94 protein-coding genes and 4 pseudogenes (2 of these 98 running past the window's edge) are annotated in these 115,343 nt (G+C 52.4%); 45 read left to right on the top strand and 53 right to left on the bottom strand.

What is annotated here, in order from left to right; translation table 11 throughout:
- The 3 genes in view from rfaC to rfaD are tightly spaced (at most 30 nt apart) and all read right to left on the bottom strand, a layout consistent with a single transcriptional unit that may run on beyond the window.
- Positions 1 to 267 carry the 5' end (the start) of a lipopolysaccharide heptosyltransferase RfaC gene (gene rfaC, locus GE278_20885; protein QLK63057.1) on the bottom strand. Its footprint begins 723 nt before the window's first position, so 267 of the gene's 990 nt are visible here — the first part of the coding sequence; its start codon is at positions 265 to 267; its stop codon lies beyond the left edge, outside the window.
- On the bottom strand, positions 267 to 1,316 hold the full coding sequence (gene rfaF, locus GE278_20880) for an ADP-heptose--LPS heptosyltransferase RfaF (GenBank protein ID QLK63056.1): 1,050 nt from the start codon (positions 1,314 to 1,316) through the stop codon (positions 267 to 269). The genes rfaC and rfaF overlap by 1 nt, the downstream gene beginning before the upstream one ends.
- A gap of 30 nt (positions 1,317 to 1,346) precedes the next feature.
- Positions 1,347 to 2,279, bottom strand: a complete 933-nt coding sequence (gene rfaD, locus GE278_20875) for an ADP-glyceromanno-heptose 6-epimerase (protein ID QLK63055.1) — start codon at positions 2,277 to 2,279, stop codon at positions 1,347 to 1,349.
- A 241-nt stretch (positions 2,280 to 2,520) separates the two neighbouring features.
- Between rfaD and kbl the strand changes: the two genes are divergently transcribed.
- Both kbl and GE278_20865 read left to right on the top strand, forming a co-directional pair.
- A complete protein-coding gene (kbl, locus tag GE278_20870) occupies positions 2,521 to 3,717 on the top strand; it encodes a glycine C-acetyltransferase (protein ID QLK63054.1) in 1,197 nt (398 codons plus the stop codon).
- Between the two features lie 9 nt (positions 3,718 to 3,726).
- Complete coding sequence (locus GE278_20865; GenBank protein QLK63053.1) at positions 3,727 to 4,749, top strand: L-threonine 3-dehydrogenase; 1,023 nt, start codon at positions 3,727 to 3,729, stop codon at positions 4,747 to 4,749.
- 65 nt (positions 4,750 to 4,814) lie between these two features.
- Here GE278_20865 and GE278_20860 read toward each other — a convergent pair whose 3' ends face one another.
- The 5 genes from GE278_20860 to gpmM form a co-directional block, all read right to left on the bottom strand.
- The gene (locus GE278_20860) at positions 4,815 to 5,744 is read right to left on the bottom strand and encodes a hypothetical protein (protein QLK63052.1); all 930 of its coding nucleotides are present in this window, start codon (positions 5,742 to 5,744) and stop codon (positions 4,815 to 4,817) included.
- A gap of 2 nt (positions 5,745 to 5,746) precedes the next feature.
- Positions 5,747 to 6,970: a glycosyltransferase gene (locus tag GE278_20855; GenBank protein QLK63051.1), complete on the bottom strand. Its 1,224-nt coding sequence runs from the start codon at positions 6,968 to 6,970 to the stop codon at positions 5,747 to 5,749.
- A 108-nt stretch (positions 6,971 to 7,078) separates the two neighbouring features.
- Positions 7,079 to 8,089 carry a divergent polysaccharide deacetylase family protein gene (locus GE278_20850; protein QLK63050.1) on the bottom strand — a complete coding sequence of 337 codons (1,011 nt, stop codon included), beginning with the start codon at positions 8,087 to 8,089 and terminating at the stop codon, positions 7,079 to 7,081.
- 2 nt (positions 8,090 to 8,091) lie between these two features.
- Entirely contained in the window at positions 8,092 to 9,384 is a 1,293-nt protein-coding gene (envC, locus tag GE278_20845) for a murein hydrolase activator EnvC (GenBank protein QLK63049.1), read from the bottom strand.
- 145 nt (positions 9,385 to 9,529) lie between these two features.
- Positions 9,530 to 11,074 (bottom strand): 2,3-bisphosphoglycerate-independent phosphoglycerate mutase, encoded by a 1,545-nt coding sequence (gpmM, locus tag GE278_20840; GenBank protein ID QLK63048.1) that lies wholly within the window; start codon positions 11,072 to 11,074, stop codon positions 9,530 to 9,532.
- Positions 11,075 to 11,378: 304 nt separating this feature from the next.
- On the opposite strand from gpmM, the gene GE278_20835 reads away from it, so the two are divergent.
- From GE278_20835 to cysE, 5 genes are all read left to right on the top strand, one after another.
- A complete protein-coding gene (locus tag GE278_20835) occupies positions 11,379 to 11,810 on the top strand; it encodes a rhodanese-like domain-containing protein (protein ID QLK63047.1) in 432 nt (143 codons plus the stop codon).
- A gap of 53 nt (positions 11,811 to 11,863) precedes the next feature.
- Positions 11,864 to 12,115 carry a glutaredoxin 3 gene (gene grxC, locus GE278_20830; protein QLK63046.1) on the top strand — a complete coding sequence of 84 codons (252 nt, stop codon included), beginning with the start codon at positions 11,864 to 11,866 and terminating at the stop codon, positions 12,113 to 12,115.
- A 62-nt stretch (positions 12,116 to 12,177) separates the two neighbouring features.
- Positions 12,178 to 12,648, top strand: a complete 471-nt coding sequence (gene secB / locus GE278_20825) for a protein-export chaperone SecB (protein QLK63045.1) — start codon at positions 12,178 to 12,180, stop codon at positions 12,646 to 12,648.
- The gene (gene gpsA / locus GE278_20820; GenBank protein QLK63044.1) at positions 12,648 to 13,667 is read left to right on the top strand and encodes an NAD(P)H-dependent glycerol-3-phosphate dehydrogenase; all 1,020 of its coding nucleotides are present in this window, start codon (positions 12,648 to 12,650) and stop codon (positions 13,665 to 13,667) included. Before secB ends, gpsA begins: the two co-directional genes overlap by 1 nt.
- An 88-nt stretch (positions 13,668 to 13,755) precedes the next feature.
- Positions 13,756 to 14,577: a serine O-acetyltransferase gene (cysE, locus tag GE278_20815; protein QLK63043.1), complete on the top strand. Its 822-nt coding sequence runs from the start codon at positions 13,756 to 13,758 to the stop codon at positions 14,575 to 14,577.
- Positions 14,578 to 14,630: 53 nt separating this feature from the next.
- Here cysE and trmL read toward each other — a convergent pair whose 3' ends face one another.
- Genes trmL through cpxR form a run of 3 tightly spaced genes read right to left on the bottom strand, consistent with a single transcriptional unit; the run spans position 14,631 to position 17,210 of the window.
- Entirely contained in the window at positions 14,631 to 15,104 is a 474-nt protein-coding gene (gene trmL / locus GE278_20810) for a tRNA (uridine(34)/cytosine(34)/5-carboxymethylaminomethyluridine(34)-2'-O)-methyltransferase TrmL (GenBank protein QLK63042.1), read from the bottom strand.
- 37 nt (positions 15,105 to 15,141) lie between these two features.
- Positions 15,142 to 16,512, bottom strand: coding sequence for an envelope stress sensor histidine kinase CpxA (cpxA, locus tag GE278_20805; protein QLK63041.1), 1,371 nt, complete (start codon positions 16,510 to 16,512; stop codon positions 15,142 to 15,144).
- Positions 16,509 to 17,210 carry an envelope stress response regulator transcription factor CpxR gene (cpxR, locus tag GE278_20800; protein QLK63040.1) on the bottom strand — a complete coding sequence of 234 codons (702 nt, stop codon included), beginning with the start codon at positions 17,208 to 17,210 and terminating at the stop codon, positions 16,509 to 16,511. The genes cpxA and cpxR overlap by 4 nt, the downstream gene beginning before the upstream one ends.
- Positions 17,211 to 17,362: 152 nt before the next feature.
- On the opposite strand from cpxR, the gene GE278_20795 reads away from it, so the two are divergent.
- Complete coding sequence (locus GE278_20795; GenBank protein QLK63039.1) at positions 17,363 to 17,872, top strand: periplasmic heavy metal sensor; 510 nt, start codon at positions 17,363 to 17,365, stop codon at positions 17,870 to 17,872.
- Between the two features lie 176 nt (positions 17,873 to 18,048).
- Here the strand turns inward: GE278_20795 and GE278_20790 are convergent, their stop codons facing one another.
- Positions 18,049 to 18,258 (bottom strand): hypothetical protein, encoded by a 210-nt coding sequence (locus tag GE278_20790; protein ID QLK63038.1) that lies wholly within the window; start codon positions 18,256 to 18,258, stop codon positions 18,049 to 18,051.
- Between the two features lie 22 nt (positions 18,259 to 18,280).
- On the opposite strand from GE278_20790, the pseudogene GE278_20785 reads away from it, so the two are divergent.
- Positions 18,281 to 18,646 (top strand): annotated as a pseudogene (locus GE278_20785) (hypothetical protein).
- Between the two features lie 132 nt (positions 18,647 to 18,778).
- On the opposite strand, the gene GE278_20780 reads toward GE278_20785, so the two are convergent.
- The 7 genes from GE278_20780 to bcsO form a co-directional block, all read right to left on the bottom strand.
- Positions 18,779 to 19,792: an endoglucanase gene (locus GE278_20780; protein QLK63037.1), complete on the bottom strand. Its 1,014-nt coding sequence runs from the start codon at positions 19,790 to 19,792 to the stop codon at positions 18,779 to 18,781.
- 9 nt (positions 19,793 to 19,801) lie between these two features.
- A complete protein-coding gene (locus GE278_20775; GenBank protein QLK63036.1) occupies positions 19,802 to 20,281 on the bottom strand; it encodes a cellulose synthase in 480 nt (159 codons plus the stop codon).
- Positions 20,282 to 20,299: 18 nt separating this feature from the next.
- Complete coding sequence (locus GE278_20770) at positions 20,300 to 24,262, bottom strand: tetratricopeptide repeat protein (protein QLK63035.1); 3,963 nt, start codon at positions 24,260 to 24,262, stop codon at positions 20,300 to 20,302.
- Positions 24,263 to 24,341: 79 nt separating this feature from the next.
- Positions 24,342 to 26,861, bottom strand: coding sequence for a cellulose biosynthesis cyclic di-GMP-binding regulatory protein BcsB (bcsB, locus tag GE278_20765; GenBank protein QLK63034.1), 2,520 nt, complete (start codon positions 26,859 to 26,861; stop codon positions 24,342 to 24,344).
- Positions 26,858 to 28,957 carry a UDP-forming cellulose synthase catalytic subunit gene (gene bcsA, locus GE278_20760; protein QLK63033.1) on the bottom strand — a complete coding sequence of 700 codons (2,100 nt, stop codon included), beginning with the start codon at positions 28,955 to 28,957 and terminating at the stop codon, positions 26,858 to 26,860. Before bcsA ends, bcsB begins: the two co-directional genes overlap by 4 nt.
- Positions 28,958 to 28,986: 29 nt before the next feature.
- Entirely contained in the window at positions 28,987 to 29,790 is an 804-nt protein-coding gene (yhjQ, locus tag GE278_20755) for a cellulose synthase operon protein YhjQ (protein ID QLK63032.1), read from the bottom strand.
- On the bottom strand, positions 29,781 to 30,554 hold the full coding sequence (gene bcsO, locus GE278_20750) for a cellulose biosynthesis protein BcsO (GenBank protein ID QLK63031.1): 774 nt from the start codon (positions 30,552 to 30,554) through the stop codon (positions 29,781 to 29,783). The genes yhjQ and bcsO overlap by 10 nt, the downstream gene beginning before the upstream one ends.
- 558 nt (positions 30,555 to 31,112) lie before the next feature.
- On the opposite strand from bcsO, the gene hmsP reads away from it, so the two are divergent.
- The 3 genes from hmsP to GE278_20735 all read left to right on the top strand — a co-directional run bounded on the left by hmsP (position 31,113) and on the right by GE278_20735 (position 36,434).
- On the top strand, positions 31,113 to 33,095 hold the full coding sequence (hmsP, locus tag GE278_20745; GenBank protein ID QLK63366.1) for a biofilm formation regulator HmsP: 1,983 nt from the start codon (positions 31,113 to 31,115) through the stop codon (positions 33,093 to 33,095).
- A 224-nt stretch (positions 33,096 to 33,319) separates the two neighbouring features.
- Complete coding sequence (gene dctA, locus GE278_20740; GenBank protein QLK63030.1) at positions 33,320 to 34,612, top strand: C4-dicarboxylate transporter DctA; 1,293 nt, start codon at positions 33,320 to 33,322, stop codon at positions 34,610 to 34,612.
- 328 nt (positions 34,613 to 34,940) lie between these two features.
- Positions 34,941 to 36,434, top strand: a complete 1,494-nt coding sequence (locus GE278_20735) for an insulinase family protein (protein ID QLK63029.1) — start codon at positions 34,941 to 34,943, stop codon at positions 36,432 to 36,434.
- A 173-nt stretch (positions 36,435 to 36,607) separates the two neighbouring features.
- Here the strand turns inward: GE278_20735 and GE278_20730 are convergent, their stop codons facing one another.
- Complete coding sequence (locus GE278_20730) at positions 36,608 to 37,543, bottom strand: sugar kinase (GenBank protein ID QLK63028.1); 936 nt, start codon at positions 37,541 to 37,543, stop codon at positions 36,608 to 36,610.
- Positions 37,544 to 37,747: 204 nt separating this feature from the next.
- Entirely contained in the window at positions 37,748 to 37,951 is a 204-nt protein-coding gene (locus tag GE278_20725; protein ID QLK63027.1) for a tautomerase, read from the bottom strand.
- Positions 37,952 to 38,235: 284 nt separating this feature from the next.
- Here GE278_20725 and pdeH point away from each other — a divergent pair, with 284 nt between their 5' ends.
- Both pdeH and GE278_20715 read left to right on the top strand, forming a co-directional pair.
- Positions 38,236 to 39,012: a cyclic-guanylate-specific phosphodiesterase gene (gene pdeH / locus GE278_20720; protein QLK63026.1), complete on the top strand. Its 777-nt coding sequence runs from the start codon at positions 38,236 to 38,238 to the stop codon at positions 39,010 to 39,012.
- Between the two features lie 212 nt (positions 39,013 to 39,224).
- Entirely contained in the window at positions 39,225 to 41,279 is a 2,055-nt protein-coding gene (locus GE278_20715; protein QLK63025.1) for an AsmA family protein, read from the top strand.
- A gap of 40 nt (positions 41,280 to 41,319) precedes the next feature.
- On the opposite strand, the gene GE278_20710 is transcribed toward GE278_20715, so the two are convergent.
- The 4 genes from GE278_20710 to GE278_20695 all read right to left on the bottom strand — a co-directional run bounded on the left by GE278_20710 (position 41,320) and on the right by GE278_20695 (position 45,919).
- Positions 41,320 to 42,084, bottom strand: a complete 765-nt coding sequence (locus tag GE278_20710) for a CDP-diacylglycerol diphosphatase (protein QLK63024.1) — start codon at positions 42,082 to 42,084, stop codon at positions 41,320 to 41,322.
- A 59-nt stretch (positions 42,085 to 42,143) separates the two neighbouring features.
- On the bottom strand, positions 42,144 to 43,466 hold the full coding sequence (locus GE278_20705; protein QLK63023.1) for an MFS transporter: 1,323 nt from the start codon (positions 43,464 to 43,466) through the stop codon (positions 42,144 to 42,146).
- 287 nt (positions 43,467 to 43,753) lie between these two features.
- Positions 43,754 to 44,893, bottom strand: coding sequence for an inner membrane protein YhjD (gene yhjD / locus GE278_20700; GenBank protein QLK63022.1), 1,140 nt, complete (start codon positions 44,891 to 44,893; stop codon positions 43,754 to 43,756).
- An 84-nt stretch (positions 44,894 to 44,977) separates the two neighbouring features.
- The gene (locus GE278_20695; protein ID QLK63021.1) at positions 44,978 to 45,919 is read right to left on the bottom strand and encodes a LysR family transcriptional regulator; all 942 of its coding nucleotides are present in this window, start codon (positions 45,917 to 45,919) and stop codon (positions 44,978 to 44,980) included.
- Between the two features lie 84 nt (positions 45,920 to 46,003).
- On the opposite strand from GE278_20695, the gene GE278_20690 reads away from it, so the two are divergent.
- Positions 46,004 to 46,762 (top strand): SDR family oxidoreductase, encoded by a 759-nt coding sequence (locus tag GE278_20690; GenBank protein ID QLK63020.1) that lies wholly within the window; start codon positions 46,004 to 46,006, stop codon positions 46,760 to 46,762.
- Positions 46,763 to 46,770: 8 nt separating this feature from the next.
- Here GE278_20690 and GE278_20685 read toward each other — a convergent pair whose 3' ends face one another.
- The gene (locus GE278_20685) at positions 46,771 to 47,517 is read right to left on the bottom strand and encodes a flagellar brake protein (GenBank protein QLK63019.1); all 747 of its coding nucleotides are present in this window, start codon (positions 47,515 to 47,517) and stop codon (positions 46,771 to 46,773) included.
- 341 nt (positions 47,518 to 47,858) lie between these two features.
- Between GE278_20685 and GE278_20680 the strand changes: the two are divergent.
- From GE278_20680 to mqo (GE278_20655), 6 genes and pseudogenes are all read left to right on the top strand, one after another.
- Positions 47,859 to 47,942: pseudogene (locus GE278_20680) on the top strand (cytochrome b).
- Between the two features lie 31 nt (positions 47,943 to 47,973).
- Entirely contained in the window at positions 47,974 to 48,516 is a 543-nt protein-coding gene (locus GE278_20675; protein QLK63018.1) for a tetratricopeptide repeat protein, read from the top strand.
- Between the two features lie 16 nt (positions 48,517 to 48,532).
- Positions 48,533 to 49,045 carry a sigma-70 family RNA polymerase sigma factor gene (locus GE278_20670; GenBank protein ID QLK63017.1) on the top strand — a complete coding sequence of 171 codons (513 nt, stop codon included), beginning with the start codon at positions 48,533 to 48,535 and terminating at the stop codon, positions 49,043 to 49,045.
- Positions 49,042 to 49,818 (top strand): anti-sigma factor, encoded by a 777-nt coding sequence (locus tag GE278_20665; protein QLK63016.1) that lies wholly within the window; start codon positions 49,042 to 49,044, stop codon positions 49,816 to 49,818. Before GE278_20670 ends, GE278_20665 begins: the two co-directional genes overlap by 4 nt.
- Before the next feature lie 313 nt (positions 49,819 to 50,131).
- Positions 50,132 to 51,781: a malate dehydrogenase (quinone) gene (gene mqo, locus GE278_20660; GenBank protein ID QLK63015.1), complete on the top strand. Its 1,650-nt coding sequence runs from the start codon at positions 50,132 to 50,134 to the stop codon at positions 51,779 to 51,781.
- 397 nt (positions 51,782 to 52,178) lie between these two features.
- Positions 52,179 to 53,831: a malate dehydrogenase (quinone) gene (gene mqo, locus GE278_20655; GenBank protein ID QLK63014.1), complete on the top strand. Its 1,653-nt coding sequence runs from the start codon at positions 52,179 to 52,181 to the stop codon at positions 53,829 to 53,831.
- A 101-nt stretch (positions 53,832 to 53,932) separates the two neighbouring features.
- Here mqo (GE278_20655) and GE278_20650 read toward each other — a convergent pair whose 3' ends face one another.
- The 4 genes from GE278_20650 to ebgR form a co-directional block, all read right to left on the bottom strand.
- Positions 53,933 to 55,432 carry an amino acid permease gene (locus GE278_20650; protein ID QLK63013.1) on the bottom strand — a complete coding sequence of 500 codons (1,500 nt, stop codon included), beginning with the start codon at positions 55,430 to 55,432 and terminating at the stop codon, positions 53,933 to 53,935.
- A gap of 41 nt (positions 55,433 to 55,473) precedes the next feature.
- Positions 55,474 to 55,926 (bottom strand): beta-galactosidase subunit beta, encoded by a 453-nt coding sequence (locus GE278_20645; protein QLK63012.1) that lies wholly within the window; start codon positions 55,924 to 55,926, stop codon positions 55,474 to 55,476.
- On the bottom strand, positions 55,926 to 58,982 hold the full coding sequence (gene ebgA, locus GE278_20640) for a beta-galactosidase subunit alpha (GenBank protein ID QLK63011.1): 3,057 nt from the start codon (positions 58,980 to 58,982) through the stop codon (positions 55,926 to 55,928). The genes GE278_20645 and ebgA overlap by 1 nt, the downstream gene beginning before the upstream one ends.
- Positions 58,983 to 59,199: 217 nt before the next feature.
- Positions 59,200 to 60,267 carry a transcriptional regulator EbgR gene (gene ebgR, locus GE278_20635; GenBank protein QLK63010.1) on the bottom strand — a complete coding sequence of 356 codons (1,068 nt, stop codon included), beginning with the start codon at positions 60,265 to 60,267 and terminating at the stop codon, positions 59,200 to 59,202.
- 134 nt (positions 60,268 to 60,401) lie between these two features.
- Here ebgR and GE278_20630 point away from each other — a divergent pair, with 134 nt between their 5' ends.
- Both GE278_20630 and GE278_20625 read left to right on the top strand, forming a co-directional pair.
- Positions 60,402 to 61,484, top strand: coding sequence for a hypothetical protein (locus tag GE278_20630; GenBank protein ID QLK63009.1), 1,083 nt, complete (start codon positions 60,402 to 60,404; stop codon positions 61,482 to 61,484).
- A complete protein-coding gene (locus GE278_20625; protein ID QLK63008.1) occupies positions 61,484 to 63,871 on the top strand; it encodes an alpha-glucosidase in 2,388 nt (795 codons plus the stop codon). The genes GE278_20630 and GE278_20625 overlap by 1 nt, the downstream gene beginning before the upstream one ends.
- A gap of 40 nt (positions 63,872 to 63,911) precedes the next feature.
- On the opposite strand, the gene cytX is transcribed toward GE278_20625, so the two are convergent.
- Positions 63,912 to 65,165 (bottom strand): putative hydroxymethylpyrimidine transporter CytX, encoded by a 1,254-nt coding sequence (gene cytX, locus GE278_20620; GenBank protein ID QLK63007.1) that lies wholly within the window; start codon positions 65,163 to 65,165, stop codon positions 63,912 to 63,914.
- 193 nt (positions 65,166 to 65,358) lie between these two features.
- On the opposite strand from cytX, the gene GE278_20615 reads away from it, so the two are divergent.
- Genes GE278_20615 through GE278_20595 form a run of 5 tightly spaced genes read left to right on the top strand, consistent with a single transcriptional unit; the run spans position 65,359 to position 73,131 of the window.
- Positions 65,359 to 66,879, top strand: a complete 1,521-nt coding sequence (locus GE278_20615) for a type I restriction-modification system subunit M (protein ID QLK63006.1) — start codon at positions 65,359 to 65,361, stop codon at positions 66,877 to 66,879.
- Positions 66,827 to 68,032 (top strand): restriction endonuclease subunit S, encoded by a 1,206-nt coding sequence (locus GE278_20610; protein ID QLK63005.1) that lies wholly within the window; start codon positions 66,827 to 66,829, stop codon positions 68,030 to 68,032. Before GE278_20615 ends, GE278_20610 begins: the two co-directional genes overlap by 53 nt.
- Complete coding sequence (locus tag GE278_20605) at positions 68,025 to 69,023, top strand: hydroxyacid dehydrogenase (GenBank protein ID QLK63004.1); 999 nt, start codon at positions 68,025 to 68,027, stop codon at positions 69,021 to 69,023. Before GE278_20610 ends, GE278_20605 begins: the two co-directional genes overlap by 8 nt.
- A 3-nt stretch (positions 69,024 to 69,026) precedes the next feature.
- Complete coding sequence (locus tag GE278_20600; GenBank protein ID QLK63003.1) at positions 69,027 to 72,344, top strand: HsdR family type I site-specific deoxyribonuclease; 3,318 nt, start codon at positions 69,027 to 69,029, stop codon at positions 72,342 to 72,344.
- A gap of 7 nt (positions 72,345 to 72,351) precedes the next feature.
- Complete coding sequence (locus GE278_20595) at positions 72,352 to 73,131, top strand: DUF45 domain-containing protein (protein ID QLK63002.1); 780 nt, start codon at positions 72,352 to 72,354, stop codon at positions 73,129 to 73,131.
- Positions 73,132 to 73,144: 13 nt separating this feature from the next.
- On the opposite strand, the gene qnr is transcribed toward GE278_20595, so the two are convergent.
- Positions 73,145 to 73,801, bottom strand: coding sequence for a Qnr family pentapeptide repeat protein (qnr, locus tag GE278_20590; GenBank protein QLK63365.1), 657 nt, complete (start codon positions 73,799 to 73,801; stop codon positions 73,145 to 73,147).
- A 185-nt stretch (positions 73,802 to 73,986) separates the two neighbouring features.
- Here qnr and dcp point away from each other — a divergent pair, with 185 nt between their 5' ends.
- Positions 73,987 to 76,140 carry a peptidyl-dipeptidase Dcp gene (dcp, locus tag GE278_20585; GenBank protein ID QLK63001.1) on the top strand — a complete coding sequence of 718 codons (2,154 nt, stop codon included), beginning with the start codon at positions 73,987 to 73,989 and terminating at the stop codon, positions 76,138 to 76,140.
- Between the two features lie 69 nt (positions 76,141 to 76,209).
- On the opposite strand, the gene GE278_20580 is transcribed toward dcp, so the two are convergent.
- The 3 genes from GE278_20580 to GE278_20570 form a co-directional block, all read right to left on the bottom strand.
- A complete protein-coding gene (locus GE278_20580; protein ID QLK63000.1) occupies positions 76,210 to 76,746 on the bottom strand; it encodes a hypothetical protein in 537 nt (178 codons plus the stop codon).
- A 503-nt stretch (positions 76,747 to 77,249) separates the two neighbouring features.
- Entirely contained in the window at positions 77,250 to 78,452 is a 1,203-nt protein-coding gene (locus GE278_20575; protein QLK62999.1) for an MFS transporter, read from the bottom strand.
- A 125-nt stretch (positions 78,453 to 78,577) separates the two neighbouring features.
- Positions 78,578 to 79,279: a TetR family transcriptional regulator gene (locus tag GE278_20570; protein ID QLK62998.1), complete on the bottom strand. Its 702-nt coding sequence runs from the start codon at positions 79,277 to 79,279 to the stop codon at positions 78,578 to 78,580.
- 84 nt (positions 79,280 to 79,363) lie between these two features.
- Here GE278_20570 and GE278_20565 point away from each other — a divergent pair, with 84 nt between their 5' ends.
- The 4 genes from GE278_20565 (at position 79,364) to GE278_20550 (ending at position 84,032) form a co-directional block, all read left to right on the top strand.
- On the top strand, positions 79,364 to 80,863 hold the full coding sequence (locus GE278_20565) for a DHA2 family efflux MFS transporter permease subunit (GenBank protein QLK62997.1): 1,500 nt from the start codon (positions 79,364 to 79,366) through the stop codon (positions 80,861 to 80,863).
- 175 nt (positions 80,864 to 81,038) lie between these two features.
- Entirely contained in the window at positions 81,039 to 81,425 is a 387-nt protein-coding gene (locus GE278_20560) for a hypothetical protein (protein QLK62996.1), read from the top strand.
- A 28-nt stretch (positions 81,426 to 81,453) separates the two neighbouring features.
- Positions 81,454 to 81,843: a hypothetical protein gene (locus GE278_20555; protein ID QLK62995.1), complete on the top strand. Its 390-nt coding sequence runs from the start codon at positions 81,454 to 81,456 to the stop codon at positions 81,841 to 81,843.
- A 356-nt stretch (positions 81,844 to 82,199) separates the two neighbouring features.
- Entirely contained in the window at positions 82,200 to 84,032 is a 1,833-nt protein-coding gene (locus GE278_20550; GenBank protein QLK62994.1) for an ATP-binding cassette domain-containing protein, read from the top strand.
- Here the strand turns inward: GE278_20550 and GE278_20545 are convergent.
- Positions 84,029 to 85,159, bottom strand: coding sequence for a GNAT family N-acetyltransferase (locus GE278_20545; GenBank protein QLK62993.1), 1,131 nt, complete (start codon positions 85,157 to 85,159; stop codon positions 84,029 to 84,031). The two genes, GE278_20550 and GE278_20545, sit on opposite strands and share 4 nt — an antisense overlap.
- Positions 85,160 to 85,232: 73 nt before the next feature.
- Positions 85,233 to 85,862: a carbonic anhydrase gene (locus tag GE278_20540; protein QLK62992.1), complete on the bottom strand. Its 630-nt coding sequence runs from the start codon at positions 85,860 to 85,862 to the stop codon at positions 85,233 to 85,235.
- 219 nt (positions 85,863 to 86,081) lie between these two features.
- Here GE278_20540 and msrA point away from each other — a divergent pair, with 219 nt between their 5' ends.
- On the top strand, positions 86,082 to 86,624 hold the full coding sequence (gene msrA / locus GE278_20535) for a peptide-methionine (S)-S-oxide reductase MsrA (GenBank protein ID QLK62991.1): 543 nt from the start codon (positions 86,082 to 86,084) through the stop codon (positions 86,622 to 86,624).
- A 70-nt stretch (positions 86,625 to 86,694) separates the two neighbouring features.
- Here the strand turns inward: msrA and GE278_20530 are convergent, their stop codons facing one another.
- The 6 genes from GE278_20530 to GE278_20505 form a co-directional block, all read right to left on the bottom strand.
- On the bottom strand, positions 86,695 to 87,000 hold the full coding sequence (locus GE278_20530; protein ID QLK62990.1) for a hypothetical protein: 306 nt from the start codon (positions 86,998 to 87,000) through the stop codon (positions 86,695 to 86,697).
- Between the two features lie 22 nt (positions 87,001 to 87,022).
- Positions 87,023 to 88,288 carry a PTS sugar transporter subunit IIC gene (locus tag GE278_20525; protein QLK62989.1) on the bottom strand — a complete coding sequence of 422 codons (1,266 nt, stop codon included), beginning with the start codon at positions 88,286 to 88,288 and terminating at the stop codon, positions 87,023 to 87,025.
- A gap of 55 nt (positions 88,289 to 88,343) precedes the next feature.
- Positions 88,344 to 88,649, bottom strand: coding sequence for a PTS ascorbate transporter subunit IIB (locus tag GE278_20520; GenBank protein QLK62988.1), 306 nt, complete (start codon positions 88,647 to 88,649; stop codon positions 88,344 to 88,346).
- A gap of 66 nt (positions 88,650 to 88,715) precedes the next feature.
- Positions 88,716 to 89,159, bottom strand: coding sequence for a PTS mannitol transporter subunit IIA (gene cmtB / locus GE278_20515; GenBank protein QLK62987.1), 444 nt, complete (start codon positions 89,157 to 89,159; stop codon positions 88,716 to 88,718).
- A 208-nt stretch (positions 89,160 to 89,367) separates the two neighbouring features.
- Complete coding sequence (locus GE278_20510) at positions 89,368 to 89,964, bottom strand: AAA family ATPase (GenBank protein QLK62986.1); 597 nt, start codon at positions 89,962 to 89,964, stop codon at positions 89,368 to 89,370.
- Positions 89,957 to 90,892: a tagatose-bisphosphate aldolase gene (locus GE278_20505; protein QLK62985.1), complete on the bottom strand. Its 936-nt coding sequence runs from the start codon at positions 90,890 to 90,892 to the stop codon at positions 89,957 to 89,959. The genes GE278_20510 and GE278_20505 overlap by 8 nt, the downstream gene beginning before the upstream one ends.
- 233 nt (positions 90,893 to 91,125) lie before the next feature.
- Here GE278_20505 and GE278_20500 point away from each other — a divergent pair, with 233 nt between their 5' ends.
- The gene (locus GE278_20500) at positions 91,126 to 92,058 is read left to right on the top strand and encodes a MarR family transcriptional regulator (protein ID QLK62984.1); all 933 of its coding nucleotides are present in this window, start codon (positions 91,126 to 91,128) and stop codon (positions 92,056 to 92,058) included.
- 210 nt (positions 92,059 to 92,268) lie between these two features.
- Positions 92,269 to 92,910, top strand: coding sequence for an isochorismatase family protein (locus tag GE278_20495; GenBank protein ID QLK62983.1), 642 nt, complete (start codon positions 92,269 to 92,271; stop codon positions 92,908 to 92,910).
- 71 nt (positions 92,911 to 92,981) lie between these two features.
- On the opposite strand, the gene GE278_20490 is transcribed toward GE278_20495, so the two are convergent.
- Positions 92,982 to 93,902, bottom strand: coding sequence for a LysR family transcriptional regulator (locus GE278_20490; GenBank protein ID QLK62982.1), 921 nt, complete (start codon positions 93,900 to 93,902; stop codon positions 92,982 to 92,984).
- A gap of 172 nt (positions 93,903 to 94,074) precedes the next feature.
- Here GE278_20490 and cho point away from each other — a divergent pair, with 172 nt between their 5' ends.
- A complete protein-coding gene (gene cho / locus GE278_20485) occupies positions 94,075 to 94,926 on the top strand; it encodes an excinuclease Cho (GenBank protein QLK62981.1) in 852 nt (283 codons plus the stop codon).
- A 104-nt stretch (positions 94,927 to 95,030) separates the two neighbouring features.
- Here the strand turns inward: cho and GE278_20480 are convergent.
- Positions 95,031 to 95,309, bottom strand: a pseudogene (locus GE278_20480) (IS5/IS1182 family transposase).
- 108 nt (positions 95,310 to 95,417) lie between these two features.
- Here GE278_20480 and GE278_20475 point away from each other — a divergent pair.
- The 4 genes and pseudogenes from GE278_20475 to GE278_20460 all read left to right on the top strand — a co-directional run bounded on the left by GE278_20475 (position 95,418) and on the right by GE278_20460 (position 101,132).
- Complete coding sequence (locus tag GE278_20475; GenBank protein QLK62980.1) at positions 95,418 to 98,489, top strand: hypothetical protein; 3,072 nt, start codon at positions 95,418 to 95,420, stop codon at positions 98,487 to 98,489.
- Positions 98,490 to 98,493: 4 nt separating this feature from the next.
- Entirely contained in the window at positions 98,494 to 99,234 is a 741-nt protein-coding gene (locus tag GE278_20470; GenBank protein ID QLK62979.1) for a hypothetical protein, read from the top strand.
- Positions 99,235 to 99,308: 74 nt separating this feature from the next.
- Positions 99,309 to 100,049: a hypothetical protein gene (locus GE278_20465; GenBank protein QLK62978.1), complete on the top strand. Its 741-nt coding sequence runs from the start codon at positions 99,309 to 99,311 to the stop codon at positions 100,047 to 100,049.
- A 489-nt stretch (positions 100,050 to 100,538) separates the two neighbouring features.
- A pseudogene (locus GE278_20460) lies at positions 100,539 to 101,132 on the top strand (IS3 family transposase).
- 189 nt (positions 101,133 to 101,321) lie between these two features.
- On the opposite strand, the gene gorA reads toward GE278_20460, so the two are convergent.
- The 6 genes from gorA to GE278_20430 all read right to left on the bottom strand — a co-directional run bounded on the left by gorA (position 101,322) and on the right by GE278_20430 (position 108,228).
- Entirely contained in the window at positions 101,322 to 102,674 is a 1,353-nt protein-coding gene (gene gorA, locus GE278_20455) for a glutathione-disulfide reductase (GenBank protein ID QLK62977.1), read from the bottom strand.
- 165 nt (positions 102,675 to 102,839) lie between these two features.
- A complete protein-coding gene (gene rlmJ / locus GE278_20450; protein ID QLK62976.1) occupies positions 102,840 to 103,682 on the bottom strand; it encodes a 23S rRNA (adenine(2030)-N(6))-methyltransferase RlmJ in 843 nt (280 codons plus the stop codon).
- 80 nt (positions 103,683 to 103,762) lie between these two features.
- The gene (locus GE278_20445) at positions 103,763 to 104,491 is read right to left on the bottom strand and encodes a UTRA domain-containing protein (GenBank protein QLK63364.1); all 729 of its coding nucleotides are present in this window, start codon (positions 104,489 to 104,491) and stop codon (positions 103,763 to 103,765) included.
- Between the two features lie 92 nt (positions 104,492 to 104,583).
- Entirely contained in the window at positions 104,584 to 105,621 is a 1,038-nt protein-coding gene (locus GE278_20440) for an oxidoreductase (protein QLK62975.1), read from the bottom strand.
- Positions 105,622 to 105,648: 27 nt separating this feature from the next.
- Complete coding sequence (locus tag GE278_20435; protein ID QLK62974.1) at positions 105,649 to 106,902, bottom strand: PTS sugar transporter subunit IIC; 1,254 nt, start codon at positions 106,900 to 106,902, stop codon at positions 105,649 to 105,651.
- Positions 106,903 to 106,917: 15 nt separating this feature from the next.
- Complete coding sequence (locus GE278_20430; GenBank protein ID QLK62973.1) at positions 106,918 to 108,228, bottom strand: 6-phospho-beta-glucosidase; 1,311 nt, start codon at positions 108,226 to 108,228, stop codon at positions 106,918 to 106,920.
- A 329-nt stretch (positions 108,229 to 108,557) separates the two neighbouring features.
- On the opposite strand from GE278_20430, the gene prlC reads away from it, so the two are divergent.
- Positions 108,558 to 110,618, top strand: coding sequence for an oligopeptidase A (gene prlC / locus GE278_20425; protein QLK62972.1), 2,061 nt, complete (start codon positions 108,558 to 108,560; stop codon positions 110,616 to 110,618).
- Between the two features lie 9 nt (positions 110,619 to 110,627).
- A complete protein-coding gene (rsmJ, locus tag GE278_20420) occupies positions 110,628 to 111,374 on the top strand; it encodes a 16S rRNA (guanine(1516)-N(2))-methyltransferase RsmJ (protein ID QLK62971.1) in 747 nt (248 codons plus the stop codon).
- A gap of 75 nt (positions 111,375 to 111,449) precedes the next feature.
- Here rsmJ and uspA read toward each other — a convergent pair whose 3' ends face one another.
- Complete coding sequence (gene uspA / locus GE278_20415) at positions 111,450 to 111,890, bottom strand: universal stress protein UspA (GenBank protein ID QLK62970.1); 441 nt, start codon at positions 111,888 to 111,890, stop codon at positions 111,450 to 111,452.
- 347 nt (positions 111,891 to 112,237) lie between these two features.
- On the opposite strand from uspA, the gene uspB reads away from it, so the two are divergent.
- Positions 112,238 to 112,573, top strand: coding sequence for a universal stress protein UspB (uspB, locus tag GE278_20410; GenBank protein ID QLK62969.1), 336 nt, complete (start codon positions 112,238 to 112,240; stop codon positions 112,571 to 112,573).
- Positions 112,574 to 112,680: 107 nt separating this feature from the next.
- On the opposite strand, the gene pitA is transcribed toward uspB, so the two are convergent.
- Entirely contained in the window at positions 112,681 to 114,186 is a 1,506-nt protein-coding gene (gene pitA / locus GE278_20405; GenBank protein ID QLK62968.1) for an inorganic phosphate transporter PitA, read from the bottom strand.
- 322 nt (positions 114,187 to 114,508) lie between these two features.
- On the opposite strand from pitA, the gene GE278_20400 reads away from it, so the two are divergent.
- Positions 114,509 to 115,343 carry the 5' portion of an aminoacetone oxidase family FAD-binding enzyme gene (locus GE278_20400; protein QLK62967.1) on the top strand. It continues 368 nt past the right edge of the window, so only the first 835 of its 1,203 coding nucleotides appear in the window; its start codon is at positions 114,509 to 114,511; its stop codon lies beyond the right edge, outside the window.

The raw sequence follows: 115,343 nt of genomic DNA, 5'->3' as shown, positions 1-115,343 counted from the left end.
AGCATCGTAAGTCTGAGACTGTACTTCACGTTTGAAGTCACAGCGCTGCTGGCGGGTTTCAGAACCGAACCAGTTTTTACGCCAGCGCCGTATGGCAACTGGAATAACGCGATCGACCGCCGGGTGCCAGCCAGGAATCTGCGCAAAACCCTCTTCCACGACCCAGTCAAAGCGGATCCCCGGAATAGCCTGTAACGCATCTGTCAGTGCAGGAAGCGTGTGCAATACGTCACCCATTGACGATGTTTTGACGATGAGAACCCGCATTACTGCTCCTTCCTTGTGCCCAGTAACAAAACCAATTCCTGATGGACCTGCTCTGGCTGAATATCGATCAGGCTTTGGTGATAGCCTTCTTCAGCATCACCTTTGCGGACTTTATGATAGCCGGTGATCAGGCGGATAACTTTTGCCTGATGGCTGAGTGGTGGCGTGAAATCAGGACTGCTAGGGCCATAGAGCGCAACAAGTGGCTTATCCAGCGCGGCAGCAACGTGCATCAGGCCGGAGTCATTACTGACAACGGCGTTGCAGGCAGCGATCATTACCACCGCCTGATCCAGTGAGGTTTTTCCGGCCAGATTAAGACAGAAAGGCTGTGCGCTTTCAGTAAGCGCAAGGCGAATTTGCTCGCCTGCGGCATGATCTTTGGCGGAGCCAAACAAAACCACCTGCTGACCTTCGGCGATCAGTTTTTCTGCTAACGCGGCGTAATGATAATGCGGCCAACGTTTTGCCGGGCCGAATTCTGCGCCGGGGCAAAAACCGATTAATGGCCGTGCGATATCGATGGCAAAAGAGGCGTTAACTGCGGTGATTTCTGTTTCAGAGACCTGCAATTTTGGCCACAGAATCGGCTGTGGCAGATCTTCGGCCGTGTGGATTTGCGCAGCATCGTAGCCCAGCGCAGCGTAGCGCTGAACCATCAATGGGAAAGCGGCTTTATCCAGCACGCGTAAATCATTGAGCAGGCCGTAGCGCATTTCGCCGCGCCACCCGGTTCGCAGAGGAATATGCGCAAAGAACGGTACCAGCGCGGATTTAAACGAGTTGGGTAACACGTAGGCACGCTGATAATTTTCGTCGCGCAGAGAAATGCCCAGACGGCGGCGCTCACCCAATTCCAGTGCGCCATGACCCAGCGGCATCGCCAGCGCCTGATTCACTTCAGGCATTCTGTCGAGCAGTGGACGGCACCATGCGGGTGCCATCACGTCAATTTGTGCGTCCGGGTGCGCCACTTTCAGGGTGCGGTAAAGACTTTGTGACATCATCATGTCACCGACCCATGACGGCCCAATTACCAGTATTTTCATACCGTTAATCCATTCCTCAATGTGCGGTTCTTAGACTGTGCGGTTGAGCCAGCTCATGTATTCCGTCACACCTTCGGCAACCGTTTTGAACGGCTTGTCATAACCGGCTTTACGCAAAGCTGTCATATCTGCCTGCGTGAAAGACTGGTAACGACCTTTCAGTTTTTCCGGGAAAGGAATGTATTCGATATCGCCTGATTTGTGATAGGCAACCACGGCATCCGCCACAGCCTGGAAAGACTCTGAACGGCCGGTACCGCAGTTGAAAATACCGGAAACACCGTTTTGCCAGAACCACAGGTTTACTGCTGCGACGTCTCCGACATAGATGAAATCACGTTTAAAACCTTCGCTGCCGGAGAATAATTTAGGATTCTCACCTGCGTTGATTTGGTTGTTCAGATGGAATGCAACGCTGGCCATGCTGCCTTTATGACCTTCACGTGGGCCATAAACATTGAAGTAGCGGAATCCGCAGATCTGGGATTCAGCGTGAGGCAAAATTTCACGGACATATTGGTCAAACAGGAACTTAGAGTAACCGTACACATTCAGCGGCTGCTCGTACTGACGTTCTTCAACAAAGCTGGTGCTCTGGCTGCCGTAGGTCGCAGCGGAAGAGGCGTACAGGAAAGGAATACTACGGTCGAGACAGAAATGCAGGATATCTTTCGAATACTGATAGTTGTTATCCATCATGTATTTGCCGTCCCACTCCGTGGTGGACGAGCACGCGCCTTCATGGAAGATAGCGTCGATATCACCCAGATCATCACCGGCAACGATGCTGGCGATGAAGTCTTCTTTATCGCAGTAATCCGCAATATCCAGATCGACCAGATTGACGAATTTGGTGCCGTCTTTCAGGTTGTCGACCACTAAAATATCGCGGTATCCCATATCATTGAGCGATTTAATTATATTGCTGCCGATAAAACCAGCGCCGCCAGTGACGATTATCATGGGACTCACCTTTAATCATTTTAAAATCACGCACCATGCGTGATTTATACAGTTGGCAATATCATAACACTTCATTATCAAGCTCACATTGGGAAGGTGTCCGATAAGACGCATTCTTATGTTTCAGAGCGTAAGGCGTGAACTATGCTGCAAAATGAAGATATTGTGAGCGTTTTCATCGTTATTTCATATACAGATTAGTAATGTATTCCGTGAATGAGTCATTTCAGGAGAATACTGTATGTCTGTTTCGTTTTATCGCCAATTGGAAGACCAGCTCGATCAGGCGCGGGTTGATGGATTGTTTAAGGAAGAACGCATTCTCACCACGCCACAGCAGCCAGAGGTTTCGGTTGCCGGTGGAAAGCCGGTCATTAATTTTTGCGCGAATAACTATCTCGGTCTGGCGAACCATCCCGCATTAATTCAGGCGGCGAAGGCCGGGCTCGACAGCCACGGTTTTGGCATGGCCTCGGTGCGTTTTATCTGCGGCACACAAGATACGCATAAAGAACTCGAACATCGTCTGGCGGATTTTCTCGGTATGGACGATGCCATTCTGTATTCCTCCTGTTTCGATGCTAACGGCGGTTTATTTGAAACGCTGTTAGGTGAAGAAGACGCGATTATCTCCGATGCACTTAATCATGCGTCGATCATCGACGGCGTGCGTCTGTGCAAAGCCAAACGCTATCGTTACGCCAACAACAATATGGCCGAGCTGGAAGCCCGCTTGCAGCAGGCCAAAGACGATGGCGCGCGGCACATTCTGGTGGCGACCGACGGTGTGTTCTCAATGGATGGCGTGATTGCCAACCTCAAAGGCGTGTGTGATTTGGCCGAGCGTTTCGATGCGCTGGTGATGGTGGATGATTCCCATGCTGTCGGTTTTGTCGGCGCAGAAGGGCGGGGAACGCACGAATATTGTGATGTCATGGGGCGTGTGGACATTATTACGGGTACGCTCGGGAAAGCGCTGGGGGGAGCATCCGGCGGTTATACTGCGGCGCGTCAGGAGGTGATCGACTGGCTGCGTCAGCGCTCGCGTCCTTATCTCTTCTCGAACTCTTTAGCACCGTCGATTGTTGCTGCATCTATTGAAGTTTTGTCGATGCTCGAAAAAGGCAGCGAACTGCGCGAAAAGCTTCTCTCCAATTCCAAATTGTTCCGTGAAAAAATGACCACTGCCGGATTTACGCTGGCCGGTGCAGATCATGCCATTATCCCAGTCATGCTCGGCGAGGCGCGTCTGGCGCAGGATTTCGCCGCTCAGCTGCAACAGGAGGGGATTTACGTCACCGGTTTCTTTTATCCGGTCGTGCCTCAGGGACAGGCACGTATTCGTACCCAGATGTCCGCAGCGCACACGAAGGAACAGATTGAACACGCCGTGGACGCCTTCACCCGTATCGGCAAAAAACTTGGCGTGATCGCCTGAGGAGTGTCCATGAAAGCGTTAGCAAAACTGAAACGTGAAGAAGGTATCTGGATGACCGATGCGCCGGTACCGGAGTTAGGGCATAACGATTTGCTGATCAAAATCCGCAAAACGGCGATATGCGGTACTGATGTGCATATTTATAATTGGGACGCATGGTCACAAAAAACCATTCCCGTGCCGATGGTCGTCGGACATGAGTATGTCGGCGAAGTGGTCGGGATCGGGCAGGAAGTCAAAGGCTTCAGTTTGGGTGATCGTGTTTCCGGCGAAGGGCACATCACCTGCGGACACTGTCGCAACTGTCGCGGTGGCCGCACGCACCTTTGCCGTAATGCGCAGGGGGTGGGGGTTAACCGTCCCGGCGCCTTTGCGGAGTATCTCGTTTTGCCGGCGTTCAATGCCTTTAAGATCCCTGATAATATTTCAGATGATCTGGCCGCGATTTTCGACCCGCTCGGCAATGCCGTGCACACGGCATTGTCGTTTGATCTGGTCGGCGAGGATGTATTGATAAGCGGTGCCGGGCCGATAGGCATCATGGCAGCGGCCATTTGCAAACACGTCGGTGCGCGTCACGTGGTCATTACTGACATGAACGAGTACCGGCTGGAGCTTGCGCGTAAAATGGGCGTCACGCGCGCGGTGAATGTCAGCCAGCAAAGCCTGCCGGAAGTGATGGAAGAGCTGGGCATGACCGAAGGGTTTGATGTCGGGCTGGAAATGTCGGGCGCCCCCGCCGCCTTTCGCAGCATGATCAGTGCCATGAACCACGGTGGCCGAATTGCCATGCTGGGCATCCCTTCGGCAGAAATGGCCATCGACTGGAATCAGGTGATCTTCAAAGGTCTATTTATCAAAGGGATTTATGGCCGCGAGATGTTTGAAACCTGGTACAAAATGGCAGCGCTAATCCAGTCGGGATTAGACCTCACGCCACTGATTACCCATCATTTCCCGATTGATGACTTCCAGAAAGGCTTTGACGCTATGCGTTCTGGCCACTCCGGAAAAGTGATCCTTGACTGGTAATCACGTTCTGAAATGAAAAAGGCCCGCTAAATCAGCGGGCCTTATGGTTATGTTCGGCAAAAAACTTAAGCCGCCGGGTCCGCCGTTTGCTTTTCAGCATCCGTCAGATAACGTACTTTGCGCGTGTAATCCTGACCTTTAAACAATAACTCGTTATTCGGCGAGGCAAGATACTTTTGCCATTCAGTCAGCGGGAAACCGCCGTGCGCGCCAATCACCTCTTTTGGAATAACGGACGGCGTGCCGCCAATTTTCTTCGACACCGGCCAGTTCATCCAGTCGCCCAAATTAACGCTTTTGATATCCAGAGTGTCGAGCATCGCGGCAAGCGGTAATTGATCCGTTGGCGGTTGATTGTCAGGCAGAATGTTCCACGTATCACGGAAGAACATAATCCACAGCGGACACAATCGTTCCCAGGTTTTACGCGTTGCGGCTAAGAATGCGCCGTTGACGTGATCCACGATGTAAGGCCGCACACTGTTTTTGTAATAAGCTGGAATGGTCGCTGGATCGCATCCGTCGAGTTTTGCGATCATTTTTCCCTGACGGAAGCTCGAGTAAATATGATTCTCGTGCAGCTGAATTTCCGGCATTTTCAGCAGATTTAAATCAGAGTCGATCATCAAAATACCGTCAGTTCTGGCCTGTAAAGGAGCCATCAGTTTGATTAAACGGCTGAGATAAATTTGCTTGTAGCGGTAATCACCGGACTTTGTCTCCGGGTTAAGCGTCACAATGCGGACCTTCTCCGGCAGCGGCCTGAACTGACTGGCGTCCTGATCGGTCACGATGACAATTTCCTGCAGCTGAGTGGCAAATTTGTCGGCGAATTCTGCGCACAAACAGGCTTCTTCAATATAGTCAGCGCCCGCGGAAGGGATTACCACGGACGTCACGCTGTTCTTAGGCATGCCTGCTGTCACTGTCTGCGCATAGGGCAGATTATGGCGCGAAAGAATGTGACGATATTTTGAATTCAGGAATTTGAACATGTTCAGCCTTGTTTCTTTTTGACACTACTTAAAACGGTTTCAACGCCAGAGACATATTTCTCAATGGCAAATTTATCGCGAACATTGGTGTTCGCCTGCTGTGCTATCTCATTACGAAGATGTTCGTTGAGATACAATGTTTTCATATGGTTAAAGAGCATATCAACGTCGCCGTACTCAAATAACATGCCGGTCTCGGCGTTCTTTACCAGTTCAGCGGTACCGGTTACGTTGGAGCCAATGACCGGTGTTTCCAGCAGCATCGCTTCTAAAACAACACGGGGCAGGCCTTCGCTTTTCGACCCTAAAATAAAGGCATCAAACGCGGACAGATATTCCAGCGCGTTGCTTTGAAAACCGGTAAAGACCACTTTATCCATTATATTCAGGCTGGCAGCCTGCTGAATAAGGCGGCGCAAATTTGGGCCTTCGCCGACAAAGACCATCATCCACTTTGCTTCCGGGAAAGCCCGGTTGAATTTATCCAGCGCCAGCAAGGTGAAATGATGTGCTTTACGGTTAATCAGTGATCCAATGCTGCCAAAGATAAAAGTATCATCGGTCGCGCTCAAGTCCTTACGGATGTTGGCGCCATCGGGCAATGATTGATTGATATCGATGCCATTGAAAACAGTAAAACATAACTCACTGCGCACTCCGCGCTTTAGCAATTGTTCCTGCACGCCCTGTGAAACAGAAATAATGCTGTGGCAGAACTTATTCACAATGCGCACGACATCGCGGTTCAGCACCGGCTCAATACGGCAATGCTGCACAATAGCTGTCGGCAAACCTGCGGTGGAATAATACCCTTCGACGTTAGAGCTGGGCTGATTATTCATATAAAGAATGTCGAACTGGCCGAGCTCAAGCAGGGAGTGGATCTTGCGAATGTTGGGATTGATTCTCCAGACTTTATCAATGGAGTAAATCGCTTTCTGACGCAGATGACTACTGAAGAAAAACAGGGTACGCAGCACTTCTTTGGTAATTTTCGCCCAGGCGGGTTGTTTAACCTGTGGGATAAAGAAGACGGGAACGTTCAGCGAGTTCAATATCTGGCTGATAGTTTCCCCGTTATCCCGCGCGTAATCATTGTAAAAGCAGCAGCTAATTTCAAATTTTTCCCGATCGATTCTTTTCAGCAGCTCTAACATACTGTTAGTGCCACCTCCCCATTCTTTGCCGCTGTCGAGCAGCAGAATTTTAGATCGATCTTGTCCCATTTGTGAGCGCCCCTGCGCAGTCTGAATCCAAAAACATGCAGCGCCCATTATAGGGGGCAAATTCTTTAAGCTCTACCTATTTGGTTTTGAGCACTAAAATGATGTTTATCAATGCGTTGAATTCTGAATTATTTTTTGTGCGTCAGGTTTTTTCTCTGCTGCCGGTTCAACCGGTGCGGATCCCTGCATTTGTGGGAACGTTGCCAACGCATGATACTGGCGCTCAATGAACAGGACGGCCGGCGTAGTCGCCAGACTTTCACCGATGACTTTAAACATGCTATCCGCATAAATCTGAGGAACGGGATGTTTCACGCGACAAATGCTGATGCCTTTAGACGTTGATTTCGCTGGAGTGGTTTTAGGCGGTTTACCCGTGGAGGTTAAACTGTGCATTGGTTCGTTGAGCAGGTCGCTTGGCCGCACCAGCACGATGTCGGAAGGCAAATTTGGCAGCATTTGTTGCAGTACTTTCACCGTCGTGGGATGCGGATGGCCTATGGCGATCGCATAGCCATTTTTGCGGGCCAGTTGAATGGCGCGCTCAAACTGACGGCGAATTTCAGCCTCATTCTGTACATCATCTAGAAAGACGTTGCGCTTGATGACTTTCACGCGGGTTCCTTCGGCGGCCTGGACCGACTTAGTATTGCCGATAGTCATGCTGTCGAGGAAGAACAGATTGTGGGCGTTCATGGCCTGCATGACATTTTCCATACCGGTCAGGCTGGAGGTCATGGCGCTGCCCATATGGTTGTTGATGCCAATCGCGTAGGGAATATTAGCGATCGCCTGATCGACGATCCGCTTCACTTCCCCGGCGCTCATGCCGGGAGTCAGCGTATTTTTTTCCAGCGGTTGTTTGCTCAGCGGCGCCATTGGCAGGTGGATTAGAATCTCACGTCCCTGCTGGTGGGCCTTGTTCATCATCATCTGCGAATCGGGTGCATTAGGGAAAATCGCCACGGATACCGCTTTTGGCATCTGAAGTACCTGGTTTTCCTCATGCTGGCGATAACCAAAGTCATCAATCAGAATGGATAATTTCGCAGCCTGAACCTGACAAACGAATAACGCAGTACCACAAAGGGCAGCTAAAACGGACTTTTTATATTGCAATGCTATCTTCCCAACCACGGCTGTGGGTTAACGGCCTGGCCCTGACGACGAATTTCAAAATACAGCGATGGCTGGCCCTGTCCGCCACTGTTCCCTACTTTGGCAATGGCCTGACCGGTTCTCACCTGATCGCCTACGCTGACCAGCGCATCCTGGTTGTACCCGTACAAACTCATGTCGCCCTTGCCGTGGTCGATCACCACCACCAGGCCATAACCTTGTAACCAGTCCGCCAGAATGACGCGGCCTTCTGCAATGGCACGCACATCGCTGCCTTCACGTGCCGAAATGACAATGCCTTTCCAGCGTAGTTCACCCTGCAACTGTTCACCGAAACGGTGTATCAACGAACCAGTAACCGGCCACATGTTTTGGCCTGATGGCCTTCCCAGCCCGCCGGTGCGCGCCATCAGCGATTGCTCGCTTTGCGTCGGTTTGTAGGTGGAGCCTTTTTTCTTCGCCTGCTGTTCTTTCGCCCGCACGGCGGCTGCTTCGCGCGCTTCTTTCTCAGCACGGGCTTTTGCAGCACGCTCAGCGGCCGCAATTTTGTTTTGCAGGCTAGATTCGTTGGCACGCAGTTCCGTCAGGCTTTGCTCATCTTTTTGCAAAGAGGACTCGAGCGCGGTCAGCGTTTGTTTGCGCGCTGCACGAGCCTGCTCAAGTTTTTGCTGCTGAGTCTGCTGTTCGCCTAACAGGTTTTTCTGTTGGATTTGTTTGGACTGCAACGCAACCCGCTGTTCGCCGAGCGTGGTGCGCGTTTGTTTGAGTTCTTCGATGGTCTTCTGGCGGGCTACATTCAGATAGCCGAAATAGGCCAGGATCCGCTCGCTGCGTTCGCTTTCTTCACTACTGAGAAGCAGTTGCAGGCCTTTATGCTGGCCGATACGGAATGCGGAATCGAGCTGTTTGGCGAGAATGCCTTCCTGCGTTTTTTGCTGTTTCTGCAGTTTGTCGATAGACAGCGTCAGCCCGGAGATATCTTTCTCAAGCGTACTCAGCGTCGATTGTGTGCCGCGAAGTTGGGAGCTGGCCGACGCAATGGTTTTTTCCTGCGCCTGCAATTGTTGCAACAGCGTACCGCGCTGTTGTTTCTGCTGTTTAACGCTTTTCTCTTTTTCTGCGATGTTTTGCTGAATGGTTTTGAGCTGATCTTTATTGTCATCAGCGTGGGCAGTGAGAGAGAGCGTCAATAAAGAGGCGCAAAGCAATATGGCTGAAGATGGGAAGGCGGATACGACCTTGTCCGAAGCGGAAAGGCGGGTTCTCATCAGGCTGAAATGAATGAATTTGCTCAAACTTTTTTCCGCTTGTCGACCGTGGATGATAGACAATATGGCTGTCCCTGGCCGTATCGTAACACTAATCAACCGGCTGATGCACAAACAAAAAAGGCGTACCCACCTGAGCGGATACGCCTGTATTTCAGGGTTTTTAAGGAAATTAACGCGCGATAAACAGCGGTTTGCCACTCATCTCTGGTGGAATTTCCATTCCCATCAGCGAAAGCATGGTTGGCGCGATATCCGACAGTTTGCCGCCTTCTACTGCTTCTGCGCTGCCACCCACATAAATCAGCGGGACTGGCAGGCTGGTGTGCGCGGTGTGCGCCTGACCGGTGGCCGGATCACGCATCTGTTCTGCGTTACCGTGATCAGCGGTGATCAGCAACTGGCCTCCAGCGGCTTTCACGGCGTCAACTACTTGCGCAACACAGTTATCGAGCGTTTCCACCGCATTGACGGCTGCTTCATAAACACCGGTGTGGCCGACCATGTCGCCATTCGGATAGTTACAAATGATGGCGTCGTATTTGCCGCTGGCAATAGCGCCCAGCAGTTTTTCAGTGAGCTCTGCGGAGCTCATTTCCGGTTGCAGATCATAGGTTGCCACGTTCGGGGATTTCACCAGAATGCGGTCTTCGCCAGTAAACGCGTCTTCCATACCACCGTTAAAAAAGAAGGTGACGTGGGCATATTTCTCGGTTTCAGAGATGCGCAGCTGCGTTTTGTCATGTGCCATCAGCCATTCGCCCAGCGTATTTTTCAGGGAGGCTGGCGGATATGCGCAGGCCGCGTCGATGTCGGCAGCATATTCGGTCAGCATGACGAAGTCGCCGAAATTGATCACTTTTTCGCGGATAAAACCGTCGAAGTCAGGGCTGATGAAAGCGCGGGTAATTTCGCGTGCACGGTCAGCACGGAAGTTCATGAAGATCATCGCGTCGCCATTATTAAGCGCGGCAGTTTCTTCACCTGCCGCCTGCAACACGGTCGGTTTCACGAATTCATCATTTTCATCGCGGGCATACGCAGCTTGCAGGCCTGCCAGGGCGTTATCGGCCGTGAACGCGCCTTTTGCCTCAGTCATCAGGTCATAGGACAGTTGTACGCGATCCCAACGATTATCGCGGTCCATGGCGTAGTACCGGCCAACGATTGATGCTATACGGCCCGTACCAATCTCAGCGAATTTCTCAGTGAAACGTTTTAAGGCAGATTCTGCGCTGCGTGGTGGTGTATCGCGGCCATCAAGGAAAGCATGTAGATAAATCGCTTTTGCGCCGCGACGATGGGCCAGTTCAACCATCGCCATAATATGGTCTTCGTGGCTATGAACGCCGCCTGCAGAGAGAAGACCCATAATGTGAACCGCTTTACCTGCGCTGACAGCGCGATCAACAGCGCCGGTTAGTACGCTATTATTAAAGAAGTCGCCTTCTTTAATCTCTTTATCGAGGCGAGTCAGATCCTGATACACAATGCGACCCGCGCCTAAATTGACATGTCCGACTTCGGAGTTGCCCATCTGGCCGTCTGGCAAGCCGACGTCCAGACCCGATGCGGCGATCAGCGTATGGGGTTGGGTCGCCCAAAGGTTATCCATGACCGGTGTTTTGGCATTCAGAATCGCGTTGTCTTGTTGTTCTTCACGATGACCGTAACCATCAAGAATCACCAGAACCATCGGTTTTTTGTTGCTCGACATGTCAATTGACCTCAGTTTAAAAGATGAAATGCTCAATAGCCTCGCCGGCTGAACAGGCTTAAACAGGCGTGGCTATGTGCATTCAGGTGGGCTGATTTTACCTTAGTCAGCAAGGCGAATAGCCGTGAGAGATCAAAGATGGGGTGAGGTGAGGGTTAACTTTCACTATAAAGGCGTGTTAATTTTTCGGGATGTGCCGCAGATTGTGGCATTAGCCCGAGCTTACTGGCTGTATTTGCTCCGACGCGCAGGTATACTCTGAAGCCTTGAATTTTCCCCTAACTGACGGGAGTTGCTACACCCCATGCAAGATATTATGCCATTCATCAGTGCGCATCCGGTTCTCAGCCTGGCGTGGGTTGCGTTACTGATTGCAGTAATTGTGACCACCTTTAAAACACGTTTTTCTAAAGTAAAAGAGATCACCCGTGGTGAAGCAACCCGCCTGATCAACAAAGAAGATGCCGTCGTTGTCGATGTGCGTACGCGTGAAGAGTTCCGCAAAGGCCACATCGCCACGTCCCTGAATGTGCTTACCACAGACATCAAAAGCAATAATCTGGGTGAGCTGACTAAACATAAAGCACAGCCGGTTATTGTGGTCTGTGCAACAGGCCAGACTTCCCGCACTGCGGCAGAAGGCCTAATCGCGGCCGGTTTTGAGCGTGTTTTCACGTTGAAAGAAGGTATCAGTGGCTGGAGCGGCGAAAATTTGCCATTGGCACGCGGTAAGTAAGATTTCAGCCCAATCGCAACGGCATTAAAATCTACGACTTAGAGGTGGAACCCATGGCTAAAATTGAAATCTACACCAAGGCAACCTGTCCTTATTGCCATCGTGCGAAAGCCCTGCTTAACAGCAAAGGCGCTTCATTCGATGAAATCGCAATTGATGGTGACGCGGATAAACGTGAAAAAATGATCGCCCGCAGCGGTCGTTCAACCGTTCCTCAGATTTTTATCGATGGACAGCACGTTGGCGGTTGCGATGATTTACATGCGCTTGATGCACGCGGTGGTCTCGACCCCTTGCTGGGGTAATCGGGGCGGCTGCGTATTTTCATTAAGTGTTAAAGGACTTTTAACTCAAGGGTACTACTCACATGTCAGAACAAAATAACACCGAAATGGCTTTCCAGATCCAGCGTATTTACACCAAAGATATCTCTTTCGAAGCGCCAAATGCACCTCAGGTTTTCCAGCAAGACTGGCAGCCAGAAGTGAAACTGGATCTTGATACCGCATCCAGCCAGCTGGCTGAAGGCGTGTATGAAGTCGTATTGCGTGTAACGGTAACGTCTTCACTGGGCGACGAAACCGCGTTCCTGTGTGAAGTTCAGCAAGGTGGTATCTTTAGCATTTCCGGTATCGATGGCAACCAGATGGCGCATTGCCTGGGTGCATACTGCCCGAACATTCTGTTCCCGTATGCCCGTGAGTGCATCACCAGCCTGGTTTCCCGCGGTACCTTCCCGCAATTGAACCTGGCACCTGTCAACTTCGACGCGCTGTTCATGAACTATCTGCAACAGCAAGCTGAAACCGAAGGTGCTGAACCACATCAGGATGCCTGATGAAAACCGTCAATGCGTCAATGACTGTAATCGGTGCCGGCTCGTACGGCACCGCTTTAGCAATTACCCTTGCCAGAAATGGCCATCCCGTTGTGCTGTGGGGACACAATCCCGACCACATCAACGCCTTGCAACGCGCCCGTTGTAATCAGGAATTCCTGCCTGATGTGCCATTCCCCGACAATCTGCTGCTTGAAACTGACCTGTCCGTCGCGTTAGCGGCCAGCCGCAATGTGCTGGTTGTCGTGCCGAGCCATGTGTTTGGTGACGTGCTGCGTCAGCTGAAACCCCATTTACGTGCTGATGCGCGTGTCGTATGGGCGACCAAAGGTCTGGAAGCAGAAACCGGACGTCTGTTGCAGGATGTCGCGCGTGAAGAACTCGGCGATACGATCCCGTTAGCCGTGGTTTCTGGCCCGACGTTCGCCAAAGAACTGGCGGCGGGAATGCCGACGGCGATTTCTCTGGCGGCCACGGATGCCAGTTTTGCCGACGATTTACAGCAACTGCTGCACTGTGGCAAAAGCTTCCGCGTTTACAGCAACCCCGATTTCATCGGTGTGCAGCTGGGTGGTGCGATTAAAAACGTGATTGCTATCGGTGCCGGTATGTCTGACGGCATTGGTTTCGGTGCAAATGCCAGAACGGCATTGATCACCCGTGGTCTGGCCGAAATGAGCCGCCTCGGAACCGCGCTGGGTGCCGATCCTGCCACGTTTATGGGCATGGCAGGTTTGGGTGATTTGGTGTTAACCTGCACAGACAATCAGTCACGTAACCGCCGCTTCGGTATTATGCTGGGGCAGGGGATGGATGTTCAGACCGCTCAGGACACCATTGGTCAGGTTGTTGAAGGCTATCGCAACACCAAAGAAGTACGGGTGCTGGCGCAGCGGCATAATGTTGAAATGCCTATTACGGAACAGATTTATCAGGTTTTATACTGCGGTAAAGATGCCCGTGAAGCTGCCACGAATTTACTTGCCCGTGCGAGCAAGGACGAAAAACACAGCCACTGACCGGCGATAAGTAGCATAGCCACCTTGTTGGAGATCCCCACAGGGCGGCTTTTTATTATCCGAACCTGCAAAGTTGTAAGGAACAGTGATGTCGTTAGAGGAATTAGAACTGGTCTGGAATAACATTAAATCAGAGGCGCGAGCACTGGCTGAGTGTGAACCTATGCTGGCGAGCTTCTTCCACGCGACGTTGCTTAAGCACGAAACGCTGGGCAGTGCGTTGAGCTATATTCTCGCCAATAAACTGGGCAACCCAATCATGCCTGCGATGGCTATTCGTGAAGTTGTCGAAGAGGCCTATCGCAATGATGAACAAATGATCCTCTCTGCCGCGCGCGATATTCTGGCTGTGCATCAGCGTGATGCTGCCGTCGACAAATACTCCACTCCTCTTTTGTATCTGAAAGGCTTCCATGCGCTACAGGCTTATCGCATAGGTAACTGGTTGTGGAAGCAGGATCGCAAAGCGCTGGCGATCTATTTTCAGAATCAGATTTCCGTTTCCTTTGGCGTGGATATCCACCCTGCGGCGCGTATTGGTTGCGGCATCATGCTCGACCACGCGACGGGGATTGTTATCGGTGAAACGGCCGTAGTCGAAAACGACGTCTCAATTCTGCAATCTGTCACGCTTGGCGGTACCGGTAAAACATGCGGTGACCGACATCCGAAAATTCGCGAAGGTGTAATGATTGGTGCGGGCGCGAAGATTCTCGGCAATATTGAAGTTGGTGTGGGGGCGAAGATTGGCGCAGGGTCTGTGGTCTTGCAGTCAGTGCCCGCACATACCACGGCGGCGGGTGTGCCCGCGCGTATTGTTGGCAGACCGGAGAGCGAGCGTCCTTCGATGGATATGGATCAACACTTCAACGGTATCGTGCAGGGTTTTGAATTCGGCGACGGTATCTGACACAAAAATGGCATGCCTGTGCATGCCATAATTTTACTTTACTCCCTTCGCATTCATTCCTTCAGCAAAGCACCCGGATATCCCAGCTGGCGCCACGCTTCATAGACCACCACAGATACGGCATTCGACAGATTCATGCTGCGGCTTTCCGCAAGCATCGGAATGCGGATTTTATGGTTGGCGGGCAGATTATCTAAGATGTATGCCGGAAGACCACGGGTCTCTGGGCCGAATACCAGAAAATCATTATCCTGATAGCTGACGGCGCTATGCGCAGGCGTGCCTTTGGTGGTCAGCGCGAACAGGCGCTGCGGATTTTCGCTGGTGAGAAAAGCGTCGTAATTCGCATGATGTTTGATGCTGGCGAATTCGTGGTAATCCAGCCCGGCGCGGCGCAGGCGTTTATCATCCCAGCCGAAACCCAAAGGCTCGATAAGGTGAAGCTGACATCCTGTGTTGGCACACAAACGGATGATGTTGCCGGTATTTGGCGGGATTTCTGGTTCAAATAAAACGATGTTAAGCATGCGTCCCCCTGATAGAGGGACGCAGAATAGCAGAAACTTAACGCTGGTGCAGTGGCAGCCAGATAATCAACCTCAGGCCGCCCAGTGGGCTGTCTTCGGCTCTTACCTTCCCGCGATGCTGCTGAACCGCCGTATCGACGATAGCCAGCCCAAGGCCTGTACCGCCGGACTCACGGTCACGCGCTTCATCGGTACGATAGAACGGGCGGAAAATCTGTTCGCGATCGGTTTCACTGACGCCAGGACCATCGTCATCCACGGTGATGGTGATCCCGTCGCTGTCGTGGGCGAAATTCAGTGCAATATGGTGATGCGAATAACGCAGAGCGTTACGCACGATATTCTCCAGCGCACTGTCTAGTGCGGCAGCATTACCGATGAGTTTCCATGGTCCCGGAGGCGACGTCACCTCCAGCGTTTTGCCCATTTGTTCGGCTTCAAACTGCGCGTCGTCAATCACACCTGCCCACAACTCATTGGCTTTCAGCGTTTCCCGCGACAGCTCATTCTTATGCTGACTGCGTGAAAGAACCAACAAGTCATTGATCATGCTATCAAGGCGTTGTGCTTCATTTTCAATACGTTGCAGCTCTTTGCCTTCGCCATGACGACGACGCATCAGCGCGGTCGCCAGTTGCAGCCTTGTCAGCGGCGTACGCAGCTCGTGCGAGATATCCGAAATCAGCCGTTGCTGTGCGGTTACCATGCGTTCGAGTGCGCTCACCATCTGATTGAAGCTGGCACCAGTGGCAAGAAATTCCTGCGGTCCGGCTTCAAGCTCCGGATGCTGTTTGAGATTTCCTCGAGCCACGTCGTCCGCCGCGTTTTTCAACTTACGCGCTGGTTTCGCCAGGCTCCACGCCAGCCAGAGCAGCAGAGGGGCGCTGATCAGCATCGTGACAATCAGCAGCAGCAACGGTCGGTCAAACATCAGGTTAATGAAGTCGGACTGAGAGCTGCTGGCCGGACGCATCAGATAAAGCTGATAATTATCCTCTCCATCACGTACCGAAAACGGGCCAACCATTTCGACGCGGCCATACTTTTTCTTTTTCGGACGGTCTGAGTTATCAGACTGCCCGATAAAGTTACGCACAATCTGCATTTCATTGCGTTGCGCGCCAATCACCCGGCCTTCGCTGGTAACCAGTAACAAACGCTGGCCCGGCGGTGCCCATTTGTCGATTGCGCGGAACAGCCTGCGCCACCACATCAAATCATTTGCCGGATCGTTCACCAGCTCAGCTTCGACGTGTTGTTCAATCATCAAGCCTTGCCGTTGCTCATTATCGAGCAACGGCGTTATCTGGCGTGAATCGAGTTTCGGCACCATCAATACCAACATTAGCACCAGTGCTAACGTGAACCAGAAAATGGCAAAAATACGTGCCGTAAGGCTGTTTATCATGAAGCAGAAACCATCAGATAACCGCGTCCACGAAGGGTTTTAAACCATGGATGTCCGTCCTGACGATCGGGCAATTTACGGCGTAAATTCGAAATATGCATATCAATGGCACGGTCAAATGGTGTCAGACGTTTCCCCAGCACTTCCTGACTCAGATGTTCACGGGAAACAACCTGGCCGAGATGTTTTGCCAGTAAATACAACAGGGTAAACTCAGTACCTGTTAAATCCAGCGCTTCACCGTCAAAGCTGGCTTCCTGACGCCCTGGGTTCAGTTGCAAACCGTCTACTTCCAGCGTCGGGGAACCGTTGTTTTCATTGGTCTGCTGTTGTTCGCTCCAGTTGGAACGGCGCAGCATTGCCCGAATACGGGCGACCAGTTCGCGGTCATTAAACGGCTTTGGCAGGTAGTCATCGGCGCCGAGTTCCAGCCCCAATACGCGATCCAATTCACTGCCGCGCGCGGTTAACATAATCACTGGCGTCTGATGACGCTGGCGTAATTCTTTAAGGGTTTCAATGCCGTTTTTCTTCGGCATCATGACGTCAAGCAACAGCAGATCAATGGTGTTATCGACTTTCTCTAATGCCTGCTCACCGTCGTAAGCCACTACAACATTAAAGCCTTCCATTTCGAGTAATTCTTTCAAAAGTGAAGTCAGTTCACGGTCATCATCAACTAACAAAATTTTATTCATTGTATTTACCTCTAGACGCAAAATACGTCATCAATTGCCGCTATTCCATGACTTTACGTACTTTTACAAGCACTGACGCTTGTTTGCAGCAGCAGGTTTAGACTGCTTTTCAATGATTCGCGATGAGCGATAAAGACTTTTAGGAGTGTGTGATGTTTAAGGCAGCTTCACTAGGTTTGGCCACGCTACTGACACTCAGTTCAGGTGTCGCTTTAGCAGAGGGTGCAAAACCGATGTCGGCGATGCCAGCAGAACATAATAGCACGATGTTGGATAAGCCTCAGGAACGCAACACCATGTTTGATGGTGTAAATCTGACGGAGCAACAACGTCAGCAAATGCGTGACCTCATGCATCAGGCGCGAAAAGATTTGCCTGATATAAATGTAGAACAGTTAGAAACGATGCACCGACTGGTTACCGCTGAAAAATTTGACCAGAAAGCTGTGCGGGCACAAGCCGAATTAATGGCTCAGGAACAGGTGGATCGCCAGGTCGAAATGGCCCGCATCCGCAACCAGATGTTTAATCTGCTGACGCCAGAGCAAAAGAACGTACTGAACCAGAAACACGAGCAGCGCATTGAACAGATGCAACAGCAGTTATCTGGCTTACAAACCCCTTCTGCCCAGAAGACGAGTAGTACCAGCAAGACCGAGTAAGATCCCTGTTTTTCCTTGCCATAGACACCATCCCTGTCTTCCCCCTCCTATATGGAGGGGTTTTTTTTCAAGGGCTTAGACTTCATTCTCTTTTAAAACAGTCACTTGTAAATAGTTGGAAGGGGCTTGAGAGTGCTCAAAACCCCTTGAGCGTGGACGTAATGTGGACGCTCTAATCAGTTTTGAAAATCAATCTCCTTAATTTTTTTCACCGCTTCCATCAGCTCATCAGGATTGTAGTTTGATGAGTCAAGCTCCTGAATCTTTCCATCCTCAAACACAATTCTCAGTTTTTTATCACGCTTAAGATATGCGCCCAAAATTGCCGCGATGGCTGCTATACCTGCCGTTGCTACAGGAACTAGGATATTCAGACAGATCAGCACAACATACAAGAAGGGATCGATTATGCCATTCAGAATGGCTATTAAATGGCTACATCGTGTTGTAACCCTTACCCTGTTACTTCTGGTCATTAGTTTCTGGTGGCTTAGTCATAGCGTAGATGATCCCGCCGGAGATAAATTGCTCCGCACCCAAAAAATCGATGACCATATGTGGTTGTACATGACTGAAAGCCAAAGTGGTGGCGCAACGGTTCCATTCCATTACAGATATTATCTGGCGGGGGAACTGAAGGGTAACAATAGTGACGTTGTTAAGTCGCTGGCGGAAGGTTTTCCGTTTATCTCAGGAAGTGGAACAATTGTTGATATCAGCACCGGTGCGAATAACCGGGTGAATGTTACCTATAGCGGAAACGTTTTGTCGTTAAGCAATGCTGCTAGCTATATCTATAACAGCCGCAGCTATACGGCTAATTTTAGCTATCAAATTAATTAAACTGTGATTCATCAAACAGGCCAGTCAGCATTCCCTGACTGGCCTTTTTGATGTAAACCGCACTTACCCTTTTTGACTCGCCCACCAGCTCAGCAGTTGCAGCGTTGAGGAGTAGTAATCGTCTTTTGGGGCCAGTTTAGGGCTTATCGCTCCCGCGTTGGCCATGGTGAAATCCCGGATAGCCAGTAAGCCCGGCGACATGTTGTAGCCCGCTTTGGTGCCGGTCATGACGTCTATCCATGCCGGTGTCGCGGTACGTGGTGACTTCTGCCACCACAGAATGAACGGTGCCAGCTGCGGGCTGCCCGGATGCGCCCAGCCGAGGTAAAGCGGGATACGCACGGCGTCATAACTGAAACGCGTTGGCCAGCGGCTTGCGGGCTTCATGCTGCCATCTGCCTGCATATCTACCCAGTCGGTCGGCAGACGAAATTCGCCAAACGTCATTTTGCTGAGCATCGCGGTGCTGCTTTCATCAAGATCTTTCCACACCTTCAGGTGGCTGTGGGCGTAAAACGCTTTCCACGCCGGGAAGATGAAGTAGGAGCCGTTAACCGTGATGTTGCTGGTCTGATTAAAACCGGTCACACCCGGCAGCATCACTTTGTAGCCTGCATAGTCAATCACGTTGTATTTGATCAGTGCCGTCTGCAATTTCTCGGACGCCTTGGTATAGCGCGCGTCATTCCACTTATCGCCCGCCAGGAGAAGTGCCCACGCTATCAGCTGATCACCGTCGGAGGCGTTATTCTTGTCGGCAACGGGCACGCTGTTATTCGGGTCGTAACGCCATGAATAGAGGCCGATGTCTTTGCGATAAAGCGTCGTGTTTGCCCACTGCCACAGTTTATCGAAAGTGGCCTGATCGTCATTAAAGACCGCCAGCAGCATGCTGAAACCCTGACCTTCAGTGTGACTGACGTTTTTATTGGCGGTATCAATAATCCGGCCATCAGGCATCAGAAAGCGGCTTTTGTAGGCTGACCAGCCCTGATCCTGCGCCATTACTGCGTGAGTGAAAAACGAGAAAACCAGACCGAACCACAGCACCAGGCCGTAGCGTCGAAATGCCAACATAAAAATTCCTTACAAACCATTTTGATAGCGGAAGACGAATGCGCCTTCCGGTGTACTTTCCTGCCAGCGCAGGGGAACGTAAGGCTGCCCGCCTTGCGCCTGCAACCATTCGGCGTACAGCCCTTCGAACAGCGAAATCAGCGCGATGCGCCACAGTTGGTCGTCTTCGCCCTGTGGCGAAACCGGCCAGGCGATATGCACCAGTGCAAGCTGCTGCTGGGTGGCTTCAATTTTCACCACGCCCCAGTCGAAACGGCTGAGAATTTGGTTGATATTATCTTCCAGTTCGCCCAGCGTGGCGCACACCGGCAGAGGATGCTGTCGCCCCAGATTACTGCCCATCAGCGTGAGAAAACGGCGGCCATCTTCGTCTTCGGCGGAGGCCAGAATACCTGAAAATAGCACCTGCACCAGACTTTGCCAGCCCGGAGTAGAGTGCCGCTGGCGGTAATATTCCTGCGCGACCTGTGTATAGTTCTGTTCTTGCATGGTTTTATTCCACCGGGATTAATTTTGGCCCATCAGATAGCGGAAGTAGACCTGCGCTTTACTTTCGTTGTAATCGCCGAAAGTATCGTAGCCAACCTGACCGCCAATCTGCATGTTCTTGTTCAGATGATAATTGCCGCCGACGCCAGCATTCCAGCCGATACCATTTTCGGTTTTACCGGAATAGTAAGCCTCGGTGCCGTAGCCCGCCGCCACCAGATCTTCCAGCTGTTTCTGCAAGTCCGGATTATTCGGGAAGTAGGCGCTCTTATCCTGAGAATAGGACTGATAACCGACGGATGCCGAGAGTTTCATATCCCAGTCGTCATACTTCTGGGTATATTCCACCGGGAAGGAGACGCTGACGTAGTTCTGCGGACTGAAGTAACCGCCCTGACCGTAGCTGTAGTAGCTGAGGTTTTTGTCGAAGTTCATGTAACCGACGTTAACCCCGGTTTTCAGCTCGCGATCGTCGTAACGGTACGGACGAACGTACAGCCCAGCGTTGGCATTGACCGACTGGTTACTCTTCACATTGTTACCGAGATAGCTGTAGTAACCGGCACCGGCGTAAAAGCCCGCGTCACCGTCATCGTAAGAAAGGTTAACGCTGCCGCCGTTTTTGGTGACCTGACCCCACTCTTTGCCGCTGTAGTTATCTTTGGTACCGACGTAGGACAAAATACTGTCGGTGATCGCGCGACGTTCTGCGGTCATGGTCAGCGTGGTGAAGTCCGTCAGTTTCGGTGCCCACTGCACGCCACCGACCAGCGAGCTCAAATCCTGCCCGAGCGGCGTACTGCCCACATCGGCTTTGTAACTGTCACCGGTCAGCGCGGCGTTGACTTCTACACCCGTGGCTTTCTGATTACCGGCATCCGGGGCGGAATAGGTGGTCGGATCGGTACCCGTGATGGTGTTATAGGCCACGCACTGCGCCGAGGCCGCGTTGGTCGAACTACAGTTTGCGCTGGAATTGGTGGAAGCCGCCGCCTGCAGTTTGGCGAAAGTGCTGTAATCGGCGATGTTCAGGCCTGCCGCTGACGCCGCCGCTGCCACATCTTTCTGTGCGGACTGCGCCTGAGCCAGCGCGCCTTGCCCAAAGCGGCTGTTGGACGTGCCGGACGGGCTGCCTGCGCTGAGGGAAACCGGCGTCACGCCGATGCTCAGGCGCGAGGTATCAAACGGCACGAAGGCGAAGGTCATCGGCGCTTTGGCTTCGGTCAGCTGACTGAGGCCGCTTTCGCCGTCACGCCCGCGAATCGACATCTCGCCCTGCGCCCAGGTCGCGGTTTTGCCTTGCAAATCGTCGAGCATGTCGTCGATCTGTTTTTCTGTCGCATTGCGCTGAGTCACGGCAGTGGGTTCTGCGGTAGCCGCAGGGATATTCCCCGGCGTGGATACCTGATCAGATACCTGCCACGGCATCACGGCGCCGTAAGAGGATTGCGTGGTCGGGCGCGACGCCGAGGTGCGCGTTGAACGGTTGATGAACGGGTTGTCGCTCAGCTGTAATCCGGCGACCTGCGCCGAACCATCTGTGCCTTCCAGCCCGATCATCTTGCCCTTCGCTGAACGCAACAGCGCCATCGCCTGCTGATGATCGCCCTGTGCCTCGGCAACGCGGGCCGCCAACAACAGGCGGTCCGGCGTGCGCGGGCCGGTCAGACCGTTCATCAGCTGCTGTGCGCGCTGCGTATCGCCCTCGCCCAGCGCAATATTGATCGCCCCGACGCGGGCATCCTGCGTCGGCGTGTCGTTGGTCATCAGGTAGTTGTATACCTGACCGGCCTGTTTATTGAGTTTGCCGGATTGATACAGCCGTGCCATCGCCAGCATCAGATCCCGGTTTTGCGGATCGGCCTGCAGGGCGACGACCAGCTTGTCGTAAGCCGCCGCGTACTGACCCTGTTCGCGTAACTGATCGGCCTGTGTGATCACAAAACCGTTGCGCAGATTGGCCAGCGCCGTTGGCGACGTGCCGGACTGGATTTCCGGATTTTGCAGGAACGCCTGCGCTTCGTTGCCAAGCCCCGCCTGATTGAGCACGGTGACCTGATCGGCGTAATCTCCGGCGTTACCTTTCACACCGTTGCGCATGTTCTGGCGCACCAGCTGTACCGCCAATGGAACCTGCCCGGTGGCGGCCAGATTTTTCGCCAGCGCACCGACGTCAGCCGGTGCGGTTGGCGGATTCTGTGCGAGTGCGCGTAAGGTGTTAGCGGCTGCTGCGCTGTTGCCTTGTTGCAGATAGTTTTCAGCATCGGCCATTTGCGCGTTGAAGTTGGCGCGCTGCGCCAGTTCACGCATACCCTGATTCTGACTACTGCGCGGAATGCGCGAAAGCAGGGCACTGGCGGTGGACCAGTTTTTGGTTTCCGATGCAAATAATGCGGCGGCATAAAGATCGGCTGATGAGGCACCCGGACGGGCAGACGGCGCCATGATCGACTGCGCCTGTGCAGTTTGCCCCTGCGATTGCAGGATACGCGCCATGTCCAGCTTCACCCAAACGTTGGACGGCTGACGTTCCCGTGCCTGTTGAAGTAAATTCAGCGCGCGCTGCGGATCGTTGTTCGCCACGGCTTGTGCGGCCTGACGGCGCAACGGCTCGATAACGTCGGCCACTTTTGGCGGATTCATTTTGGTCTGAATCCCGGCTGGCAGCGTTTTTAAAACCTGATCGGCTTCGGCCGTTTTGTTCTGCTGACGCAGTACGTAAAATAATCCGGCGCGGGCATCGGCGTTATCACCCAGCGCGCTGTATTGCTGCTCGGCACCGGGCAGATCGCCTTTGCGGCGCAGAATGTCAGCGCGCAGCAATCCGGCGGACTGACCTTTCTCCCCGCCGACCTGCGTCAGCGGCGTGACCGCGGCCAGCGCGGCGTCATAGTTGCCGGAACCGGCGGCGTCTTTAGCTTTCGCCAATTGAGCGTAGAACGCAGAATCCTGCGCCTGATTGCTCAGCTGTGCGCTGTTTGGCCCGCCCTGTGCGGCAGCTTTGCTCAGATATTGCGAGGCGGCTTCGAAATTACCACTGCGCTGCGCGATGTAACCCAGGCCGGCCAGCGCGTCGGCGTCGTTCGGATCGCCCGCCAGCACGCTTTCAAACTTGGCTTTAGCGTTGTTGACATCACCGCTGTTCAGCGCGGTAAAGCCCTGACCTTTCGCCGCGCCGCCGATATTCTTCTGGAAATAGGCCATCACACCCGTGTCATTTGGATGACGCGCCTGATAGCCCTGATACAAATCGCGATCGCTTTCCTGCGGCGCCATCCATAACAGCGCCTGACGCAGAGAGCGGTCAGCGTCGCTGTTGCTGCCCGCCATCGTGCTCAGCAACTGGATGCCGTCTCGGCGGGAAGATTCCTGATAGGTCAGCACTTTACCCAGCGCCAGACGCGCCTGCATATCATCCGGACGGGAAGCCACGCGCTGCTGCAAACCCGCAATCGCCTGCGGCTGAAGCGATTTGTCGCCAGCCATAGTCAGGTAATATTCGGTCGCCAGACTGTCGAGCGGCTGGTTGCCGTTAAAAATAGTGCGGTAGGCCGAAAGCGAACCGCTGACGTTACCCTGCGCGGCCATCTGGCGGGCAGAGGCCAGTTGCGCCGGGGGAATCGACTGCATGGCTTTGGCGCTGTTTAGCGATGCTAAGCGTGGGTCGTCCGGCGAGGCGGCAGACAGCTTTTCGCGCCACTGGTTGGCTGCGGTTTTGTCGCCGCTCTGCAACGAATACAACGACATCAGATACAGTGCCTGCGCATTGTTCGGCTCGACCAGCAGCACTTTCTGCAAGGCATCTTTTGCCAGATCATCATGGGCGCGTTCGTGCCAGTAAGCCGCCTGATCGAACAGGGCCTTCATAGCCGGATTGGTCGTATCCGCGGCAAACGTTGAGGCGCTAAAACTCACGACTCCGGCGATCCCTACCAGATAAATAGCCCTGATCACCGCCAGGGACAGTTTATGTTTTTTCATTTTCCAGCTCCGGTAATCGCCAGGTTATAGCCGGGAGTAGAGGCTACCTTCATTGTTGTTCTTTTTGTTTTAGGGCTTTTCATTTGTGGCCCAGACGTTTAGCCGCATGGCGACGCAGGACGACGAACAGGCTCAGGCCCACCACCAGCGACACCAACGTAGCGATAAGCGACAGGATCACGATGTGCGTACTGGCATACCAGAGCACCATCATGTACCACGGCATTTGTCCGGTCGGGAATTGCTGGCCGACGGAGAAGCTGCGGATGCCGTTTTCATCGGTAATGATCGCCAGATCGCCGCGTACGTTGGCGTTGATTTGTGGCAATTTCAAATCGCTGTGAATTTTCAGCAACTGTTGATCGTCAGTACCGGTGGCCACTACCACTACGTGATCGTTGGACCAGCGCGAACGGTAGCTGACAAACCCGCGCCATGCGCCGGTTGAAGACAGATAGCGGTCGGCATCCACCGGCTGGCGATACCAGTCGCCGGTCAGCCACGCCACGATGCGCTGTACTTCGGTCGGCGTTTTCACGCCCATCGAATTCGCGTTCAGACCAAACGGCGAATCAGCCAGCAACTGCTGATTAAAGGAGGAATCGTCCAGCGTGGTGACGGCCAAAATATCGCGGTCAAACAGCGGATTTCCCTGCTCGTCGCCCTTCAGACCAAAGGCAATCTGCACGTGACTCACCGGCACGCCGGTGGCTTTACCCGCGCGAGCAGTGAGGTTCAGCAAGGTGTGAATTTCACCAGCCGTCGGTTCCGGCGGCAGCAGCATCAGCGTGTCGGAGAAATCGGCCAGCTTGGAGTACGGATAAGATGCGCCAACGAAATACGACAGGTTGGGCAACTGCGCGAAATGGTAGCTCCCGCTCAGGTCGATGAAGGATTTCGGATCGATACGGCTTTTGATGTTATCGCTGGTCAGAATGCTGCATGGCGCATCTTTTTTCGGTTTGATGTCGAAATAGAACTGCAACTGGTTGTCGCCGTAAATCAGGTACGGCGCGAGCTGCATGGTGTAGCGTTCCTGACGGCTGTCACCGCCGAGGCGACGCCAGATGTTTTCCACCAGACCGACTTTGTTCACCGTCAGGCTGCGCAAGAAGTTGCTGTTGATGGAGACATTCAGACGCGAGTTATCTTCATCAATCCAGTTTTCAGTCGGGAAGCGGTAATCAATACGCACCGGAATATTGTGGCCATCCCACATGAACAAGTCCGGCGCAGCGCGGAACGCCACCTGAATGCCATCGTGATAAATGCCGTTGGAAATCAGCGAATCCGGATCTTTGCCCGCCAGTTCACCCAGTGTGACCGGGCGTGACGTGTCAATCCAGCGCGGGGCATCATACGGCTTGCTCGACGGAATGGTTTGCTGAACAACATCCAGATGATCGATGTTATTCGGCATTCCGGCGCTTATCAGCCGGTAAGCCGCCTGACGCAACTGATTGTCATCGTTGCCCAGCACCAGCAGCAGCTTGAATACCGGATTGATCGGGTTATCAATGATTTGAATCGAAGCGCCGCTGCTGGCTGGCAGCGTCAGGGAACCGATTTTGTCGCCCGGCTTGCCGAACAGGATCCCGTTCTGATCGGGCAAATCATTCAAAATAACCGGGAAGTCCACGTCGCGATAATCGGACAACATGCCGAGATAAGAAGAGACCATCGCCGCTGCGCTGACATCTCCCGGTTTCATCGACGCTGAGAAGCCCATGGTGATTTTGGACTCCTGCATTTGAAGACTGTCGAAGAACGGACGCGGGAAGTTGCCCAGATTGCGACCAATGTTCAGTTGCTGACCTTCCAGACCAATGCTGGTGGTCGGCAAAATGGTGACCCAATATTTGTCCGACTGGTCTTTTTCGCAGGTCATGGTGTTGCTGTCATGCACGCGAAAGCTCAGGTTATTGCTCGAGACCACCATCGCTGACGGGATATCCAGCTCGTAGACATCACCGCCGTTGCTGGTCTGGTTCAGCGGCAGATTGCCCAGCGGCTGACCGTTGAGCATCAGTTCCAGGGTGGTATCGCGGGCGATCAGCGCTGGAGAAATTTTAAGCGCCAGCGAGAGATGGGCATTAGTCACCACTTCATCGGCGGGCAGGGTGAAAAGAATGCCCGATTGCAACTGGCCGCCGCTGAGGGTCAGGCCGTTAGGCTGCCCCATTTCGGCAACGGTAATATTACTGGTGACTGGCTGAACCAGTGGGATCACTGGCGCGGGCAAGGTTGCGGGATCGGTCACCGGCGCGGCCGGGATTGCTGCATTGGCCGAATCGCTGTTATTGACCGGCGTGGTATCCGCCTGAGGCATATATTCTGACGGCACCGGCTGAGGCGCGACCGGCGCTGCCGGGTTCTCAGGCGCGGTTTCTTCCGGCATCGCTGGCGTAGGTGGCAGCCATGACGGTGCCGCAGGCAGACTGGTAGCCGGATCGGCCGCCGGAGCTGGGGCTTCTTCTGCATGCGTAAACGGCAGGCTGCTGAAGGTCAGCAGCAAACCGGTGGAGATTTTTCTGAGCAGGGACGCACCCGGCACAGCAGATAAATGGCGCTTGATCATCGGTTTACGTGGTCGATTCATACTGCTTCACTCTTGCTGGTGGTCTCAGCGGGGGTATTTTTGCCGCGGCGTTCTTTCCATGTGTTGTAGAACAACTCAAATACGCAGCGGATGATGCTGAGCAGCGAGCGGAAAGGATTGTCCGGCGGGTATTCTTCACCGATCCAGGCATCCGCACGGCACAGGACAACGCGCACCAGTTCTCGGCGTTTCGACAACGGCAGGTTTTCAAATTGCAGACGGATGCGCTCTTTATTGCCACTGATTTGCGTCACCGGGAAACTTTCCGCGCCCGAGGATAGCTGAATCTCCACCTCTTCGATTTCTTCTTCCAGATAACGCACGTCCGGTGTCACCAGCTGCACGCCGCCCATCGACATATCGATGGTGGTGGTGCGCAGGGAAATACCATTGGCGTAATGAATGATGGCCGGGATCGCCACATCAATACGGATGGTTTTACGCACCTGACGGGTTTCTTTCGCCACGGCAATCGCCGCCAGCAGGATCAGCACACTGAAGCTACCCCACGCCACGTTCAATGCGATCACGCTCGGATCGATGGCAAAGTAGTTGTGGAAGACCGCGCGCACCAGACCATAGCCGATACCGATAATCATCAGAATGGCGACAATCAGGTGCGGCTTGACGATGTTGAAATCAAAGAAGCCTACGTCCAGCAGGCCGCCTTTGTCGGTCACGTTAAACTTGCCGCGTTTTGGCGCGAGCAGGGTGACAATCGTCGGCAGGATCAGGTGGAACGCCATCACGGTTTCGTAGATTTCACCCCAGAATGTATAGCGGAAGCGGCCATTCATGCGGGAGTTGATGTACAGCGACATCACCAGATGCGGTAGCGCATAAGCAAAGATCAGGCTGGCGGACGAAGAGATGATGTTCAGGTTGAACAGCAGGAAGGCCAGCGGTGCGGTCAGGAACACCACGCGGGGCAGGCCGAACTGGAAGTGCAGCATGGCGTTGAGATAGCACAGGCGTTGCTGCCATTTCAGACCACGACCAAATAACGGATTATCGACGCGGAAAATCTGCGTCATGCCGCGCGCCCAACGGGTACGCTGAATGACATGCAGACCGAGACGTTCGGTCGCCAGACCGGCCGCCAGCGGGATATCCAGAAACGCAGTGTTCCAGCCACGGCGCTGCATTTTCAGCGCCGAGTGGGCGTCTTCGGTCACGGTTTCTACCGCAAAACCACCGACTTCTTCCAGCGCTACGCGGCGGATCACCGCACAGGAACCGCAGAAGAACGTTGCGTTCCAGTTATCGTTACCCTGCTGAACCGGGCCGTAGAACAGCGCGCCTTCGTTTGGCATGGTGCGGCCAGCAGAAAGGTTGCGTTCAAACGGGTCGGGTGAATAGAAATAGTGCGGCGTTTGGATCAGCGCCAGACGCGGGTCTTTCAGGAAACTGCCGACGGTTGCCTGTAAAAATGCGCGGGTGGCGACATGGTCGCAGTCGAAGACGCAAATCAGCTCGCCTTTGGTGAGTTTCATCGCGTGGTTCAGGTTACCGGCTTTCGCGTGGGCATTATTATCACGGGTGATATATCCCACGCCCGCATCGGCGGAGAACACGGCAAATTCGTCGCGCTTGCCGTCATCGAGCACGTATATTTTGATTTTGTCTTTCGGATAATCGATACATTGCGCCGCCAGAACGGTATCGCGCACCACGTCCAGACTTTCGTTATAAGACGGAATATACACATCCACAGTGGGCCACAACGTGGTGTCGTCCGGCAACGGTTCAATGGTGCGTTTCAGTGGCCAGGTGGTTTGCAAATAACCGAGTAAAAGAATAAGCCAGACGTAAAGTTCGGCGAGGAATAACCCGATCCCTAAAATGGCTTCAATGGTGGAGTTGAAATGCAGCGTTTCCGTCGCGCGCCAGTAAATATAGCGCGTCGACATCATGATGGACATGATGACCATCACCACGCTTATCCGCCGGCTTTTGCTGATGCCCAGTAAAAATAAAAGGCCAATACTTATCAGCCCGAAAATGTACTGCTTCTGGCTGTCCATTGGGGTGATGACGATAACTGCTGCCACCGGCAGCAGCAGGAGCACAAGCAGGGAAAACAAGAATTTATTCATCGCTTTGGGATCGCTGTTATCAGTGACAGTTAATAACTGCCGGTTTTAGGCGCGGCGTGTAACTCACCATCACCGACTTTAATCCCTAAAATGGCGGCGACTTTTTTGCTGATCAGCTCAATATCAAACGCGGACGCGGATACCGGACTGAAATCAATAATAGAGCGCTGCGAGGCATTGGCCTCTGGCACGCATTCATCCCTGTGGATTGTGCCTAATAATCTTTCATTCAAACGTTGTTCGAAAAATTGGGTGACGTCGCGGCTTAATGTCCGGCGGGTGTCACTTTGATTCACTACGTAATATTCCCCTTTTTTATTATTCAGGGGAGTACCAATTAATTTGTTCTTTTCCATTAACGGTAATAAAGATAATGATGCTGTATCCGCCAGCATCACCACCACGTGCAAATCCGCAATGCTTTGCACGGCTTTTAATGCCGGGCTCGGGCCGGGAGGAAAATCCGCGATAATAATTAAACCCGGATAATTTAGAACGGTATTTAATCCGCGCTGTAAAAAATGCGGATCGGTGGCTAATTGATGTTCAAACTCCAGTCGCTGATCTTCGCTCACTTCGCCATAAGGCAGAACAAAAGTGTTGGAACCGGCTTTAAGAATGAACTGGCTCCAGTCGGATTCATTGCCTGAACCGGCAACAAAACCGCGGGTATCTGATATCGGTACACCGAAATGAAGGCGCAGGGCGTTTTGCACATCAAAATCGATGACCAATACTTTGCTGCCGCTACGGGCAAGCGAGTAGGCCAGGTTGGAGGCCACCGTGGTTTTTCCTACTCCACCTTTCGGTGAACAAACGCAAACTAACGGCATGAGGCAATCATCTCTAACAAAGGTTGAAGCGGTGTGTCGCGATGCAGATACGCGCTGGCAGGCTGCGGAACCCGCTGTTTAAACATCTGTTTAAAGCGTTGTTCTGTATCCGCTGACGCCACGGGCGCCGGAGTATGCACTGGGGCTGAACGGGACACCGGTGCTGGCTGGTGAACCGGTGCGGTAGAGACCGGCGTAGCCGGTTGTGCGGCAGCGGGCGGGGCGACAGGTGACTGACGCACGGTTTCAGGCATGGCTTTTCTGAGTGAATCGAGTAAACCCGAACCGCTGTCTGGCACCACAGACTGGGCGTGTAATGACGGCGTCGAGTGAACCGGCAGGGACTGCGGCTTGAGCGCTGGCGCGGGGGTCGGATCGGCAGGCGTGGGCGGCAGTGTTTCACGCAGAGCATCGAGCAATCCAAAACCCGCCGCCGGAGGAGAAACTTCCGAAGACCGGGGCTCATCGCGCGCATGTGAGGCGTCAATGAAGGATTGAGAATGCTGCGCGTGGTGAAGTGCTTCTTGCGCCGAAGACGGCGAGAACTCATCGGCGGAAATGGACTGTGGCGTGGGCTGCGTGGAACGCCCGCTGTCTAAAGGACCGCCGGGTGTCTGGCTGGCAGAGACCTGTTTTATTAACGTCCATTGATTCATTGAACCGGTAATAGATTCGCCGGTGGATTTATCATTAAGCTCTTTATAATCAAGCTCTTTAAGGTTGGTCTTATCCATAAAACGCTTAATGTCGTCATATTTATTCATATATCCCGCCCGGTAGGATTATATTTTGTGGAGATTATCTGGACATCAATACGGCCAAGCGAGAACCGCTAACAAAGAGTGTAAAAGGTTTAATTTTTTTAACGTTTTTTTTGGGGATAAGAATATTCTCAATATATCAGTTCTTTTACAGCATAGAGCACTTTTTACAAAAATTAGGAATTGGACCATAGAAAACGATACCCCTATAACCCGCTGTCACAAAAGGTTTTTTATCTTATTGAGCTGAAATTTTCTGTTATGTGAGTTGAAACGATGGGTTTTAGTGTGATGTGCAGCACATTGATTCAATCAGAGGCATTAAACTCAGAACTTTAAAAACATTACAAAACATCGGGTTAATGCCTGGTATAGAATTTCGTCAGTAAAAACACATAAAACATTTCAGTGATAAATGTTGGCTGGCAAAGACGTTGTTTTTTATAACCAAACGCCCCTGTTTCACCTCGAAATAACACGATATAAGGTATACTGCGCACAAATACTGTTCCTGATAAGGTACACGGAGCAAAACAGGTCGGCGGTTGATGGAGAACTATGTTGCGGGTCAGGCGTTCGTTAACAATCAAACAGATGGCAGCCGTGTCGAGCGTGGCTGCGATAACTATTTGTTTTTTTATCGTCATCCAGTTGTTTCACTTTGTGCAACAACGGAGGGATGATTACGCCCAGCAACTTGAAAACATAGCACATTCTGTAAGGGAACCTTTGTCCCAGGCGGTGCTGGATGTTGATCTGAAGGAAACCCAGAACATCCTGAATACACTGCAACCGGTGGGGATCCTCAGCCGGGCGAAAGTCGTGATGCCAAATCAAATCGCCGCATTGCACACTAACTTCCCGGCGGGTCGCCCGGTCCCACCGTGGATCTCGCACGGGTTTAATCTGCCGGTGACCATTTCTGTTCCTCTATATTCCGCCGCGGCCAGCCCTAAAGATCCGAAACCGCTGGCTTATCTTGTTTTGCAGGCTGACTCCTACCGGATGTACCAGTTTATTGTCAGCGCGCTGTCGACCATGCTGACCACTTACCTGCTGCTGGCACTGATCCTGACCATTTCACTGAGCTGGGTCATCAACCGGCTCATCGTCAAACCGCTGCGTACCATCGCCCGCGAGCTGGAGTCACTGCCGGAAAGCGACGTGCCCTTTCATCAGCTGACAATGCCTTTGCTGCATGAAGATGATGAAATCGGAATGCTGGTGCGCAGTTACAACCGCAATCAGCAACAGCTACAAAAAATACAGCAACACATCAGTGACGCGCCGCCACCCGCGCAAAACTGTGTCAGTAATGAAGAACAGTTTATGGCACGGCTGCAACACCGTTTACAGTCAACCGAGCCGGAAAAAGGCTTTCATCTGTTACTGATCGGTATTGAAAGCCTGCGCGATGACGGCCATATCGATTGCCCGCTGGTGTCTTCTATCATTGAAGTGCTACCCGAGCACTGCTTACTGGCCCGTCTGAGCTATAACGAATTTGCTTTGCTGGCGGGGGATATTGTCCGACCGTTCATGGCGATGCGCCTTGCGCGACACATCATGGAACGCATTAATGCCCCGCAGGAAAGCGATGCCGGCAATATGTCCCTGCATCCGACCGGCAGTATCGGGATAGTGCAGCATACCGGCGAATTCCCGGCGACCGCGCAGCAGTTGATGGTCAATGCCCGCGCAGCGCGCGTTTCGGCTTATCAGCAGGGTAAAAATCAAATCCTGTTCTTCGAACCGGAATTAACGGAAAAAATTCAAAAGCGTCTGTTGCAGGAAAACGACATTCTGCACGCGATGGAACAAAATGATTTCACGCTGTTTATCCAGCCGCAGGTGAATATGCGCACCGGCGCGGTAGTGGGTGCTGAAGCACTGTTGCGTCGGAAAATGGCCGACGGCAGCTACGGGCTGGAAAGTGATTTCATCGTGCTGGCGGAAGAAATCGGCGTCATGAGTATGCTGGGCTACAAGATTCTTGAGCTGGGCTGCGGGTTCCTCGCAGACTGGCAGAGCCGTGGCATCACTTTACCTCTTTCGGTGAATCTGTCCGGCGTCCAGGTGCAGCAACGCAATTTCCTGCCGGAACTTCGAAGTCTGCTGAGTCGCTATAAAATCAATCCGGGGCAGCTGGTGCTGGAAATCACTGAAACTGCGCGCATTGACGATTTAGATCGCGCGCTGTTGCTGTTGGGCGAACTGCGCGCTGTGGGTGTGTCTATAGAACTGGATGATTTTGGCCTCGGATATTCAGGTCTGGAATACCTGAACCGCCTGCGTTCGCTGCCGATTGATGTCATCAAAATCGATCGCAGTTTTGTCGGCGTTCTGCCGCAGGACGACGTAATGGTCAATATTGTGGCGTCCATCGCCCGAGCGATGAGCATCCAGTTGGTGGCCGAAGGTGTCGAAACCGAAGCGCAACGCCAGTGGCTGCTTGATCAAAACATTCTCTTAGGACAGGGCTATTTATTTTCTGCGCCGCTGTCAAAAGACGTCTTCGAACAAAAGTTTTGCCCCGCTGAATAACCTGCCTTAGGGCAGGAATTCCCCTCCAGTCCGCCACTTTTCGTACTTTTTTTACTTACTCTTCGTCGGCTGAATGCTTTCAGTTCTGTTTTTTCATGACCCGTCTTTTCGGGAGGAAACAAAATATTTCCATGATGTTGTGATGGTGTTACTTTTCGGCAGTCGCCCATTATCCGTACCCCTACAAAACAGAGGGCGATACTCTCACATCAGGATGGCTAGTCATGAAAATATCGCTCTTCAAAAGCCTGTATTTCCAGGTGCTTCTGGCAATAACCCTGGGTGTCCTGCTGGGACATTTCTACCCTGACCTCGGCGCGCAAATGAAACCGTTAGGTGACGGTTTTGTTAAATTAATCAAGATGATCATCGCGCCAGTGATCTTCTGTACGGTCGTCACCGGTATCGCCGGCATGGAAAGCATGAAAGCGGTCGGACGTACGGGAGCCATCGCGCTGCTGTATTTTGAAATTGTCAGCACGCTGGCACTGATTATCGGGCTGGTGATCGTCAATATTGTCCAGCCAGGTGCCGGGATGAACGTTGACCCGGCGGCGCTGGATGCTAAAGCGGTCGCAATCTACGCCGAACAGGCACAAAGCCAGGGCATCATTCCGTTCCTGCTGGATGTTATTCCTTCCAGCGTAATCGGTGCCTTCGCCAGCGGGAATATCCTGCAGGTCTTACTGTTCGCCGTACTGTTTGGTTTTGCGCTGCATCGCCTTGGCCACAAAGGCCAGCTGATTTTCAACGTAATCGACAGTTTCTCGCAGGTCATTTTCGGCATAATTAATATGATCATGCGTCTGGCACCGCTGGGGGCATTCGGCGCGATGGCCTTCACCATTGGCAAATACGGCGTGGGTTCTCTGGTGCAGCTCGGCCAGCTGATTCTGTGCTTCTACCTGACCTGCGTGTTGTTCGTGGTAGTTGTGCTCGGGCTTATCGCGCGTTTCACCGGTTTCAGCATCTTCAAGTTTGTTAACTACATCAAAGAAGAACTGCTGATCGTACTGGGCACATCCTCTTCTGAGTCGGCGCTGCCACGTATGCTGGATAAGATGGAGCGTCTGGGCTGTAAGAAGTCGGTGGTCGGGCTGGTGATCCCAACGGGGTATTCCTTCAACCTCGACGGTACCTCGATTTACCTGACAATGGCGGCGGTCTTTATCGCGCAGGCCACCAATACCCACATGGATATCTGGCATCAGATCACCCTGATTGTGGTATTGCTGCTGTCCTCAAAAGGTGCGGCAGGCGTGACCGGCAGCGGATTCATTGTACTGGCTGCAACATTGTCGGCAGTCGGGCATTTGCCGGTAGCGGGTCTGGCGCTGATTTTGGGCATCGACCGTTTCATGTCAGAAGCTCGTGCGTTGACCAATCTTGTGGGTAACGGCGTGGCAACTATTGTGGTCGCGAAGTGGTGCGGTCAGCTCGATGAAGGCCAGCTTAAAGCGACGTTGAACGGCCAGAAAGGTCTGACGGAAGCGGAGAAGTCAGCTTCCGGGGCTTAAACCTTTCCAAATAGCGGGGGAGTTCTGCGCATAAAACCCGCTTAAGGTTCCAAAAAACGCATTTAATTGGCATCAATCCCCCCTAATATCCACCGTTTACTTGATGTAACCGGTGGATTATCTTCATAATATGCCTCTCAGACACCGCTCACTGCGGTATTTCCCAGAATATTTTCGTCGGGTGCGCGACATTGCGAAAAACCCGCGGTCTAACGAAGAGCCGTAATTTTTCGGCCTTTATTTTACGCATTCAGTTCCTGTGGGCGCGTCTTAAGACACCGGCAGGACAGCACTCTGAAAATTAGATTGTCATTACGTAGGGGTTCACATGCAGGGCACCAAAATCCGTTTACTCATTGGTGGATTGCTGCTGGCAGCAGCAGCGAGTCATGTGCAGGCAGAAACATTACAACCCGACCCGGCCTGGCAGCAGGGAAAATTAGATAACGGGTTCACCTGGCAGCTTCTGACCACACCACAACGTCCGAGCGATCGCATTGAATTACGTCTGGTGATTCGCACCGGCTCGCTGGCAGAGTCTGCCCAACAGTCTGGTTACGCCCATTTCCTGCCTCGTCTGGCATTAATGCACAGCGAAGGATTCAGCACGGCCCAGCTCCAGTCTCTTTGGCAGCAGGGTATCAATCCGCAACGGCCATTACCGCCCGCAGTCAGCTCGTATGATTTCACCCTCTATAATCTGAGCCTGCCGAACAACCGCCCGGATTTGCTGAAAGACGCGTTGAACTGGCTGGCGAACACGGCCGGGAAAATCTCGGTGACGCCCGCTTTGGTGAGCGCCGCCCGTCAGGAGTCACAGGATCCGGTGGGTTCATTGCCACAAAATACCCAGGATGCCTTCTGGCGCGCGCGTATTACCGGCTCAACGCTGGTGGGACATAACCCTGACCAGTTACCGACCAAACCAGTCAATATTGATGCCCTGATCAAGTTCTATCACCAATGGTATACGCCTGACGCGATGACATTATTCGTGGTCGGCAACGTCGATGGCCGTGCGCTGAATGAACAAATTAACCGTACCTTCTCGCCGCTGAAGGGTAGCCGTCAGACGCCGCAAACTTTGCCGACGCTCTCTGAGTTGACGACGAAATCCATGACGCTGATGGACGAAAATCTGACGCAGGATCGTTTGTCATTAATGTGGGATAGCGCGTGGCAGCCGATTCAGGACTCACAGGCGCTGGCGGCTTACTGGCGCAGTGATTTAGCCCGTGAAGCGTTGTTCTGGCATTTACAGGAAGTGCTAAAAACCACGTTCGAAAGTAAGAAAGACGCCACAACGCCTGCACCGGGATTAGGTTTTGACTGCAACGTTCAGTTCCAGCGCGCTCAGTGTGCTATCCGCATTGAAGCATCGCAGGCCAAACTGCCTGAGCTGTTTAAACGTCTTTCCGAAGAGCTACTGGTGATGCGTGACAAAGGCATTTCACAGGCAGAATTCGATGCTCTGATTGCCCAGAAAAACGATCAGCTGGGCAAACTTTTCGCCACTTACGCCCGCACCGACACCGACGTGCTGATGAGTCAGCGTCTGCGCTCACAGCAGAACGGCGTCGTGGATATTGCTCCTGAGCAGTACCAGCAGTTGCGTCAGCAGTTCCTTTCTACGCTGACCTTACCGGTGTTAAATCAGGAGCTGAAACAGCAACTGTCACGTGATCCGGCGTTAGTCGTCGCGCAACCCAAAGGTGAACCGGAGGTCAATGCCGGTGAGCTGAGAACGATATACGATAAGATTATGGCGCCGGTTGAAGTCAGCCCGGCGGGGGAAGCCGCACCAGCGGCAGCGGTGCAATAAGGGGGGCCCTTATAATGTGACCGAGAAAGTTTCGGTTTCTCAATAGCAGTTATCACATCTCTTTTTGTGCCGAAACCGAGCAGAGGGGAAAAGCTTTTCCCCTCTTCCTCCGGCGCGATTTTTGAACGCGGCCAGAGCTTTTTAGGTCACAACTTCACCCGCTCGGATCATCTTCAACGTTTCGGCATAAACTCCACCGGGATGATCGCCCCGCGATGCTGGATCACCGTGCTCGCTGTTTCGTGCCCGCGCACGGCTGCTTCTACCGCGCTTCCGCCGGTAAGCCTCACCGCGAGATAACCCGCGCTGAAAGAATCTCCGGCGGCAGTGGTATCGACGACTTTCTCTTTAGGCAGTTTCACCGCAGGCACATCATGCAGTTCGCCTTCAGCACTGGAGACAATGCAACTGTCTGCGCCGCGTTTCACGACCACTTCGCTCACGCCAAGCGCGTGCGTGCGGGCAATCACTTCCTCGTAGGGCTTCTGACCCCACAGCATATCTTCATCGTCGAGCGTCAGAAACGCGATATCGGTACAGGAAAGCATCGCGTTATACGCGGATTGTGTCTGCTCTTTGCTGGCCCACAGGCGCGGGCGATAGTTATTATCGAAAATCACTTTGCCACCACGTGACCGGCAGGCTTTCAGCAGGGTCATCAGACGGTCGCGGCTTTCATCGGTCAGGATAGCCAGACTGATGCCGCTCAGGTAAAGATAATCAAATTGTGCCAGCTTCTGGCAGATTTCTTCAGAGTGCGGGCTATCCAGCCAGTAACGCGCGGCGGCATCGTTGCGCCAGTAATAGAAGGTGCGTTCGCCGGTATCATCCGTTTCAATCACGTACAGGCCAGGCAGCTTGTTATCCAGACGCTGGGTCAGATCGGTATGAACCCCTTCCTTCTGCCACGCCTGCACCATTTCATTGCTGAAACTGTCTGTGCCGAGGGCGGTGACGTAATGCACGTTCAGCGCGTCGGGCGAAACCTGACGGGCAATATAAACAGACGTGTTCAGCGTATCACCACCAAAACCGCGGTTTAAGGCGTCGCCTTTTTGTGACAATTCGATCATGCATTCGCCGATAACGGCAATGTTTTTGCGAGTCATTTTACCTGGCCTATGTCTGAAGCATTAAAACGAAAGAGAAGAAGTGAGCGTCATTATTGCGCTCTAGTCTCTTCATAAGAATGCGGTCAGTCAATGAAATTAAAACGAGGTTTTATTTTTTACGAGGAAGATCGAAAAAAGTCGTGCAAGTGGGGTGAAAGGGGAAGCCGGGCGGCTTCCACCGGAGACAAATAGAAAAGCGCGTTATTTGCTTTCGTTACGTAACTCCGTCACCGGACGCCCGCCCAGGCCCCAGTTATCCGTGTCGATTTCATCGATGATTACCGTGGTGGTCGCCGGATTTTTCCCCAGCGTATCAACCAGTAATTGTGTCACGCCAGCGATCAGCGCTTTCTTCTGTTCGGCGGTCGCGCCATCGCGGGTGATTTTGATATTAACGTAAGGCATTTTTCTCTCCGAATCGGGACGTGCGGTTAATGACGTGTTGCAGGGCCTCCAATGTAGAGCCTGCACAATAGAACTTCCAGCGCCGGTTTACGGTTTTTTGTGCGGAAACGTCGCTTGGAAATGCGGAGTGATTAAAGTTTCTGCGCGCTGCGCCGATAGATATCTCTACAAAAGAAAGCCAGGAAATCGAACTACTTTGTCGGCACGTCATACATCGTAGTCACGGAAGACATGTTGCCGCATGTCCCTGATTAACTGACTCTTATTCATGACGGCAGAAAAATATGATAACTAAGATGATGTTGGGGCTGATTACGCCTTCTTTTACCGCTCTTGAGCGCGTAAAAGCACAGTCTTACTGGCGTCAATGTCAGAGAGTGTACCGTTTTCAGCCCATTTACCGCACAACTGGAAAATTACTGGGCATTGAATTGCTGACCGGCGTTACCCATCCAGGTGATCCGCAAAAATTTATTTCGCCTGAGCATTACTTTGTCGCGATAGCCGTGGGGAAACGTCTGCAAATCGTGCAGGAACAACTCGACCTTTTGCAGCGCTGGCAGCGGTTGTTCATCGATAACGGCCTGCTGGCGTCGATCAACGTCGACGGTCAGGTGCTGGAGATGTTGCAGTCCGAATCATCGCTACGCGCACAAATCAGCGCTATGCCTTACGTCCGGTTTGAACTGGTTGAAAGTGCCGAAAATGCGCTGAGTATCCCGCTTTCGCAAATCGAACAGTCTGATCGCCTGTGGCTGGATGATTTTGGTCAGGGTATTGCCAACTTTTCCTCCTTCACCACCTGGCATTATGAGTACATCAAAATTGCCCGTGACCTGTTTATTCTGCTGTGTCAGAGCGAAGAGGGCTCGCGCCTGTTTTACACGCTGGTAACGCTCATGAATCGCTACAGCAAAGGCGTGATTATTGAAGGCGTAGAAACCGCCGCAGAGTGGGCGATGGTGTGTAAATCTGACGCTTTAGCCGCTCAGGGATATTATCTGGCGCGCCCGGCGACGTTTGACGGCCTCGATAACCTGCCAATACATTTCGAAGGATAATGAATCACACCAAAATTTGCTCAGGCAAGTCTCAAAATGCCGGGTGAGTTGACGTGGTGTGATACATTGTCATCAACTTGATTTTGTTTGATTTATATCTGTCTTTCCCCTCCGTATGACCCCACCTTTCGCGTGCCGTTTCAGGCAAGCTATGTTGAATTCAACTATGTTTAAACTCTGGAATTCGTTAACTGTCTGAAAGGAACCCGTTTATGACGCGCACAGGTAAGGTGATCTCGTGGATTGCAGGGGTGATTATCATTCTGCTGATCGCCATCGTCATTTTCATTGCGATGTTCGACTGGAATCGCCTTAAACCCACAATCAACCAAAAAGTCAGCACTGAACTGAACCGGACGTTCGCCATCCGTGGCGATTTGGGGGTCGACTGGTCTCGTCAGAAGGATGAAGCCGGCTGGCGCGCATGGGTGCCGTGGCCACATATTCATGCCGAAGACATTGTGCTGGGTAACCCTTCCGACGTTCAGGGCGACGAGAAAGACGCGCAGATGGTGAAGCTGGCCCGCGTTGACGCCAGCATTGCGCCTCTCGCGCTGCTGCATAAAGAAGTGCTGATCCCACGTATCTGGCTGAAACAGCCTGACGCCTCGCTGGTGCGTTTAGCCAACGGTAAAAATAACTGGACGTTCAATCTCGCCAATAGCGACAAGAAAGATCCCGCGCAGCCACCGTCGGCGTGGTCATTCACGCTTAACGATATCGTCTTTGACCGCGGGCAGATTGATTATAAAGATGCTCAAATGAAAGCCGATTTCCGCGCAGTGATTGATCCGCTGGGCAAACCGCTGCCGTTCACCGAAGTCATAGGCGATAAAAAAGATGCGCCGAAAACGAAAACGCCGCCGTTCGTATTTGGCTGGAAAGTAGACGGCAAATACAATGGCGAATCGCTCTCAGGCAGCGGGAAAATCGGCGGAATGTTAGCGCTGAAAGACGCCGATGCGCTGTTCCCATTGCAGGCTGACGTGCGCTCTGGCAATACCCGCGTGGCCGTCGCCGGGACGTTACAGGATCCGATGAACCTCGGCGGTCTGGATTTACGTCTAAAATTCTCCGGCCAGACCTTGTCTGATTTGTACGGCCTGACGGGTGTCCTGTTACCGCAAACGCCACCGTATTCGACCGATGGCCATTTATCGGCGACGTTGCACGATAAAGACGGCGCGATCTACCGTTATCAAAACTTTAACGGTGAAATCGGTGACAGCGACATCCATGGTTCCCTGACCTATCAGGCCAGCAAGCCACGACCAAAACTGACCGGTGAAGTGGTGTCTAAACAGCTGCGCTTTGCCGATCTGGCGCCGCTTATCGGTGCGGATTCCAACAAAGACAAAGCCAAACGCGGTGAGACCACCCGTCAGCCAGCGGACAAAGTGTTGCCGGTGGAGAAATTTGACACGAAAAGCTGGGGCGCGATGGATGCTGACGTGAAATTCAGTGCGAAACGCATCGAGCACGGCGAATCCCTGCCGCTGAGCGACCTGAGCACGCATCTGAAACTCACTAATGGTGAAATCCTGCTCGATCCGCTGCGCTTTGGCGTCGCGGGCGGAAATCTCAATTCGACAATCCGTCTGGAAGGGGATAAATCGCCGATGCGTGCGCGTGCCGATCTGCACGCCCGTCATCTGAAGCTGAAACAGCTGCTGCCGAAAATGGAATCGATGGAGCGCAGTCTGGGCGACCTGAACGGTGATGCGACGCTGACCGGCACCGGTAATTCCGTCGCTGCGCTGCTCGGCACCAGCAACGGTGATATGAAGATTCTGATCAACGACGGTGTGATCAGCCGCAGCCTGATGGAGCTGGCAGGGCTGAACGTCGGGAATTATCTGGTCGGGAAACTGTTCGGCGATGACGAGGTGGCGATCAACTGCGCCGCCGCCAACGTGAATATCAAAAATGGTCTGGTCACGCCGCGCCTGTTCGTGTTCGATACCGAGAATGCGGTGATCACTATCACCGGCAGCACAAACATGGCGACTGAACGTCTGGATCTCACCATTGATCCGGAAAGTAAGGGGCTGCGTATCCTGACCCTGCGCTCGCCGCTGTATGTACGCGGTACCTATAAAAATCCGGATGCCGGTGTGAAACCGGGGCCGCTCATCGCCCGTGGCGCAGCAGCCGTCGCGTTAGGTGCCGTCGTCGCCCCTGCCGCCGCTCTGCTTGCGCTGATTTCTCCGAGCGATAGTGCAGAAAACCAGTGCGGCCCGATATTGCAGCAGATGAAACAGAAATAATATTCAACTCCTCCTCTGTGCAGGGGAGGAGTTTTCATCGTTAAGGCGCCGGGCTCAGCACCTTGCAGTCGTGATCCTGGATTTCTTCGGTGGAAGCGTTGTTCAGTTTCAGCAGGTCGCGTTCGCTGGCGAGCAGCAGGAAATCGCCGCCTTGCAGGCTGACCATCGCCATACCGAAGTGTCCCATCTTCTTATCAGCCTCCGGCACACCTTCGGCCAGAATGCGGAAAGCGCCTCTCTGATTCAGTTCAGCAGGGGTGACTTTACGTGCCAGATAAGTATGGCCGAGCAGCTTGTCCGGCAGTTCCTGCCAGTTATACCCCATCGCCGCGCCATCTTTGATAAGCCGGTTTTTCACCTCCGGCAACAGGCACGAAATGTGGATGTGCAGCTGGTTCTGGGAACGTCCGTATTGGGAATTGATCGCTAACGAGACATTACTGTCGTCAATCGGTTTACCGTACTTTTCCGCCATATAATGCCGTGCGGCCCAGGCCTGACTAAAGAAGTTCGGCGTGGCCGGTTCCAGCAGCGCCGGGCTTTCCATTCCGGTTATTCGCGCAGTGGGCATCAGCAAATATTGCAGCGGACCGTTCATGTCTTTCAGCACCACGAATCCCTGCTGTTCATCGACCTGCGCACAGGGCGCGGGTTTGCCGTTGCTCTGCTGATTAGGCAGGCATTTTTGGCTGATGATATTCCACAAGGCGTTGGGATTGGATTTATGAGGGCAGAAGTACCAGAGGGCGGCGGCAATCACGATAAACAGGAGCAGGACAGGCAGGACCAATCGTCGTAAGCGCATAAGAAACCTTCGCATAAGGCACCGTGCCGGGCGCGTACCGGGCACGGTGTCCAGGTCAGTTACAGTGACTGATGGGCCGTTTCTTTGGACAGCAGCAGCGCTACCAACGTCAGCGTTGCCATAAAGGCCAGATAAACGCCCACATAGAACAACCCGTAATGAGTTGCCAGCCAGGTGGCGATGTACGGCGCAACGGAAGCACCCAGTATCGAAGACACATTATAGGAGAAGGAGGCACCGGTATAGCGAACTTCCGTCGGGAACAGCTCCGGCAGCAGCGCGCCCATCGGACCAAACGTCAGCCCCATCACCATGAATCCGCACAGCAGGAACACCATCACCAGCGCCTGTGAACCTGAACCCAGAATCGCAGGGAAATTCAGCGCGAAGACAATCATCAGCAGCGTAATGCAGATCATGGTTTTGCGACGGCCAAATTTATCCGCCAGCTGGCCGGCAATCGGCACCATCACACCAAATCCGATCACGCCAATCATCAACATCAGCAGGAATTCGTTACGCGGGATCCCTAATCCGAGAGGCTGTGCCGCCGTGCCGTAGCCCAGCGAATACACGGTCATGATGTAAAACAACGTGTAGGTGGCGACCATGATGAAGGTGCCCAGCAGCGTCGCTTTTTTGTATTTGGTGAACAGGGTACCGATCGGCACTTTGACCTGTTTGCCCGCTTTCGCGATTTTGGCGAAGACCGGCGTTTCATGCAGTGAAACACGCACATAGAGGCCAACCAGCACCAGCACGGCGGAAAGCAGGAACGGCACGCGCCAGCCCCATGAAATAAACTGTTCGTCGGTCAGCAGCCATGACAGCAGCAGGAACATACCGTTGGCGAAGAAGAAGCCAATCGGTGCGCCGAGTTGTGGGAAAGAACCGTACAGCGCGCGCTTTTTCGGTGGTGCATTCTCTGTCGCCAGTAATGCTGCGCCGCCCCATTCGCCGCCGAGGCCCAGACCCTGACCAAAACGCGCCAGCGCCAGCAGCAGCGGGGCGAAAACGCCAATGGTGGCGTAAGTCGGCAGCAGGCCGATGACCACGGTGGAGACGCCCATGGTCAGCAGCGAGGCAACCAGCGTCACTTTACGTCCGACGCGGTCACCAAAGTGGCCGAACAGCGCAGAGCCGATCGGGCGCGCGATAAAGGCAATGGCGAAAGTCGCGAGTGACTGAAGCGTCGCGGCGGTCGGGTCGCCCTGCGGGAAGAAAATATGTGGAAACACAATAACGGCGGCGGTCGCGTAGATGTAAAAATCGAAGAACTCGATGGCCGTTCCGATAAGCGACGCCACGATGACTTTGCCGCGGGAGTTCTGACTCACCAGGTGCGCGTCAGCTTCTAATTCAGGAGTGATGGTGGCTTGCATAAGTGTTTCTTATTTGTAATGAGTGAGAGGGAACTAATGTAAATAAATGTATAGCGAAAAGGCATCTTAAGCAGAGCGCGGCGGCATTTCAACGCGGCAAGAAGCAGGGGAAAGGGCATTTCAGGCAGGTTTGGGCGATTGTTTTATTAACATTCTGTTTCACCCTTCATAACGTTGGCGAACAAGTAAAACACAGAGTAACTGACTGCAAAACGGTAAAATTAAAGTACCAGCCTCAGTCAGTTATTCTGGTTTTAGGGTTTATGATGATATCGGATCAGTTCTTCTCACTGCTTTTTTGCTTCATTGTCAGCATTTACGTCTGCGATATGAATTTCATCTGGCACGATGATATGGTCCTGTGTGAATTCACTGTCGTTTATCGTTGCGTCTTTCTTCTTCTGAGCGGCCCGCTCTTTGCGATCAGGCATGCGCGGATCGTCCTTGTACTGTGCGGTAGCGATCCAGGCTGCGACAAACAGCGTCAGGCGGGCGAAGAAATAGAAAAACGCCATCAGGCCGATCACCGATCCAAATGCCGCACCGGAAGGTGAGGTGGCGAGTCGCGGCAACGTCATGGTCATCACAAACTTGATGACCTCAAAGCCGATTGCCGCCAGCAGCGTACCGCGGAACAGGGCTTTTTTACGCGGCTTGTGGCGCGGCAGCATCCAGAAAATCCACAGGAATAACAGGTAATTGGCGGCAATGGAAATCACCAGCGCGATGCTGGTCATCACGGGTCTCAACCATTCGATACCGCCCAGCCCCAGCGCATCCACGATAGTTTTCTGTGCCGAACCGGCAATCGAAGTCAGCGACAGCGTGATGATCAGCGCCAGCACCAGACCGGTCAGGGAGATAAAATCACGGAAATAGCGGCGATAAATCTTCTCCTGATCTTGCGGATTACGCTCCCACACATCGCGGGACTGCGCGCGGATCGCTTCGCGCAAATTGCCCATCCAGCTGATACCGGAGTAGAGCGCAATCAGTAAGCCGGATAAACCGACCGCAGTACGCTGCTGGATAGCCGTATTCACGGTACTTTTCAGCGTGGCCGCGAGATTGGGGTCACTGATGCTGTTGACGATTTTATTGATAATTCCGGCCAGCAAATCCGGATTCGAGGCCAGCACGAAACCGACGGCGGCGAAAGACACCATCAAAATCGGAATCAGCGACAGGAACGAAAAATAGGTGATGGCCGCGCCAAACTGGCTGCCGAGGCGATCGTTGAACCGTTCGGTGGTGCGCAGCAGATGCGCTACCCATCCCCAGGATTTGACGTGCTCAACCAGACGCGAAAATCTGCCGATATTTTTATCTACCGTGTGATTGCCGGTTTTGATGTTAATCAGCGGCGTCGGTTCTTCCTGCTTTGCCGGCGCGTGTTTTGAAAGGTCTTCTTTTGAAATTAGGGGCATTGATCCATGTTGTCCTTAAAAGTGCATCCAGCCTTAAGTATAGACACCTGTGCGGCGCAGACGAGGCCATGCAGGCTTAAGCGGTCAGGCAATGAACGTTTGGGTAATTTCCGTCAGCCAGTCCATGAACACTTTCACGCGGCGTGACAGGTTCAGACGGTGCGGATAAACCAGCGTAACCGGCATCGGCGGCGCGCGAAATTGCGGCAAAATACTCACCAGCTGGCCGTTCGCCAGCGCATCCCGTGCGCCAATCAGCGGCACCTGAATAATTCCCAGCCCGGCCAGACAGGCGGCGACATAGGTTTCGGTGCTGTTGACCGTCACTGCACCCCCGCTTTTGACGCTTTTCACCTGTTTGCCGTCGAGGTATTCGAACGTGGATGTGTGGCTGCCGAGCGTTTGCTCATAATGCACCATCGCATGATGAGCCAGCTGGTCGGGGTGATCCGGCGTGCCGTAACGTTGCAGATAGCCGGGGCTGGCGCAGTTGATTACGCTCAGATGCCCAAGCGGACGGGCGATAAGCCCTGAATCTTTCAGCGTGCCGGAGCGGATGACACAGTCAAATCCTTCGCGGACCACGTCCACGCGGTGATCGGTGCTGCTCAGTTCTATTTCCAGCGCCGGATAGCGGTTCAGAAATTCCGCCAGACGCGGTAACACCAGATGCGTCGCCATACCGACTGACATATCCACCCGCAGCCGTCCGCTGACATTCGCCGGGTTCGACTGAAACATCGTCTCCAGTTCGTCCATGCTGGCCAGCAACTCCTTGCAGCGCTGATAAAACACCTGCCCGTCCTGCGTCAGATGCACGCGACGCGTTGACCGGTGCAGCAGGCGGGTGGACATCCGCGTTTCCAGCTGTTGTACCAGACGCGAGACGCTGCCCTTCGGTAATCCCAGACTTTCGGCGGCGCGGGTAAAATTACTCAGCTCGGCGACGCGCACGAAGACCTGCATTGATTGTATTTTATCCACATATTCCCCGATTGTTGTCTGAATTGAGACAGTGAAACTCATTATGGATCATTTATCACGCGTGAGTAATCCAATAGGCTGTGTTTCATCCGATGAGTAAGTGACATAACCCCAATGAGGTCTGAAATGAGTCGTAAAATCGCTATCGTGACCGGCGCAAGCCGTGGTTTAGGTAAGAATGCCGTTGAAAAGCTGGCAAAAAAGGGCGTGGATATCATTTTGACCTACCACAGCCAGCAGGATGCCGCGCAGGCCGTGGTCAAAACGGTGGAAGCGGCGGGTGGCAAAGCCGTGGCAATCAAACTCGATGCGGGGAACAGCAGCAGTTTTGATGCGTTTGTGGCTGAGGTAAAAACGCAGCTGCAAGCCGTCTGGCAGCGCGATAATTTCGATTTTCTGGTGAATAATGCCGGCGTCGGGCTTCATGCAGCATTCGCAGAGACCACCGAAGAACAGTTCGATCTGATGATGAACATCCACCTGAAAGGCCCGTTCTTCCTGACGCAAAAACTGCTGCCGCTGATGGTTGACGGTGGCCGTATCCTTAATGTATCGAGCGGGCTGGCGCGCTTTGCGCTGCCAGGATCTTCTGCTTACGCAATCATGAAAGGTGCCATAGAAGTGCTGACCCGCTATCAGGCGCGGGAGTTGGGCGCGCGGGGCATCACCGCCAACGTGCTGGCACCCGGCGCGATTGCGACAGATTTCAGCGGCGGCATGGTACGCGATAATCCGCAGGTGAATAAAATGGTGGCGGGCAACACTGCGCTGGGCCGTGTCGGATTACCGGATGATATCGGCGATATGGTGGCGTTAATGCTCAGTGATGAAGCGGGCTGGATGACCGCCCAGCGCGTCGAAGCTTCAGGCGGCATGTTTATCTGACGGCAGCGTTAATCGTGCTGGAAACGCCGGGCTTTCATATGTTGTTGTTTTTCCAGCTCGAAAATTGCCCGTTGCAGGTCGCGTTCCTGCGCGGGCGACAAGAATGGAAATTTAAAGCTCAGCCGCTGTGAGCTGATCGTTTCGCCTTTATTGCTCACTGATTTACGCGGCATCGAGCCGATATACTGCAAATCCAGTTTAAACGTGCCGAGCTCTGCCAGCTGGATAACCGAATCTTTCAGCACTTCGCCCGACGCGATTTCTGGTGGCGTGGTGCCCTCAATCTCCAGACCCAGTCCGCCCAGCGAGATGTCTCTCACACGAAAGGCAAACTCGGTGGCGTTGGATAATGTTCCGCTGCAACGGTAGTCCGGTAGCCACGGCACATTAACGCGGAAATACTCACGGCGTTGGATGAAATACAGCACGGGCGGAATATCACAGATAAACGTCGGCAGGCCGTCAAACGTCACCTGACGGACTTTACTGCATGAGAACTCAACTTTCGCCCCGGTCGGTTCCGCGACGAAGGTCAGCGATTCTGCTTCCATCGCCAGATCATTCTCGTAATCGGAACTGCCCAGATCGAATAAGAACTGGTGGCCGTCGGCGTTCACGTCCAAAATTTTACTGATAAATTGACCACGGGTGTGGGTGATCATGACCAGCGTCTGATTTTTCTTCAGGTCCCGTAAAACGGACAAAATCGCCAGCGTATTACGCTTAGCAAACGACTCTTTGGGTACTTCGCTCACCTGCCACACCTCTATATGCAGTAATCACAAAATGTTGGCGCAGCCTTTGACGTATAAAGCGCCCACTACGGTTATCGGCCACTCAGAACAAATCTTTATTGTGTTAACCCTGATATTTCCACTGGCTCAAAGTGAAATTTCGGTGTCAGTGAGCGTCTTAGAACCGCCCTGAATTATATATAGGCGATATTTCATCCCCCTGAGTATGATTTTTTACTCTCACCACAGAAATAAACCGAATAGAAAGCCGCGTTCAGGTGTTTACCTTTAAACGAACACATTTGAGCACGGTGATTATGCAAACTTCTTCTTCTGTTCCCCGCAGCCGCTACCGGGCGTCTGCTCTGGCGGCACTTTTCCACCATTACGTTCTCCGCGACGGCATTCTGCGCCGCATGTTACCGGGCCGCGCAAGTCGCCCGTAATTCATCAACGAGTACCCAACAGGACATCATCATGAAGACAAAAACTATGATTCAGGCGCTGTCAGTGGTTTGTTTGGCGGGCAATATTTTGTTGTTCAGCGCGGGCGCAAACGCGATGGGCGATAATTCAGATGCGAAGAAAACGCCGGACTGCCCGAAAGGACAAATCTACGACAGCAAAACCAAAAGTTGCATGGTGGATAAAGGCAGCATGATTTCCGATCAGGATAAAACTCAGTATGCCTATCATCTGGCGAAAACCGGGCGTTATCAGGAAGCCCTGACGGTGCTGGATACACTGAAGGATCAGAACACCAAAGAGGCGTGGAATTATCGTGGCTATGCGACCCGTAAACTTGGTCGCACAGATGAAGGCATCAGCTATTATCAGAAATCTATCGCCATCGATGCGAATTACGCCAAAGTCCGCGAATATCTCGGTGAAGCTTATATGATTAAAGGGCGTCCCGATCTCGCCAAAGCTCAGCTGGCAACTATCAAAGGCTTATGCGGTACCGGCTGCGAGGAATACCGTGATCTGAGCGCGGCCATCGACGGCCATCCGGAATCCTGAGTACGGGGAACGATAAATTTCACCGGCAGACTTACGTCACGAACTGAGCCAGTGTCTGGCCCGCCTCTGGCGCTACGCGATGGTGTTATCGCATAAGCGCGATGTGGCGGACGATCTGGTGCAATCCACCTGCGTGCGGGCGCTGGAGCGCTGCGCGCAGGTGAACGAGAGCGCCGGGGTCGATCGCTGGCTCTTTTCTATTTTGCACTCCGTATGGGTCAATGAACTCAGGGCGCAGTACGTTCGTCAGGGGCAGGGATTTGTGGATGTGAATGATCTGGATGAACCCGCAGAGACATTTACCTTTGAAGACAGGCACTGGCATACGCAGGTGATGCAGCGGGTGAAACGCCTGCCGGAAGCCCAGCGTAACGCGGTTTTCCTGGTGTATGTCGAAGGTTTCACCTATCAGGAGGCGGCAATGACGCTGTCAGTGCCGGTTGGCACCATCATGAGCCGTCTGGCGTCCGCGCGCCTGACGCTGGCAAAAAATAGCGGAATGTTATCGCGACAGGGGGATAAAAAATGACCCGTGAAAGCCTGTCTTCGCCTTTCTCCGATGAGGTGCTGGTCGCGTATCTTGATAATCAGCTGAGCGCAAAACAGCGCGCGCAGTTTGAACAACAGCTGGCGCACGACGATGTGCTCGGCGAGCGGCTGGCGCTGATGGCGCGCAGCAGTCTGCCTTTCCACGATGCTTTCGGCGCGATGTTGCAGGATGCGCCGGTAGGCAGACTTCAGGCCGCACTGGATGCTATCCCGGATGTGCCGGTCGCCGCTTCGCGCGGCATCAGCCGTCGCGCACTGCTTGCCGCATCGGTGAGTTTTCTGGCGGTCGGGCTACTCGCCGGGCGTTATTCGACCATGCTGCATGCCGATATCACCTGGCGAGATCGCGTAGCTGATTACATGTCGCTCTACACCGCCCAGACGCTGGCGGACATCAACGATTCCCCTGAACAGCAGCAGATCCAGCTATCGCGGGTGCAGAAATCGCTGGGAATTGCGTTAACACCGTCGGCGCTGAGTGTGCAGGGCGCGGCGCTGAAAAACGCCCGCATGTTGCATTACGATGAATATGATATCGCTCAGATCACCTATCTGGACGCACGTTTCGGCCCGATGGCGCTGTGTATCACCCGTAGCGAACAGCGTGACGACACCGCGCAGGAGAGTGAAATACGACAGAAAATGAACGTCGTTTACTGGCGGCAGTCCGGCTATAACTTCATGTTGATAGGCCACAGTCCGGCGGCGGTTCTGGCAGAACATGCGGCCAGCTTGCAGGCAAAACTCGCCTGAGTTTTCAGTAAATAGTTTCGTCACGGAACTAACTTATGTAATTATTTAAAGTATTAAACTATTTTTAATGCACGTAACGACAATGTTAAAATGTTTACGAAATCTCGATAATATGAGTAATCGGTAACATTTGTGTGGTTGAATTGTCGTTAGTCACCGCAGTTTTCGTTACTCCCCATTATTGTCCTTTCATACTCTGTGGAGACAATCGCTTGTTTCCCACCGCACCGGGTTGTTGATTTCGTTTATCCAGGGAAATTTGGATAGCTTTCACCTGCAAAACTAAAACTAAACATTCAGAGAAACAGACGTCATGAGAAAGATATTCGCCATGATCCTCTGCCTTAACGTGGTTGCCTTCAGTCAGTCAGCGTTCGCAGAAGATGAGAAGCCCGTCGATGTATTACTGATCGGCGGCGGCATTATGAGCGCGACGCTGGGGACGTACCTTCAGGAATTAGAACCGGACTGGTCAATCAATATGGTTGAGCGTCTGGACGGTGTTGCACTGGAAAGCTCCAACGGCTGGAACAACGCCGGTACCGGTCACTCTGCACTGGCAGAAATGAACTACACGCCGGAAAAACCGGACGGCAGCATCGATATTTCCAAAGCGGTTGAGATCAACGAATCCTTCCAGATCTCCCGCCAGTTCTGGTCTTATCAGGTAGAAAACGGAGTTCTGCACAACCCGCGTTCTTTCATCAACAGCACGCCGCACATGAGTTTTGTCTGGGGTGATGACAACATCAACTTCCTGCGTAAACGTCACGCTGCGCTGCAACAAAGCACACTGTTCCGTGGCATGGAATACTCTGAAGACCCGGCGCAAATCAAACAGTGGATCCCGCTGGTGATGGAAGGTCGTGACCCGAAACAGAAAGTCGCAGCAACGCGTATTCCAATCGGTACCGACGTGAACTTCGGCGAGATAACCCGCCAGCTGGTGGCCTCTTTGCAGAAGAAACCTAACTTCTCCCTGAGCCTTGGCCACGAAGTCCGCGAAATCAAACGTAACCCGGATAACACCTGGAACGTGACCGTTGCTGATCTGAAAAACGACGACAAAGAAAGCATCATCAAAGCCAGGTTTGTGTTTATCGGTGCGGGCGGCGCGTCCCTGACCCTGCTGCAAAAATCCGGTATTCCTGAAGCGGATAACTACGGCGGCTTCCCGGTCGGCGGTGAATTCCTGGTGACTGAGAACCCGGACGTCGTGAAACGTCATCTGGCAAAAGTGTACGGTAAAGCGTCCGTTGGCTCGCCGCCGATGTCCGTTCCGCACCTCGACACTCGTATTCTCGATGGTAAACAAGTTCTGCTGTTCGGACCGTTTGCGACCTTCTCCAGCAAGTTCCTGAAAAACGGTTCTCTGTGGGATCTGTTCGGTAGCGTCAACTTCTCCAACATCATGCCGATGACCCACGTGGGTATCGACAACTTCGATCTGGTGAAATATCTGGTCAGCCAGGTCATGCTTTCCGATGACGACCGTTTCGATGCATTGCGTGAATACTTCCCGGATGCGAAGAAAGAAGACTGGCGCCTTTGGGAAGCCGGTCAGCGCGTGCAGATCATCAAGAAAGATGAGAAAGAAGGCGGCGTACTGCGTCTGGGCACCGAAGTGGTCAGCTCGAAAGACGGCAGCATCACCGCACTCCTGGGCGCATCACCGGGCGCGTCTACCGCTGCGCCGATCATGCTGCACCTGATGGAAAAAGTGTTCAAAGACAAAGTCGCGACGCCAGAGTGGCAGGCTAAACTGAAGGAAATCATCCCTTCTTATGGCACGCAGCTGAACGGCAACGTGGCAGCAACTGAGAAAGAACTGGGCGACACCAGCCGCGTTCTGATGCTGGATAATCCTCAGCCAAAACCGGTCGAACCGGCACCGGCGGCGGATAACTCTTCAGCACCAAAGCAGGGCCAGGAGCAGAAACAAGTGGCTGACGTCGCTCTGTAATCTGAATCCGTACGCAGTTATCAGGAAGGCGCGGGAGACCGCGCCTTTCTAACAATCTTCTCCTATTACTTCCTCCCCCAAACCCGATTTAGCACGAATTGTGCGTTCTTTGTACGCGACAAATCTGTCGAAAACATCGTCATAAATCCCCGAAAACCCTGTCAGATTGCGGCCTGCGTGAAGGTCTGACTCTGTCATCTCCTCTTTTTTTGAAAGGTTAAATCCTTTTTTAAATTATGTAGTGATAATGTTATATTCGTTGCCATCATTTGAAAAAATGAAGATTCAGTAACGTTCCCGCGTGTTTTTTTGCTAATTTCTTGTTCGATTGTGATAACAGAAGTCATAACAAATCGTCGTAACAAAACAGAACTGAACATTTAGAGAAACAGACGTCATGAGAAAGATACTTGGTATGCTTCTCAACCGTGACTCACTGGGTGCCAGCGAGCCTGCGGCCGCAGAAGACGAAAAATCCGTTGATGTATTGCTGGTCGGCGGCGGAATTATGAGTGCTACGCTCGGGACTTATCTCCAGGAGCTCGAGCCGGACTGGTCGATCCATATGATCGAACGCATGGACGGCGTGGCGCAGGAAAGCTCAAACGGCTGGAATAACGCCGGGACAGGCCATTCCGCGCTGGCAGAAATGAACTATACCCCGGTTATGCAGGACGGCTCTGTCGATATCACCAAAGCCGTGGCCATCAACGAAGCCTTCCAGGTTTCCCGTCAGTTTATGGCGTATCAGGTGCAAAAAGGTGTGCTGAATAATCCGCGCTCGTTCATCAACAGCGTGCCGCACATGAGCTTCGTCTGGGGCGATGAAAATATCGATTTCCTGCGCAAACGTTTTGCTGCCCTGCAGGAAAGTACGTTGTTCCGCGGGATGGAATATTCGGAAGACCCGGAACAAATCAAACAGTGGATCCCGGCGGTGATGGATGGCCGTGATCCGGCGCAAAAAGTGGCGGCAACCCGCACCACGGCGGGCACCGACGTTAACTTCGGCGAAGTGACGCGTCAGATGGTGGAAGCCCTGCAAAAAAAATCGACTTTCACGCTGGCGAATGGTCAGGAAGTGCGCGATATCCAGCGCAATCCGGACAGAAGCTGGCGCGTGACTATTACCGATCTCAAACACAGCCACAAACACCGCGTAGTGAATGCGAAATTTGTATTCATTGGTGCCGGTGGCGCGTCGCTGACCCTGTTACAAAAATCCGGCATTCCGGAAGCGCGTGACTACGGCGGTTTCCCGGTCGGCGGTGAATTCCTGGTGACTGAAAATCAGGACGTGGTGAAACGTCATCTGGCGAAGGTGTACGGCAAAGCCGCCGTGGGCGCGCCGCCGATGTCCGTTCCGCATCTCGACACCCGTATCATCGACGGTAAACAGGTTCTGCTGTTCGGGCCGTTCGCGACCTTCTCCAGCAAATTCCTTAAAAACGGTTCCCTGTGGGATCTGTTCGGCAGCGTCAACAGCTCAAACTTACTGCCCATGACGCACGTCGGCATGGGTAACTTCGATCTGGTGAAATATCTGGTCGGGCAGGTGATGCTTAGTGATAACGATCGTCATGCTGCGCTGAAGGAATTTTTCCCACAGGCGGAGCAGAAAGACTGGAAACGCTGGGTGGCCGGGCAGCGCGTGCAGGTCATCAAAAAAGATGGCAAACACGGTGGCGTATTACGTCTGGGGACTGAAGTGGTCAGCGCGAAAGATGGCAGCATCGCCGCCTTACTGGGCGCGTCTCCGGGGGCATCCACCGCAGCGCCGATCATGATGAAGCTGCTGGAAACCGTGTTTAAAGAGAAAGCCGCCAGCCCGCAATGGCAGGCCAAATTCCGCGAGATCATCCCGTCGTATGGCACCAAACTGAACGGTAATGTGGAAGCAACCGAGAAAGAGCTGCTGGAAACCAGCCGTATTCTGCAACTCGAGATGCCTTCAATGAAGACAACGCCGGTCGCTGAGGTCGTGCAACTGCGTCCGCTCGACGCACAGGCTCAGGAAGAAACCAATCTGCCAGCGGATATCGCGCTGTAAATCCTGAACCGGGATACAAAAAAACTGCCTTTTTGAACTGCACCCCAAAAGTTGGATACCCAACTGAGTAAGGTGCAGTTTTTTTTATGCCTTTATGTTCTTCACGCGCCGGAAAGGGATTTTGCGATATTCGCATCTTTTATCCGGGCCGCTTCATTTTGCGATTCCAGTACAATTCTCGCCAGAGGAGTGTCTTCGTGATAACGCGTTTGCGCATCCAGCCCTTTAGAATATTTATTGTATTTCCACCACGCATACCCGAGGAACAGTACCAGCCCGCCGACGTTATAAAACACAATGGTCAAAATGCTGGCGCCGGTCGGGAACGTCGAGGCGATAAACCCAACGGTGAAAATCACAATCAGCGTACTGACGATGGCGATCCCCTGCATTCTCGAACCCATTTTAAAATCGCGCTTAACGTTGTCATATTTTAACCGCAGATTTAAATAGGCCAGCATAATAAATAGCGGTGGCAGCATGGATGCCGCAGCGGTCATGTTGATCAGCGTATTCATTAATTCCTGCACGCTGTTTGAGCCGAGCGTCGGAATTAACATCAGCGGGATGACGATAAGAAACTGGATCCATGCCGCGCGCGTCGGCACACCGTGTTTATTCAGACGAATGGTTTTCTCGCCAAAAATGCCCTTAGGAATTTCAGTGAAGAATATTTTGACCGGTGCGGCCGTCCACATCAGCAGTGAACCAAACATCGCGGTGAATGAAACGACGCCGACAAAGCGGTTCATCATTACCGCCGGTAAACCAAAGTGTGCTGACAAGCCTTCAAATACCTGCACCGTACCGCCGGTGAAATGCAGCGCGGACTGTGCGACGAATACGTTAATCAGCAGTGAAGCGACAGAGTACAGCACGCCGATGACCAGCCCGGAAATGATGATAACTTTCACGAACGCGCGGCTGCCGCCTTTGACGTCATTGACGTAGACCGCTACCGATTCTGCGCCGCCAGCCGCCTGAAATATCCATGCAATAATCCCTAAGAATGCCCAGTTAAAATGCGGCGTTATGGCCTCGACGTTAATCGGATTCGCCGGTTCTACGCCGCCGATCAGCGCCGCACCTGCCAGCACAATATAAGAGAACGTCAGCAGCAACATTAATGTGGAGGTGACCGAGGTCATCGGGCCGAGTAATTTTGCGCCACTGTTGGAGATAAGCGTGGAAAAAGCAAACAGGCAGATGCTGATAATGGCGGTGGTGACCGGTGTGAAAATATAGTCATGCCCTAAAAATGCGTACGAGGCGTAGGCAATAACACGCGGAAGCAGTGCGGTGAAGAAAAATAAATTTACGAACCAGTACGTATAGGCTGTCATAAATGCCCAGCGCCCGCCGAGTGCACTTTTTACCCAGGCGTAAACACCGGCTTCCGAGTTTTTATTCAGCGAGACAAATTCGGCGATGATTAGACAAAACGGAATGAAATAAATAATCGTCGCCACCAGAAAGACTGGCGCGGAGGCGATGCCCAACTGAATATTATTATTGATGACATTATTGAAGCTAAAAACGGCGGCAAATGTCATGGATAACAATCCAAATTTACCGATCGTGTTGCGACTGGACCCGGCCATAGTGAATCTCCAACTGCGATATTTGTAGGGTGAGTTTTTTATTATTTGTTTAAGAAATAGCTTTCTTCGATGGTCACTTTAAGGATGACTTTTTTAACGTTTTTTTCCGGCCGGAAGCGGCTGGCTTCGTGATTTTCAAAAATAATGACGCTGCCTTTTTGCGCTGTGATTTTTTCGCCGCGGCCGGTGAAGAGTTCACGATCGGTTTCATCGCTGTAAGGCGCGAGAATGTTGAGCCGTGATTTGGCAGCGAATTCAATTTCTTCGCTACCTTCGAGGTAATAGTGCACATCGAAATAACGGCGGTGACCTTCAAATTCATCCCGCTGAGGTTCCGCGCCGGACGCCAGCCGGTACACCAGAGAATCGCCGATAGAGTGAAAAACGCCGGGGCGGATTTCTTTCAGATTATTAATCGCTTCCATGCAGCGCAGCCATTTTTTTCCTGTGCCGTACAGCCGCTGAAATTCAGTTAACGAATCCAGAATAATCATCAGTTTGTCTCCTGTGGCTGAAAGCAAAGTTTTGCAAGATTCAGGCTGTCGGTGTCCTGCTGACGGAACGGCACCAGCGTGAAGCCGTAGCTGAATGCCGAGAAGTACACGCGGTAAGAATCGAGCACTTCCGAGCCCCAGGAGTTGGAGCCTAGCCCCATGATTTGGTGGTCGAGGTTAAGGGTCAGACAGTTGTCCGACGTGAGCTCATCGATGTGCTGCGCCTGCTGCAACATTTGCGAACTGTAGGGCCACAGGCTGAAATTGATCGGCTGACGCGGCTGAATGAATATCCCGTTGCCGGTGTTATCGCGCAGACTGAGCCAGCGAATATCCTGCCGGTTGCCGTTGTCCTGCGGCATCGGGTAGTTCTCAAACAGGCTGCTGACCGGCTGCTGGTAATGGCCGATCAGGTTGGCCTGACGGCTATCCTGATAGTTTTCTCCCGGCCCGCGACCGTAATATTCCACCTGCTGGAAACGGCGGCTGATGCCAAAATCCAGCCCGATTTTCGGGATAACGTGGCTAAAATTGCCATAGGGCGAGCCGGAAAGATCCAGACTAACCGAGCCCTGCGGCGATATCCGCCAGCGGTAAATGCAGCGCATGCCGAAATCGAACACCGGGGGTGCGATCACCGTGCGGACTTCAATCACTACGTCGCTGTTCTGGCGCTCAAAGTGCAGCGAGCGGAAATGCTGCTGCATGATCTGTAAATGATTGGGCTGCCAGATGCCTTCAAACTCCGGCTTATGGTTGTCGATCACCGGTTTGAAGAAGTTGAGCGTGGGCGCGCGACCGACGATTTCTTCGCTCTCCACCTGCCAGCTTTTCAGTTCACCATCGAGACGGGAAAATTCTAGCCGGAAACCCTGACCGCTAACGATAAGCAGATACTTCTGCTCGTCGCAAACCAGCGGTATGTGGCTTTCCGGTTCCGGGAGCGCCGCCAGCGGCTCTGCGGCCTGCAACAGCACCTGATAATGTCCCAGAGGATGATTCGCTGCGCTGTACGCGGTCGGGCTGTTTTTACTGATGCTGACATTAAGGAACGTTTCCTGGCCGCCGACGGTGACTTGCGGCAGCGGAATTTCTTCACATTCGCCAGGTTGCAGATGCGGCAGGGTAAGTTCACGGGTTTCTATTCCGCGACCGGCAATTTGCACGGTGAGCGTCAGCGTGATGTCTTCCAGTGAGCTGAACCAGTAACGGTTTTTGACGCGCAATACGTCGCCGTCGCGGCAGATTTCCACCGGGCATAACACCTGTTTGTATTCACGCAGTCCGGGGCCAGGCGTCTGATCAGGGTAAATCAGACCGTCCATACAGAAGTTGTAGTTGTTCGGATAATCGCCGTAATCGCCGCCGTAGGTGTAACGCATCTGCCCGTTCTCAGCAGTTTCCAGCAGACCGTGGTCGCACCATTCCCAGATGTAATGGCCTTGCAGACTGGCGTGACGGTTCAAAACGGCCTGATATTCCGCGAGTCCGCCGGGGCCGTTGCCCATCGCGTGGGCATATTCACAGAGAATGCGCGGTTTGGCGTGCGGGTATTCGCCGAAGGCGTTCATCATCTGAACGCGGGAATACATGGTGCTGATGACGTCAGTGACTTCCGCGTCGCGGTCTTCTTCGTAATGAATGAGGCGCGTCGGGTCGAGGGCTTTACAGCGTGAAGCCATTGCGCGGATGTTGCAGCCGTAACCGGATTCGTTGCCGAGCGACCACATTACTATCGACGGATGGTTTTTCTGCGCCATTACATGCCGTTCGATGCGTTCGACATACGCATGTTCCCAGCGCGGATCGTCGGTGATACGGCTCAGATCGCCGACGTTGGCGAAACCGTGGCTTTCCAGATCGGTTTCGGCCATCACGAATAAACCGTAGATGTCGCACAAGTCATAAAAGCGCGGATCGTTGGGGTAATGCGCGGTGCGCACCGAGTTAATATTGTGCTGTTTCATCAGGATGATATCGCGCTCAACCCGCGCCATATCGACAGCGCGTCCTGTGCGGTGATCGTGGTCGTGGCGATTTACGCCGTGCAGTTTCAGGTAACGCCCGTTGACGTAAAACAGCCCGTCGCGCACGGTGATGTCACGAAAACCGATGCGCTGCGGCACCACGGAAATCACCTTACCCGTGTCGTCATACAGCGTCAGCAGCAACTGATACAACGCCGGATGCTCCGCGTTCCACTGGCGTGGCTGGCTGACCGGCATCTCAAGCTGGCAACGGGTTTCCTCGCCGATACGCAAGTCTTTTGCTGACAACTCCGCGACGCAGCGATCGCCATCCCACAACTGCGCGTGCAGGCGGTAACCGGTGACGGGCTGATGAAGGTTGTGCAACACAGCATCAATTTTCAGTATCGCATCACAAAAGTTTTCATCGAATGCGGTGACGACGGAAAAATCCTGAAGATGAACAGGGTTCTGGCCGGTGATATACACATCGCGGAATATCCCCGCCATCCACCACATGTCCTGATCTTCAATATATGTCGAATCTGCCCACTGCAAAACGCGCACAGACAGCAAGTTTTCACCTGTTTGTGCAACGTCGCTGATATCAAACTCCGCGCACAGGCGACTGCCTTTGCTGAAACCGATGTAATGGCCGTTCACGTAAACTTCAAAGTAGGTTTCGACGCCGTCGAATTTGATGATTGTTTGTTTGTCTGCCCATGAAGCATCCAGACAAAATGTTCGCTGATACGCGCCGGTCGGGTTGTTGGTGGGCACAAAAGGAATGTCGATTGGGAAAGGGAAACCTTCGTCGGTGTATTGCAGCTGACCGTGGCCTTCCATCTGCCACATACCCGGCACGGCGATGTCGCCCCAGCCGCTCACTGGCTGACGGTAGAATTCATCAGGCACCAGCGCCGGATGTGCAAAATAGCGGAACTGCCAGCGACCGCTAAGCAGCTGAAAATTCTGGCTGGCAGCGCGGTCAAAGCTCCGCGCCTGCTCAGCGTTTTCATAGCTGAAAAAGCGGGCGCGCGGCGCTAAACGGTTTTCGGACTGCTTGTCGATGTTTTCCCAATTGTTCACGTGATCTCTCCTGAGACGTATTTCTATGGGAAATAAGATAGTAAATATTTAGTAAAAATAACTAAAAATATTTATCGATTGTCAGAGGGATCACACTAATTAAAAAATATGTTTGAGGATCATGTAGTTAATTTTACCGATCGTGAGGGATCCCTCTGGCACGCGGTTCTTCATCAGAAAGCCGGATGCCGGAGAGTGGCGATGGGAAAGCACAGGATCAACGACGGGTAGTGTCGCGCAGCTGCAAAGAGCTCGGCACAAACACCGAAAGCGGTACGCCGCGTTCATCGCGCAGGCGCTCGGTCAGCAGGTTGACTGCCTGCGCGCCCATGGTTTCTGAATGAATGCGAACCGTTGATAAAGAAGGGAAAACAAAGCGGGCGGTCGGAATGTCATTGACGCTTATCAGCGCGATCTGCTCGGGGATTTTCACGCCGTGTTCCAGCAACGCGCGAGTCACACCCAGCGCAATCGAATCGGTGGCGATCAGCAACGCCGGTGGCCAGGGTGCGTTCTCCGCGAGCATTTTCTTCGCGCACTGATAGCCGGACTGGCTGGTGAAATCGCCGTAATAAATATCCTGCGGTTGCACGACGTTCTTCAGCCGGCCATATTCCACAAACGCCTGCTCACGCTGGTCGGCAAAATCCGGATGATCGCGCCCGCCAATAAAGCCGATCCGCGAATATCCCTGGCCGATGAAGAAATCGATCACCTTCTGGCTGATTTTAAAGAGATCCACATTCACGCAGTCAAACTGTGCGTCTTCCATTACGCCGTCAATGAATACTACCGGGCAGGATTGCTGACTCAGTTGCTGATACAGCGTGGCCTGCGGCTGGCCGATAACCAGAAAACCGTCAGCGGATGGCAGTGGTTTATCACCATTGCAATCGTAACCTGAAATGAGCGTGATACCGAGTTTTTCGCATTGTGTTTCAACGCCATAGCGCATGGAAAGATAGTAAGGATCATCAATTTCCAGCCCCTGACGGTAGGTGAACAGCGCAGCGAAAGTCATCCGGTGGGTGACGTTGCGTTTGGAAGGCGACAGCTTATATTCCAGACGTTCCGCCGCTTCCAGAATGTTCTGCCGGGTTTGCGCTTTCACGCTCAGGCTTGGATCGTCATTTAGCACGCGCGAAACCGTCGCAACGGATACGTTCGCGGCCTCAGCGATTTCCTTCAAAGTAGCCATCAGCGTCTCATAATCAGGTAAACCAAAGCCGTAGCTTAATGTGATCAGCGGCTTATGTACACCAGCCCCGGATGCGTAAGCCCCCAAAATCTCAATGTGACAGGGTTAACGCTTTACCGATATTTAAGTATAATTTAGTAAAATATTTACTAGACTGCGTTTTTACTTTTTAGCTCAGTTCCTCTGAATTCTAAATACTCACCTTAAGTGAAGCGCATACCATGAAGAAAATATCATTCCACAAAATGTTCATGATTTTATTATTCGCCTCGCCAATGAGTTCATGGGCGCAGGAATCTGTCGTGCCCGCTGAACATAATGTTTTACCGCCACCGGAAATAACGCCACAAAGCGCCAATAACACTGCCTACCGATTTTATGGCGAAATGGGCGGCGGTGGCAGCGTATATTTGAGCGGTAAAGACCAGCATAAATACAGCGACGGCACCTATATCGAAGGCGGTCTGGAAATAAAACACGGCAACTGGTTCGGGCTTATTTATGGCGAAGGCTGGACGGTGCAGGCCGATCATCACGGAAACGCCTGGGTGCCGGACCACAGCTGGGGCGGATTTGAAGGCGGTCTGAACCGTTTTTATGGCGGTTACCGCACGGATAACGGCACCGAAATGATCCTCAGTATGCGCAATGATTCCTCACTCGATGACCTGCAATGGTGGGGCGATTTCACACCGGAATACGGTTACGTCATCCCTAATACGCGTGATTTAACGCAGGCAGCGAAAATACAAAACCTCACCGGCAAGTTCCGCTACAGCGTGACCGCCGCGCCGGAAAGCCGCGTCGATGAAAGCAAGGCGCTGCTGCATTTTGGGAAATATGACCGCTATTCAGATAAATACACGTACCGGGCGATGGTCAATGGTTATACGCAATATGACCTGATGGAAGGACTTACGCTGCTTAACGGCCTTGAGCTTACCGACGGCACCGGGCAACTGCTTCTCGCCGGTTTACAGGGAAAAAATCTCGCCGGGCGCGTCTGGCATCACACAGGCAAGGGGGAGGGTAATCATCCGGGCAGTGAATCCGGAATGATGGTCAGCGCAATGGTCGAAGCCGCATCAGGCCTCTATTTATCTACTGCGTACAGCTACGCTGAACACCGTTTAGATAATGCGGCGGACACTACCACTTCCTACGCGCAGGCCGGGATCTGGTACGAATATTACGGTGGCCGTTTCGCGACGGCGTTAGACAGTAAATTTTACATGAGCAATGACAATACCGGTGCCAGTAACTCAGTATTTCTTATGCAATATTTCTATTGGGGTAAATCATAATGAAAACCGTCAGCAGACTTAAACCCGCCACACTTTTGATTTCAGCGGCATTATTTATTTCCGGCACTGCATTGGCCGATGATACAAAAATAGTGCATGCAGAGGATTATAAAAACGTCATTAACCGCACCGGCGCGCCGCAATATATGTTCGATTATGATTTCGATGAGCACCAGCGTTTTAATCCGTTATTTGACGACGGTGCGTGGCACGGACATTTATTACCGGCAGGCCTGCAAAACATGGGCGGATTCCCCGGTCCGGCGCTGCTGACGGAAGAATACATCAACTTTATGGCGGAAAATTTTGACCGCCTGACCGTCTTCAAAGACGGTAAGAAAGTCGCGTTGAGCATGACGGCGTACAGCATTCCCGGCGCGCTTGTCCAGACGCTGACCGCACCCGGCATCCGCATCGATTTCACACTGCGTTTTGTCACCTCGCGCACGTCGTTGCTGAAAACCAAAATCACCACCGATTCCCCGCTGGAACTGGTGTGGGACGGCCAGCTTCTGGAGAAACTTCACGCACAGGAAGGCAAACCGCAGTCGGATAAAACCATCGAACAGGAATATCCCGGCTATACGCGCAAAATTCTCCCGACGGCTGACGGGTTGCGGGTCACCTTCGGAAAAGTGCGTGCGCCTTCGAGCCTTATGACGTCCGGAGAGTCTGAATATCAGATCCATAAATCTCTGCCAATGCAGACGTCCGTTGATGGCCATCAGTTTACCGGCAAGGCGGCTATTTCCGGCTCCACCACGATTTATACCACTTATTCGCATCTGCTGACCGCCGCCGAAGTACAGCAGGAACAGCCGAAAATCGCCGATATTCTCCTCCATCCGCAAACCTATCTGGCAGCAAGTGAAAAGCGCTGGGAAGGGTATTTGAATAAAGGGCTGACCAACACTCACGCGACTCAGGCGCAGGAACGTGTGGCGGTGAAAGCCATCGAAACTCTGAACGGTAACTGGCGCGGTGCGGCGGGGGTGATGAAATTTGATTCGGTTACGCCGTCGGTGACGGGCCGCTGGTTCTCCGGTAATCAGACCTGGCCGTGGGACACATGGAAACAAGCGTACGCGATGGCGCATTTCAACCCGGACGTGGCGAAAAACAATATCCGCGCGGTGTTTGCGTTTCAGATCCAGCCCGGCGATCCGGTGCGTCCGTGGGATGCCGGATTTGTTCCCGATCTAATTGCCTACAACCCGAGCGCCGAGCGCGGCGGAGACGGGACCAACTGGAATGAGCGCAACACCAAGCCGAGTCTGGCGGCGTGGTCGGTGATGGAGGTCTACAAAACTACTGGCGATAAAACGTGGCTGGCCGAGATGTATCCGAAGCTGGTGGCTTATCACGACTGGTGGCTGCGCAACCGCGATCACAATCATAACGGCGTGCCGGAATATGGCGCAACGCGCGATAAAGCGCATAACACCGCCGACGGCAGGATGCTGTTTACCGTCAAAGAGGGGAAAGAAGAGCAGGCAGAATCCGGGCTGAAAAACTACGATCGTGTGGTGAAGTCCGGCAAGTACGACAGCATTGAGATCCCGGCGCAAGTAGCTGCTTCGTGGGAATCAGGCCGTGATGATGCCGCCGCTTTTGGCTTTATCGATGCCGAACAGCTGGAAAAATACGTCAAAAATGGCGGTAAAAAGCAGGACTGGCAGGTTAGCTTCGCCGAAAACCGCGCCGCCGACGGCACGCTGTTGGGGTATTCGCTGTTGCAGGAGTCGGTGGACGAAGCCAGCTATATGTTCAGCGACAATAAATATCTGGCTGAAATGGCAGACATTCTCGACAAGAAATCCGAAGCGGAGGCTTTTCGCAGTAAAGCCGGGAAACTGGCCGGTTACATCAATACCTGCATGTTCGACAGCCATAGCGGCTTCTTCTATGACATCAGGATTGAAGACAAACCACTGGCAAACGGCTGCGCCGGCAAGCCGATTGTCGAACGTGGCAAAGGCCCCGAAGGCTGGTCTGCGTTGTTCAACGGTGCGGCGACTCAGGCTCACGCTGACGCCGTGGTGAAAGTGATGAAAGACCCGAAAGAATTCAACACCTATGTGCCGCTCGGCACCGCCGCGCTGACCAATCCGGCGTTCGGCGCGGACATCTACTGGCGTGGCCGCGTATGGGTCGATCAGCTTTATTTCGGCTTAAAAGGTATGGAGCAGTATGGCTATCGCGATGATGCGGTTGTGATGGCACAGACCTTCTTCGACCATGCAGACGGGCTGATGACTGACGGCCCGATCCGCGAAAACTACAATCCGCTTAACGGCCAGCAGCAGGGGGCACCCAATTTCTCATGGAGCGCAGCGCATCTTTATATGTTGTATAACGACTTTCTCGGGCAGGGTAAGTTGAAATAATTCACTAGACATAACCGCCCTTCGGGGCGGTTTTCTTAGTTCAGCTTTTACGCCCCAATCCCCAGCACACCAGCCCTGCCACCAGCAGCGACGGAATAGTCGCCCCCACGTCAGGCAGCAGATTGGCCATCAGATGATAGACCGCGATACCCGTAAACCAGGCCGCGACAGAACGCAGGTTCAGGTTTTCTTTGGTCTGACGGCGCAGAACAAAATGATGTGTCAGCACCACGCCGAACAACGGCGCAAAGACCGAACCAATCAGCAGCAGGAAGTTTTCGTATTGCGTCAGCGGCACCGACCAGGCAATCAGCGTACACAACAGGCCGATGCCAAGCGTCAGCTTACCGATTCCGACGGGTACGGAAGTACCCGCAGAAACCGCCGCCGAGTGAATATCGGCAAAGGCATTTTCATGCTCATCCACCAGAATGAGCAGCAGGGGAATACCCAGCGCAACGCCAGAAAGTGCCAGCAGCAGAGCGTTAGCGTCGGTCGATGTGCTGACAAACGCCAGCGTATACGCGACGCCGAGCGACATCATCCACACGCTGCCGAGAAAATATCCGCACGCTGTTCCCCAGAAGTTTTGCCGCGCCGACTTACCAAACCGGGTGTAATCCGACACCAGCGGCAGCCACGAAAACGCCATTGATACCACGATGTCGCAGGCCAGCGCGAACGGCATCGAACCATCTCCCGCTTTGTGCCAGAGCGTGGATAAATCCGCATGCAGGAACAGATAACCGGTCAGCCACGCGCAGCTCGCCAGAAGCAACCAGATCCCCCAGCGACGCAGCACCACGCGGATAAATGCCAGAGGCCCGCTTGCCGCCAGCAGCGTGGCGATTGCGCCAAAGATAAATGTCCAGAGTGTCGGATTGGCCCACAAACCGCCATCGCCCCACGCCCGTTTTGCCAGAAGAGTGGCCGCATCGCGCATGACGACGATTTCGAACGCCCCCCAGCCGACCAGTTGGATTAGATTAAACACCACCGGCAACGCTACGCCGCGTTTACCGAGGGTCAGCCTCAGCGATGACATCGACGACAAACCCGTCTGTCCGCCGATCACCCCGACCAGTGCCAGCAGTGCCACGCCGACCGTGGAACCCAGCACAATAGCCGCCAGCGATCCCGCGAGCCCCAGACCCGGTGCCAGAATCGCCCCTGCCTGCAATACCATCAGGCCCATACCTAAAGAGAACCAAAGTGAGAATAAATCAGACCAGCCCAGCACCCTGGATTGTTCCGGCACAGAGGCCTGAGGAGAGTAAATACTATTATCTTTCATGAGGTTAATTTAGTGGCTAAAGCGAATGGCTGTTATAGCATATTGCGAAGGGTTTCTGATGACGCGTGAGGAAAGAGGCGCACTTTTTTGGCGGGCATTTTTCCGAACAGGTCAAACCGCTATTTTGACCCGGTGGCGATGAGGGTAGAATGCCGCCATGCTTATTACCGAACGATAACAAGTGACGGACCCAATGAACGATAAAGTAAAACAAGACGATATTAACAAAGCCCTTTGGGACGCCTGCGATACCTTCCGTGGCACCATCAGCGCGGACACCTACAAAGATTTCATCCTCACCATGCTGTTTTTGAAGTACATTTCCGACGTCTGGCAGGATCATTACGACACTTACGCCAAAGAGCACGGCGACTCGCCGGAGCTGATTGAGGCGCTGATGAAAAGTGAGCGCTTTGTTCTGCCGAAAGACGCCAGCTATTACGCCATTTATGCCAGCCGCTATGAGCCGGGCAATGGTGAGCGTATCGATAAGGCGCTGCACGCCATTGAAGAAGCCAACGGTACCAAACTGAAAGATGCCGGGAAAAGCGTGTTTCAGGATATCTCTTTCAACACCGACAAACTGGGCGAGGAGAAGCAGAAGAACGGCATTCTGCGTGAGCTGGTCGAACACTTCGATAAACCCGAGCTGAATCTCAAGCCGAGCCGCGTCGGCACACTGGATGTGATCGGCAACGCCTATGAATATCTGATCAAGAAATTTGCCGCCAGCGGCGGGCAGAAGGCCGGTGAGTTTTATACCCCGCCGGAAGTCTCTGATTTGATCTCTGAACTGTTAGACCCGCAGCCGGGTGACAGCATTTGTGACCCGGCCTGTGGTTCCGCATCTTTGTTGATCAAATGCGGTGCCCGCGTGCGCACCAATCACGGTTCAAAGCATTATGCGCTGTACGGTCAGGAAGCCATTGGCTCCACCTGGGCGCTGGCGAAAATGAACATGTTTCTGCACGGCGAAGACAACCACAAAATCGAGTGGGGCGACACCATCCGCAACCCGAAATTGCTGGATAAAAACGGCGATCTGATGCTGTTTGATATCGTTACCGCCAACCCACCGTTCAGCCTGGATAAGTGGGGCCACGACGATGCGGCATCAGATAAATTTGAACGCTTCCACCGAGGTGTACCGCCAAAGACCAAAGGCGACTATGCGTTTATCTCGCATATGATCCAAACGCTCAAACCCGTCACCGGGCGTATGGGTGTCGTTGTCCCGCACGGCGTCTTGTTTCGTGGATCCAGTGAAGGGAAAATTCGCCAGCAGCTGATCGAAGAAAACCTGCTCGACGCGGTGATCGGCCTGCCGGAAAAACTGTTTTACGGCACCGGTATTCCGGCGGCGATCCTGATCTTTAAAAAGAATAAAATCGACAGCAACGTGCTGTTTATCGATGCCAGCCGGGAATATAAATCCGGGAAAAACCAGAACGAACTCAGCCCGGAAAATATTAAAAAAATCATTGCGACTTACCGTGAAGGCGGCTCTGTCGAGAAATACGCCTATATCGCCAGCCTGAAAGAGATTCAGGATAACGACTACAACCTGAATATTCCGCGCTATGTCGATACTTTCGAAGAAGAAGATGAAATCGACTTGGTCGCAGTGCGCGAAGAGCGTCTGGCATTAACCGCCCAGTTAAATGCGCTGGAAGCGGAAATGGCGGGTTATCTGCAGGAGCTGGGTTATGAGTAAGGTTCCGGCGGGGTGGGAGCTTAAAAGTTTAGGTGAAGTGGCAGAGTTACAGCGTGGATTTGATCTGCCCGCAAAAGATCGAGTCGACGGTAATATTCCGATCATTTCTTCGGGAGGCTATTCCGGTTTCCATAATGAGCCTAGAGCAATGTCTCCAGGAATTGTCACAGGTCGATATGGCTCAATCGGTGATGTGTATTTTATTGAGGAAGATTTTTGGCCATTAAACACTTCCTTGTGGGTTAAAAATTTTCATGGAAATGAGCCAAAATATCTCTATTACCTGCTCAGTAGTATCGATTATAAAAAATTTAGTGATAAGACAGGTGTTCCTGGTGTTAATAGGAATGATCTGCATGCGATAAAAGTTTTTGTACCTCCTTATAAAGAACAAACCAAAATCGCCAAAATCCTCTCAACCTGGGATAAGGCGATTGCGACCACTGAAAAACTGATCGGCAACAGTCAGCAGCAGAAAAAAGCGCTAATGCAGAGTTTGTTGACGGGTAAGAAGCGGTTGCCGGGGTTTGAGGGGGAGTTGATTAACTCTACCTTGGGAGATGCCTGCTATATCAACCCTAAGAAAGCATCACGTCCAGAGGGGGGATTAGTATCTTTCATCTCGATGGATTCAGTTTCAGAAGATGCAAAGTTAATTAGAACAGAAGTAAGAAATTATGATGATGTTGAGAAAGGATTTACTTCATTTTCTGATAATGATGTTTTAGTTGCTAAAATTACCCCTTGTTTTGAAAACGGTAAGGGGGCTTATTTAGATGAATTAAAAAATGGCGTTGGGTTTGGTAGTACAGAGTTTCATGTTTTACATGCTAAAAAAAACACATATTCAAAATTTGTCTATTACGTTACAAATACAGATGAATTTCGCGTACGTGGAGAAGCCAATATGCAAGGTTCTGCTGGACAAAAACGCGTTACTACAGATTATTTGAAACAGTTTCCGCTAAAACTCCCCCCACTCCCAGAACAACAAAAAATTGCCGCCGTCCTCACCGCTGCCGATAACGAAATTGAACTGCTGAAAAAGAAACTGGTGTTCCTGAAACAGGAAAAAACCGCGCTGATGCAGCAATTGCTGACCGGTAAGCGCCGGGTGAAAATTAACGCTACAGAGGAATGCATGGATGCCTGAAAATGATGTAATTTTGTATACCAGCGAAGATGGATTGGCGCAGTTTACTCTGCGTCAGCTGGGGGGGCAGGTTTGGCTGACACAGCTGGAAATGGCGGAGCTTTACCAGACCACTAAGCAAAATATCAGTAAGCATGTGAAAAGCATTTTCTCAGAGCAGGAGCTGCTTGAGGAGGCAGTTGTCAACCGTAAGTTGACAACTGCGGGTGACGGAAAAGAGTATCTGACCCAGCTTTATGCACTGCCATTGATCCTCGCCGTAGGCTATCGGGTACGTTCGACGCGGGGCACTCAGTTCAGACGCTGGGCGACGCATACTTTGGGTGAATATTTGTCTAAAGGCGTCGTAATGGATGACGAGCGCCTTAAAGATCCCAAATGGGATTACTTCGATGAGCTCCTTGAACGTATTCGCGAAATTCGTTCTTCCGAATTACGTTTCTATCAAAAAATACGCGATTTGCTGGCATTGTCTGAAGATTACCGGGCCAATGAAAAAGAGACGTCATTATTATTCGCCGAAGTCCAAAATAAGTTGTTTTTTGCCGTAACGGGTTTTACAGCCGCCGAGTTAATTGTACAAAGAGCAGACCCAAATAAACCGAATATGAACTTATTCAGTTTCAAAGGGCAGCGTGTGCGCAAAGCGGATGTTGTGGTAGCGAAAAATTATCTGAATAACGATGAACTGGACAGCCTCAACCGGCAGGTTTCCATGTTCTTTGAATTCGCAGAATTCCGTGCCGAGAGGAAACAACATTTAGTTTTGAGTGACTGGCAGGAGTACATCGATAAGTTCATGGCATTTAACGATCAACCAATATTAAAACGTGCGGGTTCAATAAGCCGTGACCAAATGACGTTAAAAGCACATGAATGCTATGAAGTATTTGATCAGCAGCGTAAAAAGCAGGATGCACTGGAAGCTGACAGGGCTGAGCTGGAACAGCTGGATCAACTCGAGAAACGTTTACAAAAGAAAAAGGACTAACTGATGTCACAGCCTGAACCACAACCCCTGCCAAAGTTTGAAGAAGAGTACATCGCCAAATTACCGGCGCTGACGCTGATGACCAACATGGGCTGGGCGTTTCTTTCGCCCGAACAGGCGCTGGCGGCACGCGGTGGCAAGCTGGATCAGGTGGTATTGCGTGATGAATTGCACCGGGTGCTGAAAACCCGCCGTTTCCATTACGCCGGTTCTGAGCATCCCCTTTCTGAAAAATCTATCGAAAATATCATCAGCGAAGTGTGCAGCCCGGCGCTAAACGAAGGGCTCAGGCTGGCGAATCAGCGGATGCATAACCATTTGTTGTATGGCATTACCGTTACCGAGTTTGTCAATGGCAGGAAAACCAGCCAGACCGTTGAACTGGTGGACTGGAAAAATATCGCTAATAACAGCTTTCTGGTCACCGAAGAGTTTCGCGTGACCCGCACCGGTGGCATAGGTTCGTCGCATTATGATTGTCGCAAACCAGATATCGTCGGTTTTGTGAACGGCATTCCGATGGTGGTGATTGAGGCGAAGCGCCCGGTCAGCCAGGGCAAAAAAGGGCCAACTATCGAAGAAGGTATTTCCCAAAACCTGCGTAATCAGATGCACGACGAAATCCCGCATCTGTTCGTTTACAGCCAGATTCTGCTCTCCATTAATGGCAACGACGGGCGTTATGCGACTTGCGGAACGCCGCTGAAATTCTGGGGTGGCTGGCGCGAAGAGGACATCACTGACGCTGAAATGCTGGCGGTGAAGAACAAAAAACTGAACCCGCAGCAGGTCCGCGGCCTGTTCAGTCACCGTAAGCCGGAAGATTTAGACTGGTATCAGAACCTGATTTCCGGCGGTCAGCTGGCGGTGACCGGGCAGGATCAAATGCTCATCAGCCTGCTGCTTCCGGTACGTTTGCTGGAGATGACCCGCCTGTATACGCTGTTTGACACAAAAGTGGGCCGGGTGATTGCCCGCTATCAGCAGGTGTTTGGTATCAAACGGCTCACCGATCGCATCAAGCTCAAAAATGCGCAGGGTGGCCGTGAAGGGGGCGTTATCTGGCATACCACCGGTTCGGGCAAATCCCTGACGATGGTACTGTTCAGCAAAGCGCTGTTGTTAGATGAATCACTGAAAGCCTGCCGTTTCATCGTCGTCACAGACCGCGTGGATCTGCAAAGCCAGCTCAGCAAAAGCTTCGTGTCGGGCGGTGAGTTGGCGGGGAAAAATGATTATAAGCTTGCGATGGCAACGTCAGGCGCGCGTCTGGCGGAGCAAATCGGCCAGGGTAAACAGCGGATTATCTTCTCACTGATCCAGAAATTTACCTCGGCAACCGAATTACCCGAGTGCCATAACGACGATGCCAATATCGTGGTGCTGATCGACGAAGGCCACCGCAGTCAGGGCGGTGAAAATCACATCCGCATGAAGATGGCGCTGCCTAACGCGGCTTTCGTGGCCTTTACCGGTACGCCTCTGCTTAAAGACGATAAAACAACTAACAAATTCGGCCCGATTGTTCACGCCTATACCATGCAGCGCGCGGTGGAAGATAAAGCCGTCACGCCACTGTTATATGAAGAGCGCAAACCGGAACTGAATGTGAATGAGAAAGCCGTCGACAGCTGGTTTGACCGTATCACCGTGGGGCTGAGCGATGCGCAGCGTGCTGACCTGAAGCGTAAATATTCCCGTAAAGGCGCGGTGCAAAGCGCTGATGACCGTATCCGTCTGATTGCGCTGGACGTCGCTAACCACTTTAGTAAACACATTACCGGGGGCCTGAAAGGTCAGCTGGCGTGTGACAGCAAACTCTCCGCCATCAAATTTAAGCAGTATCTTGATGAAGCCGGTTTATTTGAATCTGCCGTTGTGATGAGCCCGCCGGATACCCGCGAAGGCAATACCGCTATCGATGAGGCAACGCTGCCGGAAGTGTCGAAGTGGTGGAAGGATAATGTCGGTAATCAGGATGAGCGGAAATATACTCAGCGGTTGATCGGCCGGTTCGAGAAAGATGAAAATCTGAAGCTGCTGATCGTGGTGGATAAATTACTCACCGGTTTTGATGAACCGCTGAACACCGTGCTGTACATCGATAAATCCCTCAAAGGGCATAATCTGATCCAGGCCATTGCCCGCGTAAACCGTCTGCATGATAAAAAGAAAGAAGGGCTGCTAATCGACTATCGCGGGGTACTGGCTGAGCTGGACACGACCATTGCCAAATATCAGGATCTGGCCTCCCGTACGCAGGGCGGCTATGACATCAACGACATCGACGGCCTTTATCATCAGATGAGCAGTGAATACAAGCGCCTGCCGCTGCTGTACAGAACGCTGTGGGCAATCTTTGACGCGGTGCCGAATAAAAGCGATACCGAGCAACTGCGTCAGGCTCTGGTACCTAAAATGGAGCAGCGCAACGGCGAGTTTGTCGATATTCACCTGAAGGCACGTGAAGATTTCTACGAGGCACTGAGTGAGTTTGCCAGTTGCCTGAAAGTGGCTTTGCAGTCAGCGACGTTCTTCGAGGACAACGATTTTACCGATGCTGACCGGAATCATTACAAAGATACGGTGAGGCAGCTTTCGCAGTTACGCCGGCAGATTAAAGAAGATGCGGGTGAAACGGTAGATTATGACGAGTACGCCGAACAGGTGAAAAAACTGCTGGATAAGCATGTCGTTGGCGTGCAGATCCAAGAGCCCGAGGCCGTGTACGACGTGTCAAAAATGGGGCGGCAAAAACCTAAAGCGCCGGATACCTCCTGGTCTGAAGATAAAACGCGTAACGAAACCGATATTATCAAAACCCGTGTGACGAAAATGATTGAGCAGGAGTTGCATGACGACCCGTATGCGCGGGAAAAATTCTCTGTTCTGTTATTAAAAACCATTGAGGAAGCGGAAAAACAGTTCGATCATCCGGCAAAACAATATTTGCTCTACACCGAGTTTATGCAGGATGTCGAAAACCGCCGGTTGCAGGATATCCCCGATGCCTTTGGCAGCAATAAACACGCGCAGGCCTATTACGGCGTCTTTAAAAAAACGCTGCCGCAAGTTTTTGCTGGTGCGGATCAACAGATCGAAAAGAAATGGGTAGAACTGGCTTTTATCGTTGATACAGCAGTCGATCGCGCGGTGACTGAAAACTCGATTAACACGCAAAATATTGAAGCGGAGATCCGCAAAAACCTGCTCACGATGTTGTTTCATGAATGCAAACGGGTGGGCGCAGGTATCCATCAGGTGAATATGATTGTCGAAAGCGTGGTGCAAATCACCCGCGTTGGCTTATCTGGCATATAAGGGAAATATGAGCGTAAGAATTGCGGTTCCCCGGCCACGTAAATATTCGCCTGATCGGTGCTTTCACTATGGCGATGAGCGCATTTGCTTTGAAATCAGCACCCGGCGCAGTCAGATAAGTAAGGTGTTGATCAAAGTGCATCCGGATTGTCGGGTGCAGGTGGCTGCGCCGGAAAACAGTTCCGATGAAGAAGTGCTCGGTGCGGTTAAAAAACGCGGACGCTGGATCTGGCAACAACTGCGGGATTTTCGCGCCCAGCAGGAGCATCTGACCGAACGGCAATATATCAGCGGTGAAAGCCATTATTATCTCGGCAAACAATATATGCTGAAAATCCTGGTGGAGCCGCAAGAGAAGCCACGGGTCAAAATGCTGCGCGGTAAGCTTGAAATTACAGTGCGGGAAAAGAATCCCGAGCGCATCCGCGTTTTGCTCAATGAATGGTACAAAGACCGCGCGAAAGAGGTATTTGCCAGAAGGCTGGAGGAAATGCTCGGGCAGGCGCTATGGGTCAGTGAGCGGCCACCTTTACGTGTGCAAACCATGCAAACTCAGTGGGGAAGTTGTTCACCGCAGGGGCGCATCACTCTGAACCCGCATCTGGTGAAAGCGCCGCGTGAAAGTATTGACTACGTGATTTTGCATGAGCTTTGTCATCTGGCAGAACATAACCACAGCGAACAGTTTTACCGGCTGATGAAGCAGGTCATGCCGCACTGGGAGAAAATTAAAACTCATCTCGATAGTATGGCGGCGGTTCTGCTCAATGGCAGTCATTCGGCGTAAGGGACAAACTTCCTTACTTCGAATGAATCACAATCACGCCTAATTTCTCCAGCAAATGACTTTGCTGCCAGTCATCGATTTTCACGCCGTCGAGATCGACCTTGCGGAGATTCAGTTCGCCAAGGTCTGAGTTCGTCAGGTCACAATGGGTGATGTTCACATTGTTCCAGTCGAATTCAGTGAATTCACCGCCGGAAAGATCGGAGCCGCTGAGGTTCGCGCCTTGCACATTCGCGCCGGTCCAGCGGTTTTCCCACAGCTCACATTTCTCCAGAATGACTTTGCTGAAGTTCGCGTAGCTGAAGTTGTTTTTAGTCATGAACGCGCTGCAAAACCAGGTGCGTGAGGTGATCATATTCATAAAACTGGCACCGCTGAAATCTGCGCCTGTGGCTTTGCATTCGCGGATCTCCAGACTCAGCGCCTGAATATTCTTGAAATCGGCCATGGTTAAATCGCAGTTTTTGAAACTGGCGTCTTTCAGCTGTGCATGCTGAAAAGAGCAGCCTGCCTGCGTTTCATCATCGTAGAAAATACAGTTCACAAAGGCGATTTCAGACAGATCAGTGCTGTCGAAACGGCAGCGCAAAAACCGGCAGTCATGAAATGTTTCGCCCGTCAGCTGTTTCTGGCTAAACCGCTGGTCGCTGAAAGTCTGGTCTTTAATCATCTCATTCTCTGTCATTTTTCCCGCCGCGAAGAGCCTTATCCTGACAGAAAATACAGATCGAAAATATGGAACCTGCCTCGTAATAACACGATTTACTTAAGTATTCACTTTGCCGAATCGCGGTCAGGTGACTATTCTCAATGACTTAACGGAGTACATCTTTCAATCAGCTAAGGAAGACTGAAATGCGTCTGTCCATCCTCTTTATGGCAACCAGTCTGGCGCTCAGCCAGTACGCAATGGCGGCAGAATCCGCGCCGCCCGCCACGCAGGAGCACGTCATGAATCACGCTATCAACGCCGATAATCCGTTTTTAAAACCCAGCCCGCTTGAGTATCAGGCACCGCAATTTACTCTCTATAAAGACAGCGATTATGAACCTGCGCTGCTTGAAGGTATTCGTCAGAAACTGGCTGAAGTGGATAAAATTGCCGACGACACTTCCCCGCCGACGTTTGAGAATACGTACGTCGCGCTGGAAAAATCCGGGGTGATGTTGCAGCGCGTGCAGAACATCTTTGGCGCGATGACCGGGGCGAATACCGACGATACGCTGCAAAAAATAGATGAAGACATGTCGCCGAAGCTCGCCGCGATGGAAGACACCATTCATCTCAACAGCAAGTTATTTGCGCGGCTGAAAGCGGTCTACGATCAGCGCGCGTCGCTAAAACTCGATGCCGAATCTCAGCGTCTGATCGAGGTGACATACAAGGATTTTGAGCTGTCGGGCGCGAATCTGTCCGATGCGGATAAAGACAAACTTAAAGCCCTTAATCAGCAGGCGGCGACGCTCAGCACCCAGTTCACCAATAAATTGCTGGCAGCGACCAAGAATGGCGGGCTGATGCTTAAGGATAAAAGTCAGCTGGCCGGGCTGAGTGATGCCGAGATTGCCGCAGCGGCTCAGGCGGCGAAGGACCGCAAGCTGGATAATGCCTGGCTGCTGGTGTTGCAAAACACCACGCAGCAACCGTTGTTGCAGTCGCTGAAGGATCGTGACGTTCGCAAAGGGTTATATGACGCCTCTGTCAGGCGTGCTGAGTATGGTGACAAGAATGATACCCGCGAGCTGATTTCGAAACTGGCCAAAGTCCGCGCCGAACAGGCCAAAGTGTTGGGGTTCCCGAGCTATGCCGCCTGGAAACTGGAAGACCAGATGGCGAAAACGCCTCAGGCTGCGCTGGATTTTATGCACAAAATTGTTCCGGCAGCGACCGCCCGTGCAGAGCGTGAGGCGAAAGATATTCAGTCGCAGATTGATAAACAGCACGGCGATTTTAAAGTCGCAGCGTGGGACTGGCAGTTTTATGCCCAGCAGGTACGCAAAGAGAAATATGACCTCGACGACGCGCAGATCAAACCCTATTTTGAGCTGAATAATGTGCTGGAAAACGGCGTCTTCTATGCAGCGAACCTGTTGTACGGCATCACTTTTAAAGAGCGCAAGGATCTGCCGGTCTATAACCCGGATGTGCGCGTTTTTGAGGTGTTCGATAAAGACGGTAAATCGATGGCACTGTTCTACGCAGACTATTTCCAGCGCGATAATAAAGGCGGTGGCGCGTGGATGAGTAACTACGTCGATCAGTCCAGACTGCTGGGCACCAAACCGGTGATTTACAACGTAGCTAATTTCCAGAAACCGGCGGCGGGGCAACCGGCGTTGCTGTCGTGGGATGACGTGATCACGATGTTCCATGAGTTCGGCCACACCCTGCACGGCCTGTTTGCCGATCAGCAATATCCGAGCCTGTCCGGCACTGCGACGCCACGCGATTTTGTTGAATTCCCGTCGCAGTTCAACGAGCACTGGGCGAGTGATCCAAAAGTGTTTACTCACTTCGCTAAACATTATCAGACCGGTGAAGTGATGCCGCAGGCATTGCAGGACAAAATCGAGAAGGCCAATAAGTTTAATAAAGGCTATGACATGACCGAACTGCTGGCCGCGGCGTTGCTCGATATGCACTGGCACAGCCTGAGCGCGAACGATCCGGAGCAGGATGTCGATAAGTTTGAAGCCGATTCCCTCGCTAAGGACAAAGTCAATCTGGCTTACGTTCCGCCGCGTTACCGTTCCAGCTACTTCCAGCACATTTGGGGTAATGGTTACGCCGCCGGGTATTACGCCTACCTGTGGACCGAAATGCTGGCCGACGATGCCTTCGCGGGTATCACCGAGCAGGGGGGGCTGACGCGGGAGAATGGGCAGAAATTCCGCGATCAAATCCTCTCGCGCGGTAACAGCGAAGATTTGGAAAAACTCTATGAAACATGGCGCGGTAAAGCACCGTCTATTGAGCCGATGCTGAAGAACAGGGGGCTGGAAGAATAACGGAAAAGAATGATGAACGGCGGGTGTGGGTAGGATACCCGCCGTTTTTAAGCTCTTCATTCTCTTCGTTTATTTAAGCGATAAGCGGGCAATTGTCAGGTGAGGTGCATTTTTGCGAGAATAATATTTTTCCATTATCCAACTCCGAAGTTTTAACTTAGATTCTTCTTCATTGTGACTAAAGCATTCAAACTCGCCATTGTTAGCATCAAATACTCGATAAGTTTTCTGATTAACGGATACGCCTATGCAGTGGAAAAAATCCACATCATTTACGACGGCTACAAAATAGAACCCATTCTTATTATCTTGATGAATTCTTTGACCTTCATAGCACCGAAGTAACTTTTCATCTGTTGATTTGTAACGATCGCTTTTTAATACCAACATTTGTCCCAGCGTGAGCCAGGTAAAGTCACAGTATGCCCGTTGACGGGAAAAGAAACGATGAACCTCTTTATAATATTGCTTGTCTTTTCTGGTTGCTGACATTTCGTTCATTAGCCAGTCCTGAGTCATCGCAAAACAAACTCCATTTTGTAAATTGCTTTCGTTAGTTAAATTTTCCAGGTATCGATCTTGATTTAATGGGAAATTCCTTTTCATATTGCCCTCTGGCTTGTAAACACATTATTCGTTGTTTAACTGACTGTTTTTACAGGCGAGTGTTATTTAATAATACACTGAAAATAGTGAGTTATCTCGCCTCAAGACGGTCTCACTCATATCATCTGGCGTCTTGATGACTTTCATTTAAGAGATGAAAATTAAAAATCCGATATGCATTATAGATAATAGAGCGATGTATGCAATGATGGAAATAAATTGATCAGACGAATAGATGGGATGCAATTAATTAATATTTCACATGTTAATTAATTTAAAGTTAATTGCGTGAGTTTTGACTTTATTCAGGCACTTTATTTAGGTGGTTTTTTAAACTCAGAAAAAATATGAGTCGTAAATTTCAGGCGCGCAGTTGGATACCCGTTATGTATCCGGGAGCAGATCCTCTGCTCCATCTCGTTCTTCACCAGACGGAGCAGAGAATCGCCCTGATGCTAAAAAAGCCTAATGGCGACTCACTAAAAACAGACGCTCGCAGGAGTTTAATGGGAGCCCTGCGCCGCCAGCCTGTGCCCCATCCAGAAGAATACCAGCCCGGCAACTGAGGCTGCGATCAGTGCGATAAACATCACCGGCGGTGCGGCGTAGCTGAGCAGGAAGCCGCACATGACCGGGTTAATCGCGCCGCCGAGATTGCTCAGGTTTTGCATGCCGTAGTAGCTGCCTTTCATGTTTTCCGGGGCAATAAAGTCGATAAACATGTATTCCACCGGAATGACGATCAGCTCGCCAAAGCTGAAAATTGCCATCGCAATCATCCAGAACAGTACGGATTCTCCTGCGGTCATAAACCCGATCAGCCCGACGATAAAGAATATCGTGCCGAGGAACAGCCATTTCAGCAACGTTTGCTGTTTCATCCTACTGCTTAAAACGTACTGGAAGGCGATAACAATCACGGCATTCGTAATCATCACCGCGCCAATGATTTTGTAGGCAAATTCCGCATTTGAAACCAGTATCAGATATTGCGAGAGATAACCGGCAAACTGGCCGAAGACTACTGAGCCGAGCGTGCTGCCCAGTGTGAAGTAAATCAGGCGGCGATCGCGGGCGAGAATGCCCAGCGTCTGGCGCAAATTGGGTTTTGGCAGCGGTTTTTGTTCCTGCCCGGTCTGCGGCGGTTTGTGAGGAATATTGCGCAGTCCCCAGCCGAGTGAAATCACTGTACCGAGAGCCAGTGCGCCGGAAATCACAAACGGTAGCATCGGGCTGAACCCCGCCAGCCATACGCCCAGGGATGAACCGACCGCCCAGCCGACATTTACCAGCGTGTAGTTCATCGAAAATGCCTTCACCCGTTTCTCGATCGGCAGCCAGCTGGCGATACAGGCTTTGAGGGTAATGCTCAGCAGCGCGTAAGAGGTGTTCAGCAACGCCAGCACCAGCAGCACCCCGGTGACGTTCGGCAGCGCCGGCAGCAATAAAAAGCTGAGACCGAAAGAGCTGATGGATACGGTGATCAGCGTGCGGTGATTGAATCTGTCTACCAGATAACCGGCATACAGGCCGCTGAGAATGCCGATCGCCAGACTGGCACCGAGGATAATCCCGACGCTTTTCGGCAGCAGATGGTAGTGCTCAGTCAGGTAAATCGTGATGAACGGCAGTGTGACCCCTCGTCCGATAGTAAGCACTAACGAACTGGCGAGCAACGCGAGGATCAGCGGCGGCATTCCCTTCATTCTTAAGGCATTCCCTATGTATTGATGGTGACGGATAGCCAGTGATAATAGTCGAGTCTGCGCAGTATTTTTCGATACAAAAATAAGAGAATGAAGAGAGATTACCGTAACTGTAAGGGTTCAGCTTATGGCTTCTGCGGTGCAACGCCATGGAAGAGCAAGACGGAGACATGTTTGCGCAGCGCTTCGGGGGAAATCGGTGATGCGGCGCCCTGGCGCATTTTCATTGAGGCGAGCGGGAACAGCGTCAGGCCGAACAGGGTGATGAACAGCAGCGCCGGATCGAGGTCCGGATTCAGGCGACCTTCGGCCTGCCAGCGGGTGATGCAGTCGTGCACGATTTTGCGGTTCTTATCACCATTACGTTCTTCCATCCGCTTTTTCAACATTCCACTTTCGCTGATGACTTCCCGCACCCAAAGCGGGGCGACCCACGGATATTTTACCGCTGCATCGATCATGCACTGCGCCATCGAGGTGATTGCCATCAGCGGATCATCGGCATGGGTATCAAAGATATCGCTGAAACCGGCGCGCACCGGCTGAAAACGCTCCTCGATGAGGACGTCCAGCAACTGCTCGCGGGTATTGAAATAGTAATGCAGCATCGCGGTGGTCACGCCCGCCTCTTTGGCTATCATGCTCAGCGGCGTTTCGGCGATACCGGACTGGGCGAAGAGTTTCAGGGCGGCATCCAGCAGCAGTTCACGCTTATCCACGCCTTTTTTAACCCCGCTCGGGCGACCCGGACGGCGTGGGGTTATCACACCTTCCTTTTGAACCTTTTGTGCTGTCGTCGCTTTTTCTAAGATTTTTCTGTCTGTCATGAGCGGGGTGATCCATTGACCGGATGAAAGTGATGCGTCAATATTAATTATACAGTTAATTAATTACAAGTCAGGATTGCATTGATGACAACTATGAATTCGGCGCAGAGCGAAGTGACGCAAACGAAGCCGTCGATCAAGCTTCTGTTCTCTGCGCTGTTACTGGTGATGCTGCTGGCCGCACTCGACCAGACCATTGTCTCGACGGCGTTGCCGACTATCGTCGGTGAGCTGGGCGGGCTGGATCAGCTCTCGTGGGTGGTAACGTCCTATCTGCTGGCGTCGACTATCGTGGTGCCGCTGTACGGCAAGTTCGGGGACTTGCTGGGCCGCAAGATCGTATTGCAAACGGCGATTGTGGTGTTCCTGCTCGGCTCGGTTCTGTGCGGGCTGGCGCAGAATATGACCCAGCTGATCCTCATGCGTGCATTGCAGGGGCTGGGCGGCGGCGGGCTGATGGTAGTGACCATGGCGGCGGTGGGTGATGTGATCCCGCCGGCTGAGCGTGGAAAATATCAGGGGCTGTTCGGCGGGGTGTTCGGGCTGGCGACGGTCATCGGTCCGCTGATCGGTGGTTTTCTGGTTGAGCACATGTCGTGGCGCTGGATTTTCTATATCAACCTGCCGCTGGGGATTTTTGCGTTGCTGGTGATCGGCGTCGCGCTGAAATCCCAAACCGCGCGCATTCGCCACGAAATCGACTTCCTTGGCGCGGCGTATCTCGCGGCGGCGCTGACCAGCATCATTCTGTTTACCAGCGAAGGCGGCACGGTCTATCAGTGGTCGGATCCGCAGCTGTGGTGCATTCTGGCGTTTGGCGTGGTGACGCTCGGTGGTTTTATTTACGAAGAGACACTGGCGGCGGAGCCGATCATTCCGCTCGGGCTGTTCCGTGACCGCACGTTTCTGCTGAGCTGCGCCATCAGCTTTATCATCGGCATGTCGCTGATGGGCTCGATGACCTTTCTGCCGCTCTATTTGCAGGTGGTTAAAGGCTCGTCCCCGTCGCAGGCCGGTATGCAGCTGCTGCCGCTGATGGGTGCGCTGCTGGTCAGTTCGATTGTCAGTGGACGCATCATCAGCCGGGTTGGCCGCTACCGGATGTTCCCGATTTTCGGCACCCTGCTGAGTTTTATCGGCATGCTGATGCTTGGCAATCTCAAACTGAGCACCACGCTGCCGCAGCTGTATCTATATATCGGCGTCCTCGGCTTCGGGCTGGGCATGGTTATGCAGGTGCTGGTGCTGGCGGTGCAAAACTCGGTGTCGATGAAACAACTGGGTGTGGCGACTTCCAGCGTCACGCTGTTCCGTTCTATCGGTGGCTCTATCGGCGTGGCGGCGTTCGGCGCACTGTTCACCCACGGTTTACGGACGCAGCTGGAGAAACTGATCCCAGCAGGCACCCAGCTTCCGCACTCACTGGGTGCGCAGGCGGTACAGCAACTCCCGCCAGCAATCCGCGATGATTATTTACAGGCATTCGCCTCAGCACTGCACTCTGTGTATCAGATTTCCGCCGGTGTGATGGTGCTGGCATTTGTGTTGTCGCTGTTGCAAAAAGATGCGGTGCTGAAGAAATAATGATGAGATAAATATCTTTCTGCGGTGATGAGTTTTGGATTCATGCCGCAGACAGAATTATCAATCTAGATAGTGCCTGGTTGCATTGGGTGAACACTGATCATCATTTTTCAAAGGGTTTGTTGAACAGACGGAAGTCAGAGTTAAATGTTTTCCACAATGGAGTCTATGCCCGATGAAAAAAATACTATTGTCATTTCTTATCATGGGCTCTGTGGCTTGTCACGCTGAAGGCTATAAGCTGCACACCGGACATCCAGACTTTGAGGGTAAACGTTTTGATATTGATTTAAAATACAATTGTCCTGAAGGCGAAATGACTTGCAAGGACGTTGATTATGACGGGATTAATAAGAAAACAGGCGCGAGACTACATCTCAAAGGCCGCGTAATGTTCAATTCTCATAGCTATGATTTTCAGGGGTATATATTTGACAACGGGGATTATAGTTATGTTCTGAATCCTGATAATTCTAAAGAAACAGATTCAGGACAAGTTTGGATTTTAAACGTATTTTATAAAGACAAGGTCATAGCAACTGATGAAGGTGTTATGCAGTAATTTTTTCCTTCGAAAAGGTGTGTAATTTATGAAAAAAACAATGTTAATAGCATTTATATTCCTGTGTAGCATGAATTGTTTTGCGCAAGACTACAGGCTTCATCCCGGAATTCCCGATTTCGAAGGGCATCATTTTGATATAGATATTAAGGTTAATTGTCCGGAAGGTGAAATTGAATGTGATGATGTAAGTTACGATGGAATCAATAAAAAAACGGGAGCACGACTGCATCTGAAAGGTCGGGTTATCACAAACTACTACAGTCATGATTTTCGGGGGTTTGAATTCAAAAACGGAAACTATATATATACATTACGCCCTCATTCAGCAGCATCAAATGATGAAACTCAAATATGGAATTTAAATGTTTCCCTGCATGATAAGATTATCGCTACTGATCAAGGTATTATGCATTAATTTCTAAATCCATTTGAAAATGCCATTTGAAGTTCCCCCAATGGCATTCGTCTCCTCTACATGACTCTGTCAATCCATAAGCTATAGCCTGATGTTCCGGCGATATGATGCGTGACATCTTCATGATATAGATGTTTTAGCATGGACTGAATGTTGGAAATGAGATCCAAATCGGGTTGAGGTTTATTTCAATATCAATAACACAACTTTTTATACTATTTATTGAATAATAAGAATGCATGTTTTTAATAGGTAGAATACAAAAAATACTCTACGCTTATAGGTTCTGTTACGTTATAAAAGCCAGAACATCAGAGCAGGACAGCCCTGACGATAAATTACTTAAGAGGTGTGCCATGCTGTTTCGCCGTTTCGAGCGAATGATCGACATCTTCCGTGAGGCGCCGGGTGGGGAGCCGCCGGGCAAAGTCTTTCCTTTCTATCTCTATTATCTGCGTCAGGTCTGGCCGAGTTTTGCCGTGCTGCTGGTGGTCGGGCTGGTGGCGTCGCTGATTGAAGTGTCGCTGTTCAGTTATCTCAGCCAGATTATTGATCTCACGAAAGATACGCCGCCCGGCAGTTTCTTCTCCGAACATATGGGGGAACTCCTCTGGATGGCGGCGGTGGCGATGATCCTGCGGCCAGTGTTTTTCGGGCTGAACGACTTGCTGGTGCATCAGACTTTGACACCGGGCATGACCAGCATGGTGCGCTGGCAAAACCACAAATATGTGCTTAAGCAGAGCCTGAACTTCTTCCAGAGTGATTTTGCCGGGCGTATTGCCCAACGCATCATGCAGACCGGCAGCTCGCTGCGGGATTCAGCGGTACAGATGGTCGATGCAATCTGGCACGTGGTGATTTACGCCGCGAGTGCGCTGTTCCTGTTCGCCGAAGCCGACTGGCGGCTGATGATCCCGCTGATTATCTGGATTTTCTGCTACGCCATTTGCCTGTGGTTCTTCGTGCCGCGCGTGAAGCAACGTTCGGTGGAATCCTCCGAGGCGCGCTCGAAACTGATGGGCTGTATCGTCGATGGCTACACCAATATCGCGACGCTCAAACTGTTCGCCCACAGCGACCTGGAGCAGCAATATGCCCGTGATGCGATCACCGAACAGACTTACAAAACGCAGCTGGCGGGCCGTTTGCTCACCGGTATGGCGTTCGCCATTACCACACTGAACGGTTTGCTGATTGTCGCGAGTACCGGGCTCGCACTGTGGCTGTGGACGCAGTCGCTGATCTCCGTTGGGGCGATTGCGCTGGCAACCGGACTGGTTATTCGCATTGTGAATATGTCAGGTTGGATCATGTGGGTGGTGAACGGGATATTCGAGAATATCGGTACAGTTCAGGACGGCCTGCACACCATCGCGCAGCCGCTGACCGTCACGGATAAACCGCAGGCGAAGGCGCTGAAAGTCGATCGCGGTGCGATCCACTTCGATCATATTAACTTTAATTACGGGAAGGGCGCGCCGGTGATTCAGAATCTGGATCTGGGGATCCGCCCCGGTGAGAAGATCGGTCTTATCGGGCCTTCCGGCGCGGGGAAATCGACGCTGGTGAACCTCCTGCTGCGCCTGTATGACATCGATGGTGGCCGCATTCTGATTGATGAGCAGAACATCGCCGATGTCACGCAGGAAAGTCTGCGTGCGCAAATCGGGATGATCACGCAGGATACCTCGCTGCTGCACCGCTCCATTCGCGATAACCTGCTTTATGGCAGGCCGGGCGCGACGGAAGAGGAGTTGTTGCAGGCAGTCCGGCAGGCGCGTGCCGATGAGTTCATTCCGCAACTCTATGATTCACTGGGCAGAACCGGGCTGGATGCACACGTCGGCGAGCGTGGGGTGAAACTGTCCGGCGGGCAGCGTCAGCGCATCGCGATTGCGCGCGTGTTACTGAAAAATGCGCCGATTCTGATCATGGATGAAGCCACGTCGGCGCTGGATTCCGAAGTGGAAGCGGCGATTCAGGAAAGTCTGGAAACGCTGATGGGCGGCAAAACGGTGATCGCCATCGCGCACCGCTTGTCGACGATTGCCAAAATGGACCGTCTGGTGGTGCTGGAGAAAGGGCAGATTGTCGAGATGGGCAATCACGCCGAATTGCTGGCGCACGGCGGGCTTTATGCCCGTTTATGGCAGCATCAGACCGGCGGCTTTGTCGGGATGGATTAAGGTTCGGCGCTGTGCCTGTAGGGCAGCATCTCACGGGCTTCATCAGCCCAGCGCTGCACGCCGGCACGCTCTTCCACTAAGAAATCTTCTACAGCATCGCGCAGACCCGGATGCCGTAAATAGTGCCACGAGTCGGTGATCACCGGCTCAAAGCCACGCAGTAATTTGTGTTCGCCCTGAGCCCCGGCGTCAAACCGTGCCAGCCCGCTGGCAATCGCATATTCCATTCCCTGGTAAAAGCAGGTTTCGAAATGCAGGCGGTCAAACTCGGCGAGGCATCCCCAGTAACGTCCGTAAAATGTATCTCCGCTGATCAAACTGAACGCCATCGCGACGTCGCGGCCATTTTGCTGCGCGACGACCAGACGGATCGCCTCCGGCATCCGCTGCGCCAGCAGGCTGAAAAAATCGCGGGTCAGGTAGGGAGACTGGCCACGTACCGCGTAGGTATTGCTGTAGCAGCGGTAGACAAAATCCCACTGTGCCTCAGTCACTTCTGCCCCTTTTAACCAGACAAATTCGATGCCCTGCGCCGCGATCTGTTCGCGCTCTTTGCGAAACTGCTTTCGTTTACGTGAGGTAAGGGCGTCGAGATAATCCTGAAAATCGCGGTAGCCGCGGTTTTGCCAGTGATACTGGCAGCCGAGCCGGTGCTGCCACACGGCTTCTTCGCCGAGCAGCCGGTTGGCGCGGGTATCGGTGAAATTGATGTGCGCGCCGGTCAGGGCGTTTTCGACGAGATATTCCGGCAACGCCTGTAAAAGACTGACGGCGGCAGCTTCATCGCCGAGCAAACGTGCGCCTGTCACCGGACTGAAGGGTACCGCGCCGAGCCATTTCGGATAATAGGCAATGCCCGAACGCTGGCAGGCATCCGCCCAGCCCTGATCAAACACGTATTCACCATATGAATGACGCTTGCGATAACCCGGAATGGCGGCACGGATTTCACCGTTTTCCTGCCACACCAGATGTTCGGGCTGCCAGCCTGAATTTGGCCCGAGGCTGCCGCTCTGTTCCAGCGTGGATAAAAACGCGTGGCTAAGAAACGGTTGTTGCGCAGGCACCAGCGCGTCCCACTGTGCGGCGAGTAAATCGGCCAGACGATTTAACGCGGTTATCGGCATGAGCTTATCCGGTGAGAAAGTGGGCGGGGTCGGGCGGTCAGCCGGGGGCTATTCGGCCCCCGGAGCAGAGGTATTATGACGCGGTGACTTCCGGATTATCGGAGAGCGAGATGAAAGTCTTGCCGTCATAGGCTTCAATCGAGCCGGATTCAATATCATAAACCCAGCCGTGCAGGGTAATTTCGCCTTTGGCTAAAGCGACCGCCACACAAGGATGCGTGCGCAGATTGCCGAGCTGTGCGACCACATTCTGATGCACCATCCCGTTTACGCGGGCTTCCGGTGTTTCATGTTCAGTGGCTTCGTTGATGGCTTTTGCCGCATCCGAATAACGCAGCCAGTGGGCGACCGCAGGCATGTGATCCAGACAGGTGCAGTTGGCGATTGCGCTCATTGCCCCACAGTTGGAATGCCCGCAGATGACAATATCCTTTATGCCCAGTGCTTTAACGGCATACTCGACGGTAGCGGAAACACCGCCAGGCTCAGGCCCAAATGGAGGCACGATATTACCGGCATTACGGATAACAAACAGTTCACCCGGTTCACGCTGGGTGACTAATTCCGGTACCAGCCTGCTGTCTGAACACGAAATAAAAAGTGTTTTAGGATTTTGATTTAATGCGAGCTTTTTGAAGAGCTTAGAGCGTTGGGGGAACGCTTCTTTTTGGAATCTGAGGAAACCTTCAATAACGTCTTTCATATGGGAATTCCATGTATTTCAATCGCAATGATACTGCCACGAATAAATAAGCAGATCAATCAGACGTAATACCACTATTATTTATAAGGTAAATGACTTTATCCATAAAGATGCTTTGACCTTCCTGATAAATACCAGTGGGCTTTATTTTGTTGTGATACCTTTATCCTTATATTTATGCCCTCATATTTACCTTGTACTCAACGTGAAGGAGTCTTTATGACAATCGAATACGCTATTTTCGGCGGCGGCTGCTTCTGGTGTACTGAAGCGGTATTTAAAGACGTCATCGGCGTAGAGTCGGTAGAAAGTGTCTATACCGGCGGTGCGCGGCCAAATCCGACATATGAGCAAGTTTGCAGTGGTGCAACTGGCCACGCGGAAGCCATCCGTGTGGGTTTTGACCCCGAAAAACTCAGCTACGGTGACTTGCTGGATATCCACTTTGTCACGCACGACCCGACCCAGCTTAATCGTCAGGGTAACGACGTCGGCACGCAATATCGTTCGGTCATTTTCCCTGTCAATGATGTGCAAAAGGCCGAAGCAGAAGCCGCCATTCTGCGCGCGCAGCCAGATCACAGTCAGCCGATTGTGACCAGCATCGAACCGCTTGGCGAAGTTTATGTGGCCGAAGGCTATCACCAGAATTATTGGGATGGCGCGGGTCAGCAGAACCGCTATTGCATGGCGGTGATCCCACCTAAATTGCAGAAATTGCGTAAGAGTTTTGCACAGCGCACAAAGTCGCTGAATCCTTAAGATTATCGATAGCTTTAAAAAAGCAAAAGCCAGAACATCGTGTTCTGGCTTTTTTCATTTATTCGTCCGCTCAGAATCCGTAGCGGATCGCGTCCTTACTTTGCTGCATCAGTGCATCAATCTTCTGGGAATAGGTTTCCAGCCCTTTGCCGTCACCGGCTTGTGAGCACTCACGTCGGCGCGCGTTGTACGCTTTCATCAGCTGAGCCTGCGCAACGCCGGGCTTGCCGTAACAGGCCATGCTTTGTTCCCAGCAGGCGATGGCGGCGTCCAGTTCCTGTTGTTGCTGATACTGTTTTCCCAGCTCGTTGAGCGCTTTGGCCGATTCCTGCGGTGGCAGCTGCTGCGCTAAAATTTGCTCAATGCGTGTATCCATCTCTGAAAATCCTCAGGTTCGCTTAGTGGAAGAAGTTGAGAATATGGCCGAACACCAGCCCGACGCTGATAACGTCCGAGTCACTGAACGTCACGTTCGAGAACCCGAATTTGCCGAGCAGTGGTAACAACAGCGCCGGTAGTAAGGTGATAAACAGCCCGTGGAAGATGCCGCCGATAATCGCGCCGCGACGCCCGCCCACGGCGTTACCAAAGATCCCCGCCGTACCGCCTGCGAAGAAGTTGGTCAACATGCCCGGTAAAATCATCGCAAGCCCCAGGCTCGGGAACAGGAACATGCCGATGACGGAGCCGATAGTGGTGGAAATAAACCCGATGATGACTGCGTTCGGGGCATAGGGGAACAGCACCGGGCAATCGAGCGCCGGAATGGCGTTCGGAACGATGCGCAGGGCGATCCCGCGGAAGGCGGGGACGATTTCAGCCAGCAGCAGGCGGACACCGGAAAGCAGCACATACACGCCCACGACAAACTGTACTGATTGCAGGAAGGCGTAGACCAGATAGTTGACGCCATTAGAGAACGGTGCGACCACGTCCGGACCGGCGGCGATAGCGGGGATGAGATAAATCGGGATCATCACCACCATCATCGACAGATAGGTATCCTGCAGGAACGAGAAGGCTTGCGGTAGCTCGAAATCTTCGGTGCTTTTGCTGACGTCACCGGTGACTTTCGCCACCCCAGCCTGCACGATATAGCCAATTGTGCAGAAATGGCCGAGCGCAAAGTCATCCGAACCGGTAATTTTGCGCACAATCGGCTGTGCCAGTACTGGCATCCCCACCGCCATCACACCGGCGATCACGCCGCCGGTAATGATCAGCTCCGCACCGCGCAGCCCACCCATATAGCCGATGACCGAGCAAACGGTCGCCATCCATAAGGAAGCCTGACCGGTCAGGAAGATATATTTAAAGCGCGTCAGGCGGGCTATCAGAATATTGACGATAAACGCCAGCACCATAATTAATGCGGTTTCTCGCCCAAGTGTTTGTTGGGCTATTCCGGCAATCGACCCGACATCAGTCACGACACCGCGCATATTAAAGCCTTTCTGGAATATTTCACCCAGAAAGGTCAGTGCATTCACAATAATTCCTGCGCCGGAAAGTAAGACTAAAAATCCCAGCAATGTTTTTAATGTGCCGGTGATAATTTGTCCGGGGCTTTTTTTCAATGCGATCAAACCGATCATCGCAATCAGCGATATTAATATTGATGCCTGGCCTAATACATCATTAACAATAAAGTGAAGGAAAGACATAAGCGTCCCCTGTAGTAGAGATGTAGAGTTGTTCTATTGGATAATTGTATTTTTATTATTGGACGGCAAGAAGACCCATTTCCTGAAGTACCGGCGTCAGCTTGGTTTTAATCTCATTCTTATCCACCAGTCGTTTGAGATAAATAATATTGGCTTTGATGGTGTAATGCTGGAACTGTGAGCGAAAATTTTCACCGGTCATAATAATATCGGCACGGGTGGAGGTAGCGCTGGAGATATCACAGTGTGATAAATCCGCTTCGACGCCTAAATCTTTTAAGGCGGCTTCGATACTCATTTCACAGGCGAAGCTGCTGCCCAGGCCTGCGCCGCACACAGCTAAAATCGATAATCTTTTCATGAGAATTCCTTACGCATTTTGTAGGTGATGAATAACGAGTTATGTTCATATCTCTTCACTTCACGTCTAAAACTGTCGGATGATCTCTAATGCTTCCTGCTTGTTATTACTCTCTTTTAATTTTTTCCCCGCCTCGTCATCGCAGAACAGATGAGAAAGACTGGCGATCATTTCAATGTGCGAGTGGCTGTCAACGGCGGCCAGAGCGAAAATAACGTAAACCGGATCGTTATCTTCACTGCCGAACTCGACGCCTTCTGAAACAATTACCAGCGATAGCGCCGTTCTGATAACTCCTTCTTCCGGCCGGGCGTGAGGCATCGCAATACCTTCGCCCAATACATAATAAGGACCGATTTCCCGATGCATGTCATATATCGCCTGCAGATAACGGCTTTCTGCCGCACCGGAATCAATTAACGGCTGCACCGCTAATGCCACGGCACTTTTCCAGTCATCAGTTTTCGGAATTATCTGGGTATTATTTTCGTTGATCCAGTCGCTTAACATATTACCTCATCATATGAATAGGGCCTTTTCTCAGTATGATATTTAAATTAAATAAAAACTGTGATCTGTCCAACCCTGTTTGCTATTAATTAAACTTTCATTTATCAAAGATAAGAATGTAAAACGATGTGTCGTAATAAATGAGTGAGCCAAAAAACACACATCCGTCTGTTTCTTTGTTCAGTAACGTAATCTCTCCCCGTTTAATTTATTGCGTTTGTGTATGGAATGAATTCATTATCCATTCATGAATAACAACAATATTTACAGGCCTATTTTCATCGATATTATTCTGATCGAGAGAATATACCGGCCCAAGCGCCATGGGCAGCGCATTTCCTGCAAGAATTTTTAATTCGGGAATATATTCTGCCCCGACATGTCCCGGTAACCGTTCGGCCAGCCGTGAAGAAAAACGGTCAGCCACGCGTTCTGCATCAATCTTGCACCAGATTTCCACCAACTGCGTCACGCCCGCCTGTTGCAGATATCCCTGCAAAACGTCTTTTGGCTGGAAACCGAACCAGGCATCGACAATAAAGGTGCTGCCCTGTGGCGCTGTGGCGATGATATCCCAAATCACCTGATAGCTGGCCTGACCCAGCACGCGGTTAAACGGGCGATCGACATTTTGCAGCCGCTGAAGAAACGGATTTTTGATGCCATCCAGCGACAGTTGCAGCCAGCCGCTGCGTTCAGAAAGCTCAACGGCGAGCCGGCTTTTGCCCGATGCGGGGATCCCGTTGACCAGGACAACGCGTTTTCCGGCAAAGCCATTTCGTGAGGCGCTTCTGTGTTCAGACATGTTCCACCTGTTCAGTTTGGTTGTGCGCCGGTGCGCGGAAATACTGTTGGATAACGGCCTGAAGTTCGTTCAGACGCGGCACGGCGAGCGATTCCAGTCGGGATTTGGTCGCGCTGCGGTCAAGCGAAATGCAGTCTTTCCACAGTGAACGCCCGGCGATGACGCCCGATGCCCCTTCGCTCATTGCGTCAGCCACTTGCTTGAGGAAAGTCGTGTGATCAACGCCCGCTGACAGCACCGCCCACGGCACGTCGCCCGCCAGCGTGGTGATATCTGCACAAGCCTGTCTGGAGCCAGGATAAGGCAGTTTCAGCACTTTCGCGCCGCATTCCAGACAAATCTTCGTCCCACCATAAATCAGTGACGGGACTTTTTCCTTATATTCTTCCTCGGTTTCGTTATCGAGTTTGTAGGTCAGGAACTCCACCACCAACAGCAGGTCTTCGCGGGCAAAATCGTCGATGCACTGACGCAGGATTTCAATGTTATGGCGGTTGGCGGCTTCCTGATCGCCGCGCAAATACACCATGATTTTTCCGCCGGTCGCGCCCAACTCACGGACACGTCGCGCATCCACATTGGCAACCAGCCGTGACAGACGGTAGCCTTCCGGCGAGTTATCCCAGCCCGACGCATCCAGGCCGATCAGCAGGGCGGTGTCGCGGGCAATAATGCCGTCGTCCACCAGTTGCGGCACGGCACACACCGGATCAACCAGCACACACGAGGCTTTGCTGGCGAGATATTGGGTGATGTCCGCTTTAATAAGGCCGAGTTCGTGTTCTGAAATCGCGGATTGTTGCTGAGGGTCGCTGGCCAGCAGGCTGCGCATGGCACCGCGCTGGTCACAGGCGATCACCAGCATCGCGCCATTTTTCCCACAAATCTGCTGATAGCTGCGTAATTCTGAAGTAGACATTTTTGACATGGAACTCTCCTTTGCGTGAAATTTATTACAGATTAAAAAATCTCGATTACACTGGACGTTCTGTCTTAACCCCGGACCAAATAGGGGTGGAAAATCGCGTAACACGCCGTTTTACAAGGGTTGAAGCCCGATCCGGCACATTGCATTTTTACAGGTGTTGCGCAATAATTCCTCAATCGACGATTTGAGTGTAATTCATTACTGAAAGGAATTTCAAGCTGAAAGAGCCAATTTTGCAAGATATTGCAGCAACCCGTGCCATGATGCATTTAGTGGCGAAGCTGCACTACGAGTCTGATATGTCTCAGGTGGAGATTGCTCGCAAGCTGGATGTCTCAACGGCCACCATCTCAAGATTGCTCAATAAGGCCCGTGCGGCGGGCATTGTGCGCATCGAAGTCGTGGGATTATCTTCGCCGGAAGACATGACGTCAGATTTGGTCAAACGTCTCGGATTAAAGCAGGCCTACGTGGTCGATGCGCCGCCGGGAAATGTGCTGGGTGCGCTGGCGACCCCGCTGGCATCACTGTTGCAGGATGCCGGATTGGGGGCGGGTTCGGTGTTGGGCATTGGCTGGGGAAGGGCGGTGCGGGAAGTGACGCTGGCCGGGATGCCGCGATTGCCGGGTATCATGACCGTGGCGCTGAACGGCGGGATGCAACAGTCTGCGCCTCATTTCCAGATCACCGAGTTTGTGCGCCGGGCGGCGGAACAGATGGAAGGAACGCCATATTTCTTACATGCGCCCTATCTTTCTTCGGCGCCGCTGCGCGATGCCTTTCTCGCCGATCGCAGCGTGCAGGAAATTATTTCGCTGTGGGATCGGCTCGATGCGGCGATTGTCGGCATCGGTCTGACGCACACGCCAAAGCCGAGTGAATCCACTACCGCCACGCCGGGCGAGCAGGCACTGAGCGATGCGGCGGGCGATGTTTTGCGCCATTACTTCACCGAGTCCGGCGAGTTGCTGCACTGGGAAGGTGAGGAGCGGATGATTGCCGCATCCGTCGAGCAGTTGCGTAAAACACCGCTGACCATTGGCGTCGCCGCCACGCCAGAAAAAGCTGCCGGGATTATCGGCGCGGTGCGATCGGGTATGATCAATTCCTTAGTGACGGATGTGAACACCGCGCAGGCAATTCTGGATAAACTGCCGGTGGCATAACACTCCGCAGACTGGCATTGAAACCAGGGCATTCCCGCGACCGGGCGTGCCTTTTTTTCGCCGTTTTCCGGCGAGAAATCCTGTTAAAAAATTCTGGGCAAGTTGCCCAATTCTTTCCGCTATCTGCCGTTTCCCTCCTGCCGTATTGTGATTTCCAGCAGCACGAACATCACCTGCAAACACAACAATACACTCTGAGAGGAAATGAAAATGTCTAAATTCGACCTGCTTGACCCACAGAACTCCGCACTGATTTTCATCGACCATCAGCCACAAATGTCTTTCGGCGTCGCGAATATCGATCGCCAGCAGCTTAAAAATAACACCGTCGCCCTCGCCAAGGCCGGCAAAGTTTTTAACGTGCCGGTGATTTATACCTCGGTGGAAACAGAAAGTTTCAGCGGTTATATCTGGCCGGAGCTGCTGGCGGTTCACCCTGATGTGAAGCCGATTGAACGCACGTCGATGAACTCCTGGGAAGATGCAGGGTTTGTGAAGGCGGTGAAAGCCACTGGCCGTAAAAAGCTGATTATCTCTGCGCTGTGGACCGAAGTCTGTCTGACATTCCCGGCTCTGATGGCGATGAAAGAAGGCTATGAAGTGTATGTGGTGACGGATACGTCCGGCGGTACCAGCGTCGATGCGCACGAACGTTCCATCGACCGCATGGTGCAGGCCGGTGCAATCCCGGTTACCTGGCAGCAGGTTCTGCTGGAATATCAGCGCGACTGGTCACGTAAAGAGACTTACGACGCCGTGATGGATCTGGTCCGCGAACACAGCGGCGCTTACGGGATGGGCGTGGATTATGCCTACACGATGGTGCACAAAGCGCCGCAGCGTAAAGCCTGATAGCGAAAAAGTAGCCCGGCAAAAGCCGGGTTTTTTAATAACAATAATATATGTATATCATTGTCTTACTATTAATTGTGAGTAACTTCACTACGATAGATAGCGCCGATCCCCGCAATATTCTGCAAGTTTTCCCGCCACCACATCGCGGCATTGCCGGTCGCATTTTCATTCCACGCCATAAATGCCTGATCGAGACGGGTTTGGGTATCCAGGCATCGCTCAACCAGCGCACCGCTGTCAATATGGGGCGCGGCCAGATAACGCGGCAGAAAACCACATCCCAGACCGGCGATTTGCGCCTGAACTTTGGCGTTAAAATCATGAACGCCAAGCGTATGTTGCTCATCGAGCACGCGTAAATCTGCGCCCGCACGGTGGCGTGAAGTATCGTGAACCACCACTGCGCGATGCTGGCGGATTTGTTCACGCAGCAGCGGTTCCGGCAGCGAGGCCAGCGGATGATGGGGGGCGATAACGAATACGTATTCCAGCCAGCCTATCGACCGGTACTCAATGCCGCTGCGCGTGACCGGTTCCTGCACTGCACCAAACACAATATCCGCCTCGCCATAGCTGAGTGCTTCCCAGCAACCGGCAAGAACGTCCTGACGGAACAGTAATTGCGTGTGCTGATGTTCGGCATAAAAGCGTTCGATGACTGGCGTCAGAAGCGAGAAGGGCACGGAGGCATCAACGCTGATGTTCAGTTTGCTTTCCCAGCCGCTCTCGACGTATTGCGCCTGTTGTTCCAGCTCGCTGACGGCGCGCAATAATACGCGGCCTTTTTCCAGCATCAGGCGGCCAGTGGGCGTGAATGTTGCGCGATGCCCCGAGCGGTCGAGCAGTTTGATGTTCAGATCGCTTTCCATTTTCTGCACGGTATAGCTCAGCGCTGACGCGGTTTTAAACAGTCTGGCCGCCGCGGCAGCAAACGTACCGTGACGATCCAGTGCATCGAGGATCAGCAGCGCTTCAAGGCTTAGTCGCATTATTTGTCTCCGGGCAGGGATGAATGACCAATAAAATTATTCCTAATATCAAAGGGAATAGAAAATTTTACACGTCATTTATTTCGCAGAGGTTGCGAGCTGTATAAACAGACAGTATTATTTATCGAATATTTTTTATACGTTTTTATCAGTCAACAGCAGGTCAGCTAATTTGTGGAATCCCGAGAAAGAGCTTTTCACCGAGCTTTATCAGTATCCTGAACATCTTCGTCATATTTTAGAGAACCTGCCAGGCAGCAGCGGAGTGTATATTTTCTATGGTGACGACCAGACATTCCCGCTGTATATCGGTAAAAGCGTGAATATCCGCAGCCGCGTGATGTCGCATTTCCGCAATCCTGCAGAGGCAAAATTGCTGCATATGACGCGCGACATCGATTATGTCCAGACCATCGGCGAAGTCGGCGCGTTACTGCTGGAATCTGATCTGATCAAATCGCGGCGTCCGCTTTTTAATAAACGGCTACGTACCGCCCGCAAACTTTGCTCCATACGGCTTCAGGGTTTTACCGCCAATATTGTGTTCAGCAACGAAGTGGATTTCTCCCACAGCGAAGACCTTTTCGGGTTGTTCAAAACCAAAATGTCTGCGGTGGAGAAAATCAGGGATATCGCCGATCAGGAGAAACTCTGTTATGGCGCGCTGGGGCTGGAAAAACTGACAAAAAACCGCGCGTGTTTCCGGTTCTCTCTCGGTAAATGCGCCGGCGTCTGTTGCGGAAAAGAAACGCCTGAGGCACATTTTGAACGCCTTAAAAATGCGCTCAGCGCCCTGAAAATCCGCAGCTGGCCCTATCCCGGTCGTATCGCCATCGCTGAAGAAGCGGATGGGCAGACGGATTATCACGTCATCAATCATTGGTTCTATCTGGGGACAGTAAAAACCCTGGAAGCGGCGCAGGAATTTGATCTCGCCGTACCGCACTTTGACCGTGACAGTTATAAAATTCTCTGCAAGCCGATGTTCGCGGCGGATAGCCCGAAAATTATTTTACTGGATTAAAGAAGCAATAATGAAAACGAGTGAGTAATTAACTCACTCGTGAAAAGCGGGGCTTTGTTGAATAAATCGAGTTTAGATAAAACTACCCCATCTCAATCATTATCTCAGGCAATCCGCACACTTTTTGGCATCCCTGCACGCGTCATGTTGTTTAAGGCACGGATCATGGCCATAGCCTCGTCAACCTGCGCATCGTAGTCACGCAGCGTTAGATGCCCACCGAACAGTTGTTTAATCCGGCACATCGCCGCCCAGTAACCCGCCCGGGTTCGCGGCGGGATAAGCGCCTTGATTTTTTTTCGCCGCAGCTCGTCATGGCAAAGTTTTGTGTCATATGCGCCATCGGCAGAAGCGACCTTAACTTTCCGATGGGTCTCCCGGACAGTCGGTCTTTCAGTCATATCTTATAACACAGAGGAAATTTTGGTTAAGTCCTGCCCGGAGTATGATGAGCGCATTAACAGTTAAAAAAAGTAAGGACTTTTTCCAGGATGGATATTCGTGCACAGCTAATGAGAATTGCGGCCGCCTCTGAGCAGGCCACTTCCACTCCATCAGGTTGCAAGGCCTGCCAGCGCACCGGGATACCGGTGTTTCCTCTGCGTGTTGCCGCTGTTCCAAAAGCGATGGTGAGAACCGACTGGCAGCCATCGGTGCCGGAACAGGCTGCACCGCTGTCCGGAAAGGTATTCAAATACGCCCTGCGCACCCTGCGGATGGGCTATCTGTATGTGTTGCTCGATAAATCTGTCTGGCAGGCTTATGAGGTGACGGCCACCGGCTGTATGCGGCAGTTTAACCCGTATGAAATGCCGGAAGGGGAAACCGTCAGCCCGCTGTCAGAGGCTTGCCGGACGGCGGGGCATGATGTCATCACCAGCTTCATTAACCTCGATGACAAGCGTTACCGCGAGGCCTGGCTGGCATTCAGCTCCGATCCGTGGACGGAGGAGGTACTGGAGGAATATAAAAATGCCCTGCGTCCGGACAGCCGCTTCACCAAAATTTCGATTTCAGCCCTGAAAAACAGCCCACACAGCATTCCGGATGCGCTGCCACTTGATCCGGATCTGTCCTCCCTGAAAGCGAATGTGGCGGAGTTTGCGACGACGTTTTTCCCGGATACCGCCCGTCTCGGGGAGAAGATTGAAGGCAGCGTCCACGGTTTTTATCCGCGAATGAACAAAGACAAACAGTCGCTGATGGGGAAGCATATCTCTGCCATGCGTCAGCAGTATCAGTGCAACATTGTGGCACTGGCACTCCATGACAGCGTGGGTGTGGTGCAGGAGCTCAACAACAGCGCGATGCAAATCCTGGAGGCCTGCCAGGAATACCTTGAGCAGCCAGGTGTCTTCCACAAACACATGATTTCAGAAGCCATCAGCCAGTATATCGACAACATAAGAACGGCCGTGGTGAACAATCCTGTGTATACATCAGGCGGCCCTGGTATTGGCGGCGGCTACCCACAGAAAGTTTCCCCGGAAGTGACGCTTGCACAGCGCACACAGCGTTTACGGGAAAACTACAACGAACCCGACAGAGCTGCGTTTGCACGTGAATTTGAACAGCGTTTTTCCACTCCCCGTGAACGGCTGGCAGCCATTGATAAAGATCTCGCTGCCTGGTATCAGGCGCTGGGCTGGCTGAACACTATCAGGCATGACTATGCCCCGGAAGCGTGCGGGCTGAGCGGGGTGTTGAGCTGGGCTGCGCAGATGCGCACCCTGGGGGCCTGTGTGCAGGGGGGCATACTGGGTGATGCCACAAAGTCGGTCTGGGCTCAGTGGCTGAAAACGGTGAACTCGCCGGCGTATCTTGGCTTTACGGGGATAGATACCAGCCAGTTGGAAGCCATCTTCAACTTCGGGAACTACAAAACCATACTGACCTCGGATGAATTCGGACAGGCACTGAAAAGTGCGGCTATTCAGCGGAGCTGGGCGGTCCGGATACTGGCGGTCAGTGGCGCGGTTAGCCTGCTGGGAAAAGCGCTGGAAGAGGCCCCCCGCAAGGGCTTTATGTGGATGATGCAGGCGGCGATGCTGACCGCCGGTGAATCGGTGGTAGTGCTGAAGTATCAGACGACCTTCCGGGCGTTGCAAAAGCACCTTCGTCATTCTGCTGCCCTGCGGCAGGCGATGATGAGAAACGGCCACGCGCTCAGTGCCAGCGGCGGAAATGTGTCAGTGATTGATGACATCATGAAGATGCGTGGTAAAGGGATAGATATTCCTCTGGAGGTGGAGTTCAGTGTGCCGGGTACGCTGGCGAAACTGAAAAACGCGCTGCCAGGGAGCGTGGATATTCCGCTGAACAATCCGGGTGTGCTGGATACGCTGAACGACGTATATTTGTCCGATCTGTCGCTGGCAGAAAAAGGCTCCAACGGACCGGTGGTGAGGGCGAGCTACGCACAGATAGCAAAATACGGCGAGCAGAGCCGCCGTCTGATCAGCGGCGATGGGGTGGGGCTGGTGATGGGGGCTGCGCTCATGGGTATGCAGATAGCCCTGTGGGGTAAACTGGCCGAACGCCTGCATAACTCGGTGGGCACGGATGTGGTCGCTGATATGAGCATTAACACCCTGCTGCTGGTTGAAGGGTTCTCGGAGCTGTCAGGGTTTGCGTACAAGCTGGCGACGAAGAAGAACTGGGTGGTACTGAGTGCGGCCGAGCAGGTGCCGGTTCCCGTCCGCTTTGGGGCTGTGCTGGGCGGTATTGCGGGGATTATTGATGGTATCAGGCAGTTATCTCATATATTGGATGATTATAATTCAGGAGACACAGGCGCAGCCGGAGCTGATTTAATGGCAGGCTCTTTCATGATAGCGGGTGGTGCTATAAGCGTAATCTGGGGGGCTAAGGGCGTTTTTGCCCTAACCAGCACAGCAGGAACAGGCTTTCTGGGGCTGGGGCCAGCCGGGTGGGCTGCCATACTGCTGATAACCGGGGCGATGCTGGCCTATGAAGCCAGTGAACTTCGCAGTACGGCATTTGAAATCTGGCTGCGGCGTACCTGTTTTGGCATTGATCACAAGCGGCAGCTTAAAGACATCGTGTGGCATGCCAACAGCATGACCGACCTGGCGGCAGCCATGGTGGACTACCGGGCGATAGTCAGCGGGATGGTGGCAGACGTGGCCTTTGCCTCCGCTTTCAGTCCTACAGGGCGTGCAACTATTGACGGCGTGACGTATGAGCGGGTGGATTTGCAGGTCAGTCTGCCAGGCTGGGTGGCGGACGGAGGCGGCTGGGCGGTGAGTCTTCACCGTGCCGGTGACGAGAAAGTGCTGTTTTCCCAGTCGGCCGGTGCACCAGGGCTTGACGACCATTATGAAGCTGTCGGGCCTTCCGGCTATTACACCTACAGCCTGACGGTTGATGGGGAGGAAGTGGAGGACGGCGGGAAAACGAAGACGGTGAACAGCCTGAATCTGATGGTCAGCGTCTGGGCGGAGCAAAGCCGTACGGCAGAAGTGATCCTGGAAGCGAACTACTGGCCGGATAACACGGATGCGAATTATCAGATGGGCCTGACGGTCAACAAACAGGGATGATGAGATGAAACGACAGTCAAAGCTCAGTATACCGGTACAATACTGGGATGAAGATTTACCCAAGCAGGCAGAGGATCAGAAAGCAGCGCCACAGCTTATCCGGGTGAATGAAATCAATGACGTGTGGATGGAAATTCCGCGCTATGAAAATGTCATGTGGGCGGCAATTTGGTTTTGTGCTTTTTTGCTGATGATTCCTCTAATTATGAGTATGACGTTTTTTCAATTACCGGGGATGACTTCTGAACTTCCATTTATGTTTGCTCTTATATTTGCTGTTTTTGTTTTCTTATCGTTCTTAGTTTATTGCTTCAGGACTGTGTTATTTGAACCCCGAGGCGCACCGGTACGCTTTAACCGTAAACGGCAGAAAGTTTATGTCTACGAATACCAGAAAAGCCTCTGGCCATGGAAACGCTGGCCGGTGGTGATTAAGGTATTTGACTGGGCAGACATCCAGGGGGAACGGGTACAGATGGCAGGTCATGCCGACTGGGGTCACCGTGTGTACTGTGCCGTCTGCAAACCGGGAACGTATGAGGTGATCGACCGGTTTATCCTGACCTGGACGGTGGGTAACCTTCACGATGCCTATGGTTTATGGAGCCACTGCTGTCATTACATGGAGAAAAAGCCGGTACCGACAGCGCCGCTGGAGACAGAAAAACCACGGAGCTGGACACCATTCCAGACGATCCATTGGCCGGAAGCCATAGACCGGGGATCCACGACCGCGCCAGAGTGACTCAAATTACTGGCCAGATAACACCGATGCGAATTATCAGATGGGCCTGACGGTCAGCAAACAGGGATGATGAGATGAAACGACAGTCAAAGCTTTCTAAACCGGTACAATACTGGGATGAAGATTTACCCAAGTTAGTGGAAGATCAGAAAACTCTGCCACAGCTTATCCGGGTGAATGAAATCAATGACGTGTGGATGGAAATTCCGCGCTATGTCAATTACGGATGGGGAGCCCAATGGTTTGGGGCTTCTATTTCTCTGTTTTCTTTTGGTTTTATCCTCATCCTTTTTGTAAAAACTGACATGTTTTCAGATTTGCTATTTTGTATTTTTAATTCGCTGATACTTTTTTCATTTTTTACTCTTGTTATGCGATTTGTTAGGTCGGTTCTGTTCGAACCCCGAGGCGCACCGGTACGCTTTAACCGTAAACGGCAGAAAGTTTATGTCTACGAATACCAGAAAAAGATCTGGCCATGGAAACGCTGGCCGGTGGTGATTAAGGTATTTGACTGGGCAGACATCCAGGGGGAACGGGTACAGATGGCAGGGCATGCCGACTGGGGTCACCGTGTGTACTGTGCCGTCTGCAAACCGGGAACGTATGAGGTGATCGACCGGTTTATCCTGACCTGGACGGTGGGTAACCTTCACGATGCCTATGGTTTATGGAGCCACTGCTGTCATTACATGGAGAAAAAGCCGGTACCGACAGCGCCGCTGGAGACAGAAAAACCACGGAGCTGGACACCATTCCAGACGATCCATTGGCCGGAAGCCATAGACCGGGGATCCACGACCGCGCCAGAGTGACTCAAATTACTGGCCAGATAACACCGATGCGAATTATCAGATGGGCCTGACGGTCAGCAAACAGGGATGATGAGATGAAACGACAGTCAAAGCTTTCTAAACCGGTACAATACTGGGATGAAGATTTACCCAAGTTAGTGGAAGATCAGAAAACTCTGCCACAGCTTATCCGGGTGAATGAAATCAATGACGTGTGGATGGAAATTCCGCGCTATGTCAATTACGGATGGGGAGCCCAATGGTTTGGGGCTTCTATTTCTCTGTTTTGTCTTTGTTTTTTCATCTTTACATCTAACTTTATTGCAGAATCATTTTCTGATATATCCACTTTTATTTACAACTTTTTGTTACTGCTTCCTCTCATTTACTTTGTTATTAGATTTATTAGATCCGTTTTATTCGAACCCCGAGGCGCACCGGTACGCTTTAACCGTAAACGGCAGAAAGTTTATGTCTACGAATACCAGAAAAGCCTCTGGCCATGGAAATGCCAGCCAGCGTTGTCAGTGGCTGCGAGCGAAAGCTACCCGGAAGTTCAGTGCGGTCAGTTACCGCGCTCATGTTCTGCCGGTGTCGGAGAATCTGCTGAAACAGGATTTTTACGCCAGCGAACCGAACCAGAAATGGGCAGGAGACATCACATACTTGCGTACCGATGTACCTGGCGGTGGTCATCGACCTGTGGTCGCGTGCTGTAATTGGCGGGTCGATGTCACCGCGTATGACGGCACAGCTTACGTGTGATGCATTGCAAATGGCGCTCTGGCGGCGTAAACGCCCGGTGTCATTGTTCACACGGATCGGGGTGAACAATACTGTTCATCGGATTATCAGACCTTACTGAAACGCCATAATCTGCGCGGAAGCATGAGCGCAAAAGGCTGCTGTTATGACAATGCCTGCGTGGAAAGCTTCTTTCACTCGCTGAAGGTGGAATGTATTCACGGAGAACGCCTTGCCAGCCGGGAAATAATGCGGACGACGGTGTTTAATTATATCGGGTGCGATTACAATCGCTGGCGTCGCCACAGTGCCTGCGGCGGACTCAGCCCGGAACAATTTGAAAACCAGACCCTCGCTTAATTCAGTAGATAGGTTACTTAACTTAACTGAGAATTACTTTGTTAGTACTCATCAGCAGAGATGACAAGTCTGCTTCTGCAGGAGGGTGTCCTAAAAATAAGAAAAAACACGTAAAAAAAGGAATAAAAAAACTGGCTTGTTACGGCCAGTTTTCCAGAGTTCAAAAGGTGTAGGTAGGGTTTTCCTACATTAACGCATGGTCACAAACTCTTCCGCGCCGGTCGGATGGATAGCAACCGTGTTGTCGAAATCTTTCTTGGTAGCGCCCATTTTCAGTGCGACCGCAAAGCCCTGCAACATTTCGTCCATGCCATATCCGATACCGTGGATGCCGACGATTTTCTCGTCTTTACCGACACACACCAGTTTCATGCGGCACGGCTGACGGTGCTGCGTGACGGCGGTATACATAGCGGTGAACTGCGATTTGTAGACTTTCACATTATCTTCGCCGAACTGTTCGATGGCCTGCGGTTCTGTCAGGCCGACCGTGCCGATTGGCGGATGGCTGAAGACCACAGTGGCGATGTTGCTGTAATCGAGATGCTCGTCCGGCTTGTTGTTGAACAGGCGCTCGGAAAGACGACGACCGGCCGCAACGGCCACTGGCGTCAGTTCTACCGCGCCGGTGTTATCGCCCACTGCGTAAATACCTTTTACGCTGGTATTTTGGAATTTATCGACGACGATGTACCCTTTTTCATTGGTTTTCACGCCGGTCGCTTTCAGGTTGAAGTTGTCGGTTTCCGGTTCGCGGCCAATTGCCCAGACCAGGCTGTCGACTTCAAATTCTTTGCCATTTTCCAGCTTCAGCGTCAGGCTGCCGTCGGCATTTTTCACCACTTCCTTCGGAATGGATTCTTTATGCAGCGCCGGGCCTTCGGCTTCCATCACTTCCACCAGCGTATCAACCATTAGCGGATCGAAGGTACGCAGCGGCGCATGTTTACGTACGAAAAGGTGAGTTTCTGCACCCAGACCGTTCATCACCCCGGCGATTTCTACTGCGATGTAACCTGCACCAACGACTGCCACACGCTTTGGCATTTCGGTCAGATCAAAGAATCCGTCGGAGTCGATGCCGTATTCAGCACCAGGAATGTCTGGATGGCTCGGGCGACCGCCGGTGGCGATCAGGATGTGATCGGCGGTGATCTTCTCGCCGTTCACTTCAACAGTATGATCGTCAACAAAACGCGCGAAGCCTTTGATCACATCAACGTTATTTTTGCCCAGCACGTTGTCGTATGAGGTGTGGATACGGTCGATGTACGCGGTGCGGTTGGCGACCAGCGTTTTCCAGTTGAAGCTGTTTACGGTGGTATCAAAACCGTAATCCGGGCCGTAGTTGCGGATCGCTTCGGCGATCTGCGCGGCGTGCCACATTACTTTTTTCGGGACACAACCCACGTTGACGCATGTGCCGCCCAGCTCTTTAGCTTCGATCAGCGCGCATTTTTTCCCATACATGGCTGCACGGTTGATTGATGCGATACCGCCGCTGCCGCCGCCAATTGCCAGATAGTCATAATGTTTGGTCATCGGATTTTCCATGAATTGTGAAGAATGAAGAACGCCATACCGGCGTCGCTAATCTAAATAATTGCCCAAGAGTTTAGCTGGTTGTGGAAAAGATTGGATCAATGATTGCGATAGGTTTGATAGCCGAAGCCTTTGAAAACAGGCTCCGGCACAACAGAAGGGGAATTACTCAGGCACGACCCACTTGACCGTCGTGTGACCTGTACCGGAGGGCACCAGCACTTTGAGCAGCCACGGCAGCACGTTCTTCATTTGCTGCTCGAGCTTCCACGGCGGGTTGATGACAATCATGCCGGAAGCCGTCATCCCACGCTGATCGCTGTCCGGGCGCACGCCCAATTCGATTTGCAGGATACGGCGGATGCCGGTGGCTTCCAGATCGCGCAGCATTTTTTTGATCTGCTGACGCATGACTACCGGATACCACAGTGCGTAAGTGCCAGTGGCAAAACGCTTGTGGCCTTCCTGAATGCCTTTGACCACGTCCTGATAATCGGTTTTAAGTTCGTATGGCGGATCCATCAGGATAAAGCCACGGCGTGACAGTGGCGGCAACTGGGCTTTCAGCTGCTGATAACCATCGGCGCGCGAAACGCGGGTGCGGTCGTCTTTCTGGAACTCACTGCGCAGCAGCGGGAAATCGCTCGGGTGCAGTTCGGTCAGTTGCAGTTTGTCGTCTTCACGCAGCAGCTGACGGGCAATCAGCGGTGAACCAGGGTAATAACGCAGGTTCTCGTTGCGGTTGAAGTGGCCGACGACGGACATATAGGCCGCCAGTTCTTCAGGAATATCGTCACGCTGCCAGATGCGCGCGATACCTTCCAGATATTCGCCCGTGCGTTCGGCATGTTCGCCGCTCAGCTGGTAACGCCCGGCACCCGCGTGGGTGTCGAGATAAAGGAAAGGCTTATCTTTTTCTTTCAGAGACTCAATGATCAGGCTCTGAACAGTGTGTTTCAGTACGTCGGCATGGTTGCCTGCGTGAAAACTGTGGCGGTAACTCAGCATAACTTTATTGTTCCGGAGTGGCGTAATGCCGACAGTATAAACTGTTTACATCCTTCATACTTCACGTTGCAGATGCAATCTCACTTACCGACCCAGCTGTTCTTAATTTTGAATTTGTCTGCGCGGTTATAACTGATTGAGTAGTTGAAGGTTTTACCGTCTTCCAGTTTAGTGACGCCCGACACTTTCAGCATCGGCAGGCCATTTGCACACTCCAGCAGTCCTGAAAGTGTGTCGTCAAACAGCGAGGCTTCGATCACTGAGTTGTAAAATTTAATTTTCCGGCCGATTTTAGTCTCAATAAATTCATATAAAGAGGCATTCTGTAAAATGTACTCGGGAATAATGTCGATGACCGAGCAGGGAATATAGGAGTCTTCGACCAGTACTGGAATATTGTCCACTAGTCTGACGCGGCGGATAAAATGCACGTCGTCATTTTCATCAATATCCAGCTGGCCGGCTATATATTCATCTGCTTTGAGGGTCTTCAGACTGATTAAGCGACTGGAGACTTTTATGTGATCTTTAAATTCGCGTGAAAAACCGAGAATAGAATCGCTGGTGCCGTTATTGAGCAGATAGACGTTGTCTTTAATGACTTTGGTGACGTACATACCCTTGCCATGAATGCGCTCAATAAAGCCTTCCTGCTCCAGCATATGCATGGCTTTTTGCAGTGTTACGCGCGTCACTTCATAACGCAAGGCCAGTTCCCGCTCAGAAGGAATTTTGTCCCCGACCCGATATTCTTTACTGAGTATCGCCTGTTTCAGGCTGTTTTTAATATCAATATATCGGGCGACCATGGGAGTAACTTCTTCATGTTGTGGTGTATTTTCGAACAGTATAGACATTAGCACCGCCAACCGGAAGCCTCAACTTCCGGCCGGCAGGCGTTTTAGCTGAACCTGATCAGCGCCGGAGCGGGTTGTTCGAATGCCCGATGCAGAATTTCCATGGTGGTCATCACATCCGCGACAGGCACATACGGCGGTTCCCCCTGACATAACGTGGCATACACGGCATCGTAAACGCGGCCATAATCGCCGTTGCCCGCATCAACACGTTCGGTGAAGGTTTCCCCGTGTGCATCGAGGTATTTCAACACACCGTATTCCGTTTCCTGCCCAAAGTCTGATGTCCCCGGTAATTTCCCGGCTTTCAGACACGTTTCTTGCTGGTCAATATTTTGTTTAATAAAGGAACCTTTTTCCCCGTGAAGGATAAATTTCGGATAAGGCTGCATCACCAGATGGCTGCATTTAATAATGGCTTTTGTGTCGCCATAATATAGTTGCAGTTCAAATGTATCGTCAGGGTTAATTTTATTACGCACTGAACGTATGTCGTAATACACGAATTCGGGCCGACCGAACAGTGTGACAACCTGATCGATCAGATGAACGCCGAGCCCGTAAAACGCACCATGGGTATAATCTGCGGGTGCATCGGGCGCGTCAGAACGGAAATAATCGAAATGACTTTCAAACTCAACAATTTTACCCAGCACGCCGCTGCTGATAACTTTTTTTACGGCCAAAAAACAGCTGTCGAAGCGCCTGTTCTGATAAGGTGTCACTGTCAGTTTTTTTTCCGCCGCAAGCGTAAATAACGACTGCGCTTCTGCCAGTGTCCGAGTAAACGGCTTTTCGACAATGACATTTTTACCGTGCTCCAGGCACAGTTTGGCGTAGTCAAAATGGGTTTGCGGCGGCGTACACAGCGTCACCAGCGTAATGCTATCATCGAACAGAATATCGTTCAGATCGGATGTGAAGCGGATGCCCTGATAAGCCTCTTCTTTTTCAATGTCCGGATGACGAGTGATATCAAAAATGGTTTTAACCTGAAAAGTATCGCTTCGCTGCAAAACGTAGGGCAAATGGTAACGTGTCGCGCTTTTTCCGAATCCTACAAACGCACAGTTTATCTTCATGATATTTCCTTCTTCTGTGTTCTGCGTTTATGCATTGGCCTGCGCTGCTGCCGCAGGGATTGTTGCCTCTTCCTGTGCCAGCTGTTTCTTTTCCATCAGCCGGAAGAAAGGATAATAAATGATTGTCGAAATAATAATCATGACGCCTGACCAGATCGCCGCAGGGATATTCCCGCCGGTGGCAAAATACGCATTCAGGAACGGCGGCATCGTCCAGGGGATCTGCAATACAGGGCGGCCAATAATATTAAATGCCATCAGAAAATAAGACATCGTACACAGCAGCATGGGCGTGACGATTAACGGTAGCATCATCAGTGGATTAAACACCATCGGAACACCGAAAATGACCGGTTCATTTATACAAAATAGCGAGGGCGCAAAAGACATTCTGCCCAGCGATTTATAATAACGACTTTTCGACATCATCATCGCCAGGACCAGCCCCATGGTTGCGCCTGAACCGCCTGTGCAGATAAAGAAATTATAAAAGCCCTCGGCAAAAATATGCGGGATCGGCTGGTGGCTGAGATACGCCTGCGTATTTTCAACAATAAACTTGAGAAATATCGGTGCGGTAATACCAGAAAGTACGTTGGTGCCGTGAATGCCGCAGCACCAGAGCAACGAGATAAGAAACACCAGAATCAGCATGCCCGGCAGAGTGCCGAGCCCGATAACCAGCGGGCTGAGGATCAGCGTGAAAAACGCGTTAATATCAAAATGCAAAATCACCCGCACAAACCACACCAGCGCCAGGCAAACAATGGCGGGTATGACGCTGACAAAGGATTGCAGAACGGCAGGGGGTACATTGTCCGGCAGACGGATATAGATTTTATGTTCGATGAAAAAGCGGATGATATAGACGGTCAGAATCGAAAGAATAATGGCCGAAAATAACCCTGAAGCCCCGAGATTATCGACATTTAGGGTGTAATCATCATTCAACTGCGCCATCAGAAAAACGGCGACAGTAATAGCGCAGCAGGTCAGCCCGTCGAGCTTATAATGTTTCGCAAGATTATAACTGATGCCCATTGCCGAAATTAAACCGATGATCCCGAAGGTGACGAGAACCGGGGCATTCAGCGCCGTGCCAAACTGACCTAAATATTCAGTCCAGCCGGGGATCGGCAGGTTGGCGATAATCAGGAAAATACTGCCGGAGATAATAAACGGCAGCGTCAGTGTAATACCGTTACGCACCGCAACCAGAATAACGTTATCCCCGACTTTCACCAGACAGGGCACCAGCCGTGACTCTATGAATTTCATCATGATGTTATTTGCCTGTCATTGTTGATATTGCGGCAGGAAAGGCCGGTTAACCGCGAGGTATTCATCGAGAATTTTTTCCGCGATATCCACTGACGGGATCAGCGGATGCACCGAAAGCGCCATTAATGCCGTGGAATAATCGCCGGTGACGGCAGCTTCGATCGTGAGTTCTTCAAAGGCTTTGACGCTCTGGATCAGACCACGTATTTTCGCCGGTAAACGGCCATAGGCCAGCGGGTGCGCGCCCTGACTGTCAATCACCGCGTTCGTTTCAATCACGCTGTTTTCATCCAGATCGGGCGTTGCGCCGCGATTAAGCGTGTTGACGACGTGGATCTCCTGTTTGTTGTTAAAAATCGCGCTGATGATTGAACAGGCGGTATCGGAGTAATACGCGCCCCCACGGCTTTCCAGCTCTTTCGGTTTAGTATCCAGTAACGGGTTTTTATAGATTTCAAAAAGATGGCGTTCAATTTCCCGCGTCTGCTCTGCGCGCGTGCCGCGCATCTGGCTGTCCTCCACGCTGTGCGCCACCATTTCACGCTGCAGATAGAAATATTTCAGGTAGGAAAGGGGATACAGCCCGAGCGCGCGGATAAAAGCAGGCATTAATCCGGTATCGGGGATATTTTTCTGCTGATTCTGGCCATTGCCCTGGGCCAGTTTTTCAATGAATTCTGCCGTAACGTCGCGGCCTTTGACGGCGATCTGATCGGCAAAAATGAGGTGGTTCAGCCCCATTACGCGGGCATAAACGTCCTGACGACACACGTCATAAACCTTCGCGATATCCATCATCATGCTGTTCGCGCCGCTGCAAATACCCAGCGTTTTTATGCGCGAATATTTTTCAATGGCCTCAGTGACAATACCGGCCGGATTGGTGAAGTTGATCAGCCATGCATCTGGACAAAGCCTTTCCATATCGCGGCATAAATCTAACAGCACGGGGATGGTCCGCTGCGCTTTCATAAACCCGCCTGCGCCGGTGGTTTCCTGCCCGAGAACGCCGTATTTCAGCGGGATCGCCTCGTCGTGAATACGTGCTTCCTGCTGGCCGACGCGTAACTGCGTGGTGACGAAATCCGCATTGTGCAGTGCAGCTTCGCGATTGGTGGTCAGATGCACCGTCATGGGTATTCCAGCTTTTTTCACCATCCGTTGCACCAGCGCACCGACGATTTTCAGCTTCTCCTCACCGGCGGCGATATCGACCAGATAATAATCCGAGACAGGCATTTCATCGTAACGCCGGATAAAACCGTCGATAAGCTCCGGTGTGTAGCTTGAGCCTCCGCCTATCGTGACAATTTTGAGTGCTTTCATATCCGTTTATTCCCTTAATCGTAATGTAGTTAAGCTGGCGTATGCCAGATGAAAATAACAGGATTAACCCTGCTGTAAATGGGGTTTAACGGGCGGGTATGGGCAAAGATCAAAAATGCGAAGCAGGTCTAATTGCAGCCTGATGTCACGGACGGGACTCATTGAAAACATGAATGTCTGTGGCCGGCGGGCGAAATCGCCGCCACCCATTGATTTCCCCATCCCTTGACCGCATGTTAGAAGTTACGTCATCTTTAAGACGACCCGAATTCACGGTGTGGTGCGCCACAGGCGTATCACCCCCAACGCTATAACGAAGGACTGGCCCTATGACTGAACAGCAAAACGCGTCGAATCCGCTCTTAAAACCGTTCTCCCTGCCGCCTTTCTCTGCGATCCAACCTGAACATATTGTCCCTGCGATGAAGTCGGCGATCGAAGAAAGCCGTCAGACCATCGAACGTGTGGTCGCGCAAGGCGCGCCGTATACGTGGGAAAACCTGTGCCAACCGCTGGCGGAAAGCGACGATCGTTTGGGACGCATCTGGTCGCCGGTCGGTCATCTGAACGCGGTGAAAAACAGCCCGGAGCTGCGCGAAGCCTACGAGCAGTGCCTGCCGATTTTGTCTGAATTCAGTACCTGGGCGGGTCAGCACGCTGGTTTGTATCAGGCGTATTGCGATTTAAAAGCCAGCGAGCATTTTACTACGCTGTCCGTGGCGCAGAAAAAAGGCATCGATAACGCGCTGCGTGACTTCGAGCTTTCTGGCATTGGTTTGCCGATGGAAAAGCAGAAACGCTATGGCGAAATTTCTGCGCGTCTGTCTGAGCTGGGTTCGACCTACAGCAACAATGTGCTCGATGCCACGATGGGCTGGAGCAAGCTCATCACTGACGAAAATGATCTGAAAGGTTTACCGGAAAGCGCGCTGGCGGCGGCGAAAGCGCTGGCTGAATCCAAAGAGCAGGAAGGCTGGTTGCTGACGCTGGATATCCCGAGCTATCTGCCGGTCATCACCTACGGCGAAAACCGTGCGTTGCGTGAAGAAATGTACCGCGCATTCGGTACCCGCGCGTCCGATCAGGGCCCGAATGCCGGTAAATGGGATAACAGCGAAGTGATGGCTGAAATCCTGTCACTGCGTCACGAACTGGCGCAGCTGCTGGGCTTTGAATCTTACGCGGATATGTCGCTGGCCACCAAAATGGCCGAAAATCCTAAACAGGTGATCGACTTTCTGAGCGGTCTGGCGACCCGTGCGCGTCCGCAAGGTGAGCAGGAACTGGCTCAGTTGCGTGCGTTCGCCAAAGAGCATTACGGCGTCGATGAGATGGAAGCCTGGGATTTGCCGTTCTACGGCGAAAAACAGAAACAGCATCTGTTCTCTATTAATGACGAGCAACTGCGCCCGTATTTCCCGGAACAGCGTGCGCTGGAAGGGCTGTTCGAAGTGGTAAAACGTATTTACGGCATTAGCGCTAAAGAACGTAAAGATGTGGAAACCTGGCACAAAGACGTGCGGTTCTTCGATCTGTTTGATGAGACCGGCGAGTTGCGCGGCAGTTTCTATCTCGACCTGTACGCCCGCGAGCACAAACGCGGTGGGGCATGGATGAACGACTGCGTAGGCAGCATGCGTAAAGCCGACGGTGAGCTGCAAAAACCGGTCGCTTACCTGACCTGTAACTTCAATGGCCCGGTCGGCAATAAACCGGCGCTGTTCACCCACAATGAAGTTACCACGCTGTTCCATGAGTTCGGTCACGGCCTGCATCATATGCTGACCCGCATCGACACGCCGGGAGTCGCCGGTATTTCCGGTGTGCCTTGGGATGCCGTCGAGCTGCCGAGCCAGTTTATGGAAAACTGGTGCTGGGAGCCGGACGCGCTGGCATTCATCTCAGGGCATTTCGAAACCGGTGAACCGCTGCCAAAAGAGATGCTGGATAAAATGCTGGCGGCGAAGAACTATCAGGCGGCGCTGTTTATTCTGCGTCAGCTGGAGTTCGGCCTGTTCGATTTCCGTATGCATGCGGAATACGACCCGGCGAAAGGCGCACAGATCCTGCAAACCCTTGGTGAAATCAAGAAGCTGGTTGCCGTGGTGCCGTCACCGGGCTGGGGACGTTTCCCGCACGCGTTCAGCCATATTTTTGCCGGCGGTTATGCGGCCGGTTACTACAGTTATCTTTGGGCAGAGGTCCTGTCTGCCGACGCGTATTCCCGCTTCGAAGAGGAGGGGATTTTCAACCGCGAAACCGGTCAGTCATTCCTCGACAACATCCTTTCACGCGGGGGTTCCGAAGAGCCGATGGAGCTGTTCAAGCGCTTCCGCGGGCGTGAACCGCAGCTGGATGCTATGCTGCGCCATTACGGTATCAAAGGATAACCTCTGCCTGTGAGTGTGTGTTTACTGTGTGAAGAAGGCGCCGATGAAGGCGCCTTATCTGTTCTGGCGCAGCGCTGGAATCTGACGTCCGACCCCGACGCGGTGATGGCGCTGGTTCTTACGCCTGAACGTCTGGAATTACGCAAACGCGACGAGCCAAAACTCGGCGCGATTTTTGTCGATTTCGTCGGCGGCACCATGGCGCACCGTCGCAAATTCGGCGGCGGCCGCGGTGAAGCCGTGGCGAAAGCGGTGGGTGTTAAAGGGCGCTATCTGCCGGATGTGGTGGATGCGACGGCGGGACTGGGCCGCGATGCTTTTGTACTGGCGTCATTGGGCTGCAAAGTGCGGATGCTCGAGCGTAATCCGGTCGTTGCGGCGCTGCTCGACGACGGGCTGGCGCGCGGTTACCGCGATGCAGAAATCGGCCCATGGCTGCGTGAGCGCATGACGCTGCTGCACGCTTCCAGCCTGACGGCGCTGTCTGAGCTTTCGCCCAAACCGGAAGTGGTATATCTCGACCCGATGTATCCCCACAAACAGAAAAGTGCGCTGGTGAAGAAAGAGATGCGCGTATTTCAGGGGCTGGTCGGCCCGGATGACGATGCCGATGGATTGCTGGAACCGGCGCGTCGCTTAGCGACTAAGCGCATCGTGGTAAAACGTCCTGATTACGCACCACCGATGGCCGATATTCCCGCGCAAGCCGCCGTGGTGACCAAAAGCCATCGGTTTGATATTTATACGCCGCTGTAAATCCTGTTATTGCCCCCATAAAAAATGCCCGCCGGTTCTCACCTGCGGGCATTTTTACGTGAACGCCTTCGCGATTTACGCTTCTTCTTCCTCGTCACGCAGTGGGACGATCAGCATGTCGATATGAACGGTGTTGATCAGCTGGCGCGCGGAGGACATCAGTTTGCTCCAGAAATCCTGGTGATGGCCGCACAGCACTAAATCCACGCCGTATTTATTAATCGCATCAACCAAAACCTGTGCTAAATCACCGCTGCCGCTCAGGGTTTCTGAAATCGGATAACCTGCGTTTTGCGACAATTCATTCAGCGCGTGGTGAGTTTCTTCGGAAATACGTTTCTGCATGTCGCCCAGATTGACGTCGATAAGGCCGGTGTACAGGTCTGAATAGTTCACATCAACGTGGATCAGGGACACTTTAGCGTTGTAAGGGCGCGCCATGGAGACGGCTTTCTCAACTAAAACCTTGCTCTCCGGCGACAGGTCTACAGCAATGAGTATGTGTTTGTAAGCCATAAGAAAACTCCTTCCATAAGTCGGTTAACAGCAATATCAGCATCATGCGAAACTCATGCTTTTAGTATAGCGCTAAAATGGTGAGACAAATCAAGCATACAGATCCCATTTCCTTATCTGACAAAGCATAGATAGAAATAATATGAGCCAGCGTCCCCATTTCCAGATTCGTTTCCTACACTCAATGAATGCAGGGTTCTCCTGCTTTGGCAATTTTCTGTGATGTGAAAAGGGGCGGACCGCGTTGTGTCCGGGGTGTGAAATCGCGGAAAGGCAGGGCGAAGCGTCGGGTGTGTGGCCGGTTGCGGGCCACATTGCGCGGGGTGAGTTCGCCTTGAGGGGGAATCATGATCAGTCCCGTTGCGCTATTTTGGGCTTTATGTTTTGTGTGTGTGGTGAATATGCTGCGCTATTACTCTTCTCTGCGCGCATTGCTGGTCGTGCTCCGGGGATGTGATCCCCTGCTTTACCAATACGTGGATGGCGGCGGGTTCTTTACGGCTCACGGCCAACCGAGCAAGCAAATAAGACTGGTGCGATATATTTATGCTCAGCGTTACGTTGAACATCACGACCCTGAGTTTATCCGTCGTTGTGAGAGAGTCCGTGGTCAGTTTGTTCTGACGACCGCGCTGGTGGGGCTTATCCTCATCAGTATGCTGGCGATGCTCATCTGGTATTAACCCTGAATAATCGTTGTGAGGATGTGTGAAAAAGGAAACAAAAAAGGCGACCTGTGATCCCTCACAAGGTCGCCTTTTTCTTACCTGAGCCGCAGCTCAGACGTTTATCAGATAAGCTTGAGTGCAATCCAGTACAGCAGGCCGGAAAGCACAATCGAGACCGGCAGGGTTAAGATCCATGCCATCGCGATGTTCTTCACGGTTTTCGACTGCACACCGCCGCCGTCCACGATCATGGTGCCCGCAACTGCTGAGGACAACACGTGCGTGGTGGAGACTGGCATACCGGTGTAACTTGCCACCCCGATAGAGACCGCCGCCGTCAGCTGCGCCGACAGACCCTGTGCGTAGGTCATGCCTTTCTTACCGATCTTCTCACCGATGGTGGTCGCAACGCGCTTCCAGCCAATCATGGTACCCAGCGCCAGCGCCAGAGCTACCGCGATGATGATCCAGATCGGTGCATATTCCACGGTCTGAAGAATGTCGGTTTTCAGTTCGCCGAGGAAACGTTTATCCGCAGGCGAGGTTTCCGGCAGCTTCGCCACTTTATCGGCCGTATCAGACACACACATCAGCAGGCGACGCATATGGCTGCGTTCATCCGGTGCCAGGGCGCTGTAAGACGGCAGATTGGTCAGCAGCGTTTGCGCGCGGCCGATAGCGTCGAGTGCATGGCTGCTGTCGCAGTGGAACACTTTCGTCGTATCGCTCGGTGCGATATTCACGTCTGGCGCAGGCACCAGAGGCGTTTGCGCGACCACGTGCGGTACCGCATCAACATGTTGCTGATAGTACTGTCCGAGGTGCGTCACGGCGTCGCGGGTACGGGTGATGTCGTAACCGGTGGCGCTCATGTTAAGCACAAAGCCCGCCGGAGCCACACCAATCAGAACCAGCATGATCAGGCCGATACCTTTCTGACCATCGTTAGCGCCGTGAGAGAAACTCACGCCAATAGCCGACAAGATCAGGCCAATACGGGTCCAGAATGGCGGCTTCTTCTTGCCGTCTTTCTTTTCACGCTCAGCCGGCGTCAGGTGGATACGGGCATGTTTTTTGTTGCCACTCCAGTAGCGACGCAGCAGGAAAATCATGGTTCCTGCCACAATCATCCCCACCAGAGGCGAGATAATCAGAGAGGCAAAAATACCGATCATTTTAGGGATGTTTAACGCATCGACCACGGAGGTGTGAGTCATCAATGCATTGGTCAGCCCAACGCCAATGATGGCGCCGATCAGGGTATGGGAGCTGGATGCCGGCAGACCAAAATACCAGGTGCCGAGGTTCCAGATGATCGCTGCCAGTAACATCGAGAACACCATGGCAAGGCCATGCGTGGAACCTACGTTGAGCAGAAGATCGGTTGGAAGCAAATGGACGATGGCATAAGCCACACTCAAACCACCGAGTATGACGCCAAGGAAGTTAAATACCCCTGCCATCACGACCGCTAATTGCGAACGCATTGCCCGGGTATAGATGACGGTTGCTACTGCATTGGCCGTATCATGAAAACCGTTAATGGCTTCATAGAACAGAACAAACAGTAACGCGAGAATCAATAACGAACCGGTATGAAAATCCAACCCGGCAAATAGATGCAGCATAATTGTTACGCCAGTTAGTGGTCATGAACGCCGCGCATTATCTGCGAGAACAGGGGCGTGATAAAAGGAAAATATGACATTTTTTTGACTAAAAACAGGCCAGAAAATGGCTGTTGATTGATTAAGTAATTATTAATCAATACGTTATTTCCTATTTAAGCATTGAAACATTTGGTTACTAAGCGTCGTAAAACCCTGCTGTGACTGGTGTATATCCGGTCAGTCACTTACAATCCGCGACATAAAGCGCTCGAAATGACGCTTTATGCAGGGCGTATCCTATTTAAAACGTAGCTGAATTTTCCGGAAAGAGAGGCCAAAAGTGGAACAGGTTGATGTGGTAGTCATTGGTGCAGGTGCGGCAGGCATGTTCTGTGCAGCACAGGCCGGACAGGGTGGCTGCCGGGTTCTGCTGCTGGATAATGGCAAGAAAACCGGACGTAAAATTTTGATGTCGGGCGGCGGACGCTGCAATTTTACTAATCTGTATGCTGAACCTGCCGCCTATCTGTCGGAAAACCCGCATTTCTGTAAATCAGCACTGGCGCGTTATACCCAGTGGGATTTTATCGACATGGTCAACCGCTACAACATTGCCTGGCATGAGAAAACGCTCGGCCAGTTATTCTGCGACGACTCCGCCCAGCAGATTGTCGCTATGCTCGATAAAGAGTGCGAGTTGGGGAATGTTGAAGTGCGCCTGCGCAGCGAAATTACCGACGTCCAGAAAACCGAAGACGGCTTTATTATCAAAGCCAACGGCTCAACTGTAAGTACTCACTCACTTGTGGTGGCGAGCGGTGGACTCTCTATGCCGGGGCTGGGTGCTACGCCTTACGGTTATCGTCTGGCCGAGCAGTTTGGCCTGAAGGTGTTGCCCACCCGCGCCGGTCTGGTGCCGTTTACCCTGCATAAACCGCTGCTCGACCACCTGCAAACGTTGTCCGGTGTCTCGGTGCCTTCTGTGCTGACCGCGCAGGACGGCACCGTTTTCCGCGAAAGCATTCTGTTTACTCATCGCGGCATGTCCGGCCCGGCAGTTTTACAGCTTTCCAGTTACTGGCAGTCCGGTGAGTTTGTGAGTGTTAACTTACTTCCGGACACTGATCTGGCGGCGTTTCTCAACGTCCAGCGACAGGAACATCCGAATCAAAGCT

The sequence above is a fragment of the Enterobacteriaceae bacterium Kacie_13 genome (assembly GCA_013457415.1).
In the GTDB taxonomy this organism is placed as follows: Bacteria; Pseudomonadota; Gammaproteobacteria; order Enterobacterales; family Enterobacteriaceae; genus Rahnella.
This window is presented reverse-complemented; position numbering and strand designations above follow the sequence as displayed.

Excerpts from the sequence above, each read along its gene's own strand:
- yhjD (QLK63022.1), bottom strand. The coding sequence starts at position 44,893 with ATGCCCCTAATTTCAAAAGAAGACCTTTCAAAACACGCGCCGGCAAAG.
- rlmJ (QLK62976.1), bottom strand. The coding sequence starts at position 103,682 with ATGCTGAGTTACCGCCACAGTTTTCACGCAGGCAACCATGCCGACGTA.
- GE278_20725 (QLK63027.1), bottom strand. The coding sequence starts at position 37,951 with ATGCCTTACGTTAATATCAAAATCACCCGCGATGGCGCGACCGCCGAA.
- uspB (QLK62969.1), top strand. The coding sequence starts at position 112,238 with ATGATCAGTCCCGTTGCGCTATTTTGGGCTTTATGTTTTGTGTGTGTG.
- cpxR (QLK63040.1), bottom strand. The coding sequence starts at position 17,210 with ATGAATAAAATTTTGTTAGTTGATGATGACCGTGAACTGACTTCACTT.
- GE278_20560 (QLK62996.1), top strand. The coding sequence starts at position 81,039 with ATGAAAAAAATACTATTGTCATTTCTTATCATGGGCTCTGTGGCTTGT.
- rfaF (QLK63056.1), bottom strand. The coding sequence starts at position 1,316 with ATGAAAATACTGGTAATTGGGCCGTCATGGGTCGGTGACATGATGATG.
- GE278_20440 (QLK62975.1), bottom strand. The coding sequence starts at position 105,621 with ATGAAGATAAACTGTGCGTTTGTAGGATTCGGAAAAAGCGCGACACGT.
- GE278_20710 (QLK63024.1), bottom strand. The coding sequence starts at position 42,084 with ATGCGCTTACGACGATTGGTCCTGCCTGTCCTGCTCCTGTTTATCGTG.
- GE278_20600 (QLK63003.1), top strand. The coding sequence starts at position 69,027 with ATGTCACAGCCTGAACCACAACCCCTGCCAAAGTTTGAAGAAGAGTAC.
- GE278_20865 (QLK63053.1), top strand. The coding sequence starts at position 3,727 with ATGAAAGCGTTAGCAAAACTGAAACGTGAAGAAGGTATCTGGATGACC.
- GE278_20645 (QLK63012.1), bottom strand. The coding sequence starts at position 55,926 with ATGATTATTCTGGATTCGTTAACTGAATTTCAGCGGCTGTACGGCACA.
- GE278_20435 (QLK62974.1), bottom strand. The coding sequence starts at position 106,902 with ATGATGAAATTCATAGAGTCACGGCTGGTGCCCTGTCTGGTGAAAGTC.
- dcp (QLK63001.1), top strand. The coding sequence starts at position 73,987 with ATGCGTCTGTCCATCCTCTTTATGGCAACCAGTCTGGCGCTCAGCCAG.
- secB (QLK63045.1), top strand. The coding sequence starts at position 12,178 with ATGTCAGAACAAAATAACACCGAAATGGCTTTCCAGATCCAGCGTATT.
- GE278_20530 (QLK62990.1), bottom strand. The coding sequence starts at position 87,000 with ATGGATACACGCATTGAGCAAATTTTAGCGCAGCAGCTGCCACCGCAG.
- GE278_20475 (QLK62980.1), top strand. The coding sequence starts at position 95,418 with ATGGATATTCGTGCACAGCTAATGAGAATTGCGGCCGCCTCTGAGCAG.
- bcsO (QLK63031.1), bottom strand. The coding sequence starts at position 30,554 with ATGAATAAATATGACGACATTAAGCGTTTTATGGATAAGACCAACCTT.
- GE278_20780 (QLK63037.1), bottom strand. The coding sequence starts at position 19,792 with ATGTTGGCATTTCGACGCTACGGCCTGGTGCTGTGGTTCGGTCTGGTT.
- GE278_20605 (QLK63004.1), top strand. The coding sequence starts at position 68,025 with ATGCCTGAAAATGATGTAATTTTGTATACCAGCGAAGATGGATTGGCG.
- yhjQ (QLK63032.1), bottom strand. The coding sequence starts at position 29,790 with ATGCCGTTAGTTTGCGTTTGTTCACCGAAAGGTGGAGTAGGAAAAACC.
- cpxA (QLK63041.1), bottom strand. The coding sequence starts at position 16,512 with ATGATAAACAGCCTTACGGCACGTATTTTTGCCATTTTCTGGTTCACG.
- GE278_20595 (QLK63002.1), top strand. The coding sequence starts at position 72,352 with ATGAGCGTAAGAATTGCGGTTCCCCGGCCACGTAAATATTCGCCTGAT.
- GE278_20610 (QLK63005.1), top strand. The coding sequence starts at position 66,827 with ATGCGCTGGAAGCGGAAATGGCGGGTTATCTGCAGGAGCTGGGTTATG.
- GE278_20575 (QLK62999.1), bottom strand. The coding sequence starts at position 78,452 with ATGAAGGGAATGCCGCCGCTGATCCTCGCGTTGCTCGCCAGTTCGTTA.
- GE278_20615 (QLK63006.1), top strand. The coding sequence starts at position 65,359 with ATGAACGATAAAGTAAAACAAGACGATATTAACAAAGCCCTTTGGGAC.
- GE278_20715 (QLK63025.1), top strand. The coding sequence starts at position 39,225 with ATGACGCGCACAGGTAAGGTGATCTCGTGGATTGCAGGGGTGATTATC.
- GE278_20855 (QLK63051.1), bottom strand. The coding sequence starts at position 6,970 with ATGGGACAAGATCGATCTAAAATTCTGCTGCTCGACAGCGGCAAAGAA.
- prlC (QLK62972.1), top strand. The coding sequence starts at position 108,558 with ATGACTGAACAGCAAAACGCGTCGAATCCGCTCTTAAAACCGTTCTCC.
- GE278_20625 (QLK63008.1), top strand. The coding sequence starts at position 61,484 with ATGAAAACCGTCAGCAGACTTAAACCCGCCACACTTTTGATTTCAGCG.
- gpsA (QLK63044.1), top strand. The coding sequence starts at position 12,648 with ATGAAAACCGTCAATGCGTCAATGACTGTAATCGGTGCCGGCTCGTAC.
- pitA (QLK62968.1), bottom strand. The coding sequence starts at position 114,186 with ATGCTGCATCTATTTGCCGGGTTGGATTTTCATACCGGTTCGTTATTG.
- GE278_20835 (QLK63047.1), top strand. The coding sequence starts at position 11,379 with ATGCAAGATATTATGCCATTCATCAGTGCGCATCCGGTTCTCAGCCTG.
- GE278_20735 (QLK63029.1), top strand. The coding sequence starts at position 34,941 with ATGCAGGGCACCAAAATCCGTTTACTCATTGGTGGATTGCTGCTGGCA.
- GE278_20520 (QLK62988.1), bottom strand. The coding sequence starts at position 88,649 with ATGAAAAGATTATCGATTTTAGCTGTGTGCGGCGCAGGCCTGGGCAGC.
- GE278_20550 (QLK62994.1), top strand. The coding sequence starts at position 82,200 with ATGCTGTTTCGCCGTTTCGAGCGAATGATCGACATCTTCCGTGAGGCG.
- rfaD (QLK63055.1), bottom strand. The coding sequence starts at position 2,279 with ATGATAATCGTCACTGGCGGCGCTGGTTTTATCGGCAGCAATATAATT.
- GE278_20430 (QLK62973.1), bottom strand. The coding sequence starts at position 108,228 with ATGAAAGCACTCAAAATTGTCACGATAGGCGGAGGCTCAAGCTACACA.
- GE278_20545 (QLK62993.1), bottom strand. The coding sequence starts at position 85,159 with ATGCCGATAACCGCGTTAAATCGTCTGGCCGATTTACTCGCCGCACAG.
- mqo (QLK63015.1), top strand. The coding sequence starts at position 50,132 with ATGAGAAAGATATTCGCCATGATCCTCTGCCTTAACGTGGTTGCCTTC.
- kbl (QLK63054.1), top strand. The coding sequence starts at position 2,521 with ATGTCTGTTTCGTTTTATCGCCAATTGGAAGACCAGCTCGATCAGGCG.
- cytX (QLK63007.1), bottom strand. The coding sequence starts at position 65,165 with ATGAAAGATAATAGTATTTACTCTCCTCAGGCCTCTGTGCCGGAACAA.
- pdeH (QLK63026.1), top strand. The coding sequence starts at position 38,236 with ATGATAACTAAGATGATGTTGGGGCTGATTACGCCTTCTTTTACCGCT.
- GE278_20730 (QLK63028.1), bottom strand. The coding sequence starts at position 37,543 with ATGACTCGCAAAAACATTGCCGTTATCGGCGAATGCATGATCGAATTG.
- cysE (QLK63043.1), top strand. The coding sequence starts at position 13,756 with ATGTCGTTAGAGGAATTAGAACTGGTCTGGAATAACATTAAATCAGAG.
- GE278_20490 (QLK62982.1), bottom strand. The coding sequence starts at position 93,902 with ATGCGACTAAGCCTTGAAGCGCTGCTGATCCTCGATGCACTGGATCGT.
- cmtB (QLK62987.1), bottom strand. The coding sequence starts at position 89,159 with ATGTTAAGCGACTGGATCAACGAAAATAATACCCAGATAATTCCGAAA.
- trmL (QLK63042.1), bottom strand. The coding sequence starts at position 15,104 with ATGCTTAACATCGTTTTATTTGAACCAGAAATCCCGCCAAATACCGGC.
- GE278_20510 (QLK62986.1), bottom strand. The coding sequence starts at position 89,964 with ATGTCTGAACACAGAAGCGCCTCACGAAATGGCTTTGCCGGAAAACGC.
- gorA (QLK62977.1), bottom strand. The coding sequence starts at position 102,674 with ATGACCAAACATTATGACTATCTGGCAATTGGCGGCGGCAGCGGCGGT.
- GE278_20860 (QLK63052.1), bottom strand. The coding sequence starts at position 5,744 with ATGTTCAAATTCCTGAATTCAAAATATCGTCACATTCTTTCGCGCCAT.
- GE278_20675 (QLK63018.1), top strand. The coding sequence starts at position 47,974 with ATGAAGACAAAAACTATGATTCAGGCGCTGTCAGTGGTTTGTTTGGCG.
- gpmM (QLK63048.1), bottom strand. The coding sequence starts at position 11,074 with ATGTCGAGCAACAAAAAACCGATGGTTCTGGTGATTCTTGATGGTTAC.
- GE278_20540 (QLK62992.1), bottom strand. The coding sequence starts at position 85,862 with ATGAAAGACGTTATTGAAGGTTTCCTCAGATTCCAAAAAGAAGCGTTC.
- GE278_20445 (QLK63364.1), bottom strand. The coding sequence starts at position 104,491 with ATGGTCGCCCGATATATTGATATTAAAAACAGCCTGAAACAGGCGATA.
- GE278_20770 (QLK63035.1), bottom strand. The coding sequence starts at position 24,262 with ATGAAAAAACATAAACTGTCCCTGGCGGTGATCAGGGCTATTTATCTG.
- GE278_20690 (QLK63020.1), top strand. The coding sequence starts at position 46,004 with ATGAGTCGTAAAATCGCTATCGTGACCGGCGCAAGCCGTGGTTTAGGT.
- mqo (QLK63014.1), top strand. The coding sequence starts at position 52,179 with ATGAGAAAGATACTTGGTATGCTTCTCAACCGTGACTCACTGGGTGCC.
- GE278_20705 (QLK63023.1), bottom strand. The coding sequence starts at position 43,466 with ATGCAAGCCACCATCACTCCTGAATTAGAAGCTGACGCGCACCTGGTG.
- uspA (QLK62970.1), bottom strand. The coding sequence starts at position 111,890 with ATGGCTTACAAACACATACTCATTGCTGTAGACCTGTCGCCGGAGAGC.
- GE278_20505 (QLK62985.1), bottom strand. The coding sequence starts at position 90,892 with ATGTCAAAAATGTCTACTTCAGAATTACGCAGCTATCAGCAGATTTGT.
- GE278_20525 (QLK62989.1), bottom strand. The coding sequence starts at position 88,288 with ATGTCTTTCCTTCACTTTATTGTTAATGATGTATTAGGCCAGGCATCA.
- GE278_20795 (QLK63039.1), top strand. The coding sequence starts at position 17,363 with ATGTTTAAGGCAGCTTCACTAGGTTTGGCCACGCTACTGACACTCAGT.
- qnr (QLK63365.1), bottom strand. The coding sequence starts at position 73,801 with ATGATTAAAGACCAGACTTTCAGCGACCAGCGGTTTAGCCAGAAACAG.
- dctA (QLK63030.1), top strand. The coding sequence starts at position 33,320 with ATGAAAATATCGCTCTTCAAAAGCCTGTATTTCCAGGTGCTTCTGGCA.
- GE278_20775 (QLK63036.1), bottom strand. The coding sequence starts at position 20,281 with ATGCAAGAACAGAACTATACACAGGTCGCGCAGGAATATTACCGCCAG.
- GE278_20470 (QLK62979.1), top strand. The coding sequence starts at position 98,494 with ATGAAACGACAGTCAAAGCTCAGTATACCGGTACAATACTGGGATGAA.
- GE278_20695 (QLK63021.1), bottom strand. The coding sequence starts at position 45,919 with ATGAGTTTCACTGTCTCAATTCAGACAACAATCGGGGAATATGTGGAT.
- bcsA (QLK63033.1), bottom strand. The coding sequence starts at position 28,957 with ATGAATAAATTCTTGTTTTCCCTGCTTGTGCTCCTGCTGCTGCCGGTG.
- msrA (QLK62991.1), top strand. The coding sequence starts at position 86,082 with ATGACAATCGAATACGCTATTTTCGGCGGCGGCTGCTTCTGGTGTACT.
- bcsB (QLK63034.1), bottom strand. The coding sequence starts at position 26,861 with ATGAATCGACCACGTAAACCGATGATCAAGCGCCATTTATCTGCTGTG.
- GE278_20570 (QLK62998.1), bottom strand. The coding sequence starts at position 79,279 with ATGACAGACAGAAAAATCTTAGAAAAAGCGACGACAGCACAAAAGGTT.
- GE278_20580 (QLK63000.1), bottom strand. The coding sequence starts at position 76,746 with ATGAAAAGGAATTTCCCATTAAATCAAGATCGATACCTGGAAAATTTA.
- GE278_20495 (QLK62983.1), top strand. The coding sequence starts at position 92,269 with ATGTCTAAATTCGACCTGCTTGACCCACAGAACTCCGCACTGATTTTC.
- GE278_20630 (QLK63009.1), top strand. The coding sequence starts at position 60,402 with ATGAAGAAAATATCATTCCACAAAATGTTCATGATTTTATTATTCGCC.
- GE278_20665 (QLK63016.1), top strand. The coding sequence starts at position 49,042 with ATGACCCGTGAAAGCCTGTCTTCGCCTTTCTCCGATGAGGTGCTGGTC.
- GE278_20650 (QLK63013.1), bottom strand. The coding sequence starts at position 55,432 with ATGGCCGGGTCCAGTCGCAACACGATCGGTAAATTTGGATTGTTATCC.
- GE278_20465 (QLK62978.1), top strand. The coding sequence starts at position 99,309 with ATGAAACGACAGTCAAAGCTTTCTAAACCGGTACAATACTGGGATGAA.
- GE278_20565 (QLK62997.1), top strand. The coding sequence starts at position 79,364 with ATGACAACTATGAATTCGGCGCAGAGCGAAGTGACGCAAACGAAGCCG.
- GE278_20555 (QLK62995.1), top strand. The coding sequence starts at position 81,454 with ATGAAAAAAACAATGTTAATAGCATTTATATTCCTGTGTAGCATGAAT.
- grxC (QLK63046.1), top strand. The coding sequence starts at position 11,864 with ATGGCTAAAATTGAAATCTACACCAAGGCAACCTGTCCTTATTGCCAT.